Here is a 113020-nt window from a genome sequence, read left to right on the forward strand (position 1 = left end):
GACGCTGCAGGCGCAGAGCGCGGACATCGACGCGGTGTCCGGCGCGACGATCACCAGCGAGGGCTACAAGAAGTCCCTGCAGGCCGCCATCGACGCACGCGCGGCGTCCTCCTCCTCGGACTCCGCCGCCTCCGCTTCCGCCGCGCCGGACACGTCGAACGAGGTCGTCGTCGGCTCGACCGTCCACACGGAGAAGGGTGACGTGCAGGTGGAGGTGACGTTCGACGGTGGCGAGATCACCGCCGTCCGGATGCTGAAGCAGCCGAACCACCCGCAGACCACGGCCGCCGTGCCGACGCTGATCGAGGAGACGCTGCAGGCGCAGAGCGCGGACATCGACGCGGTGTCCGGCGCGACGATCACCAGCGAGGGCTACAAGAAGTCCCTGCAGGCCGCCATCGACGCGAAGGGCGCCTGACATGCACCGGGTCGAGCACGTGATGGGTTTCCCCGTCTCCCTGCGGATCGACGACGAGCACGTCCCCGCCGGGCTCGCCGACGCCGTCTTCGCGTGGCTGCGCGAGGTCGACGAGCGGTTCAGCCCCTTCAAGGACGACAGCGAGGTGTCCCGCCTCGACCGGGGCGAGATCGCCCTCGGCGAGGTCAGCGCCGACCTCGCCGAGGTGCTCGACCTGTGCGAGCAGTACCGGGTCGCCACCGGCGGCGCCTTCGACGCCCGCCTGCCCGGCCGCGGCCTCGATCCCTGCGCCGTGGTCAAGGGCTGGTCGGTGCAGCGGGCGGCGGAGCTGCTCACGGCCGCGGGCGTACGGCGGTTCTGCCTGAACGCCGGGGGCGACGTGGTCGTCGCCGGCGGGCCATGGCGGGTGGGCGTACGGCACCCCGACCACGCCGACCGGGTGTGCGCGGTCCTGGAACTCGACCACGGGGCGGTCGCGACGTCCGCGCTGTACGAGCGGGGCGAGCACATCGTCGACGGCCGCACCGGACGTCCGGCGACCGGCCTGCTCAGCGTCACCGTCGTGGCCCCGACCCTGACGGAGGCGGACACCGCGGCCACCGCGGCGTTCGCGATGGGTGCGGAGGGCGTCGCCTGGGCGGCCGGACGGGAGCGCTGCGAGGTGTACGCCGTGGACGCCGGGCGGCGGGTGCGGCGTACGGCCGGGCTGCCCATGGCGGCATGACCGTCGGCGGGGACTGCAACCGGTCAGCACGCGACGTAACCCGTCGAAGTCCTGCAACACAACCGGTCTAGACTCTCCCCGCAACGGCCCGCCGCCATGGCGAGAGCGGGCAGCGACGGCCAAACCCGAAGGGCGTTCGGCGTTTTGATACGGATAGATTCAGTCACCAAGCGGTACCCGGACGGCACGGTGGCGGTCGACCGCCTGTCACTGGAGATACCGGACCGTTCGATCACGGTCCTCGTCGGGCCGTCGGGGTGCGGCAAGACCACCACCCTGCGGATGATCAACCGGATGGTCGAGCCGAGCGAGGGCCGTATCCTCCTCGACGACGTCGACATCATGCAGCAGCCGGTCAACACACTGCGCCGGTCCATGGGTTACGTCATCCAGAACGCCGGCCTCTTCCAGCACCGCACGATCGTCGACAACATCGCCACCGTGCCCCGCATGCTCGGCTGGGGCAAGGACAAGGCCCGCGCCCGGGCCCGGGAGTTGATGGAACGGGTCGGTCTGGACGCCTCCCTCGCCAAGCGGTACCCCTACCAGCTGTCCGGCGGGCAGCAGCAACGCGTCGGTGTGGCCCGGGCGTTGGCCGCCGACCCGCCCGTGCTGCTCATGGACGAGCCGTTCTCCGCCGTCGACCCCGTGGTCCGCAAGGGCCTGCAGGACGAACTCCTGCGAATCCAGGATGAGTTGGGCAAGACCATCGTCTTCGTCACCCATGACATCGACGAGGCCGTCAAGCTCGGCACCATGGTCGCCGTGATGCGCACCGGCGGCCGGCTCGCCCAGTTCGCGCCGCCCGCCGAGCTGCTGTCCCACCCCGCGGACGCCTTCGTCGAGGACTTCCTCGGCGCCGACCGCGGCATCCGGCGCCTGTCCTTCTTCCCGTCCGCCGGGCTGGAGTTGCTCACCACGCCGATCGTCGCCGTCGACGCCACGGCCGAGCAGATCGCCGCGCGCGACACGACGGACGTCCCCTATCTCCTCGTGACGGACCTGGACGGCAAGCCCCTCGGCTGGAGCGAGCCGCGGGAGCTGGCCGCCGGGAACATCGCGGTGGATCAACTCCTGTCGTACGGGCGGCCGTTCGTGGCAGGCACGGAATCGCTGCGGGCCGCGCTCGACTGCGCCGTCCTCTCGCCCACCGGCTGGGCCGTCGCCGTGGACGGCGAGGGCCGGGCGGCCGGGGTCGTCTCCCAGCAGGCCATCGGCGAGGCGATCCGTGGCGCCCACGCCGAGCGACGGACCGACGGGACGGCCGAGAAGGCCCAGAAGGTCGCGCGATGAACGAACTCTTCGACATGCCCAGCGACATCCAGCAGGGCTACTTCGGCGTGGTCGCACTGCACCTGCGCGAAGCACTGCTTCCGGTGCTGACCGGGCTGCTCGTGGCGCTGCCCGTCGCCCAGCTGTGCGTGCGGCTGCGCTGGCTGTACCCGCCCGTGCTGTGGGTGACGACCGTGCTGTACGCGATCCCGTCGCTCGCCTTCTTCGTCGTCCTCATCGACTACACCGGCCTGAGCGAGCTCACGGTGATGATCCCGCTGGCCGTCTACAGCCTGGTGGTGCTGGTCCCGGCGATCGTGGACGGTGTGCGGTCGGTGCCGCAGGAGACGCTGGCCGCCGCCACCGCCATGGGCTTCGGGCCCGTACGACGCTATGTCCAGGTGCAGTTGCCGATCGCGGCGCCCGCGATCATCGCCGGGTTGCGGGTGGCGTCGGTGTCGAGCATCTCCCTGGTCAGCGTCGGCATGCTGATCGGCAACGAGGGAGCCCTCGGCAACCTGCTCAACAGCGGCATGATCTACCACCAGGACCGGCTGATCTGGCTCTCCGTGGCGGGCACGGCCGTCCTCGCCATCCTCGTGGACGCCGCGTTGATCGTCCTGCGGCTGCTGTTGACGCCCTGGATGCCGCGCGGCGCCCGGAAGGACACGCGCACCGCCGCCGTCAAGGAGGCCGCCCGGTGAACGTCCTGAACCACATCGACGCCTTCTTCAGCGACAGCGCCCACTGGCAGGGCTACGACGGCATCCCGACGCGCGTCGTCGAGCACATCGAGTACACGCTGCTGGCGCTCGGCATCGCCGCCGCCATCGGACTGCCGATCGGCCTGCTCACCGGGCACACCGGGCGCGGCGGCAACACGCTCGCCCTGGTCGCCACCGCCGCCCGTGCGCTGCCCAGCTTCGGTCTGATGGTGCTGATGTTCGTGCTGCTCGGCCTGGGCATGGCCCCGGTGATGATCCCCCTGGTCGTGCTCGCCGTCCCGCCCATCCTGGTCACCACCTACGAGGCGATGCGCTCCGTGGACCCCGCCCCGGTGGACGCCGCTCGCGGCATGGGCATGGCCGAGGCCGGGGTCCTGTTCCGCGTCGAACTGCCGGTGGCCCTGCCGCTGATCCTGAGCGGACTGCGCTCGGCGGCCATCCAGATCGTCTCGACGGCCACCATCGCCGCGTACGTCAGCTTCGGCGGCATCGGCCGCTACATCATCGACGGCCTCTACCAGCAGAACTACGAGAAGGTCGTGGGCGGCGCCACCCTGGTCGCCGGGATGGCGCTCGCCACGCTCGCGGTGTTCTGGGCGATCGCCCGCCTCACGGTGTCGCCCGGCGTGCGCCGCAGCAGCTGAGTCATCCCTCGGTGCGGGCCAGCGCCAGCTCCAGTACGACGAGCAGCGCGTCCCGCACCGAGCCGCGCTCGCGGGCGTCGAACACGACCACCGGGACGTGCTCGGCGACGTCCAGCGCCCAGCGGACCTCCTCCAGGGCGTGCTCGACCTGCCCGTCGAAGGCGTTGATCGCCACGGCGAACGGGATCTGCCGGTGCTCGAAATAGTCGACGGCGGCATAGCAGTCGTCGAGCCGGCGGGTGTCGACGATGACGAGCGCGCCGACCGCCCCCTCCACGATGTCGTCCCACATGAAGCCGAACCGGTCCTGACCGGGCGTGCCGAACAGATACAGCTTCAGCGTGGGATCGATGGTGATGCAGCCGAAGTCCATCGCGACCGTGGTCGTGGTCTTGCGCGGGGTGTGGGAGAGGTCGTCCACCCCCGCCGCGACCTCGGTGATGGCGGCCTCGGTGGTCAGCGGCTCGATCTCGGAGATGGCGCCGACGGCGGTGGTCTTGCCCACGCCGAAGCCGCCCGCGATCACCATCTTCACCGGCAGCGGCGGCCGTACGGCCCGCTGCGCGGCCGCGCCGACGGTGAGCGGTTCAGTCGGTGTCACGGAGTACCCCCCGGGAGTCGGGGATGGCGCGGAGGCCATCGATAACCCTTCGCAGGACGGACGCGTCGTGGGTGACGGCGGCGTTCGGCACGTACACCGCCAGATGCCCGGCGGTGCGCAGGTCCTCGGCGAGGACCCGGACGACGTTGAGATGCAGCCGCAGCCGGGCCGCGATCTCGGCGATGGACTGCGGCTGCTTGCAGGCGGCAACGATGTCGTGCTGCTCGAAGGACAGCCGGTCGAGCGCGTCGAGCCCCTCGGCGGTGGCGATCACCTGGGTCTCGACCGGGATCGTCCGGCCGGACGCGGCCTCGCCCGCGCCCGCCACCCGGCCGGCGGTGACGAGGAACGGCCGTACGGCGGGGACGTGTCCGGCCGGGTCGGGGCCCGGGGGCGTCAAGCCGTCCGCCATGGGGTGTCTTCCTCCTCGACCGGGCGGTGACCGGTCAGCCCGTCGACGGGACGCCGACGCTGTTCTTCAGTTCGAGCACGAGCTGGGGGCTGAGCGCGGCACCGGCGCGGTTGGCGAACAGCGTCATCTCGTAGGCGATGTTGCCCAGTTTGGCCTCCTTGTCGGCGACCACGCCGAGCACGGCGCCGCTGCCGATCGCGGAGACCAGGACATGGCCGCCCTCCAGGTCGATGATGACCTTGTTGAGAGCGCCCAGGCCGTAGTTGCCGGAGGCGCCGGCGGCGAGGCTGGTGAGGCCGGAGACGATCGCCGCCAGCCGCTCGGAGTGGGCCCGCTCCCGCAGCTGTGCCACGGCGATGAGCAGGCCGTCGGAGGACACCGCGATGGCGTCGACGACGCCCGCGGTCTCGGTCGCGAAACGGTTGAGCAGCCATGTGAAGTCGGCTGCGGCGGCCCGCAGTTCGTCCGGCGTGGAGTCTCCCGTGGGAGTGCCACCTGTCGACGTGCTCACTGCTCCGCTCCTTCCGGGAGGTGGTTCTGGTCGTGCGAGTCGCTGGGTTCGTGGGTTTGGTCGGGAGCGCGGCTGTTGCCGGCGCCCTCGCTCGGGGTGTCGCTGTCGCGGTGGGCGCGTTCCACGGCCGCCTCGAACTCCTCCAGGGCGCTGCGGACCGCTTCCGCGTCGGCGGGGGCGGCGGCCGGACGGGCGGCCGTCTGCCGGTCGGCTTCGGCGGTCGTACGGAGCGTGGCGCCCCGGACGCGGCGGCGCAGCGGGCGGGAGCCGTCCGGCGCCGTCTCGGTGCGGGCCTTCGGGATCAGCGGCTTGTCGTCGCCTGCCGCGGGTTCGCGCCGGGGGACACGGCGGGGGAGGGGGGTGAGTTCGTCCGCGGGGGCGTCGCGCTGCGCAGGCGCGGTGTCCGGTGCGGCGTCCACCGGGTCCCCCGATACGGCCGGCACGGCGGCTGAGGGCCGCGGCCCGGCTGCTGGAGCCGGGACGGTCGCCGTCCGCGCACCCGCGCGGTCCTCCGCCATACCGCCGGAGACCACCGCGCTCATCGTGAGCAGCAGCGACGACGGGATCGACACCTCGGCCGTCACACCGCCCCCGGGCGTACGGGACAGGGTCACGCCGATCTCCCAGCGGCGGGCCAAGTTACCCACCACGAACAGGCCGAGCACCTTCGTCGGCACCAGGTCGAGACGCTCGCGCCGGATCAGCCGGGCGTTCTCCTCGGCCAGCCGCTCGGCGCTCATGCCCAGGCCGTGGTCGGCGACGGTGATCGTCGCACCGGAGTCGCCGCCGCGCACGGTCACCTCGACGGGGCTGCCGGCCGGGGAGAACGACACGGCGTTCTCCAGGAGTTCGGCCACCATCAGCGTCAGGTCGCCGACGATGTCCGGCTCCACCATGATCTCGGTACCGGCATGCAGTTCGACCCGCTGGTAGCCCTCGATCTGGCCGAGCGCGGCCCGTACGACGTTGGTGAGCGCGGTCGGCCCGGAGTCCAGGACGGTCTCGCGGATGCCGGCGAGCAGCATCAGGCTGTCCGCGTTGCGGCGCAGGCGGACCGCGATGTGGTCGATGTGGTAGAGGCGTTCGAGGAGAGCGGGGTCGGTCTCGCCCCGCTCGACGGCGTCGATGAGGGCGAGCTGCCGGGTCGTGAGGTTGCTGACCCGCCGGCCGACGTTGCCGAACATCTCGGCGACGTTGCGCCGGCTGAGCACCTGGCGTTCCAGCAGGGCGGCCGCGGTGGTCTGCACATGGTTGAAGGCCTCGGCGAGTTCGCCGATCTCGTCCTTCGCCGTGACCGGGATCTCGCGCAGCCGGGGCGGCGCATCGTCCTCGGCGTCGTCGTCGGCCACCCGGTCGAGCTCGCGGCCGGCGACGTCGGCGACCTGCCGGGCGGCCCCCGTGAGGGCCTGCACCGGCCGGACCACCGAGCGGCGCACCGCTACCGAGAAGGCGCCCCAGAGGAGGAAGCCGAGCAGGGCGAGGCTGAGCAGCCAGGCGGCGTTCCACAGGGCGTCGGTGGAGGCCTCGTCGGCGCGGTCGGCGATCTGGTCGATGAGCGAGGCGGTGATTTCCAGCCGGCTCTCGGACTGCTCGCGGTAGGCGGGGTAGGCAGAGAGGGCGAGGGTGAGCTTCGCCCGGGTCACGGCCGTCGACTCGGACTGCAGCGCGCTGGGGTCGATCTGCAGCTCGGCGTAATGCCGCAGGATGGTCGCCTGCGCGGAGCTGTGCTCGATGCCGCGCAGCTCCTCCGTCTGCTCGTCGGTGGCGAACCGGCCGAAGCGCTCGGCCTGGTGGTTGTACAGCTCGTACGCCCCGACCGCGCTGATGAACTCGATGAGCGCGTTGGAGTCGCCGGTCGTCGCCGAGAACACCGAGGTCTCGAAGGAGCTGTGCGCGGCGTCGGCACGCAGCAGGGAGTCCAGCAGGTTTCCCGTGAAGGTGGCCGCGAGGGCCGCGTTGCGGTCCAGGCCGAGGCCGTCGATCAGGCCCCTGGCGGCGTTGGTGTACGCCGGGTCGATGTTGTCGGCGGGCAGATAGCCCTGTTCGATCGTCCGCCGCAGGCTGCCCAGGCCGCTGACTTCTCGCAGCGCCTGCGCCTCGGTGTCCGGCAGCCGGTCGCCGAAGGTGGTGCGCACCTTCTCGACCTGGGCGTCGACCGCCTCCTGCGCCTCGCGGTAGTCGGACAGCTGGGCCTTGACGCCGCTGCCCCCCGCCTCGTACCGCACGGAGAGCAGAATGGCCCGCTGGTGCTCGGTCTCCACCCGCTCGACCAGCTTCGCGACCTGTGTGCTGCTGCGCACGAGCCGGGCGGCGTCCGCCGCCGTCCGCGCCTGGCTCACCTGGTCGGAGATGAGATAGGTGAGCAGCACGGCCAGCCCGGCGAGCGGCACGCCGACCAGCACGTTGAGCTTGCGGCGGAACGGCCAGCGGTCGGCGAAGCCCCGTATGCCACCCCCCGCTGCGGCTTCGCTCCGCTCGTTCGTGGACACCAGGCCTCCTTCGTGGGGTGTCGCACGGCGCGCGAAGAACGCGCGTGTCCGTTCGCGTGTCGTTTTGATCGGCTCCGGCCGGTGTGCGACGACACCGGTGCGGTCTGTGTCGCCGCTGTGACCGGAGAGCAACTCCGGTGAGACTATCGCCTCTTGGGTGGTGTGATCGTGCCACTCCAAGTCAAGAATCCGTTACAACCCGCTCCGCTTGAGGAGGCGTTCGTTCGCGGTTCCTTCACAACAGGTCACTCATCGAAGCCAATTGGTGACCTGGCTGCTCTTGACTGACCGAGAACTCGCTGGATTGGATCAGCGGGTGCGGTGTGTCCGCACCCGTACGCCGCACGCACCCGCACGTCCCGCCAACGCCAAGCTTCCCCACCACATCCTCAGCCCGGAACGGGAATTGTGACTTCTACCGTGAAGAGCAGCTGGTCCAGAACACGTCACCGCGGCGCGGCCGCCGTCGCCCTCGCCGCCGCGGCGGTGCTGGTCGCGGGCTGCGGCTCGTCGTCCGACGACGAGTCCGACAACCCGCTCTCGGAGGGCAAGGCGGACGGCGACACCGTCGTCGTCGGCTCCAACAACTTCGCCGAGAGCATCCTCCTCGCCGACATCTACGGCGAAGCCCTGAAGGCCAAGGGCATCAAGGTCGAGTACAAGCCGAACATCGGCAGCCGCGAGACCACCTACGGCCTGCTCAAGAACGGCTCCATCGCCGTTCTGCCCGAGTACAACGGCTCGCTCCTGGCCTACCTCGACCCCGAAGCGGAACAGAAGTCGGCCGAGTCCGTGAACGCCGCGGTCAAGTCCAAGCTGGACTCCAAGCTGACCCTGCTGGAATCGGCGCCGGCCGAGGACAAGGACTCCGTGTCCATCAACGCGGAGACCGCGAAGAAGTACGACCTCACCGCGCAGTCCACCCTCGCGGACCTGAAGGACATCGCCCCGGAACTGGTCATCGGCGGCTCGCCCGAGTTCCAGACCCGGCACCAGGGCCTTGTCGGGCTGGAGAAGGAATACGGCCTGAAGTTCAAGTCCTTCAAGGCCCTCGACGCCGGCGGCCCGCTCACCCAGGCAGCGCTGACCAAGAACACCGTGCAGGCCGCGGACATCTTCACCACCGACCCGACCATCACCAAGGAGAAGTTCGTCGTCCTGCAGGATCCGAAGAACCTCTTCGGGTTCGCCAACGTGACCCCGCTGGTCTACAAGAGCGGGCTCTCGCAGGAGGGCATCGACGCGCTCAACGCGGTCTCCGCCAAGCTCGACACCAAGACGCTGCTCGACCTGGACTCCCAGGTGCAGCTGGAGAACAAGGACCCGCTGGACGTGGCCAAGGCCTGGCTGAAGTCGGTGGGCCTGGACTAGTGCCGCGACAGGCACACCGGACGCCGCTCCTTGACGGGCAAACGTTGCCTGCCGCGGCACTAGGGCCTGTCGTGCGGTGACAGCCCCGCCAACCGGCCGTCACCGCACGGCGGTTCACCGCCGCCGTAGCCGCAGGGCCAGAGCCGCGCCGCCGGCGAGGGTCAGCACCGTGGCGGCTCCGATCGCCGGCAGGAGTGCGGAGGGACCGGAGCCGGTGCCTTCGGCGGATGCCACCGGGGTACCGGCGGGGGCCGTCCCGGGAGGTCGGTCACTGCTCCGGGCGTCGGTCGTCTTCGACGGAGCACTGCTCGCGCGGTCCTGCGGCCGGCCCGCCGTGAACATCACGTCGGAGCACGAGTAGTACGTGTCCGCTGTACTGCTGTTCTGCCATACCGTGTAGAGAACGTGACGCCCCGTCCGGTCCGAAGGCAGTGTCGTCCGGATCCGGTACGCGCCGTCCGCCAAGGCGGGGTTCTCGACTTCCGCGAACGGCCGCTCCGGCAGGTCGGACCAGGTCAGCGGCTTCGCCGGATCGTAACCGGGCTCGGTCAGATAGAGCCGGAACGTGCCGGTGTGCGGGATGGTCGAGGCATACGTCATGGTCAGCGACCCGCCCGGTGACAGGCGGGTGGCCGGCCAGTCGGGGCGGGGCAGGTCGAGGCCCCGGTAGGTGGACAGGCCCCCGCTGCACAACTGCCCGTCGGGGATCGTCTGCCGGTCCCTGCCGTTCACGTTCGCGACCCGGAGGTTGTCCCAGGCCGTGAAGGACGCGCCGTTGGCGGCGACGGCAGCCCGGCACGCCGCGGACCGGGCGCGCTCGCCGCCCTCGGGGGAGCAGGCCACCACCCGGCTGACCGGATCCGTCGGCGCGCCGTGCGCCTGCGCCGGACCCCCCGCCCAGAGGCCCAGCAGCAACGGGCCTACGGCGGCGGCCGCCAGGGCGGTGCGACATACGGTGGTCCGGGGCATGCGTCCCCTCTTCCTCGGCCGGTGCGCGAACGGTCTGCCGAGTGCAGTACGGGAAACCGGCCCGGCGCGTTCACGCGTCGACATGTGGCACCAAAGGGAACATCCGCGGTCAACCAGCTTATGGAAAGGGTGGGTTTCCGGTCGGATCAAGGGTTTCCCCTGTATCCGAGACACCGTCACGTTGCCTATCGTTCGAGCACAGACGACCCACAGGTAACCCCTGTTACGGGTCGCCCCTCGCGCCTGGCCGGCCATCGCGCTCCGCTTTTCGGTTCACCCCCCTCCGCTTCGACGACGAAGCGCATCGACCGCCGCTCCGCGCTGCCCGGAGACCGGCCACGAAAGGCAAGCCTTTGCGAACCTCCCCTGCCATCAGACGCAAGCTGATATCCGTCGCCGCCGTTTCCGCGACGCTGCTCACGGTCACCACCGCATCGGTCGCCGTGGCCCAGGAACCCGCACCTCAGGAAGCCACCGTCCCGGCCGCGCAGACCGAGGCCGCGCCCGGCACCCCCGCCGAACGCCTCATCGTCGGCTACAAGTCCGGCGCCGCGGAGGCGAAGTCGAACAAGGCCGCCGACGCCGACGCCGCGACCAAGGGCAAGGAGGCCGGCGAGAAGCTCGACTTCCAGCGCCGCCTCGGCACCGGGGCCGCCCTGGTCGACCTGGGCGAGAACCTCACGAAGCGCGATGTCGCCGATGTCGTCGCCGAGTACCAGGCCGACCCGCAGGTCGCCTATGTCGTACCGGACCGCCTCAACACCCCGCAGGCCGACCCGAACGACACCGACTACGCCAAGCAGTGGGACCTGTTCGAGGCCACCGCCGGCATGAACGTGCCGGCCGCCTGGCCGACCTCCACCGGCAGCGGTGTGACGGTCGCCGTCATCGACACCGGCTACGTCGCCCACTCCGACCTCGCCGCGAACATCGTCGGCGGCTACGACTTCATCGCCGACACCGCCGTCTCCGTGGACGGCGACGGCCGCGACGGCAACCCGGCCGACCCGGGCGACTGGTACAACGCCAACGAGTGCGGCTCCGGCATCCCGGCCAGCAACTCCTCCTGGCACGGCACGCACGTGGCCGGCACCATCGCCGCCGTCACCAACAACAGCAAGGGCATGGCGGGCATCGCGTACGGCGCGAAGATCTCCCCGGTGCGCGTGCTCGGCAAGTGCGGCGGCTACGACTCCGACATCATCGACGCCATCACCTGGGCGTCCGGCGGCACCGTTTCGGGTGTGCCCGCCAACTCCAACGTCGCCAAGGTCATCAACATGAGCCTCGGCGGCGACGGTGCCTGCACCTCGGCGACCCAGAGCGCCATCAACGCGGCCGTGAACCGGGGCACGACGATCGTCGTGGCCGCGGGCAACGACAACGACAACGTCGCGAACCACTCGCCGGGCAACTGCAACAACGTCATCTCGGTCGCCGCGACCAACCGCACCGGCGCGAAGGCCTCGTACTCCAACTACGGCTCCCTGGTGGACATCTCGGCCCCCGGCGGCCAGACCAGCACCGGCACCGCCAACGGCATCTACTCCACGCTGAACTCCGGCACCAGGACGCCGTCCACCGAGTCGTACGCCTACTACCAGGGCACCAGCATGGCCACCCCGCACATCGCGGGCCTCGCCGCGCTGATGAAGTCGGCCAAGTCCTCGCTGACCCCGGCCCAGATCGAGTCGGCGATCAAGTCCAACGCCCGTGCGCTGCCCGGCTCCTGCTCCGGCGGCTGCGGTGCGGGTCTGGCGGACGCCGCCAAGACGGTCCAGGCCGTGGCCGGTGGTACGTCCACCGGTACGACGTTCTCCAGCAGCTCCGCCGTCTCGATCCCGGACGCCGGTTCGGCCGTCGAGTCGCCGATCACCGTCAGCGGCCGCAGCGGCAACGCGCCCTCGGCCCTCCAGGTCGCGGTCGACATCACCCACACCTACCGCGGTGACCTGGTCATCGACCTGGTCGCACCGGACGGTTCGACGTACCGCCTGAAGTCCTCCAGCTCCTCGGACTCCGCGGACAACGTGAACACCACCTACTCGGTGAACGCATCCAGCGAGACCGCCAACGGCACCTGGAAGCTGCGCGTCCAGGACACGGCGGCACAGGACACGGGCCGGCTGAACAGCTGGAGCCTGACGTTCTGAACGGGCTCACGGTGAGCTGAGGCCGCGCGCCTCGTGAGCGGGCGGGCCGACCGGCGCGGAGGGGCGCCGGCCGGCCCGCCCGGTCGTCATGTGCGGAACGCCGGGAGGTGGTCTTGCGCCCAGTCCTGGTAGGTGCGGGCGGGACGGCCGAGGAGCGCTGCGACCGTTGGGTCCACGTGCCCCTTCGTCCCGTCCCGACCCCGCCTCGCGCTCTCCAGCAGGGCGTGGGCCACCGGTGCGGGGTAGCGGGCCAGGAGTCCGCTCAGTGCCTGGTCCTCCGTCAACTCTGTGAAGGTCAACGGCCGTTCCAGCAACTCGGCGAGAATCGCCGTCTGTTCCACGGGGCTGACCGGCTCGGGACCGGTGAGCGCGTACGCCCGCCCCGCGTGGTTCTCCGGGGCCGTCAGTGCCCGTACCGCCACCTCCGCGATGTCCCTGGGGTCGACCGCGACGACCGCCGTCGTGCCGTTCAGGGCGCGCACCACGCCCTCCTCCCGCACCGAACGCGCCCAGCCCAGCGTGTTGGACATGAAGGCACGCGGCCGCAACAGGGTCCACGACAGGCCCGAGTCGAGCAGCAGCCGCTCGTTCTCCCGCTGCCACCGCGTGACCAGATCCGTGGCGTCGGACTCTGTCACCGACAGGGTCGTCAGCTTCACCACATGGCGAACTCCCGCCGCGCGCGCGGCCGTCAGGAAGTTCTCGTCGTGGGCGTGTGTCAGCGGATCCGCCGTGACGAGCAGCGCGGCCCGCACGCCGGTCAGTGCCCGTAGCAGGCCGTCCCGGTCGGCGAGGTCGCCGGCCACCACCTCGACCCGCGGACCGGTCAGGCCGGCCGCGCGGCTCGGATCACGGGTCAGCAGACGCAGCGGCACGGAGCCGGCCAGACGCCGGGCCACCAGAGAGCCGACGGTGCCGGTGGCCCCGGTCAGCAGGATCACGAGACCGCCTTGTCGAGGGCATCGAGCGAGTCCAGCACCCGGGCGCCCCGGTCGGCCCCGCTGTCGAGGCCGAGCAGCAGTCCAGGCACCGCGATGCTCGGCAGCATGTGGGACCACAGCACGGACAGCCGCCGGCCCAGATCGGACCGGTCCGTCAGTGCGCGCGCCATCAGCTGGATGCCGGTGAAGGAGCCCACCAGCAGCTCCACCGTGTCCCGCGGCTCCACTGTCGGCAGCAACTCCCCTTGCTTGTACGCCTGTTCCATCAGCGGTGTCAGATGGTCGACCCACTGCCGGAACGGTCCGGTGTGATCGACCCCGGGTGGCGCGCACTGGTCCACCGCCAGCCGCACACTGCCCCGGAGCAGGGCGCTGCTCAGCAGCCGCTGGCCGACGACAAAGGTGATGTCGATGACCTCCTGCAACTTGCAGGGCTGCGAGGGGATCGCGCCGAACGGCACCTGCTCGTCAAGGACCGCCTGGGCGAGGGACTCCTTGGACGGGAAGTGGAAGTACAGCGCGCCCTTGGTGACTTCGGCCCGCTCCAGCACCATGGCGATGGTGGTGGAGGTGTAGCCGTGTTCGTCGAAGACCGCGCCGGCGGCTTCCAGGATCGCCCTGCGTGTTCTGATGGCGCGTTCCTGTTTCGCCATGAGAGACCCTCCCCGGCGCCCTGTTGGCCGGTTCTTGCCGTGAGCGCCACGATCGTGCCGGAACTGCCCCGATCATAGAGTGCTACGGAGTGATCTCATTGAAAACAAACCGGTCGCCTCGTATTCTTACGCTCACTCGCAGCGGATGGTTCACCGTCCGCCTGGCCTTCGGGGGACCGTAGGAGTGACATGCCTCAACCGCTTGCCGAGACCCCGTCCCTGATGACGACAGTTCCCCGGCAGTTCGTCCACCGTGCGGCCGTCACCGAGACCTTCCTCACCGACTGGAGCCGGAAGGGAGCCGACCGTTTCTCGGCGTCCGCCCAGTGGCCCCGCGCCCATGGGTTACACGTGTCGTCCGACCGTTCCGCGTACGAACCGCTGCTCGTCGTGGAGACGATCCGCCAGGCCGGAACCCTGATCGCGCACACCGAGTACGACGTGCCCCTGGGGTACCACTTCGTGCTCCAGCAGTTCGAAGTCGACACGTTTCCCGAGCACTTGACGGTCGGCCCGATACCGGCCGAGCCGCTCGTCGAGCTCGACTTCTTCGACGTGCGCTACCGCGGCGGCCGCCCGGCCGGCGCCCGCTACACCGCCGAGGTGCTGGTCGACGGCGCCCGCGTGGCCTCCGCACGCGTTGCCTTCACCTGCGTCGGCGACTCGGTCTACCGCAGGCTGCGCGGCGGCCGCACCCCGGACACCGTCTCCGCACCGCCCGTGCCGCCCGGACTCCCGGCGGACGCCGTGGGGCGCGCCCTGTCCACGGACGTCGTACTGGCGCCGACCGAACGCGACGATCGCTGGCAGCTGCGAATCGATACCGCACATCCCGTTTTCTTCGACCACCCCCTCGACCACGCACCAGGCATGCTCCTGCTGGAGGCGGCCCGCCAGGCGGCCTGGGCGCGAGCGACGAAGGCCGGCTCGCCCGCCTCCTTCCACGCCGTCTTCCATCGCTACGCCGAACTGGACGAACCCGTCTGGATCGAGGCTGCGAAAGAGGAGGAGCCGGGTATCCGAGTCGTGGCCACGCAGGGGGAGTCGAAGGTCTTCGAGTGCCTCGTGGGGTTCATCACCGAGTGAGCTATGGTGTGCGGAGGTAAGAAAAAAACGGCGTAACCCGTTTCATTTCAGGGGGAGTCCAGCCGATGGCGAGGCAGTTGCGAGCCGAACAGACCCGCGCGACGATCATCACGGCCGCCGCCGATCTGTTCGACCGTCACGGCTACGAGTCGACCAGCCTGAGCGACATCGTCGAGCACGCCCAAGTCACCAAGGGCGCCCTGTACTTCCACTTCGCGGCGAAGGAAGACCTGGCCCACGCCATCATGGAAATCCAGTCGCAGGCCTCGCGGCAGCTCGTCCGCGAGGTGGACGGCCGGGACTGCTCGTCGCTCGAAGCCCTGATGCGCATCACCTTCGGCCTCACCCGGCTCACCGTCGAGGGTCCGGTCGCCCGAGCCGGCCTCCGGCTCGCCACCGGTGGAGTGGGGGTGCGGCCACCGATGCCGCATCCCTTCACCGAGTGGCTGGAGATCGTCTCGCGCAGACTGCTCGGCGCCGTCAAGGAGTCCGACATCCACCCCGACGTGGACGTCGACGTCGTCGCCCACTCGGTCGTCAGCTTCTTCGTCGGCATACGTGTCACCGGCCGCACCCTGGAATCCCTGCTCCGGCTGCCCCGCCGGGTGACCGAGATGTGGTACGTCCTCATCCGTGGCCTCGTGCCCGTGACCAGGCGCCCGCGCTATCTCGGCCTCGCCGTACAGCTGGAGCGGGAGATCAGAACGGCCTGAGCGGCGCGGTACGGTGAGCCGCATGCCTGCCTCCGCGCCCCTGATCCTCGGCAACGAACCCGGCTCCTTCCCGCACAGCGTGCTGGCCGAACGCCATCCAGCGATCATCCGGCAGGTGCGGGAGGCCTTCCCGTACGGCCCCGACCGCCGGCGCGCGCTGGACGCGCTGCTCGCGAGCTGCGCCAAGGGCGTGATCGAACCGCTCCCCGCCGACGCGCACGACCGGGACCGCTGGGCCGCCTGGGGGCTCGACACCTACGCCGGGCGTTCCTGGTTCGACGTGCCCTGGCTGTGGTCCGAGAGCTACTTCTACCGCCAACTCCTCGAATCCGTCGGATACTTCGACCCCGGCCCCTGGCAGGGCATCGACCCCTTCCGCCCCGACAAGCTCGCCGAGCTCGACGCACCGCAGACGGACGAGGAACTCGCAGCGCTCGACGCCCTGGAGGACCGCCCGGCCGGCGAACGGGACCGGGCCCTGTTGCACGGCTCGCTCTGGGGCAACCGCGCAGACCTGGGCTTCCGGCTGTCCGCGGGCGGAGCCGACACCTCGGCTGCCGTCCCCGGCCTGGTCGCCGACGACAGCGAGACCCTGTGGTCGCTGCTCCCGCCCTCCGGCGCGGGCACCCTGTGCCTGATCGCCGACAACTCCGGCCGCGAGCTCATCCCCGACCTGCTCCTCATCGCGCATCTGCTCGCCGGGGGCCGCGTCGAGCGGGCGGTCCTGCACGTCAAGCCGCACCCGTACTACGTCTCCGACGCGACCCCGGCCGATGTGCTCGACGCGCTGCGCCGGCTGACGGCGGCGCCGGGCGCGGCCCGAGGCTACGGGCGGCGGCTGTGGGCGGCGCTGACCGACGGCCGCCTCACGGTGCGGGCCCACCCCTTCTCCTGCGGCCCGCTGCCGTACGCCGAGATGCCCGACGACCTGCGCGCCGAGTTCGCCGCCGCCACGGTGACGATCGTGAAGGGCGACCTCAACTACCGCCGCCTCGTGGGCGACCGGCTGTGGCCCCCGACGACGCCGTTCCCCGACGTCACCGGCTACTTCCCCGGTCCGGTCGCCGCTCTGCGCACCCTGAAGTCCGACGTGATCTGCGGCCTCGACGCCGGCACCGAGGCCGCGCTGGACGCCGCGGAAGGCCGACGCTGGCGGGTCGGCGGCACGCATGCCCTGATCCAGGTCAGGGCATGAGACCGCGTCAGGTCGTGTGCCCGGGCCATGGCCGGTGGGCGGTGGCCCGGGAAGGGCGCGCGGACCGACGGTGTCGCGCCCGGCACACCGGAGCGGCGGTAGCCCCTCGCGCGACCGCACTGCTCCGGCGCCGGCAGCGGTAACCGGCTCAGCCCAGGCGTACGTCCTGCCACACCAACCGGTGGTCCGACGTCGGGACCGGCCAGCCGCTGCCGACGAGGCGGTACAGCGGGTCGTCGGACGTCGGCCAGAACACACCGTTCGAGACCGGCGTCAGCCCCTTGGAGGGGATGACGTAGTCCACTCGGAGGTTGCCGGGCGCGGTGTCGGAGAAGTCGGCCGTGTCGTAGGCCGGGTTGCCGGTGTGCGCGGTGTTGGCACCGCCCTGGAGCCGCGCGGCCTCCACACCGCCCGCGCTCGAGGGTGGCGTGGCCGGCAGATTCACCGCGGGGTGGTCGAGCAACTGCCGGATGGCGTCGCCGTAGCTGTCCCCGTCGTACGGGTCGGCGTTCTGGTCACCGGCGATGACGAAGCGCGCACCGGGCCGCAGCCCGCCGCGTACGCCCTTGTCGTCGTACAGGTAGGAGCAGCGCCTGCGCCCGCCGATGTAGTCCGCCCACAGCCGGATCTCGTCGTGGTTGCGCCGGCCGTTGCGGTCCTCGACGCCGTCGAAGGTGGGCGGCGTCGGGTGCGAGACGAGGAAGTGCACGGTCTCGTGGCCGATGCGGACCGGCACGTCCCAGTGGCTCTTGGAGGACAACCGGAAGACCGCCTCGGCCTCGTCGCTGTAGTAGTCCTTCGGGAGGAGGTTGTCCGGCATGTCCTTCCACAGGAAGCGCTGGAAGGTGCGCACCGCGCGCGTGGCGATGGGGTACTTGGAGAGCACGAGCATGCCGTACTGGCCGGGGAACCAGCCGTACCCGAAGGCGTCCTGGCCGTACGCGTCCGAACCGGGCGTCGTGACCGCGCCGCCCCGCCCGTCGAAGTCGACCCCGGAGGCGACGCCCGTGTTGACCGGGCCCGTGTAGTGGTACCGGTAGTGGACCGGGCGGGCGCCGTTCTGGCTCATGGCCAGGTAGTTGCGCCGGAACAGGCGCGCCGCTGTGCCGTCGGCGTCGTAGTCGAACTCGTTGATCAGCAGGACGTCCGGGTCGACCCGCTGGATGGTCTCGGCGGCATTGCGCGCCTGCACGTTGTCCGCAGCGGACAGGTCGGTGACGAGTGCGCCCTGAGTGCCGCGGTTCAGCGAGGCGTTGAACGTGGCGAACCGCACCGTCCGCCGGGGGCCGGTGGCCGACGCCGGGAACGCCGCTGTACCGGCCAGCGCCGCCCCGGCGAGCGAGGCGAGCGCGGCGCGGCGGGAGAGGTCTCTAGGGTGGTCCATCGGGACTCCGGGAGGTCGGGGACATGTGAATTTCCGTAGTCTGCGCGCGTAGAGATGAACGCCACAAGTCCCGTCGAGAACTCCCGGATTCACCCCCGATTCATCTCGAACGAAGTCGATTCACCTTGAGCCTTGCGAGGATGTCCCGGCGTTCACGCCGGGGAGGAACAAGAACTCCGCCCGTGTGATGCTCGTCCGGGCTGGTCTCAACCCGGCTGGTGCCGAGGGCGTAAGACCTCCCGGGCTGCTGGCCCAGGCGGCGGCCTGAGCCAGGAATCCCCTCTCCTTCAGGGAGGGGAGGATTCAAGCGATGGTGTGATCATGCCCGGGCCTACGGATGCCCCCGGTAGGCCACGGGTAGAGCCCGGCCATGACGCAACAGCCCTTCGAACTCCCGCACTTCTACATGCCGTATCCCGCGCGGCTGAACCCACATGTCGACAAGGCCCGGGCCCACTCGACCGTGTGGGCGCGCGAGATGGGCATGCTCGAGGGTTCCGGGATCTGGGAACAGTCCGACCTCGACGCGCATGACTACGGCCTGCTCTGCGCCTACACCCACCCCGACTGCGACGGACCCGCCCTCTCCCTCATCACCGACTGGTACGTGTGGGTCTTCTTCTTCGACGACCACTTCCTGGAGATCTTCAAGCGCACCCAGGACCGCGCCGGCGGCAAGGCCTACCTGGACCGGCTGCCCCTGTTCATGCCGATGGACCTGTCGACCGAGGTGCCCGAGCCGCAGAACCCGGTCGAGGCGGGCCTCGCCGACCTGTGGGCGCGCACGGTGCCCGCCATGTCCGTCGACTGGCGGCGGCGGTTCGCCGTGGCCACCGAGCACCTGCTGAACGAGTCCTTGTGGGAGCTGTCCAACATCAACGAGGGCCGGATCGCCAACCCCGTCGAATACGTCGAGATGCGCCGCAAGGTCGGCGGCGCGCCCTGGTCGTCGGGGCTGGTGGAGTACGCGACGGCCGAAGTGCCCGCGTCCGTCGCCGGGTCGAGGCCGCTCAGGGTGCTGATGGAGACGTTCTCCGACGCGGTGCACCTGCGCAACGACCTGTTCTCCTACCAGCGCGAGGTGGAGGACGAGGGGGAACTCAGCAACGGCGTGCTCGTCCTGGAGACCTTCTTCGGCTGCACCACCCAGGAGGCCGCCGACACCGTCAACGACATCCTCACCTCCCGGCTGCACCAGTTCGAGCACACCGCCCTCACCGAAGTGCCCGCACTGGCCCTGGAGAAGGGCCTCACCCCCGAGGAGGTCGCCGCGGTCGCCGCGTACACCAAGGGGTTGCAGGACTGGCAGTCCGGTGGCCACGAATGGCATATGCGCTCCAGCCGGTACATGAACGAACGCGCCCGCGTCACCTCGCCCTGGCAGGGTCTGACCGGCCCCGGCACGTCCGCCGCCGACGTCGGCGCGCTGCTCGCCACGGCCGGCGCCGAGCGTCTTCGCGCCTATACGCACGTGCCGTTCCAGAAGGTCGGCCCGTCCCTGCTGCCCGACTTCCACATGCCCTTCCAGGTGGAGCTCAGCCCGCACCTGGACGACGCCCGCCGCCGCCTCACCGGCTGGGTGCAGCGCATGGGCATCCTCCAGGAGGGCGTCTGGGACCTGGACAAGCTCCGCGCCTACGACCTCGCTCTGTGCTCGGCGGGCCTCGACCCGGACGCGACCCCCGAGGCCCTCGACCTCAGCGCGCAGTGGCTCGCCTGGGGCACGTACGGCGACGACTACTACCCGCTGGTCTACGGCCACCGCCGCGACCTGGCCGCCGCCCGTCTCACCACGGCACGCCTGTCCGCCTGCATGCCCGTCGACGGCGAGGAGGCCCCGGTCCCGGCCAACGCCATGGAGCGCGGACTGATCGACCTGTGGGCCCGGACGACGGCGGGGATGACCTCCGAGCAACGGTGCACCCTGAAGTCCGCGGTGGACGTCATGACCCAGAGCTGGGTGTGGGAGCTGTCCAACCAGCTCCAGAACCGCATCCCCGACCCGGTCGACTACCTGGAGATGCGGCGCGAGACCTTCGGCGCCGACCTCACCATGAGCCTGTGCCGGATGGGCCACGGCCCCGCCGTACCGCTGGAGGTCTACCGCAGCGGCTCCGTCCGCTCCCTGGAGAACGCCGCCGTCGACTACGCCTGCCTGCTCAACGACGTCTTCTCCTACCAGAAGGAGATCGAGTACGAAGGTGAGATCCACAACGCGATCCTTGTCGTCCAGAACTTCTTCGGCTGCGACTACCCGGCCGCGCTGGGCGTCGTCCACGACCTGATGACCCAGCGCATGCAGCAGTTCCAGCACGTGGCCGCGCAAGAACTGCCCGTCGTGTACGACGACTTCGACCTCTCGGACGAGGCGCGCGCGATCATGCAGGGCTATGTGGTCGATCTGCAGAACTGGATGGCGGGCATCCTGAACTGGCACCGGGAGGTCGACCGCTACAAGGCCGACTGGCTGGCCCGGCGCGCCCACGGCTTCCTCCCGGACCGGCCGCCCGCCCTGCCGGTCAGCTGACCTCCCGTACCCGCTCCGCGGTCTGTTCGGCGAGCTTCCGGACGCCGTTCGCGGCGTTCTCCGAGAGCTCGCCGAGTATCGCGTCGGCGGCGGTGAGGACCGTACGAGCGTCCGCGGGGAGGCCTGCGTCAGCCAGGGCGCGGGTGAGGGCGTAGTGCTCCTCGGCGATGAAGCGGCCGAGGTTCACGCCGCGCCAGTGCCGGAGGGAGTCGTCCCCCGGGTCCGCCAGGATGTCCCTCAGGGATCTCAACGTGCTGTCGGCGTAAGGAAGTTGCCCGGAATCGCGTTCCAGGCGGGCCTGGGTCAGGCGGGCCGAGACACGGTCCCATGCCGTGTCCTGCAGGGTGGCGTAGAGGCGCTGGGCGCGCAGCGCCTGGAGGAGGTCGCCCGCCCTCTCCAATTCGCGGGCGAGCGAGCTGAGCCGCGATGTCTCCAGCCGTTTCGGATCCCCGGCCCGCCGGAGTGTGCCCTGGTCCATGACGATCTCGTCGAGCCTGCGGATCAGTGCGACCCGGGCGATTTCCGTCATGCCCTGGTCCAGGGCCAGTTCGGTCCAGGTGCACAGCGGCTCGTCGGCGGGGTCCGTACCGAACAGCGAGTCGTCCAGTTCCTGGGCCCAGCGCAGCAACTCGGCGGCCCCCCTCCTGGTTGGGGAATCTCGCTCAGACCGCAGTGCGTGTCATAGTCCGTCTCGCGGACCTCATGCAGCAACGGCAGATCCGAGACATCGCCCCGTAGCCCCACCAGCACGGCCGCGAGCCGTAGTTCGTCGGTCATCGACGAGGACGCCTCGTGCCGCATCAGATGCCGCAGCAGGCCATGGTCGCCCTCGGCGCGGTCGAACTGCGCGGCCCGCAGAGCGAGTCGGCGGCGTACGGGATCCTCGGGTACCGCGTCCCACACCGCCCGGTCGCCCGCCCGCAGCAGGGCCAGGTCGGCGCGTCCCTGCGCGAGCACCGGCTCCCACAGCGGGGGCCGCGGATGGCGGTCGAGCAGGTCGTACGCGCACAATTCCTCCCCGTTGAGCAGCAGGAAGTCGGGCTCGGTGCGCAGCAGGGCGGCATGCAGCAGGCCCACCAGCTCGACGGGGGAGCGCTCGGGCAGGCCCAGTGCGGCGCGGAGTTCGGCCCGCTCCGCATCGATGGAGTAGTCCTCGCGGATCTCGTCCTCGATCTCCGTGATCCGCGCGAGGATCGTCTTCTCGCCGGCCTCGGGCGACAGATCCATGTAGTCGTGCCAGCCGGGCAGACCGATCAGTATCTCCAGCGCTTCGTCCACGCTGGAGCCGATGATCCCGGCCGAGCCCTCGGAGTCCGCGTACAGCACGGAGCCGTCGGCGCACACGAAATACGTGCCGCCCGTGTCGTCCCCGGCCACCGCCTCCAGCGGTCTGCCCGAGGCCAGGCGGACCGGCTCGACGTGGTCGTGGTCGGCGCGGGCCAGGTCGAAGTTGAAGGGGAACGTGGCCAGTTCGGCCAGCCGGGCGTCCTGCCTGAGGAGCCGCAAGGCATGATCGGTCATGTCACAGAACGTAACAGCGACCACTGACAACGGGACGTGCCGCCCGGCTCACACGGGCTGACGCATGTGCTCCACCGCGGCCCGGGCCAGCGCGCGGACCATCGGATGCGGGCGCGAGCCGTCGCCGGACAGTTCCGGCTGGAAGAGCGAGGCCAGGAAGAAGGGGTGGCCCGGGAGTTCGGCGATCCGGACGTGGCCGTCCTCGTCGTGGCCGGAGAAGCGCAGCCCGTGGGCACGCAGGGTGTCGAGGTGGCGGGTGGGACCGTACGCGCAGAAGTAGCGCTCGACCGTCCGCTCGGAGCCGATCACGGACTGGGCGAGCGAGCCCGGCTCGATCGTCACGACGGCTTCGTGGCCGACGAGCGAACAGGCCAGCGGTTCGATGAGCGGGTCCGCGGCGGCGGGGTCGTTCTCCGCGTGCGCCACGCGCGTCAGACCGCAGACGTCACGGGCGTACTCGAGGAGGGCGTGCTGGAACCCGCCGCACGTGCCCAGGAACGGAATGTCCTCCACCCGCGCGGTGCGGATCGCCGTGAGCACACCGGCCTCGCTGCGGTACGGGCTGCCCGGCAGCACCCACACCGCGTCGAAGCCGCGTACGGCGTCGGGGTCCTCGGCGTCCTCGGAGGGGATCCAGTAGGCGTCGAGGACGAGCCGGTCGCGTTCCGCGAGGGCGTCGAGGAGAAGAGGGATACGAGTGTGCGAGGCGACGTTGGGGGAGCGGTCGCCGACCAGGGCCAGGCGGGCTGCTGTGTTCGTCATGGCTGTCATCCTGCGGTCGACCCGAGGTTCACGTCCAACGATGATTTCTGCACGGTCGATAAGCGTTGCTGATGCAGTGGGATCCTGAGGGGCATGGACCCGCACCTCCTGCGTACGTATGTCACCGTCGCCCGCATCGCCTCGTTCTCCGAGGCCGCGCGGGAACTCGGCTACACCCAGTCGGCGGTCTCCCAGCACATCGCGGCGCTCGAACAGGACCTGGGGGCTCCGCTGCTCACCCGCCGTCCCGTCGCCCCCACGGCGGCCGGCGAGCGACTCCTCGAACACGCGGGTCCGTTGCTGTTGCGCCTGAACGCGGCGCGCGCGGACGTCGTACGGATGGCGGCCGCTCCCGCGCACGGCCTGACACTCGCCGCCGCGCCGACCGCGCTCGGGCCGCGGATCCTGGCCGCGCTCCCGGCCGCGGGGGTGACCCTGCGGGTGCTGTCGCGGGACGGAATTCCGGCGGCCGTCGCCACCGGCGCCGCGGACCTCGGCCTGGTCGACGGCCTCGCCGCCCCCAGTGATCCGCTGCGGCTGCCCGACGTGGCGCCGCTGACCACGTACGGCGTGGGGGAGGAGCCCGTGTGCGTCCTCCTTCCCACCACGCACCCGCTGGCCCGGCGCTCCGGCCTGCGCCTGGGCGACCTCGCCGACGCCCGCTGGCTCGACGCCCCCGACGCAGGGCTGCCGCTGGCCCACCTCCGGGCCGCGAACGGTGGCCATGGCTTCCGCCCGTCCTTGCGCTACGACGGCACGGACGTCCGCACCCTCACCGCCCTGGCCGCCGCGGGCCACGGCCTGACCCTGCTGCCCCGCTCGGCGGGAGAGGCGGTGGCGGGCACGGTCGCCGTCCCGGTCACCGAGCCGCGGGTCGTCCACCGCACGGAGCTGGTGCACGCGGGCTCGCCGCGGGGAGCGGCGGCAGCGGTCGTGGAGGCGTTGACCGCACGGGGGTGAGCCACTATGGCTTCCCGTTCTTGACCATGGGTCAGTCTCACTCGTTCGTGGCTCGTTGTGCGCCGGTGCGCCGGGTAGTGCACCACCGGAGGCGAACCATGGAACAGACTGCATTGCGTCCCAAGCCGATGCCCGGTCGGGAGCCGGGCGGCGGCACCGGATCGAAGCCCACCCGAAGGCCGCACGCCGCGCGCCGTCGCGGCCGACGGCTCACGACCCTGCTCTTCGGCCTGTTCATCGGAACGGTGCTGGTGCTGTCCGGCGTCGGCCTGGGCACGGTGAGTGCCACGGTGATCGGCATGAGCAAGCTCGCCGAACTCCAGCGACAGGCCGGGCAGGCCGGGCCGGCGGCACCGGGAGCGCGTGTCGGCCCGTCCGTCTCGTCCCGCCCGAGCCCGTCCGTGCCGACCACCGCGCCGAGCCCCTCACCACCGGCGCCCGCGGGGGCGACCCTGGCCGTGGAGGTCGTGAACGCCGAGAAGTCCGGCGCCATGGTCGTGGGGGTCCACGTCCCGGGGCCCGGCTTCGCGGCGGGCCTGGTGCGCGGGGACGTACTCCTCACGTTCGACGGCACTCCCCTCGAGTCCGCGTCGGACCTGGTCCGTGCGGTGGGTGCGGCGCGGCCGGGGGAGGCGGTCACGGTGACGGTGCGGCATGAAAGCGGGGGCTACCAACAGCTGACGGTGGTGCCCGGTGTCGTCACGTGACCACCCGGAAGTGACTGGTGAGGCGCCCCGAGTCGTCCAGGACGTGGAAGGCCAGCCCGGCCGGCGCGGCCCGGTCGGCGACCTGCTCACCCTCCCAGGGCAGCCGCAGCGTCCATGTCACCCCGGGTCCGACGACCAGTGGCCGTCCGGCGAACGTGGTGGCCGCGGGGGTGTGCGCGTGCCCCGTGACGAGCCCGGCGATCTCGGGGCGGCGCTCCATGAGGGCGGCCAGCCGGTGTGGTTCGCGGAGCTGGTAGGAGTCGGGCAGGGGGTGATGCAGCGCGACGGGCGGGTGGTGGAAGGCGAGCAGCACCGGAACGGTTCCGTCGAGCTCGTCGAGCGTCGCCTCGATCCAGTCGTACGTCTCGTCGTCCAGGGCCCCTTCGTCGCTGCCGGGGATGCTGGAATCGCACATCAGCACGGCGGCGTCGTCGAAGACGTGCACGCCGTTGACCGGTCCCTGGGCCGCGGGCCGCCCCAGCAGCGCCTTGCGGAACGGCTCGCGGCGGTCGTGGTTGCCCGGGCAGGTCAGGACCGGGAACGGCGCGTCGCCGGTGTCCAGGCCGAGGACGCGGGCGGCCTCCTCGTACTCCGCCTCCGTGCCGTGGTCCGCGATGTCCCCCGTCACCAGCAGCGCGTCCACCTGACCTGGCAGTCCCCACAACCGGTCGCGCACCCGCTCGGCGCGCTCCGTCGCCCGTGGGCTTCCGTCCAGATGCAGATCGCTGATGTGGGCGAGTACGAGCACGGGTGGGGCCTCCCCGGAGTGTTGGCTAACGGAATGGCCACATCTAAGCATTAGCAATAATGGTTGGGCAACGTGGAAGCATTAGCGGGTGGCTGGGCGTGGCCGGCTTCCGGCCCGAAACCCCGGCTCACCGGCTCGCGCGGCCCCCTCCGGCCGGGCAGGATGCTGCCCGTGGTACCCGCACGGCTCAAGGAGGCCCGGATGACCGGCAGTACGGTTGCGCCCTTCACCGCCGACGACTACCGGGCCCGCATGGAGCGCGCCGCGCGGGCGGCCGCGGACGCCGGGCTCGCCGGGCTGCTGGTGGCGCCGGGACCGGACCTGGTGTGGCTCACCGGCTACGCACCCACCGCGATCACGGAACGGCTCACCCTCCTGGTCCTCGCCGCCGGGCAGGATCCCGTCCTCGTCGTCCCCACCCTCGAGGCCCCGGACGCCGCGAAGGCCCCGGGTGCGCCCGCCCTGACCCTGCGCGACTGGACCGACGGCAAGGACCCCTACGCCGCCACCGCCGCCCTCCTCGACGCCACAGGACACTTCGGCGTCAGTGACAACGCCTGGGCCATGCATCTGCTGGGCCTGCAGAAGGCGCTGCCCGGCAGTTCCTACGCCTCCCTCACCGAAGCCCTGCCGATGCTGCGCGCCGTCAAGGACGCGGCAGAGCTGGAACTGCTGGCGGCCGCGGGAGCGGCCGCAGACGCAACGTACGAGGAGATCCGGAAGGTTCCCTTCGCCGGCCGCCGGGAGTCGGACGTCGCCCGCGACCTCGACGGTCTGCTGCGCCGGTTCGGGCACGCCCAGGTCGACTTCACCATCGTCGCCTCGGGTCCGAACGGCGCCAACCCGCACCACGAGGTGGGTGACCGCATCATCGAACGCGGTGACATGGTCGTCCTCGACTTCGGCGGCCTCAAGAACGGCTACGGCTCCGACACCTCCCGCACCGTCCACGTCGGCGAACCGACCGAGGAGGAACGCCGGGTCCACGACATCGTGCGCGAGGCCCAGGAGGCCGGCTTCCGCGCGGTGCGGCCGGGAGCCGCCTGCCAGGAGGTCGACAGGGCCGCCCGCGCGGTCATCGCCGACGCCGGGTACGGCGAGTACTTCATCCACCGCACCGGACACGGCATCGGCGTGACGACCCACGAGCCCCCGTACATGATCGAGGGCGAGGAGCAGCCCCTCGTCCCCGGGATGTGCTTCTCCGTGGAGCCGGGCATCTACCTGCCGGGCCGCTTCGGCGTGCGCATCGAGGACATCGTGACGGTGACCGAGGACGGCGGCCGACGCCTCAACGACACCACGCGCGAGCTGGTCATAGTGGACTGACCCCAGCCCAGGAGCCCCCCGTACGAACCCGAGTGACGACGGTCCGACCATGACCCAGGCACCGACACCCACCGCGGACACCGTCCGCCGACTGGTCCTTTCCCTGCTCAAGGAGGGCGCGGGCGCCGCCGGCCCCGAGGTCCGGCCGGTCATCGAGGCCGGCGGGCACGCCACCTGGTGGGTCGGTACCCGCCATGTGCTGCGCCTCGCCCCCGACCGCGAGGCCGCCGCGCAGCAGCGCCGTGAACTGCGGCTGCGCGACCTCGTCCGCCCGCACGTCCCGGTCGCCGTGCCGGTCGGTGTGGCGCACGGCGAGTGGGCGCCGGGGCTCACCTACACGCTGGACACCAAGGTGCCCGGCGGCTCGGCTGCCGAGCACGACGTGTCCGCCGTCGGCGAGGCCGATCTGGCCGGACTGCTCACGGGGCTGCGCGAGGTGCCCGTACGGCAGGCGGAGGCGCTCGGTGTGCCGCGCGTCTCCCCGCGCTCCCTGGAGGCCCTGCGCCGGGCCGCCGGACGCGCCGCCGAACGCCTCGCCGCGGCCGACGAGTTCGACGCCGGGCTCCTGCGTCAGCTCACCGCTCCCGCGGCGGTCCAGCTCGCCGCACAGCCCGGCACCGCGGTCCTCGTCCATCACGGCCTCACCGGCGAGCACCTCGTGGTCAGCGCCGACGGCCGGGTGCGCGGCGTCCTCGGCTGGGCCGACGCGATCGTCGGCGACCCCGCCGAGGACATCGCCGGACTCGCCCGCGCCGTGGGCTCCCCGGCCGCCGTGCGCGCCGCCACCCTCGCCGGATACGGCGCCCGCCCCTGTCTGCGCGGTCTGTGGCTCGCCCGCTGCGACAGCGTCGTACGGCTCGCCGAGCGCCTCGCCGGCCGCGGCGACGACCCGCCGGCCCTCCTGAGGACCCAACTGCGCCACGCCTGGGAGGCGATCCTCCTGGAACGCGTGACGGACCTGCGCGAGGACGCCACGGACGACGCGCTGTAGCGCCACCCGAGGGCCGCGCGCGCCGCCCGTACGACGCCCTCGGCCGCCTGGCACGCCCGCGTGGCCCGGCGCCGCGCTCACGGCTGCGCCACCACCACGCACGACTCCCCGGGCACACGCAGCACACCTTCCCCGTCCGGGGTCCCGACCGGTTCCCACGCGGCGAGGATCTGGGCCGGGCGGGTGCCCAGGGGGATCGTGGCCGTCTCCTTGCCCAGGTTCACGGCCACGCAGACGTCCCCGCGCCGGAAGGCGAGCCAGCGCGCCTCCTCGTCGTAGGCCACCTTGATGTCGGAGAGGTCGGGATCGGTGAGGTCCGGCTGTTCGTGCCGGAGCGCGATGAGCCGCCGGTACCAGGCCAGTACGCGCGCGTGGGGCTCGTTGCCGGGTTCGGACCAGTCGAGGCAGGAGCGGTCCCGGGTCGCCGGGTCCTGTGGGTCGGGCACGTCCTCCTCGGCCCAGCCGTGCGCCGCGAACTCCCGCCGCCTGCCGCGCCGTACCGACTCCGCGAGCGCCGGATCGGTGTGGTCGGTGAAGAACTGCCAGGGTGTGCCGGCCGCCCACTCCTCACCCATGAACAGCATCGGTGTGAAGGGGCCGGTCAGCGTCACCGCGGCCGCGCAGGCCAGCAGCCCGGGGGACAGGGTGGCGGAAAGGCGGTCTCCCTGGGCGCGGTTGCCCACCTGGTCGTGGGTCTGGCTGTAGCCGAGCAGCCGGTGCGCGGCCACGCGCGTACGGTCCAGCGGACGCCCGTGACACCGGCCCCGGAAGCTGGAGTACGTGCCGTCGTGGAAGTAGCCGCCCGTCAGCGTCTTGGCGAGCGCCTTGAGGGGAGCGCGCGCGAAGTCCGCGTAATAGCCCTGGGACTCGCCCGTCAGCGCGGTGTGCAGGGCGTGATGGAAGTCGTCGTTCCACTGCGCGTGCACCCCCAGCCCGCCCTCCTCGCGGGCCGTGATGAGCCGCGGATCGTTCAGATCGGACTCGGCGACGAGGAACAGCGGGCGTCCCGTCTCGGCGGCGAGAGCGTCCACCGCGGTCGACAGCTCCTCCAGGAAGTGGCACGCGCGCGTGTCCGCCAGCGCGTGCACCGCGTCCAGCCGCAGCCCGTCGAGCCGGTAGTCGCGCAGCCACGCCAGCGCGCTGCCGACCAGAAACGCCCGCACCTCGTCCGACCCGGGAGCGTCCAGATTGACGGCGACGCCCCACGGAGTGTGGTGCCTGTCCGTGAAGTAGGGCCCGAACTCGGGCAGATAGTTCCCGGACGGGCCGAGGTGGTTGTGCACGACGTCCAGGACCACGCCCAGACCGAGTTCGTGCGCCCGGTCGACGAACCGTTTCAGCGCCTCGGGCCCGCCGTACGGCTCGTGCACCGCCCACAGCGACACCCCCTCGTATCCCCAGCCGTGCCGCCCGGGAAAAGGGCACAGCGGCATCAACTGGACGTGTTTGACGCCCAGTTCGGCGATGTGCCCGAGCCGCTCGGCAGCCGCGTCCAGGGTCCCCTCGCGCGTGTACGTGCCCACATGCAGCTCGTACAGGACCGCACCCGGCAGCGGGCGGCCCGACCACTCGGTGCGCCATCCATAACGCCCGTGGTCGACCACCGCGCTCAGGCCGTCCGGGCCGTCCGGCTGCCGGCGTGAACGCGGATCGGGCCGTACGGGCCCGTCGTCCAGCGCGAAGCCGTACCGCGTACCGTCGCGGGCCTCTGCCTCCCCGGTCCACCACCCCGCTCGCTCCGGATCTCGCTCCATCGCGCGCGTGGCGCCGTCGCAATGGAGCGTCACACGGCCGGCCTGTGGTGCCCACACCTCGAACTGCACGGACGGTTCCCCTTCGTCTGCTCACCGTGATGTAGCCCGACCATCGTGCTTCAAACACGATCAATCCGCTTGTGAATACCCCCTTTTGCAGCGGGTGTCGTCAGGTACGCGCGGGTGCTGGCCGTTTCCCCGATTTCTGGACACCCGGGGTTCACTGACCGACAATCACGAGCGTGACGTCGTCCTTCGAGTTCCCGACCTATCCCGCGCGGCTCTCCGACGCCGAGCGCGACAAGGCACTGAAGCGCTTGCATGACGGCGTCGCCATGGGCCGTCTCTCGCACGACACGTTCATCCGGCGCATGGAACTGGCACTCGTCGCCCGCCGCTCCGACGAGCTCGCCGTCCTCACCGCCGACCTGCCCACCGAGGGACGCCTGTCCCGTGTGGTGTTCGGCACCGTCGAGGCGGTGTCCGGCTTCACCGAGCGGCTGCGCCGGTCCTGGCAGGCCGAGCGGCTGCCCAAGCTGCTGCTGCCGCACCCGGCGGCCGGGCGCCCGCTGCGCATCGGCCGCGACCCCGGCAGCGGCCTCAGACTGAACCACGAGACGGTCTCCCGCGTCCACGCCGAACTCAGCCGCCAGGGCGGCATGTGGGTGCTGCGCGACCTCGGCTCGACCAACGGCACGACGGTGAACGGACGGCGGGTCATCGGCGCGGCCGTCGTCCGCGAGGGCGACCAGGTCGGCTTCGGGCAGATGGCCTTCCGGCTCGCGGCAAGCTGAGCAGGGCCCGACGCCGCCCTGGGGCACCCCCATGTCGGCCCGGTCGCCGCGGTGTTGACGTACCCCTGATCTCGTGACTGACTGTGCGTACACCACACACATCAGGTGAACCGACGGCACCACGGAGGTGCGCCCTGCCGCCACTCCTCCGCTATCCGACCGTCGACGAGCTGGGTGCACGAGCGGCCGCCCTCGTCGCCCGCCACCCCCGTACCGCCCGGCTGCGCCGCATCGGCGTCTCCCGCGCGGGCACCCCGCTGCACCTGCTGTCCCTCGGCCACGGCCGCCGTCAGGCCCTGGTCGTGGCCGGACCGCACGCCAACGAGCCCGTCGGCGGCGCCACCGTCCTGCGGCTGGCCGGGCAGGTGCTCGCCGACCGCAGCCTGACCGAGGGCGCCGACGTCACCTGGAACCTGCTGCTGTGCCTCGACCCCGACGGACTGCGCCGCAACGAAAACTGGCTGGCGGGCCCGTACAGCCTCGAGAAGTACTTCCGGCACTTCTTCCGCCCCGGCTTCCTGGAACAGCCCGAATGGCTGCCCGAGGGCGCGGACGGAGCCGTCCTGCCGGAGACGCGTGCCCTGCTCGCCCTCCAGGACGAACTGAAACCTTTCTTCCAGGGCTCCCTGCACGGTGTCGACATCGGCGGCGGCTTCGTCGAGCTGACCCGCGACCTGCCCGGCCTCGCCCAGCGCGTGGCCCGCGCCGCGGCCCGCTTCGGCATCCCGCGCGAACTCGGTGCCTACGACACCCTGTACTGGCCGAGCCTGGGACCCGCCGTCTACCGGATCCCGTCGCCGCGCCGGGGCGATCTGGCCGCGGCCATCACCGAGGCCGCCGTCGAGTCCACGTGGTACCACCCGCACCGGCACGGCACGGTCACGGCCGTCGTGGAGGCGCCCATGTGGGGCGTGGCGGCCGTGGAGGACGGCTCCGTGCCTGCCGACCCGGACGGGGCGCTGCGCACCGTCAGCCGCACGCTGCGCCACGACACCCTGCTGCTGCGGCGGCTCCTCGCGCGCGTGCGCCCGCATGTCGCCGCGCTCCCGGACGCCGCACGCCTGCTGGCGCCGGTCGACGACTACCTGCTCGTCTGCCCCGGACTCGCCGACGCCTGGGACCCCGACCTGGGCGACCGGGCGCGCCCGCTGCCGCCGCTCAGCAGCGCCCACCTGGCCGCCCTGCGCATCGCCGGGCGGCGCCTTGCCCTGCGGACGGCCGGACTGCTGCACCAGCTCGCCACCGCCACCGGTGACGATCCGGCCGGTGTGCTTTCGGAGCTGGACCCGCTCGTCGACGCGTGGTGCGACGACTACCGTGACGACTGCGGAGCCCGCTGGATCCCCCTGCAGCGCCAGGTCGAGTACCAGTCACAGGTGGTGCTCGACGCGTTCGAACTGGCCCTGCGGCACGCGTCCGCGACCTTCCGTTCGGGTGATTCGGGCTGGGGACCCGAGCCGGTCGTGCCGATGCATCGGGAATGACGCACACCCTCACAGCGAACGTAGTACGGGGCGTTCTGCCGGCGGCCGCACTGCTCGTCGTCGGCGCGACGCCCGCACAGGGGACGGTCCAGGAGGCCCGCACCGCCGACTGGCTCTACCTCACGGTCACCCGGGGCGACGCCCGGTCCGGCGAACCACGAAGCACCCTGCTGCGGTGCGACCCGCCCCAGGGACACCGACGGGCCGCCGAGGCCTGCAACCAGCTCGATGCGGTGGACGGCGACATCGGCCGCATCCCGCTGAAGGACGGCTACTGCCCGATGGTCTACGCGCCTGTGACCGCCCACGCGCGCGGACAGTGGAAAGGACGGCCGATCGAGTACCGGGAGACGTTCACGAACACCTGCGCACTGGCGGCCCGTACCGGTGCGGTGTTCGTGCTGGACCGCTGAGACCGGTGCGGAGAGCTCGGCACGCGCGCGTGGAGCGGCGTCGCGGCGCCTCGGCGGCAGGGCTTCAGCCCGATCGTTCGCGCGCGTGGAGGGCCGCCGCGACGACCGTGCGGGACTGGTGCTCGACTTGGTGCTCCAAGGGCACCCAGCGGGCGCGGAAACGCTCGGCGAAGGCGTCGCTCCACATCGCGACGAGCCGCTCGAGGCGTGGTGCCGCGCGGTCGTCGTTCTCCTGAAGGACCCGCAACAGCATCGCCGCGGCACGCAGCGGCAGCCGGCGGGCGAATGCGTCGACGCTGCCCACATACGCGCGCGTGTGGTCGGCGGGCGGTGTGTGCATCCAGTCCGCGGCCAGCCCCGGCACCAGCTCCAGCGCCCACCTCGCGGCCCGTAACAGGGGCCCGTCGACACCCTCCAGACGCGGCTGCGCCTCGTTAAGCACCCGCTCCACCTCCAGGGTGTCCCGCAGCAGCCGGCTCGCGAGGCGGCGCATCGCCGCGGCCGGCGCCGGATGCGGAGCCGGGTCGTCCACCAGGTCGCTCGCCCACATCGGCACCTCCACGACCGCGGTCAGACCGCCGTAGCGGTGCACGTGGTACCAGGTGCTGCGCCGTGCGTCGTCCGGCATGCTCGGGTACGCCGCACCCGAACCGGGATCCGGCATCACATGCACCCCCGGGCCCGCCGCGGGCCAGCCGGCGGCGTCCGAGGCGCCTGTCTCCACCGGAATGTGCAGCTCCGCCGCCGACTTGGCGAACGGCTCGGCCAGGCCCGGGATGTCCTTCGTCAACTGCACCCAGCTGCCGCCCAGATCGGTCCCGTGCAGGGTCACCTGGAGGTACGGGCGCAGCTCGTCGATGACCCCGGTCAGGGCGCGCGTCTCGGGCGGCAACCGGTCCGGCGGCAGCACGGACGGCGACCACTCCGGCTGCTCCGGGCCCGCGGGCCGGAAGAAGCCGAGGTGGTAGTCGAGCAGGCTGCGCGGCGCCGGCGTCACGTGCAGGCTCGCCCCGTCCGGGTCCGCGCACAGCAGGAAGTGCCAGGACACACCGGAGCGCAACGGGCGTTCGTGCACGACCCGTTCGGCGAGCGCAAGAAGTGTGGAGCCCCCGGTCGGCTCGTTCGCGTGGGCGCCCGCGACGACCAGGACGGCGCGCCGGGCGCGGCCGACGGACAGCAGACGGAGGGGGCGGCCGCCGCGGGAGACGCCGACCTGCCGGAGGACACACAAGCGGGGGTGCTGAGCGGCCAACGCCCGGGCGGACGACACGATTTCGGTCACGGTGGGGTAGCGCAGCTCCGGCAGGAGACTCACCCCCGTCATGTTTCCGCCCGGCTTCGCACCCGCAGTACCGCACGGTCTCCGTGCGGTGTCAAGGACGTCGCGGGGGAGGCGCCAGGGGGCTCCCGGAGGCACGCCGGCCGTGCGAACGGCTCCGGCGCCGAACCCACGGCTCCGCGCGCCCTTCAGCCCACCCTCTCCAGCAGGGCGACCGGCAGTGGCGCGAAAAGGTCGTCCACGCGCGCGTGCCCGGTGAACTCCCGCTCCGGAGCCAGTACGTCGGCCCAGCGGCCCGGCGGCAGCGTCAGCCGCGTGTCACGCCAGCCGCCCGCCTCCGCCAGCCGCAGCGACAGCCGTGTGACGGCGGTGACGACCTCCCCGGAACGCACGTACGCCACACAGTGGGACGCCGCAGGCCCCTCGGCGGTCAGCGGCGCGTACGTGGCCGCGTCCCCGAACACCTCCGGCCGCCGTCTGCGCAGCCGCAGCGCCGCCCCGGTCACCGCGCCCTTGTCGCCAAGATCCCCGGGCGGGAACCCGACGGGCCGGCGATTGTCCGGATCGACCAGCGCGCGGTACTCGCCCTCCGTGCCCTGGTACAGATCCGGCACCCCCGGCATCGTCAGGTGGACCAGCGCGGTGCCGAGCATGTTCGCCCGGATGTACGGCTCCAGCGTGCCGCGGAGGGCGTGCACCCGCTCGCCCGGGGCCCCGCACGGCCCTGCCGCGACGAACGCCGCCACCGCCTCCTCGTACGGGGGCTCCTGTTCCGTCCAGCTCGTGTACAGCCCGGCCTCCCGGATGTGCTTGAGCAGCGCCCACTGCACCCGGTCCGGATCCGCCGGGCCGAGTCCGAACACCGTCTGCCAGGCCGCCCACGCGAGCTGGGCGTCCGGTACGCCCTCGCCCGTGCGGGTCACCTCGGCCAGCGTGTCCGCCCAGCGCTGCGGACACTCGGTGAGCACGGCCAGCGCCGCCCGCATGTCCGCGCTGCGCTTGGTGTCGTGTGTGGACACCACGGTCCCGGTGCCGGGCCAGTCGCGCTGCACGCGCGCGCAGTAGGCGTGGAAGTCCTCCGGGGGCATGGCGGGGCTCCCCGGGTTCCCGCCCACCTCGGTCGCCGACAGCAGCGGCACATAGCGGTAGAACGCCGTGTCCTCCACGGACTTCGCGCGCAGCGCCGATGCCGTCTGCGCGAACCGGGCCCGGAACTCCCGATGCTCCGGACCGTCACCGTGGCGCCCGAGCACCAGGCCGCGCACCACGTCGACCGCGCCGGCCTCCTCGGGCACGACGAAGGCCGCCCGGGCCTGCGCGGCGGCCTCCTCGGTGACGACGGAAGCGGCATCGCCGGACTCGTACGGCCGGTAGACCTGTATCCGCACGAGCAGTTCCCGCAGGGCGGTGTGCAGCGCCCAGGGCGCGCGGTCGCGCAGCGCGGGGTCCGGCGATGTGTCGCAGAGCCGGCTCGCCACCCGGGTCAGCCGGTCCACCTCGGCGGCCAGCTCGTGCTCGAGCACCCGGTACGCGGCGCGGCGCACCGTCGCCTCCCAATTCCCGCCCCGGTCCGTCTGGGGGGCGGCGAACCGCCGGTACTGGCCGAGGAGTTCCCCGGCGCCCGCGGGATCCGTGAACAGGCCGTCGACGTGCCGCAGGGCGTCGTAGCCCGTGGTGCCCGCGACGGGCCACGAGGCCGGCAGGTGCTCCCCGTCCGAGAGGATCTTCTCCACGACCGTCCAGCGGCCGCCGGTCGCCTCGTGCAGGCGCTGCAGGTAGGCGTCGGGATCGGCGAGCCCGTCGGGGTGGTCGATACGCAGCCCGTCCACCACACCGTCGTGCAGGAGCTGCAGGATCTTGGCGTGCGTGGCCTCGAAGACCTCCGGCACCTCCACCCGCAGCCCGATGAGCTCCGAAATGCTGAAGAACCGCCGGTAGTTGAGCTCGGTACGGGCCAGCCGCCACCACACCGGGCGGTACCACTGTGCGTCCAGGAGCTGCGGCAGCGGCAGCTCCTCGGTGCCCTCGCGCAGTGGGAAGGCATGGTCGTGGTAACGCAGGACGTCGCCGTCGACCTCCAGACGGTCGATCTCGGCGCCGAGCGGCTGTCCGAGCACCGGCAGCAGCACCTGACCGCCCTGCGCCTCCCAGTCGATGTCGAACCACCGCGCGTACGGCGACTTGGGTCCCTCCCGCAACACCTCCCACAGGGCGCGGTTGTGCCGCGGGGCCATGGCCATATGGTTCGGCACGATGTCCAGCACCAGCCCCAGCCCGTGCTCCTTCGCGGTACGGGCGAGCGCGCGCAGTCCCTCCTCGCCGCCCAGCTCGGCGCGCACGCGCGCGTGGTCCACGACGTCGTATCCGTGCAGTGAGCCCGGTACGGCCTCCAGGACGGGGGAGAGGTGCAGATGCGAGACGCCGAGCGAGGCCAGGTACGGCACGGCCGCCGCCGCGGCCCCGAACGGGAACTCGGGCTGCAGCTGCAGCCGGTAGGTGGCCGTGGGCACCACCGGGTCAGGACGCTCAGGTGTCATGGAGAGCTACGTACCCGCCCCGCCGGGTTTCCTGTCATCGTCCCCTGCGCGTGAGTGACGAGCACGGCAGCAGCGCTCTCCCGAGCCCACGCCTAGGCCGGCCGCTGCAGCACCGTAAGGCTCCGGTCCGGCAGGGTCAGACGGTCCCCGGCAGCCACCTTCGCGTCCGTGCCGGGCGGCACCGCGTCGGGCCGGGCGGTGTCGACGACGACGTGCCACTGGCGTCCGTGATTGACCGGCACGACGAAGTCCAGCGCCTTGGGCGAGGCGTTGAACATCAGCAGGAAGGAGTCGTCGGTGATGCGCTCCCCGCGCGCACCGGGCTCGGAGATCGCGTTGCCGTTGAGGAACACCGTCAGCGCGGACGCCTGGGCGGACTCCCAGTCCCGCTGGGTCATCTCCCGGCCCTCCGGCGTGAACCACGCGATGTCGGACAGGTCGTCGTGGGTGCCCTCCACGGGCCGTCCGTGGAAGAAGCGCCGCCGGCGGAAGACGGGATGGTCCTTGCGCAGCCACACCATCGCGCGCGTGAAGTCGAACAGGTCGCTGCCGCCCTCGGGCCACGCCACCCAGGACAGCTCGCTGTCCTGGCAGTAGGCGTTGTTGTTGCCGCGCTGGGTGCGGGCGAACTCGTCGCCGTGGCTGATCATCGGCACACCCTGGGACAGCATCAGCGTGGCGATGAAGTTCCGCATCTGCCGGGCCCGCAGCTCCAGCACCGCGGGGTCGTCGGTCTCGCCCTCCGCGCCGCAGTTCCAGGACCGGTTGTGGCTCTCGCCGTCGCGGTTGTCCTCGCCGTTGGCCTCGTTGTGCTTGTGGTTGTACGAGACCAGGTCGTGCAGGGTGAAGCCGTCGTGGCAGGTCACGAAGTTGATGGAGGCAAGCGGGCGGCGGCCGTCGTCCTGGTAGAGGTCCGAGGAGCCCGTGAGACGGGACGCGAACTCCGCGAGCGTGCGCTGCTCGCCCCGCCACAGGTCCCGGACGGTGTCGCGGTACTTGCCGTTCCACTCCGTCCACAGGGGCGGAAAGTTGCCCACCTGGTAGCCGCCCTCGCCCACGTCCCACGGCTCGGCGATCAGCTTCACCTGCGACACGACCGGGTCCTGCTGCACCAGGTCGAAGAACGACGACAGCCGGTCCACCTCGTGGAACTGGCGGGCCAGTGTGGCGGCGAGGTCGAAGCGGAAGCCGTCGACGTGCATCTCGGTGACCCAGTACCGCAGCGAGTCCATGATCAGCTGCAGGACGTGCGGGGACCGCATGAGCAGGGAGTTCCCGGTCCCGGTGGTGTCCATGTAGTAGCGGGGGTCGTCCGCTAGACGGTAGTACGACGGGTTGTCCAGGCCCCGGAAGGACAGCGTGGGACCGAGGTGGTTGCCCTCGGCGGTGTGGTTGTAGACGACGTCCAGGATGACCTCGATCCCGGCCTCGTGCAGCGCGCGCACCGCCGACTTGAACTCCAGGACCTGCTGCCCGCGGTCGCCCCAGGAGGCGTACGCGTTGTGCGGAGCGAAGAAGCCGATGGTGTTGTAGCCCCAGTAGTTGTTCAGACCCATGTCCACCAGACGGTGGTCATTGACGAACTGGTGTACGGGCATGAGCTCCAGGGCGGTCACGCCCAGCCCGGTCAGGTGCTCGATGACCGCCGGATGGGCGAGTGCCGCATAGGTGCCGCGCAGTTCCTCCGGCAGCCCCGGGTGCCGCATCGTCAGGCCCTTCACATGGGCCTCGTAGATCACCGTGTGGTGGTACTCGGTGCGCGGCCGCCGGTCGTCGCCCCAGTCGAAGTACGGGTTCACCACGACCGACGACATGGTGTGCGGGGCGGAGTCCAGGTCGTTGCGCCGGTCGGGTGCGCCGAAGGGATAGCCGTAGACCTCCTCGCCCCACTCGATCGAGCCGCTGACCGCGCGCGCGTACGGGTCGAGCAGGAGCTTCGCGGAGTTGCAGCGCAGACCCCGCTCCGGGGCGTACGGGCCGTGCACGCGAAAGCCGTACCGCTGCCCCGGCATGACGCCCGGCAGGTACGCGTGCCGCACGAACGCGTCGCTCTCCCGCAGCTCCACCGCCGTCTCGGAGCCGTCGTCGTGCAGCAGACACAGCTCTACTCGGTCCGCGGCCTCCGTGAAGACCGCGAAATTGGTGCCGGCGCCGTCGTAGGTGGCGCCGAGCGGATATGCCTCTCCAGGCCAGACCTGCATGGATACGACTCTTCCAGGTGTGCCGCCCCGGTGGGGCCGCCTTGACTCCGAGTCTCCCCGAAAGTGATGGAACCCCCTCCGACTTACTGCCCTCTTACCGATCGACCAGTGCATACCCAGGTATGCCGAACCAGTGGGGCAAACACGTACTCCCAAGGAGACAGGGGGAGTAGGGGGAAAATGTGCGCAAGATAGTGCACCGCCATCTGGGCAAGGTGGTGGCCGGTGCGGCCATTGCGGTGGCGGGTACCGCCGTGATGGTCGGCGTCACGCTGCCCGGTACGGCGGGGGCGGACGACACGGCCGGGGGAACGGCCGGCGGCCAGAGCGCCCAGCAGGCGGCCCAGGGGCCCGGCGAGCAGGGCCAGGCAGCGGTTCCGCCCGGTGTGGTCGAGGAGGCCCCGGCCGAGGGCGAGAAGGGCACGGGCCGGGACCCGCTCACCGACGACGAGATCGAGCAGGCCGAGCGGATCGCCCTCAGCCGGCAGCTGCGGACCTCCGGTGAGGACGTCGACGGGGGCCACGGGCCGCAGCGCCTGGGTGTCGACCTCGCGGACCCGGAGGCCGGCGAACTGGACGACCCGGACGCGCCCCGGCGCGCCGAGGCCACGTTCTACGACTACCGCAACGACACCCTCGTCACCAGGACCGTCAATCTCGAGACGGGGAAGGTCGAGCGGACCGGCACCCAGCAGGGCGTCCAGCCGCCGCTGACCCGCGCCGAGGCCACCGAGGCCGCCAAGCTGCTGATCGCCGATCCACTGGGCGCGGGCCTGAAGGCGGACTACAAGGACGCCACCGGCAGGGAACTCACCTCGCCCGACCAGCTGCTGCTCAACAGCATGGTCTACCGGGCGTCACCCGGCGCCCAGCCTGCCGCACTCGACCAGTGCGGCGAGCACCGCTGTGTGCGGCTGTTCCCCAAGGTGAAGAACGGGTCGTGGATCGACGCCCGTTCCCTGGTGATCGATCTGAGCGCCCGCAAGGTGGCCGAGCTCGACCGCTGAGCCGCCGCGCTCGCGCCGACAGCAAGTCCACTTTTCCAACTTGCTCCGTGCAGCAAGCCTTCCGTAGGGGAGTCACTTCGTCATGCCCGTGATCAGAAACAGCCGTGCCCGCAGGCGGACGGCCCTGGCCCTCGCCGTGGCCGGGCTGGCCGCCGGCACCACGACCGGAGCGGGTCCGGCCGCGGCCCAGCCCAAGGCCGCCCCGGCCCCGGCGGCCGAGTGCAGCGCCGCGTACCGCATCGAGCAGAAGCTCTCGACCGGCACCACCTGGCGCATGTGCTGGCGCTACCACAAGGAGGCCGGCCTCGTCCTGGAGCACATCTCGTACCAGCCGCCGGGCGAGTCCCGGCCCATCAAGGTCCTGGCCACCGCCAAGCTGGGCCAGATCCACGTGCCGTACGACGACGGCAAGAACGAGTACAGCGACCTCACCCAGGCCGGTTTCGCTCAGGGCCTGATGGACCTGGCGCCCGGCGAGTGCCCCGGCGGCACGATCAAGACCGTCCGGGTCCCCGAGGCCTGGGACCCCTCCCGTGAGAACGTCAAGGGCCTGTGCACCACGACCCGTTCGCGTGGCCACGCCTACCGCATGCAGGGCGACGCGGCGAACAAGGTGTTCCAGAAGCAGGGCAAGGACCTGCTCGTCTACACCGTCAACCAGGTCGGCTGGTACGAGTACATCACCGAGTGGCGCTTCCAGGACGACGGCACGATCAACATGAACGTCGGCGCCACCGGCACCCTCGCCCCCGAGGACTACGACGCCGGCGACGGCCGCGGCTGGCCGATCGGCAAGGGCGCCAAGGACTACGCCACCAGCCACAGCCACAACGTCTTCTGGCGGCTCAACTTCAACCTCGACGGCTCCTCCAAGGGGAAGATCGAGCAGTACGACTCCAAGGTCAGCGCGCCCGCGGCAGGCCGCCCGGCACCCACCAACAAGACGACCCGCACCCCGGTCACCAAGGAACTCGCGGGCGACGCCAGGAACATGCGCTGGTGGCGGGTCGTCAGCGCGACCGGCAAGAACAAGGACGGCCACGCCCGTTCGTACGAGATCGTCCCCGGCCCCAGCGCCAAGTACCCCGGGCGCGGCTACACCAAGCACGACGTGTACTTCACCGAGTACAACAAGTGCGAGCAGTTCGCCAGCGACAACCTGCCCAACTGCGGCGCCGGCCACGGAAAGTCCGTCGACAGGTGGGTCGACGGACAGGCCCTCAAGCACCCCGTGGTCTGGGTGAACATCGGCTTCCACCACATCGCGCGCGACGAGGACCAGCAGCCCATGCCGGTCCACTGGCAGGGCCTGTCCATCGCCCCGCGTGACGTGACCGCTATGAATCCGCTCACGCCGGCAGAGCTGGCCGATCAGAACGGGCACGTGGAATAAGGAAGTTGGGAAACGAGCCTGTCCATCCGGCTGCACCGCCGACCGCTCCCGGAGTACCCTTCCTTGATCGTTGAGACGGGGAGTGCTCGGGGGAGCGGAAGGCGGTGCGCGGGTGGGCTCGGGAGGGCTGGAGCTGCCCCCTGGTGACGAGGGTCACGAGGGGAACTCCACAGACGTCCCGCCCGGCACGGTGTCCCTGGCCCGGCCGATGGAGACCCACTCCATCGGCCCCGAACTGGACTGGGACGCCGACGCCTGGCGCGAGGTGCGTACGCGCGCCCAGCGGGCCGGCCGCGCCTACATCTGGCTGAACCTCGTCGAACAGCGGCTGCGCGCGGTCGTGGCCGCGGTGCTGCGCCCCATCTACGAACCCGTCCACGGCGACGAGTGGGTGGTCGCCGCGGCCGGGCCGGCCGGGCAGGAGTGGGTGCAGCGCGCGGTCGCCGTGCGAGAAGTCAGCCGCCGCAAGGGCTACTTGCTCGACCCGGCCGACGACAACGTCCTCAGCTTCCTCACGCTGCCGCAGCTGCGCGAGCTGATGGTGCAGCACTGGCCGTGCTTCGAGCCGTACATCGACGAGCGCCGGGACGTCGAGCTGGCGCTGGACGAGCTCGAGGTCACCCGGAACGTCGTCTCGCGCAACCGCGCTCTGTCCGAGGCGGTGCTGAACCAGGCCGAGCGGGCCTCGGCGCGCCTCCTCGAGATCCTCGGCACGGGCGGCGACGTGCCGTCGGCGCGCAGGCTGCCGGTCGACGCGGTCGAGGACCTGGTCGGTGACCGGTACGCGGACGTGGTCGCCGTGCACTCCGACCGGGTGCGGCTGCTGCGCCAGTTCCCGGCCGAGGACATCTTCGGCGGGGCACGCCGGCTCGACGCCATCGGGATCGGCCTCAACCTGCTCGTGCAGAACTTCTCCGGCCGGCGGCTCGTGCGCCTCGCGGAGGCTGGATGCCGGGTGCGGCTGCTGTTCCTGAACCCGGCCTCCAGCGCGGTGAAGCGGCGCGAGCGTGAGCTCGGCATCAAGCGGGGTGAGCTGAGCCGCGCGATCGAGATGAACATCCTGCACATGCGCCGGGTGCGGTCCAGGCTGCGTGACCCGGGCGCCTTCGAGATCCAGGTCTTCGACGAGACGCCCCGCTTCACGGCGTATCTCGTGGACGGCGACGGTTCCGACGGCATCGCGGTCGTGCAGTCCTATCTGCGGCGGACGCGAGGGCTGGAGGCGCCGGTCCTGGTGCTGCGCAACGGCAGCAGGGTGGTCAAGTCGGACGAGATCGACGAAGGCGGGCTTTTCCCGACGTATCGCGAGGAGTTCGAGCTCATGTGGGCGGATTCGCGGCCGGTGTCCTGACCTGTCCCGCCACAGAAGCGGAATGCGGTCCTCTGATTGTCAGTGGCGCATGGGAAGGTGGAGACCACTGGGGGAACGCACCACCAAGAAGGGGGGCCGCCCATGGGCTGGCACCGGGAGCTGCTGATCGGCTTCGACCTGGAGACGACCGGGACGGATCCGCGCGAGGCGCGCATCGTCACGGGGGCCGTGATCGAGGTCAGGGACGGGCAGCCCATAGGGCACAAGGAATGGCTGGCGGATCCGGGCGTGGAGATCCCGGCGGACGCGGTGGCGGTCCATGGGATCAGCAACGAGCGCGCGGCCGCCGATGGCCGCCCCGCCGACCAGGTGGCGGACGCCATCGCGGACGTCCTCGTGGCGTACTGGAAGACGGGCGTGCCGGTCGTCGCCTACAACGCGGCCTTCGATCTGAGCCTGCTCTCCGCCGAGCTGCGGCGGTACGCACTGCCGTCCCTGCGTGACCGCCTGGGAGGCCTGGACCCGGCCCCCGTCATCGACCCGTACACCATCGACCGCTGGGCCGACCGCTACCGCCGCGGCAAGCGCAACCTCGAAGCGGTCTGCCGGGAGTACGGCATCACACTCGACTCCGCACACGACGCCTCCGCCGACGCCCTCGCCGCGGCCCGGCTGGCCTGCGCGATAGCCACCCGCCACCCCAAGATCGCGGCCCTCGGCCCGGCGGAACTGCACCGCCGCCAGATCGAGTGGTACGCCGAGTGGGCGGCGGACTTCCAGAGCTTCCTGCGCCGCAAGGGCGACGCGACCGCGGTGGTCGACGGGACATGGCCACTTAGGGAGCCGGCTGGGGAGCCGGTGGCGGGCGAGGCGATCTGAGGTCCGGTCAGGTAACGCCCTGAAGGGGCGCGGGGAACTGCGCGACCAGCCACACACGACCCGCAGTCGCCGTGCTACGCGCAGCCCCCAAGCCGTAGGCGCTCAGAACGAATACCACCGCACCGTCTCGTCCCCCTCCCGCAACGAAGCCACCCGCCGCCGAAACTCGATCAACGCCTTCGGATTGCTGGGCGCATGCTGAGCCACCCACGCACAACTGGCCGTCTCCCGCGCGCCGCGCAGCACCGAACACCCCTCCCACTCCCGCACATCCCAGCCATATGTCTCGACAAACGAGTCGTAAGCCGCCGCAGGCACCCCGTACCGGTCCCGGGAAAGCACCATGACCACCAGATCGTGCTCACGCAGATCGGCGGAGAAGGTCTCCAGGTCGACCAGGGCAGGACCGTCGGGCCCGACATGGACGTTCCGAGGGAGCGCGTCCCCGTGAATGGGCCCCGGCGGCAGATGAGGCGGCAGCCCACCCGCTGCCGCCGCGAACCCGTCCCGCCGCTCACGCAGATACGCCGCGTCCGCCGGATCGATCGCGTCGCCCGCCAGCCGCAGCCAGCGCTCCACGCCGCCCAGCAGCTCACGGGGCGGCAGCTCGAAGAAGGGCGTGGGAAGGGCGTGCACGACCCGTAGCAGTTCGGCCAGATCCCGTGGCTCGGCGGGCCGTACCGGATCGGGCAGCCGGTGCCACACGGTCACCGGGTGCCCCTCCACCAGCAGCGCCTCGCGTTCGGCCGCCCGCACCGCCGGTATGCCCGCCTCGGCCAGCCACACCGCGATGTCCAGTTCGCGCCGCGCCCGGTCGAAAAGCTCCGCGTCACGGCCCACCTTGACGACCAGGTCACCGGCGGCGAACACCGCGTTCTCGCCCAGGGCGAGCAGCCGGGCGTCCGGCGCCGGACCGGGCAGTACCCCCGCCGCGGCCAGTACGTCCCGCGCCCGTGCCTCGTCCATCGTCCGCCTCCGTGTCCCCCGGCTGTCCTGATCCCCCCACCGCCCGCCAGTGTCGCATTCCCACAGGTCGGACGGGCGTGGGGCCGTCACGTGGAAAATCCGTTGCCCGCCCCACCCCGGCCCGCCTAGCGTGCCGTACGTGGGACCCAACGCGATCTTCATCTCCGGTCACGGCCGGGGCTGCACGTACTCCGTCCGGATGCGCCGCGGCCCCGGTGCCCTGACCGGCCCGGGGAGCAACACACGCTGACGCCCGCACGTCAGCGACTCCTCCATTTCTTCGTCTCCCGGTCGGGGCCTTCGTCTGCCCGTTTCCCGTCACGGAAGACAAGGACCGCAGGCCATGGGCCGCTCCACCCGCGTTTCCCGCGCGCTCTCACAGAACTTCCTCACCGACCGCGCTGCCGCCGCACGCCTCGCCCAACTCGCCGTCCCGCGCCGCAAAGAGAGCCCTCTGCTGCTCGAAGTAGGCGCGGGCAACGGCGCGTTGACCGAGTTGCTCGCGCCGCGCTGCCGCGAACTGCACGCGTACGAGATCGACCCACGACTCGTCCCCGCCCTACGAGCCCGCTTCACGGGCGCACCCCAGGTCCGCATCATCGGCGACGACTTCCTCACCGCTCGTCCCCCGCGCACTCCCTTCTCCGTCGCAGGCAACGTTCCCTTCTCCCGCACCGCCGCCATCGTGGACTGGTGCCTGCGGGCACCCGCCCTCACCGACGCCACGCTCCTCACCCAGCTCGAGTACGCCCGCAAACGCACCGGCGACTACGGAAGCTGGACCCGGCTGACGATCCTGACCTGGCCGCGGCACGAGTGGCGGCTGGTCGGCCGGGTCGGGCGGCACAGTTTCCGGCCCGTGCCACGCGTGGACGCCGGGATCGTACGGATCGAGCGGCGCCGCACCCCACTGCTCGCCACCGGCACCTACGACAGCTGGCGGCGCCTGGTCGAGCTGGGCTTCTCCGGAGTCGGCGGCTCGCTGCACGCGTCGCTGCGCCGGGCCCACCCGAGGCGGCGGGTCGACGCGGCGTTCCGCGTGGCGCGCCTCGACCCAGGGGTCCTCGTCGGCGAGGTGCCGCCGGGGGCGTGGCTGAGGCTGCACGAGGTGCTGGCCCCGTGAAACCAAGTTGCACGAGACGTATCGTCTCGCCTATGGTCTTGGTCATGACCCATATCGCCATGTTCTCCATCGCCGCCCACGGCCACGTGAACCCGAGCCTCGAGGTGATCCGCGAGCTCGTCGCGCGCGGGCACCGGGTGACGTATGCGATCCCCCCGGTGTTCGCGGAGAAGGTCGCCGAGACCGGTGCCGAGGTGAAGCTCTGGAACTCGACGCTGCCCTCGCCCGACGACGACCCGGAGGCGTGGGGTACCACGCTGCTGGACAACGTCGAGCCCTTCCTCGACGACGCCATCCAGGCGCTGCCGCAGCTGATCGAGGCGTACGAGGGCGACGAGCCGGACCTCGTCCTGCACGACATCGCCTCCTACCCGGCCCGGGTCCTCGCCCACCGCTGGGGCGTGCCCGCGATCTCCCTCTCACCGAACCTGGTCGCCTGGGACGGCTACGAGGAGGAGGTCGCCGAGCCGATGTGGGAGGAGCCGAAGAAGACCGAGCGCGGCCGGGCCTACTACGCCCGCTTCCAGGGCTGGCTGGAGGAGAACGGGATCACCCAGCATCCCGATCCGTTCGCCGGCCGGCCGGCCCGTTCCCTCGTTCTGATCCCCAAGGCGCTGCAGCCCAACGCCGACCGGGTCGACGAGTCCGTGCACACCTTCGTCGGCGCCTGCCAGGGCGACCGCAGCGCGGAGGGCGACTGGCAGCGGCCCGCCGACGCCGAGAAGGTCGTGCTCGTCTCGCTCGGGTCGGCCTTCACCAAGCAGCCCGACTTCTACCGGGAGTGCGTCAAGGCGTTCGGTGAGCTGCCGGGCTGGCACCTGGTGCTCCAGATCGGCAAGCACGTGGACCCGGCCGAGCTGGGGGACGACGTACCCGAGAATGTCGACGTGCGCTCCTGGGTCCCGCAGCTGGCGATCCTCAAGCAGGCCGACCTGTTCGTCACGCACGCCGGTGCGGGCGGCAGCCAGGAGGGCATGGCCACGGCCACTCCGATGATCGCCGTACCGCAGGCCGTCGACCAGTTCGGCAACGCGGACATGCTGCAGGCGCTCGGTGTCGCCCGCCACGTCCCGGCGGAGCAGGCCACCGCGGAAACCCTGCGCGAGACGGCCCTTGCGCTCGTCGACGACCCGGAGGTGGCCCGTCGGCTGACGGACCTCCAGGCGGAGACGGCGAAGGAGGGCGGTACACAGCGGGCCGCCGACCTCATCGAGGCCGAACTCCGGAAGTAGCAGGCATGACTGAGGGTCCGTTGGTTCCCCTGGAGAACCAACGGACCCTTATTGCAAGGGGGCAGGGTCAGACCCCCACCCGCTCCCCTTCCACCGCCGGCGGCCGCGGCTGCGCCACCGCCTCGGCGGACTCGTCGTGCGTGAGGTCCGGCAGCCGGTGCAGCCACTTCGGCAGGTACCAGTTGCGCTCACCGAGCAGCGCCATCACCGCCGGCAGCAGCACACCCCGGATGATCGTCGCGTCGATCAGCACCGCGGCCGCCAGGCCCACGCCCATCTGCTTCATGGACTGCATGGACAGCGTCCCGAAGATCGCGAACACGGCGACCATGATGACCGCGGCGCTGGTGACGACACCGGCCGTGGTGACCACTCCGTGCTGGATCGCGTCCTTCGTCGTACGGCCGCGCAGCCGCGCCTCGCGGATCCGCGAGACCACGAACACGTGGTAGTCCATCGACAGTCCGAACAGGATCACGAACAGGAACAGCGGCAGCCAGCTGACGATGGCACCGACGCCCTCCGCGCCCACCAGCGAGGCACCCCAGCCGTGCTGGAAGACGGCGACCAGGATGCCGTACGCCGCACCCACCGACAGCAGGTTCAGCACGATCGAGGTGATCGCGACGGTGAGCGAGCGGAACGACAGCAGCATCAGCACGAAGGCGAAGACCACGACGAACGCGAAGACCGGGATGACGGCTCCGCCCAGTTGGTCGTTGAAGTCCTGCGAGCCGGCGACCTGTCCGGTGATCGGCGCCTCGACGCCGTCGACCTTGCCGAGCGTGGCCGGGCGTACCTCGTCGCGCAGCATGTCCAGGCTTGCGCCCGCCTTGTCGAGGTCGGAGCCGCCGACCAGCGGGACGTACACGAAGGCGATGTTCTTGTCGTCGTGCAGCTTGATCTCCACCGGGCCGCGCGAGGCGCCCGAACTGACCGCCCGTTCACGGAAGTCGGCGAGCGCGGACGTCACCTCGGGAGCGTTGATGTCGTCGGCCTTGACGACCACCTCGGCCGGCTCGGCACCGCCCGGGAAGGCCTCGTTGACGCGGTTGTACGTCGCCACGATGGGCAGCGAGTCGCCGAACTCCTGGTCCAGCGTCAGGTTCTGCGTCTTCATGCCGACCGCGGGAGCCGCGACGGCGAGCAGAGCGCCGGTTGCGACGACGACCGAGAGGACGGGCCGGGCGAGCACACCCTTGAGCACGGCCGTCCAGAACCGGCTCTCACGGTTGCCGCGCCCACGCTTGCGACGGAGCCGGCTCTCCGGGTGCAGGAAGGGGACCTTGCCCTTCTCGACCCGCTCGCCCAGCAGCGAAAGGAGCGCGGGCAGGACGGTGACGGACCCGACCATGGCGACCGCCACGACCATCAGCGAGGCCAGGCCCATCGCCTCGAACTCGGCGAGCCCGGTGAACAGCATGCCCGCCATCGCCACGCACACCGTGACACCGGAGACGATGATCGCGCGGCCGCTGGTGGCGGCGGCGACCCTGAGGGCGGTCTGCGCGTCCCGGCCGGCCTCGCGCTCCTCACGCTCCCGGCGCAGGTAGAACAGGCAGTAGTCGACACCGACGGCCAGGCCGACCAGCAGCATCACGGAGTTCGCGGTCTCGCTCATGGGCATCACATGGCTGACGACGCCCATCAGGCCCATCGTCGCCATGATCGCGGTGACCGCCAGCAGCACCGGCAGCAGGGCCGCCACCAGCGCGCCGAAGGCGATGAGCAGAATGCCGAGGGCCACCGGCACCGCGGAGTACTCGGCCTTCTGGAAGTCGTCCCCGAACGCGTCGTCGAACGTCTTCATCATGCTCGCGCCGCCGATCTCCTCGATCCGCAGCGACTCGTGGTCCTTCTGGACGTCCTCGACGGCCTTCAGCACGGGCTCCACGCGCTCGCCCGCGGTGTCGGCCTCGCCGCGCATGTCGAACTGCACCAGCGCGCTGCGGCCGTCCTTCGAGATCGTGTTCGTGTCGTACGGCGACGTCACGTCCGTGACCTTGCCGGTGCCCTCGACCGCCTGGACGACCGCGGTGACGGCGGCCCGGAACTCGCTGTCCGTGGCCTTGAGCGAGCCGTCCTTCGCCTGGATCAGGACCGTCTCACTGGCCGGCTCGTTGATCCCGGCGTCCTCGACGATCTTGGCGGCGGTGTGTGTCTCGCCCTTCAGCTGGTCGCTGTCCTTGACGTCGACCCGGCCCGCCGCCGAACCGAGCCCCATCGCCAGGACGACGAACAGCACCCAGATTCCAACGGCCGCCCATCGGTGCCGGGCGCTCCAGCCGCCTGCCCGGGCGGCGAGTCCCCGCACCCGTGTTTCTCCGTTCCCCATGACGGGCTGCCCCCTCGTGAGCGGTGGCGGCCCCCTGCCGCCACCTTTCGCTTCGAAGGTATGGGCTGGATAAAGCCATCTCGTCGTGCTGCCCGGTGAAGCGCTGGGAGCCCGGATCATCCCAACGGCCCCCCTCCTCTCACCACTGGGTAGGACAGCGGCCCCTTACAACTAACGGGAGATGTCCGGGCCTGTGGCAGGGATCCCCTTCGCGCCCTTTGTGATTACGAAACCTTGTTGAACAAGTCACAGGTGCGTGTAGGTGTTGATCCGGGCCCGCCCATCGGCCAGAGTTTCGCGCAGCCCGCACCACAGGGACGCGGCCGTCGTGCCCGCCCCCACGGGGCACGACGGCCGCTTATGGTGTGCGGGTGACGACGACGTATGCGGCGCTGCTGCGCGGAATCAACGTGGGCGGCGCCAAGAAGATGCCGATGGCCGAACTGCGCACCCTCATGGAGGGCCTCGGCTACGACGGCGTACGCACGTATCTGCAGAGCGGCCAGGCCGTGTTCGCGAGCGAGCACGGCGACGAGGAGTCCCTGGCCGCCGAACTCACCCGGTCCATCGAGCGGAAGTTCGGCTTCGCGGTCGAGGTGATCGTGCGTGACCACGCCTACCTGAAGGCGATAGCCGAGGACTGCCCCTTCCCGGCCGCCGACCTGGAGGCCAAGCAGCTCCACGTCACCTACTTCTCCGCGCCCGTCGACGCCGAGCGCTTCGCGGAGATCGACCAGGCCGCCTTCCTCCCCGAGGAGTTCCGGCTCGGCGACCGCGCCCTGTACCTGTACGCACCGAACGGCCTCGGCCGGTCCAAGCTCGGCGAGTACCTGGCCAGACCGCGGCTGAACAAGGGCGTGATCGCCACGACCCGGAACTGGAACACGGTCCTCAAGCTGGTGGAGCTCACCGAGCCGACAGCAGGGTGACCGTCCGCAGCAGCGCCCTGAAGGGGCGCGGGGCTGTGCCGATATGCGGCTCCGCCGCGATGGGGGTCCCCCCGCTCGAGCGAAGCCGAGAGTGGGGGAGCGACCAGCCACGATGGCGCCGCAGACGACAGACGACACGTCGCGGCACCCCAGCGGAGCGCCTACGCGCCGACCGCCGCCCGGAGCGGCGTCCGCGCCCCGTCGTACCGTTCCAGCAGCACCCGTGCCACCTCCGGCGCCGGACCGAGGACATCGGCGAGTACGTCCGCCTCGGCCGCGCCCCGCGCGATGCGGTCCGGCAGGAAACCGGGGGCCAGGACGTACGGGGCGACGGCGATCCGCCGGCAGCCGAGCGCGCGCAGTTCACGGACCGCGTCCTCGGTGCGGGGCAGGGATGCGGAGGCGAACGCAGGTCGCACGGCGCACCAACCGGTGTGCCGCCACTCCCGCGCGATTTCTGCGATCACTGCGATCGCCTCCGGGTCGGTGGAGCCCGCCGAGGCCAGCACGACCCCGGTCGAGGGCTTGTCGGCCGGCGTCAGACCCGCCTCGTACAGCCGGCGTTCGAGCGCCGACAGCAGCAGCGGGGAGGGACCCAGCACCTCCGCCTGGCGGATCCGGAGCAGCCGCGGCGCGTCCCGCAGGACCGCCGGGATGTCGGCCTTCGCATGGAACGCCCGGGTCAGCAGGAGAGGAAGGGCTACGACGTCGCGCACTCCCTCCGCCGCCAGGGACTCCAGCACGCGCTGCACGGACGGGACGTTGAAGTCCAGGAAACCGGTCTCCACGCGCAGCCCCGGCCGCAGCGACCGTACCCGCCGCACGAGGGCGTGCACGGTCGCGGCGTGCCGCGGGTCGCGGCTGCCGTGGGCGATGACGAGGAGTACCGGGTTGCGCATGGGGATCAGCTCTTCACCAACAGGCCGCGGCTGCGCAGCACCCGCCGCTCCAGCGGGCTGAAGATCAGCAGGTCGATCGCGATGCCGACGACCAGGATCAGCAGGATGGCGAGGAACACCATGGACATGGAGCTGGTGTTGCGGCCGTTCTCCAGCAACTGGCCGAGCCCCACGCCGAGTTCCGGCGAGGACGCGATGATCTCGGCGGCCATCAGCGACCGCCACGAGAACGCCCAGCCCTGCTTCAGGCCGGCCAGATAGCCGGGCAGCGCGGCCGGCATCACGATGTGCCAGGTGCCCCTCAGGCCGGTCGCGCCCATCGTGCGGCCCGCCCGCAGGAACAGCGGCGGCACCTGGTCGACGCCGGAGACGAGACCGTTGGCGATGGACGGGACGGCGCCGAGCAGGATCACCGCGTACATCATCGAGTTGTTCAGGCCGAGCCAGATCACGGCCGGCGGCACCCACGCCACGGACGGCAGCGACTGCAGACCCGACAGGATCGGCCCGATCGCGGCCCGTACGAACCTCACCCGGGCCACCAGCAGGCCCAGCGGCGTGCCGATCGCCAGCGCCATCAGGAAGCCCAGCAGACCGCGCGAGACGCTGGTCCAGATGTAGTCCAGAAGCGTGCCCTGCAGCCAGGCGTCCTCGACCTCGCCCCACACGTCCCCGGGGGAGGGCAGCTTGCTCGGGTCGTCGACGATGTTGAACGAGACCAGCGCCTGCCACACCAGCAGCACCAGCACGATGGCGGTGACCGGCGGCACGATCTTCTGCGTGAAGGTCGTACGGAACGGCGTACGGCCCGTCTGGACCGTCTCCAGGGCGTCCAGGCCCGCCTCGAGCCCGGCCAGGTCGTTGCCGTCCTTGACGGCGGGCGTTTCAGTGCTGGCCATGGCGGCGGATCTCCCCACGCAGTTCTTCGGTGATCTCCAGGGACAACTCCGCCACGGCGGCGTCCTCGATACGGCGCGGCTGCGGAATGTCGACCCGCCACTCCCGGGCCACGCGACCGGGACGGGAGGAGAGCAGGACGACGCGCTCGGCGAGCCGGACCGCCTCGCGCACGTTGTGCGTCACGAACAGCACCGACAGCCCCGTCTCCCGCCAGATCCGGGTCAGCTCGTCGTGCAGCACGTCACGGGTGATCGCGTCCAGCGCCGCGAACGGCTCGTCCATCAGCAGCAGCCTGCTGTCCTGGGCGAGCGCACGGGCCAGTGCCACGCGCTGGCGCATACCGCCGGACAGTTCGTGCACCCGCTTGCCGTACGCCCCCTGCAGCCGGACCAGCGCCAGCAGTTCCTCGGCGCGGCCGCGGCGCTCGGCCTTGGGCATGCCGCGCAGCTTCAGGGCGAGCTCGATGTTCCTGCCCGCGGTCAGCCACGGGAACAGGGCGTGCTCCTGGAACATCAGGGCGGGCCGGCCGTCGGTCGTGATGTCACCGGCGGTCGGCCGGTCCAGGCCCGCCACCAGGTTGAGCAGCGTCGACTTGCCGCAGCCCGAGGCGCCCAGGAGGGTGACGAACTCACCCGGCGCGACATCGAGCGTGATGTCGTCGAGAACGAGCTGCTGCCCGGCGGGGCCGGCGAAGGACTTCGAGACGTGCTCGATGCGTGCGGAGTACTCGACCGACGTACCGGCGTCGGCGGCCTTGGCGAGGGCGGTTGCCATGGTCGTCACCTCCTGGGAACTCAACGGGGCTTGGGGTTACTGGGCGCCGAGACCGGCGTCGTCGACGGTCGGCTTGCCCTCGGCGGCGAGGACCTTGTTGAGCAGGGCGAGGTCGTAGATGCCGTTCAGGTCGGGCTGGTCCAGCAGTCCGGCCTTGACGGCGTGGTCGGCCTCGGTGTTGAGGGTGGCGGCCAGCGGGTCGTTGGTGATCTGGATGGACTCCCACGCCGGGTCGAGCACCTCGGCCGGCAGCTCCTTGCCCGAGTCCACCTTGAGCTGGGCGTTCGCGGAGGCCTTGGCCTGGTCCGGGTTGGCGTTGATCCACGCGTTGGTCTTCACGGACGCGCGCAGCACCGCCTCGACGGCCTTCGGGTGATCCTTCAGGAACGACTGCGACACGATGATGTTCGTGATCACGAACTTCTTGTCGGGCCACAGGTCCGCTTCGTCGAGCAGCACCTTCGCGCCCTCGGCGACCAGCTTGGACGCGGTCGGCTCCGGCACCCACGCGCCGTCGACGGAGCCCGACTTGTAGGCGTCCGGGGTGATCTTGTTGTCGGTGCGGACGACGGAGACGTCGCCCTTGCCGCTCTCCGCGTCGACCTTCCAGCCCTGCTCGGCGATCCAGTTGAGGAACGCCACGTCCTGGGTGTTGCCGAGCTGCGGGGTCGCGATCTTCTTGCCCTTGACGTCGTCCAGGGTCCTGATCTTCTCCGGGTTGACCACCAGCTTCACGCCGCCCGACGCCGAACCGCCGATGATCCGCAGGTTCTTGCCGCCCGACTTGACGTACCCGTTGATCGCCGGGGACGGGCCGATCCAGCCGATGTCGATGGACCCCGAGTTGAGCGCCTCGATCTCGGAAGGCCCGGCGTTGAAGGTCGCGTACTCCGCCTTCGTCCCGCCCAGCTCCTTCTGGAACAGCCCCTCGTTGCGGCCCACCAGCGCGGTCGCGTGGGTGAGGTTGCCGAAGTAGCCGATCCTCACGCTGTCGAGACCGTCGATCTTCTTCGCGCCGGCGACGACCTGCTGGTTGGTGTCGTCCTGCGCCTGGGAGCCGTAGCCGCAGCCGGCGAGCGCGAGGAGGGGGAGTGCGGTTATCGCTGCGAGAGTGCGGCGGAGGGCGATGGTGGCAGGCACGGGAGGTGGTCCTCTCGTTGGCCCGGCGGGTCACGGTCTGTCAGGTCGTGGCCGGGAGGTCGGCAGGTTTTCGGCGGCGCGCCCGGGGCGCGTATGTCATCGCGCACATCGCGCCACCCCGCCCTGCCCGCTGCCGAGGGCGCCGCTGCCGACGCGGCCGCCCTCCTTCGCGAACGTGGAGAAGTAGTCCGTGGAGTTCATGATCAGAAGTCCCACCCGTCGTCCTCGGCCTCGTCCCGGACCGGCTCCGGGGAGGCGAAGGACTCGCCGACCATGCCCGCGGTGAGCGTGGTGCCGTCCGCCGGGTCGATCAGGATGAACGAGCCCGTGCGCCGCGAGTCGGCGTAGGAGTCGACCGGCAGCGGCTCGGCGGTACGGATCTTCACCCGGCCGATGTCGTTGGCGACGAGCTGTCCCGGGTGCGGGTGCAGGGACAGGTCGTCGAGCGTGAGCCGGGACGGGATGTCCTTGACGATCGCCTTGACCGTGCGGGTGCCGTGCTTGAGCAGCACCCGGTGGCCGACGGTCAGCGGGGCGTCGGCGACATGGCAGACGGTCGCCTCGATGTCCTGCGTGGTCGGCGGCGCGTCCTTGCTGGGCACGATCAGGTCGCCGCGCGAGATGTCGATGTCGTCCTCCAGCAGGAGGGTCACCGACTGCGTGGTCCAGGCGACGTCGACCGGCTTGCCCAGCAGGTCGATGCCGGAGATCTTCGTCGAGCGGCCGGAGGGCAGGACCGTGATCTGCTCGCCGACGTGGAACGCACCGGCCGCGATCTGGCCCGCGTAGCCCCGGTAGTCCGGGTGCTCGGCGGTCTGCGGCCGGATCACGTACTGCACGGGCAGACGGGCGTGGCAGTGCGCCAGGTCGTGCGCGACCGGGACGGTCTCCAGGTGCTCCAGGACGGTCGGGCCGCCGTACCAGTCCATGCTCGCGGACGGCTCCACGACGTTGTCGCCGTTCAGCGCCGAGATCGGGATCGCGGTCACCTCGGGGACGCCCAGTTCCGTGGCGTACGCCGTGAACTCCTCGGCGATCGCCGCGAACACCTTCTCCTCGTAGCCGACGAGGTCCATCTTGTTGACGGCGAGGACGACGTGCGGGACGCGCAGCAGGGCGGCGATGGCGGCGTGCCGGCGGGTCTGCTCGACGACGCCGTTGCGGGCGTCGACGAGGATCACGGTGAGTTCGGCGGTCGAGGCGCCGGTGACCATGTTGCGGGTGTACTGCACATGGCCGGGGGTGTCGGCGAGGATGAACCGGCGCCTGGGGGTGGCGAAGTAGCGGTAGGCGACGTCGATGGTGATGCCCTGCTCGCGCTCGGCGCGCAGACCGTCCGTGAGCAGCGCGAGGTCCGGGCCCTCCTGGCCGCGGCTCGCCGAGGCGCGCTCCACGGCCTCCAGCTGGTCGGCGAGGACCGACTTGGAGTCGTGCAGCAGCCGGCCGACGAGGGTGGACTTGCCGTCGTCGACGGAGCCCGCGGTGGCGAACCGCAGCAGGGTGGTGGCCGAGAGCTCCTCGGTCGTGATCGTGCTCATGCTTAGAAGTACCCCTCGCGCTTGCGGTCTTCCATCGCGGCCTCGGACAGCTTGTCGTCGGCCCGGGTGGCGCCCCGCTCGGTCAGACGGGAGGCGGCGATCTCGGCGATCACCTTCTCGATGGTGTCGGCGTCGGAGTCGACGGCGCCGGTGCAGGACATGTCGCCGACCGTGCGGTAGCGGACCTGCCGCTTCTCGACGGTCTCGCCCTCCTTGGGGCCGCCCCACTCACCGGCGGTCAGCCACATGCCGCTCCGCTGGAAGACCTCACGCTCGTGGGCGAAGTAGATCTCCGGCAGCTCGATCTCCTCGCGGGCGATGTACTGCCACACGTCCAGCTCGGTCCAGTTGGACAGCGGGAAGACGCGGACGTGCTCGCCGGGGGCGTGCCGGCCGTTGTACAGGTTCCACAGCTCGGGGCGCTGGCGGCGCGGGTCCCACTGGGAGAACTCGTCCCGCAGCGAGAACACCCGCTCCTTGGCCCGGGCCTTCTCCTCGTCGCGGCGCCCGCCGCCGAACACCGCGTCGAACTTCTCGCTCTGGATCTTCTCCGTCAGCGGAAGGGTCTGCAGCGGGTTACGGGTGCCGTCCGGGCGCTCCTTGAGCACCCCGCGGTCGATGTAGTCCTGTACGGAGGCCACATGGAGGCGCAGCCCATGTGCGGCCACCACACGGTCGCGGTAGTCGAGGACCTCGGGGAAGTTGTGCCCGGTGTCGACGTGCAGCAGCGAGAACGGCACCGGCGCGGGCGCGAACGCCTTCAGCGCCAGATGCAGCATGACGATGGAGTCCTTGCCGCCGGAGAACAGGATCACCGGCCGCTCGAACTCGCCCGCCACCTCCCGGAAGATGTGCACCGCCTCGGACTCCAGGGCGTCCAGATGCGAGAGGGCGTACGGGGTGTCCGTGCCCTCCTCGGTCGTGGCGACGGTCGTCATACCAGTCCCCTTTCGCTGAGCAGGGCGTACACCGACGCCGCGGACTCCTGCACGGTCTGGTTCTGCGACTCGATCCGCAGGTCGGGCGACTCGGGCTCCTCGTACGGGTCGTCGACGCCGGTGAGCCCCTTGAGCTCGCCCGCGGCCTGCTTGGCGTACAGGCCCTTCACGTCGCGCTCGCTGCACACCTCGACCGGAGTTGCCACGTGCACCTCGACATACGCCGTGCCGTTCGTCTGGTGCCGCTTGCGCACCGCGTCACGGCTGTCGGTGTACGGCGCGATCACCGGGACGAGCGCCTTGACGCCGTTACGGGCGAGCAGCTCGGCGACGAAGCCGATGCGCTGCACATTGGTGTGCCGGTCCTCGCGGGAGAAGCCGAGGCCCGCCGAGATGAACTCGCGGATCTCGTCTCCGTCGAGCACCTCGACGAGGTGGCCCTCTTCGCGGAGCCGGCCGGCCAGCTCGTACGCGATCGTGGTCTTGCCGGCACTCGGCAGACCCGTGAGCCAGACGGTGGCTCCGGTCGTCACGTGGTTCTCCTGGGGGTCGGTGGTCGTCATCCGTGCAGCCCGCACTCGGTCTTGGCCCGCCCGGCCCAGCGGCCGGCGCGCGCGTCCTCGCCCTCGAGGACCCGGCGGGTGCAGGGGGCGCAGCCGATGGAGGCGTATCCGTCCATCAGCAGCGGGTTGGTGAGGACGCCGTGTTCGGCGACGTAGGCGTCCACGTCGTCCTGGGTCCAGCGGGCGATGGGGGAGATCTTCACCTTCTGGCGCTTCTCGTCCCACGCGACGACCGGGGTGTTCGCCCGGGTCGGGGACTCGTCGCGGCGCAGTCCGGTCGCCCAGGCGTCGTAGCCGCGCAGGCCCTGCTCCAGCGGCTGGACCTTGCGCAGGAAGCAGCACAGGTCGGGGTCCCGGTCGTGCAGCTTCGGGCCGTACTCGGCGTCCTGCTCGGCGACCGTCTGGCGCGGGGTGAGGGTGATGACGTTGACGTCCATCACGGCCTCGACCGCGTCCCGGGTGCCGATGGTCTCCTCGAAGTGGTAGCCGGTGTCGAGGAAGACGACGTCGACTCCGGGCATCGCGCGGGAGGCGAGGTGGGCGACCACCGCGTCCTCCATCGAGGAGGTCACGCAGAACCGCTTGCCGAAGGTGTCCGCGGCCCACTGGAGGATCTCCAGCGCGGAGGCGTCCTCCAGGTCGCGGCCCGCCTGCTCGGCGAGATCCTTCAACTCCTGGGTTGCTCGGTCTTCCTGAGCCGTCGTCATGTCGGGTCCCCTCCCGTCGTGTCGTGCCGGAGCCCGCGGGCCAGCAGCCCGAGGAACTTCAGCTGGAATGCGCGGTTGCACGCCGCGCATTCCCAGGCGCCGTGGCCCTGCTCGCTGGGACGCAGGTCCTCGTCGCCGCAGTAGGGGCAGTAGAAGGGAGCGGCACGCTCACTCATGACAGAGCCTCCTCGGAGGCGCGGGCCGCCCAGGTCGCGAACCGCTCGCCCTCCTCGCGCTCCGCCTGGAAGCGCTTCAGCACGCGCTCGACGTAGTCGGGCAGCTCCTGCGCGGTGACCTTCAGACCGCGCACCTTGCGGCCGAAACCGGCCTCCAGACCGAGGGCACCGCCCAGATGCACCTGGTAGCCCTCGACCTGCTCGCCCTGGTCGTTCATGACCAGCTGCCCCTTGAGACCGATGTCCGCCACCTGGATACGGGCGCAGGCGTTCGGGCAGCCGTTGATGTTGATGGTGATCGGCTCGTCGAAGTCCGGGATCCGGCGCTCCAGTTCGTCGATCAGGGAGGCGCCGCGCGCCTTGGTCTCGACGATGGCGAGCTTGCAGTACTCGATGCCGGTGCAGGCCATGGTGCCGCGCCGGAACGGCGAGGGCTGCACCGTGAGGTCCAGCGCCTCCAGGCCCTCGGTCAGGGAGTCGACCTGCGACTCGTCGACGTCGAGCACGATCATCTTCTGCTCGACCGTGGTGCGGACCCGGCCCGAGCCGTGTGCCTCCGCCAGGTCGGCGATCTTCGTCAGGGTGGTGCCGTCGACCCGGCCGACGCGCGGGGCGAAACCGACGTAGTAACGGCCGTCCTTCTGCCGGTGCACGCCGACGTGGTCGCGCCAGCGCTCCACGGGCTGCGCGGGGGCCGGGCCGTCGACCAGCTTGCGCTTGAGGTACTCGTCCTCCAGCACCTGCCGGAACTTCTCCGCGCCCCAGTCGGCGACGAGGAACTTCAGGCGGGCGCGCGTACGCAGGCGCCGGTAGCCGTAGTCGCGGAAGATCGAGATGACGCCGTCGTAGACGTCCGGCACCTCGTCCAGCGGCACCCAGGCGCCGAGCCGGACGCCGATCTTCGGGTTGGTGGACAGACCGCCGCCGACCCACAGGTCGAAGCCGGGGCCGTGCTCGGGGTGGTCGACGCCGACGAACGCGATGTCGTTGATCTCGTGCGCCACGTCGAGCAGCGGCGAGCCGGAGATCGCGGACTTGAACTTGCGGGGCAGGTTCGAGAACGCCTTGTTGCCGATGATCCGGCGCTGGATCTCGTCGATGGCCGGGGAGCCGTCGATGATCTCGTCGGCGGCGATACCGGCGACCGGTGAGCCGAGGACGACGCGGGGCGTGTCACCGCAGGCCTCGGTGGTGGACAGGCCGACCGCCTCCAGGCGGTTCCAGATCTCGGGCACGTCCTCGATCCGGATCCAGTGGTACTGGACGTTCTGCCGGTCGGTGATGTCGGCCGTGCCGCGCGCGAACTCCTGCGAGATCTCCCCGATCACCCGCAGCTGCTGGGTGGTGAGCCGCCCGCCGTCGATGCGCACCCGCAGCATGAAGTACTCGTCGTCCAGCTCCTCCGGCTCCAGGATCGCGGTCTTGCCGCCGTCGATCCCGGGCTTGCGCTGGGTGTACAGACCCCACCAGCGCATCCGGCCGCGCAGGTCGTTGGGGTCGATGGAGTCGAAGCCGCGCTTGGAGTAGATCGTCTCAATGCGTGTCCGCACATTGAGACCGTCGTCGTCCTTCTTGAACTGCTCGTTGCCGTTGAGCGGGGTGAAGTGCCCCGCGGCCCACTGCCCCTCGCCGCGGTGACGGCTCACCTTGCGGCGGGAAGTCGCGGCGGCAGGTTCTTGCGGGGTGGCGGCCATGATCAATCGTCCTTCGGGACAGGCTGGGAAGCGGCTCTGACCTGCGCGTACGGGCGCATGGGGGCATACGGGCGCATCGTTGCGCAGGGGCAGACAAAAGGGGGGAGAACGGCGTTGCTGGAGAGGTCTCAGCTCGCCGGACAGATGGCGCTGGACATGCGGCCGAGGTCGACGTGCCGCCGACTCACCAAGGCAATTCCAGTTCCAGACATGACGGAAGCGTGTCATGGCGATCTGGACAGAGTCCAGCTTCGTCCATCATGCGGACACCCTTGTCTCGGATTCCGGAACAAGGGTGTCGTCGCTCACATGGCGCGAACGCCGTCTTGTCGGGCCAGGTCAGACAGGGTATGCGCCGGGCCAGGGGCCGGGCGGGGCCACGTCCGGCTCCTCCTCGACCTTGGTGTCGAAGAGCCGGAAGCCGCGGCGCAGGTAGTTGTCCATCGCGTGCTCGCCGTCCTTGCTGCAGGTGTGCAGCCAGACCCGCTTCGTCGGCGTCAGGCCCGGCCAGCGGTCCGCCAGGTCCCAGGCGCGCGCGGTGCCGTAGGACAGCAGGTGTCCGCCGATGCGTCGCCCGCGGAAGGCGGGAACCAGTCCGAAGTAGACGATCTCCACCACGCCGTCGTCCTGCGGCTCCAGTTCGACGTACCCGGCGGGCGTGCCCCGGTCGTAGGCCACCCAGGTCTCCACCCCGGGCCGGTCCAGGTACTCCCGCCACTGCGCGTAGGTCCAGCCGAGCCGGTCGGTCCAGCGGATGTCGCCGCCGACGGACGCGTACAGGAAACGGCTGAACTCGGGCGAGGGCACCTCGGCGCGGACGATGCGGATGTCGCCCTCTGGAGCGGCGGCCGGGAGCAGGTCGGTGGGTGCGCTCTGCTCCAGGGACCAGGTGGTCACGGGGATGTTCGTCATGCCGGACAGGGAATCATCCGGTCCGGCGCCCTGTCGATCGGCCCTAGGGCCTGTCCGGCGGATCATGCCGCAGACGCGGGGTCTGGCACGCACATCTGCCGCGTTGTCGTCGGTTGCCGACTCCCCCACGCTCGGCTTCGCTCGCGCGGGGGGACCCCCATCGCGTCGACGCCCTCCTCCGCCTTGCAGCTGCACGCACCAGACCCCGCTCACCTGCGTTCAACAGGGCGCCGCCGATTTCCTGCGACCTGACCCGCCGGACAGGCCCTAGTCCAGCGCCCGGTCGATCGTGTGCAGCGGCAGCGAGAACAGCACCCGCCCCGACTGCGACCAGACCTCGCCGGTCTCCTCCCAGTGGGACAGCGACTGCGCGGGGCCGCTCCAGCACTGATACGTCTCGTCGGTACCGCACCGCGCCGCCTGCGCGCCGCTCGGGTCCTGCCGCCACAGCGTCCCGTGCCCGTCGTGCTCACCGGCCGCGCGGGCCAGGTACCAGCGGTCGCGGTAGGAGAGCACGCCCCGGACGTCGGTGGCCTTCGTCTCGTAGGCCTCGTAGGGGCCGGTGGTCAGGAGTCCGGCGCCCGACGGGTCGTCACTGAGGGAGTAGCGCCACAGCCGGGTCGGCCGGTCGTCGTCCGCCGGTACCGACTCGCTCGCGACCAGGCTGTCCGGCGTGGTGCTGCGGTCGAGGGAGAGGCCGCCCATACGGGTACCGCCCGGCAGGCGGTACGAGCCGACGGCGGGCAGCACGTATCCGATGCCGTGTGCCGCCGGGCCGCCGGGTGTCCTGTCGGTCGCGGCGCCGGTGCCGGTGGTGGTGCGCTGGATGCGGTCCAGGTCGTACACGTACAGGGCGCGTCCCTCGTCGCCGGTGACCAGCAGCTTGTCCTGGTACCAGACCATGCCGGACAGCGGCGACAGGAGCGGGCGGTTGTCGCGCCCGTCGGCGGCGGGGACGGTGAGCAGCACCCAGGTGTAGGAGAGCCGGGCGGGGTCGTTCGCATCCACGACGGCGACCCGCGCGGCGCCCCTGTGGTCGCTCCAGCCGGAGAGGATCGCCCGGTTCGCGCCCCAGTGGCCGTCGTCGTCGGCGTCCCCGGAGGTGGTGACCGCTCCCGGCCGCCACCCCTCGGTGTCGTCCTCGGCCCAGCAGTGGGCGCGGGTGGCGGCGGGCGAGACGGGCAGCGCTCGGCGCTCGGCGCCGGTGCAGTCGGCGGCGGGACGCAGGGTGTGGTCGGCATCCGCGAGGACGGCGCCGACGCCGACGGTGCCGCCCGCCGCCGAGGCCGGCGACGGGAGCGGCTCCTCGTGGAGGCGCAGTGCCTCGAGCGAGACGTCGGAGGAGAGCGGTTTCAGGGCGCCCGGATCGGCGCTGACCGTGGCCTGGGAGGTGCTGATCAGGGTGGCGGCGCCGGTGAGCGCGAGGGCGGTCCCGGCCAGGAACGCCCGCAGCGCCCGGCCCTGCTTGCGTCGGCGGTGTCTGCCGCGATGCTTCATCCGTCCTCCCGAGGCGGGCCAACTGCGTCTGGTGATCCATGCGTTGGTCCAGGAGCAGGTGGGGTGACCCGTAGGGGATGCTACGGCAGGTCACCGGCGTCGCGGACGAAGACCCCGTAATTTCGCGGAAGATGCCACCTCGTGACCATACCGACGCACCCTCGGGTCAGGGCACGGTCGCCGCAGGTCAGGGCACGGTTGCCGACGCCCGGGCCCGGACCACCGCCGGTGCGGTCGAGTGTGGCAGCAGCTCGCGCGGGTCGGACGGCAGGATCACCTCGATCTCCACGCCCTCACGGAAACGGTACGGCCGGTGCTCCAGAAAGCTCCCGAGGTACCGCCGGACCCGCGACAGCTCGGCACGCACCGTCACCGTGCGGGCCGGATCGCCGAACATGTCCTGCGCGAGCTGCGCGGCGCTGCGGCCGGCCGGGTGCTGGGCCAGCAGGAACAGCAACTCGCTGTGCCGCGGGCTCAGTTCGTGCGTCCAGGAACCCGCGCTGCCGGAGACCGTCACCGACCAGCGGCGCGGCTGTCCCAGGTCCAGCACGATCCGGGTGGCCCCGGGCGGCACCGGCTCGTCGGCCGACTGCACCAGCCAGCCCTCGGCCAGCGGCTCCACCGTGCACAGCCCGAGCGCCGGCAACCACCGGCGGCCTGCCGACAGCGACTTGGGCAACCCGATCCGGCTGGTGTACGGCATCCCGGTCACCGTCGCGGTCCAGCCGTCCCGGTCCACCACCAGCGCACGGCCGGTCAGCCGGGCGAGCACCGGTGCGCCCACCGCGCGCAGCCGTTCCAGCGCACTCAGGTGCAGTTCACGCAGCCGCGCCTCGGCGAGCTTGGCCACCGAATCGACCCAGGCGAGGGTGGCGGGATGCATTGTCTCCAGCGGGCCGCTGACGTCCACCACGCCGATCAGCCGGCCGTCCCGCGGATCCGTGATGGGGGCGCCGGCGCAGGTCCACGAGGCGTGCGAGCGCACGAAGTGCTCCGCCGCGAACACCTGCACGGGCCGCCGTACCACCACCGGGGTGCCCACCCCGTTGGTGCCGACGACGTTCTCCCGCCAGTCGGCGCCGAGCAGGAACCCCAGTCCGTCCGCCTTGCGCAGCACCGCCGAACTGCCCTCCCGCCACAGCACCCGGCCCTCCGCGTCGGCGACCACCATGATGTGGTGAGCGGTGTCCGCGACCGACACCAGCCCCTCCCTGAGCACCGGCAGCACATGGCGCAGCGGGGACTCCTCGCGGCGCCGCCGGATCTCCTCCGGCGACAGCAGCCCGGATCTGAAGTCGTGCTCCGGGTCCACCCCGCTGCGCTGCATACGCCCCCAGGACTCCCCGATGACCGGCCGGGGAGCGAGGTGTGTGCGCTCTCCGGAGAGGGCGGCCTCGCGCATCTCGCTGAGCACCCGTGCCGCCCGCGCCGCGTCGACGGTGGCGAGCTGCGTCACGTTGATCGGCGACCGCGTCACTGAGTCCTCCCTGGATCGACCCCTGGTGTGCGACCGGTGTCGACCCCTGCGGGCCGCGGTTTCCGGTCGCGCCCTGATGGTCCGTCCCATACTGCCGCCCATTGGTGACGGAGGGGCACACTCCGGTCACCGAGATCGGAAAGTTGCAACCCCTTGCAACCCTGGTGAACAGCAGTACGGTGATTGAAACTTGAGCGACGTCGCCCGTGCGGCGCCCATGGCCTCAAGCAGGCCAGGTGGGCAGGGGTGGTGCCGTGTCGGCGCAGCACCACCCCTGCTGACGTGCTCGCACGTCCGAGTTCACGAAAGCGGTTGCGCCCGGGCCACCACCGACCTCAGGTCCAGGGTGTGCGGCAGCGTCCCGAACGCGCTGCCCCAGTCGCCGCCCAGCCGCGAGGCGCAGAACGCGTCGGCGACCTCCGGGGGCGCGTACCGCACGAGCAGCGAGCCCTGCAGCACCACCGCGAGCCGCTCGACGAGCCGTCGCGCCCGTGCCTCGATGCCCTCCAGGTCGGCGAGTTCCGTCAGCAGGTTCTTGATCGCGCCGTCCAGCCGGTGGTCCGCGCCGCGCGCCTTGCCGACCTCGGTCAGGCAGGCGTTCAGCGCGGCGGGCTCGCGCTGCAACGCCCGCAGCACATCCAGCGCCTGGACGTTGCCCGCGCCCTCCCAGATCGAGTTCAGCGGCGACTCGCGCACCAGCCGGGGCAGCCCCGACTCCTCCACGTACCCGTTGCCGCCCAGGCACTCGGCCGCCTCCACCGCCACCGGCGCACAGCGCTTGGTCACCCAGTACTTGGCGGCCGGCACCGCCAGCCGCAGAAACGCGCGCTCCTGCTCGCCTCCGTCGTCGTACGCGGCCGCGAGCCGCAGCGCGAGCGTCGTCGCCGCCTCCGACTCGAGCGCAAGATCGGCCAGAACGTTGCGCATCAGCGGTGCGTCGATCAGCTTTCCGCCGAAGGCCTCGCGGTACGTGCAGTGGTGGATCGCCTGCGCGACCGCCTGCCGCATCAGGCCGGCCGAGCCGAGCACACAGTCGAGCCGGGTCGCCGCCACCATCCCGATGATGGTCCGCACCCCGCGCCCCTCCTCGCCGACCCGGCGCGCCCAGGTCCCGTCGAACTCGACCTCGCTCGACGCGTTGGACCGGTTGCCCAGCTTGTCCTTCAGCCGCTGCAGGAGGAACGCGTTGCGGGTGCCGTCGGCGAGCACCCGCGGCACCAGGAAGCAGGTCAACCCGCCCGGCGCCTGGGCCAGTACCAGGAACCCGTCCGACATCGGCGCCGAGCAGAACCACTTGTGCCCCGTCAGCTCGTACGTCCCGTCCTGAGCAAGGGGCCGGGCGACGGTCGTGTTGGCGCGGACGTCGCTGCCGCCCTGCTTCTCCGTCATGCCCATCCCGAACAGCACCCCGGCCTTCTGGCCGGCGGGCCGCAGCTCACGGTCGTAGACCATGGACGTCAGGCGTGGCTCCCACTCGGCGGCCAGCTCGGGATCCGCGCGCAGGGCGGGCACCGCTGCGTGGGTCATCGACAGCGGGCAGCCGTTGCCCGCGTCGACCTGCGACCAGACCAGGAACCCGGCCGCCCGTCGCACATGCCCGCCGGGCCGCACCCAGGCCGCGGTCAGGCCCGCCGCGACGCCCTTGCCGAGCAGCCGGTGCCAGGCCGGATGGAAGTCGACCTCGTCGATCCGGTGGCCGTAGCGGTCATGGGTGCGCAGCCTCGGCGCGTGCTCGTTGGCCAACACCCCCCACTCCTGCACCTGCGCCGACCCGGCGGTCCGCCCGAGCGCCGCCAGCTCGCCGAGGCCCTCGTCGAGCAGGGCGGGGTCGAGGTGCCGTTCGACGGCGGCCACCAGGGCACGGTCGGCGGTGAAGACGTCGTAGCCGACGAGCGGCGGGGGCTGGTTGGTCACGGTGTGGGTGCTGCGTGCCATGTGTGCGAACCTACCGCGCGGTACGGGCGGGGTCACCCCGCGGACACGGCAGCCCTCGGCCCGCCGTCCCACCAGGGTGAACCGGGCCCCGCACGGCGGATACCTTTGGTTTGTGCAGCCAGCAAGTGAATCCCCCGCGCCGTCCGGCCGCCTCCACCGGGCGCGTGCCCTCTACCGGAACGTCTCCAAGCGCAGGACCGCCTGGCTGCTGCTCAAGGACACCGTCAACTCCTGCATCGAGTACCGCATTCTCGGTCTGGCCGCCGAGGCCGCGTTCTTCACCCTGCTGTCCGTGCCGCCGCTGCTGCTCAGCCTGATCGGCCTGCTCGGCTACGTCGACGACTGGACCGGCACCGACACGATCTCCAGCCTGGAGACCAACCTCCTGGAGGCCTCGCGCACCGTCCTGTCCGACAAGGGCGTGACCCAGATCGCGCAGCCGATCCTCGACGATGTGATGAAGGGCGGCCGTCCCGACGTCATCTCCATAGGCTTCCTGTTCGCCCTGTGGTCCGGATCCCGCGCGGTGAACGTCTTCATCGACACCATCACCGTCATGTACGGCCTCGACGGTGTCCGCGGGATCGTCAGGACCCGCCTGGTGGCGTTCCTGCTGTTCCTCGCGGCCCTGCTGATCGGCTCGGTCGCGCTGCCGCTGATGGTGGCCGGCCCGGACGCGGTGGTGCGGATCCTGCCGTGGTCGACGACGGTCGTGCAGGTCCTGTACTGGCCCGTGGTGATCGTGCTGTCCATCGCCTTCCTGACCACGCTCTACCACGTGTCGGTGCCGGTGCGCTCGCCCTGGGTGGAGGACGTCCCCGGCGCTCTGGTCGCCCTCGCCATGTGGGTGCTGGGCAGCTTCCTTCTGCGGATCTACCTGACGAACACCATCGAGGGCGCGACGATCTACGGCTCCCTCGCCGCCGCCGTCGCCGTGCTGCTGTGGATCGGCGTGTCCGCCTTCGCCGTCCTCGTCGGGGCCGCCGTCAACGCGGCCATCGACCGGGTCTGGCCCGCCGCCGCCACGGCCGCCGCCCGCGCCGCCAACGAGCGGATGCGGGAGGCCCAGGTCGCCGAGTACGTCGCCCGCGCGGCCGCGGCCCGCGAGAACGACCCGGACCCGGACGACCCCGACATGCCGTCCGAGTTCCCGGAGCGCTGGTCCCGCTTCCTCCCGCCGGAGGACGTGACCTCCCGCCTGCGCACGCAGGTCAAGAGCACGCACAAGGGGGGCGGGGAGACGCCGCCGCAGGAGTAGGGCTTCGGTGGGGGCTCAGGCCTTCCACGTCCCCGCCGCCGCGGCTTCGGCGGCGAACTCCGCGAAGTCGCGCGGCTCGCGCCCCAGCACCCGCTGGACGCCGTCCGAGAGATGCGCGTTCCGCCCGTCGAGCAGCGTCTCGAACACCTCCACGAGCAGCTCGACCTCCTCGTCCGGCACACCGAGTCCGGCCAGGTACTCGCCGTACGCGCGCGGCGGGACGGGCCTGTACGTCAGCTCGCGCCCGGTCGCCTTCGCGATCTCCGCGACCGCCTCCCCGAACGTCAGCAGCCGCGGCCCGGACACGTCGACCGCCTTCCCCACGTACCGGTCGCCCGCCAGCAGCACCGCCACCACCACGTCGGCGATGTCCCGCACATCGATGAACGGCTCACGCACCTCACCACCGGGGAACACCAGCTCCCCGCCCAGCCGCAACCCCTCCACCAGCGGCCCTTCGCTGAAGTTCTGCATGAACCACGCGGCCTGCACGACCGTCCAGTCCGCGGCCGACTCCCGCAGTGCCTCCTCGGTCGGCCGCGCCTGCTCCTCGCCGCGCGCCGACAGCAGCACCAGCCGCCGTACGCCGAGCGAGACCGCCTCGTGCGCGAGCAGCCCCACCGCCCGTGTGGCCGCCGCCGAACCGACGTCCCCGGGGTGCACGAGATACGCAGCGTCTGCGCCCCGCAGCGTCTGCGCCCACGTCGACCGGTCCGCCCAGTCGAAGCCCTGGGCGCGCGTGGCGGGCCGCACCGTCAGCCCGGCGGCCTGCGCGGCCCGGGCGACCCGGCTTCCCGTACGACCGGACGCACCGGTCACCACCACCGTCATGTCCGTTTTCCGTGTCATGAGTCCAGTGAACTGCCGCAGTGCGGTACGGGCCCATCGCTGAACGGCTCGTTCCCATACGTGCACGTCTACGCTGGCCGCATGGATGCACTCGCAGGTCTCCTGGAGGGTCCACGCGCACGTGGCGCCTTCATGATCCGGGCGTGCTTCGATCCGCCGTGGGCCGTCCGGGTGGAGGACCAGGCGCCGCTGACGGTGATGCTGATGGTGCGCGGCGACGCCTGGGTGGTCCCGGACACGGGGGAGCGGGTGCGGCTGCGGGCCGGTGACCTCGCCATCGCCCGCGGCCCCGACCCCTATACCTGCGCCGACGACCCCGGCACGCCGCCGCAGGCGCTGATCCTGCCGGGCGCCGAGTGCCGCTACCCCGACGGCACCTCCCTGCGCGGCTCCATGGACCTGGGCGTACGCACCTGGGGCGACCGGCTCGACGGCTCGGCGGTCATGCTGATCGGCACCTACCTCTGGCAGGGCGAGATCAGCGGTCGGCTGCTGGACGCGCTGCCGCCGTTGCTGTCCCTGCCGACGGACGTGTGGCGCTGCCCGCTCACGCCGCTGCTCATGGAGGAGATCGTGCGCGACGAACTGGGCCAGGAGGTCGTCCTGGACCGGCTGCTGGACCTGCTGGTCATCGCCGCGCTGCGGGCCTGGTTCTCCCGGCCCGAGGCCGAGGCCCCCGCCTGGTACCGGGCGTTGGCGGACCCGGTCGTGGGCCGGGTGCTGCGCCTCGTCCAGGACGACCCCGCCCACCCGTGGACCGTGGCGTCGCTCGCCGTCAAGGCCGGGGTGTCGCGGGCCGCGCTGGCCCGCCGCTTCACCGACCTGGTCGGTGAACCCCCCATGGCCTACCTCACCGGCTGGCGCCTCGCCCTCGCCGCCGACCGGCTGCGCGACTCCGACGACACCCTGGAGGCGATCGCCCGCCAGGTCGGCTACGGCAGCGCCTTCGCCCTGTCCAACGCCTTCAAACGGGTGTACGGGGTCAGCCCGCAGGAACACCGGACGCGGGGAGCGCAGATCGTCGGGGTCGCCGGACAGGCCCTGGGGGCGTCGTAGTCTGGCGTACGTGTACGCGGAACGGGCGTCCAGGGTGAGCGGCGCGGTGGTGTGGACGAACACGCCGACCGGGTCCGGTGCGGGGCGGGTCCTGCCCGACGGCTGCATGGACCTGCTCTGGAACGACGGCAGACTGCTCGTCGCCGGCCCGGACACACACGCGCACGTCACCGAGGGCACGGCCGGCCCCTGGGCGGGCGTCCGCTTCTACCCGGGCACCGCGCCCGCCCTCCTGGGGATGCCCGCGTACGAGGTCCGCGACCGGCGCGTCGAACTCGCCGACCTGTGGCCGGCCGCGCGGGTACGGCAGCTCACCGCGCGCGTGAACGCGGCCGCCGATCCGGCCGGCGGGCTGGAGGACGTGGCCCTGCGTCTCGCGGCCGACGCCGAGCCGCCCGACCCCCTGCTGTGGCAGGTCGTCACGGCCCTGGACGCGGGCCGCCCGGTCGCCGCCACGGCCGACGAACTCGGCGTCGGCGCACGCCGGTTGCACCGCCGCTCGCTGGCCGCGTTCGGCTACGGCCCGAAGACACTGGCCCGCGTACTGCGGCTGCAACGGGCGCTGACCCTGGCGAGGCAGGGCGTGCCCTTCGCGGACACGGCGACCCGGGCCGGATTCGCGGACCAGGCCCACCTGGCCCGGGACGTCAGGGAGTTGGCGGGAACGACGCTGGGCGAGCTACTCGCCGGCTGACGGCAGCGGCGCGAACAGGTCGACGCCGCCTCCGTCCGGGTCGTTCAGGACGGCGTAGCGCTGACCCCAGAAGGCGTCCCACGGCTTGAGCTCGCCCCGGTAGCCGGCACCCACCATCTCCTCGTACACCGCGTCGACCTCACCGGGCCCGTCACACAGCAGCGCGAGCGAGGCCCGGCCGCCCCCGACGGGCGGCTGCCACCCGGGATGGAAGGACCGCACACTCTCCTCACTGTCCAGCAACAGCCGCAGCCCACCGGGCAGTTCGGCCTCGGCATGCGGCTGCTCCTCGACCCCCTCGGGAAACGCGAACCCGAGACGACGGTAGAAGGCAACAGAGGCGGCCATGTCGGAGACGACCAGGCCGATGGCATCGAATCGTGGACTCATGGGGCCACCGTAGGCGGCACCGGGAGACCGGGTCTTGAACGAATCGGACAGGGCGGGACGGGGCTGAGTGCCTGACTGCGATGACGCGGACGGGGCGGCGTACGCCGACGCGGTGTCGGAGTACGCCGCCCCGGGGTGGGACGAGTTGCGGGAGGCGGCCCGCGCTGTCATGGCGGTTACTTCGGGCCGCGGTTGAACAACGCCATCGACCAGCGGTAGCCGAGTGCGGACAGGCCGACGCACCAGACGATCGCGATCCACCAGTTGTTGCCGATCTCGGTGCCGAGCAGCAGGCCGCGCAGGGTCTCGATGGCCGGCGTGAACGGCTGGTACTCGGCGATCGGCTGGAACCAGCCCGGCATCGTGTCGGCCGGGATGAAGGCGCTCGAGATGAGCGGGAGGAGGATCAGCGGCATCGCCATGTTGCTGGCCGCCTCGGCGTTCGGGCTGGCCATGCCCATCCCGACGGCGATCCAGGTGAGTGCCAGGGCGAAGAGCGCGAGCAGCCCGAACGCCGCCAGCCACTCCAGGGCCGTGGCGCCGGTGGACCGGAAGCCGATGGCCACGGCGACGGCACCGACGAGGACCAGGCTGGCGAGCACCTGCAGCACGCTGCCGACGACGTGCCCGATGATCACAGAGCCGCGGTGGATCGCCATCGTGCGGAAGCGGGCGATGAGGCCCTCGGCCATATCGGTGGAGACGGACACCGCGGCCCCGATCACGGTGCTGCCGATGGTCATCATCAGGATGCCCGGGACGATATAGGCGATGTACTCGGAGCGATCGGCGCCGCCGCCACCGATGCCCGCGCTCATCACGTCGCCGAAGATGTAGACGAAGAGCAGCAGCAGCATGACCGGCGTCAGCAGCAGGTTCAGGGTCAGGGACGGGTAGCGCCGCGCGTGCAGGAGGTTGCGGCGCAGCATCGTGGACCAGTCGCGTGCGGCGAGGGAGAGGGAGCTCATCGGACAGTCTCCTTGGGCTCGTTGGGCTGGCTCGGCACGGTGGAGCCGGTGAGGGCGAAGAACACGTCGTCGAGATCGGGGGTGTGCACGGTCAGCTCGTCCGCCTCGATGCCGGCCGAGTCCAGCCGGTCGAGGATGGAGCGCAGCTCGCGCTGGGTGCCGTCGCTGGGGATCTGCAGCGCCAGCGCCTCGTCGTCCCTGGTGACCTCGCGCAGCGCGGAGGCGGCGGACTGGTAGGCGGCCGTGTCGGAGAAGCGGAGCCGGACGTGCCCGCCCGGGATGAGCCGCTTGAGCTCCTCGGCGGTGCCCTCGGCGACGATCCTGCCGTCGTTGAGCACGGCGATGCGGTCGGCGAGTTCGTCGGCCTCCTCCAGGTACTGGGTGGTGAGGAAGACGGTGACGCCGTCGGAGACGAGTTCGCGGATGATCTGCCACATGTTGTGGCGGCTGCGGGGGTCGAGGCCGGTGGTGGGCTCGTCGAGGAAGATGATCCGCGGGTTGCCGACCAGGGTCATGGCGATGTCGAGGCGGCGCTTCATGCCGCCGGAGTAGGTGGAGGCGGGCTTCTTCGCGGCGTCGACGAGGTCGAAGCGCTCCAGCAGTTCGGCGGCGGTGCGCTGCCCCTCGTGCTTGGACAGGTGGTGCAGGTCCGCCATGAGGAGCATGTTCTCCTCGCCGGTGATCAGGCCGTCGACGGCGGAGAACTGCCCGGTGACGCCGATCGCGGCACGCACCGCCTGCGGGTCGGCGGCCAGGTCGTGGCCGCCGACGTGCAGCTCGCCGGCGTCGGCGGTGATGAGGGTGGAGAGGATCTTGACGGCGGTGGTCTTTCCGGCGCCGTTCGGGCCGAGCAGAGAGAAGATCGTTCCTTCGGGGACGGCCAGGTCGACACCGTCCAGCACGATCTTGTCACCGTAGGACTTGCGCAGCCCGTGCGCCGCGATGGCCAGGTTGGTCATGAGGGGAGCTCCTTGAGGCTCAGAGGCTGCGGGCGGTGATGTCGCCGTAGGCGGTGGTCGCGTGGATGTCGAGTTCGGCGGTGCCGTCGTTCTTGAGGGCGTTGCTGACGCGGCCGTAGTCGGTGCCGGCGTCCAGGGCGGCCGAGACGCCGGCGGCGGCGCCGACCGAAATGTCGCCGGACTGGGTGCGGAGCACGACCGTGCCGCGCACGGCCTCGGCGATGCGGATGTCGCCCCTTGTGGTGCTGATCTCCGCGGGGCCGCCCAGCCGGCCGACCTCGACGTCGCCGTCGAGCGCGGTGAGGCGGACGCTCGCGGCCTCGTCGATCTTGATCTGGCGGTATGCGCCGTCGAAGACGACGTCGCCGAGGCGTCCGACGCCGCGGAGTTCGGCGCCGGCGGTCTTGGCCTCGATGCGGGAGCCGGCGGGCAGCTGGATGGTGACCTCGACGGCTCCGGAGGGGCCGAAGGCCTGGTTCTTGGCCGGTGCGGCCTCGAGCCGCAGGACGCCGTCGGCGTAGGCGACGGTGGTCTGCTCAGCGGTCTTGGTGTCGCGGCTCTTGGAGGGGTTGGCGGGCAGGACCTCGACGGTGGTGTCGGCGCGGTCTGCGGCGATGAACCGGATGCGTCCGGCGGGGATGTCCAGGACGGCGGAGATCGGGGCGGGGGTGTCGAACTTCTGCATCGTGGGCTCCTGCGACTCGTTGTTTCGGACGATGGAAAAGCTACGTTGCGTTCAATGTTCTGGCAACAAGCTTGTTGCGTGAAATTGCCGTCAGTGCAGGTAAATAGCGAGAAGGTGTTGCAATGGCCTTGAGGGTAATGCAACGGTCCTCGACCTTGGTCGTTGCAATAAATTGAGGCTGAACGCTATGGTGGAGGCACGCAAGGAGTACGAAGGAGACCGCGGTGCCCGGAGGCAGACTCACCCAGCAGGAACGCCAGCAGATCGCGCTGGGACTGGCCGACGGCCTCGCCTACGCCGAGATCGCCCGACGCCTGGACCGCCCGACCTCGACCGTCACCCGCGAGGTGATGCGCAACGGCGGCCCCACCGCCTACCGCGCCGACCTGGCCCACCGCGCCACCGAACGCCGCGCCCAGCGGCGCAGGCAGGCCGCACCCCGGGGGGCGGCGGCGCCCGAGCAGGCCTACGGACGCGACGCCGAGGCCGTACGCGAGTACGAGGAGACGTTCACCACCGTCATGATGGCTTCGGGCATGCCGAAGATGATGTCCCGGGTCATGACCTGCCTCACCCTCACCGACACCGGCAGCCTCACCGCGTCCGAACTCGTTCAGCGCCTCCAGGTCAGCCCGGCGTCCATCTCCAAAGCGATCACATTCCTGGAGAGCCAGGGCATGGTCCGCCGGGAACGCGACGAACGCCGCCGCGAGCGCTATGTCGTCGACGACGACGTCTGGTACCAGGCGATGATCGCCAGCGCCCGGTCCCTCACCCAGGTCATCGAGACCGCACGGCAGGGCGTCGGCATCCTCGGCCGCGACACCCCGGCCGCCGCCCGCCTCGAGAACACCGCCCGCTTCCTCGACTTCGTCAGCGAGAGCACCATCCGGGCCGCGGAGCAGGCCCGTGAGATCCTCCACACGAAAACCGAAACGACTTCAGGCGGCACTGCCGAGCCACGTTCAGATCGCGGCTAGAGCGTCAACCACCGCGCCGGTCCCCGACCCTTCTGAGTGCCGGTAATCCACTTGCTCGCCCCCGTCTGTCTCCCTACCGTCGCCGCATGGTTGACGCGATCTTCGGGCACCCGCGACTGGCCGCGATCTACGACGTGCTCGACTCCGACCGCAGCGACCTCGACGCCTACCTCGGCATCACCGGGGAGTTCGCCGCACGCCGGGTGCTGGACATCGGCTGCGGAACGGGCGTTTTCGCGCTGCTGCTGGCCGACCACGGCATCGAGGTCGTCGGCGTCGATCCCGCGCAAGCGTCCCTGGACGTCGCCCGCGCGAAACCGGGCGGCGACCGCGTCCGCTGGATCCACGGCGATGCGACCGCGCTTCCACCGCTCCAGGCGGACCTCGCGACGATGACCGGCAACGTCGCCCAGGCCATCGCCGACCCGCAGGCGTGGCGGGCAACCCTGCGGGCGGCCCACGCCGCCCTGCAACCGGGCGGACACCTGGTCTTCGAGACCCGCGACCCGGCCCGCCGCGCCTGGGAGGAGTGGAACCTGGACGCCACCCACCGCGTCACGGACGTCCCCGGCGTCGGTGCGGTCGAGAACTGGGTCGAAGTGACCGACGTCGACGGGCCGTTGGTGACCTTCCGCTGGACCTTCGTGTTCGCGACGGACGGCGCACGCCTGACCTCGGACTCCACCCTGCGGTTCCGCTCACGCGAGGAGGCGGAGGCGGATCTTCTCGACGCGGGGTTCACGGTGGACGACATCCGGGATGCTCCCGACAGACCCGGGCGGGAGTTCGTGTTCGTGGCGCGCAAGCCAGTACGTGGCCCGCTGCATCATCCGCTGGTGAATGCTGACGCCTACGGTGTGAGGGGCACCGTCCTGCATCCGACCAGCAAGGAGCACCAGGCTGTGAAGGTCGAAATCCAGCCGGACGTACGCGACACCGCCGCCCGGTTGGGGGCCGGCGTTCCCTACGCGCTGAAGGCCCTGGCCGGCCAGCTGGCCGACGACCCCGACATGGGCCGGCCCTCGGGGCTGCCCGGCATCCTGACCGTGACGGTCGACGGCGACATGTTCGAGGACTGCCCCGACCTGTCCGTCGGCTACATCCGCGAGCCGGACCGGATCGAGCTCCGGTTTCTGAGAGCGGCCCCCTCCACGGACGCCCAGGAGCAGGAGCAGGGCCGAGACCGGGACCAGCCTGCCGACCCTGCCGCCGCCGCGGTCACCGTACGGCAGATCGCCGACGCCTGGCACCGCATCACCCGCTGGCTCCAGCACAACGCCCCCGACTCCCACGCCGCGCTCCGCGCCGGCGCCGGCCCCGCTGCCATCGCCGCCCTGGAAGGCGACCTCGGCGTTCAGATACCCGTCGAGCTGCGCGTCCTGTGGATGCTGACGGCGGGCGACGACGGGGTGAACGGCTGGGGCTCGGGATGCCTTCCAGGCAATGAGGCTCTGATGCCCCTGGACGCCGTGGCCGCCGTCTACCGGCGGAAGATGGACGCCCAGGCCCGCGAGGACGCACTCAACGCCGACCGCTCCGAGAACGAGCGGATCACCGTGTGGAAGGGAACCTGGATTCCGGTTGTTGCCTTGGGCCCGGCTGACAGCACCTCGGGCCTGTACCTGGACGCCGCGACCGGCTACCTGGGCCGCTGGTCCCGCTACAACGAAGCCCCCGGCGAAGTACTCGACACGCTGGTCACCTACCTGGAAGAAGCTGCCGACATGCTCGACGCCCCGGCCCTGGCCACGCGGGACAAGCCCGGCCTGATCGGCGGGGCCCTGGTGTGGCGCGAAAGGATCAGCCCCGCGCAGGAAGACCAGTGGCGGCCTCTGACCGGATGACCAGCTTGGCCCGGAACGGCGTCGGCCTGACCCTCTACCAAGTTGTCTGCGAGATGCAGTTACTCCTCGCCGTCTGGACCGGCGTCTGCCCCACCTGTCACCGCGACATTCCCACGGCGATACCAACCTGGCCGGTCCGCTTCTCGGCACATTGACAGGGGTCTGTCGACATGTTGCTATGAGGCGCTGCTCAGCCGGACCTGCGTCGCGTCGCAGGCCGCTCGGGCACTGGATCGACGGCTACTTGACCGGGGCGGCGCCCCTGAACCCAGAGCGAGGACCCATGCCGCAGCGCGCCGCGACCATCGTCGGCGGCGGGATCGGCGGGCTCGCGGCGGCCATCGCCCTGCACCGCCGGGGCTGGCGCGTCGAAGTGCTGGAACGGGCCCCGGAGTTCACTGAGATCGGCGCCGGCATCTCCCTGTGGCCGAACGCGCTGCACGCGCTCGAGGTGCTCGGCCTGGCCGACGCCGTCCGGGCACTCGGCGCCGTCGAGGCCGGAGGCGGCGCACGCGACCGTCGGGGCCGCTGGCTGTCCCGTACGGACAACACGGAGCTGACGCGCCGCTTCGGCCATCCCCTGGTGCTCCTGCACCGCGCCGACCTGTTGCGGGCGCTCACCGAGGCGCTGCCCGCCGACAGCCTGCGGCCCGGCAGCGAGGTGTCCGCGGTCCGCGACGACGGCCACTGTCTGGTCGTCGAGCACTGTAGGGGCGAGTCCCGGCCCGACCTCGTGGTCGGCGCCGACGGGCTGCGCAGTGCGGTCCGCCGGACCCTGTGGCCAGACGCGGCCGGCCCCCGGTACGCCGGTTACACCGCCTGGCGCATGGTCACCGAGCCTCTCGCCGAGCCGCCCTACGAGGGCGCAGCGATCTGGGGCCGCGGGGCGAGATTCGGCTACACGGCGCTGCCGGGCGGGCGGATGTACTGCTTCGCGACCGCATCGTTGCCGGCGGGAACGGCCTCCGGCTCGTCCGAATACGCCGAACTGCTGCGCCGGTTCGGGTCCTGGCCGGTTCCCGTCCCCGCCCTGCTGGCCGCCGTCCCCGCGGACGCGGTGCTCCGACACGACCTGTACGACCTGCCGCCGCTGCCCTCCTTCGTCCGCGGCCGGGTCGCGCTGCTGGGCGACGCGGCCCATGCCATGACCCCCAATCTGGGCCAGGGAGCGTGCCAGGCTCTGGAGGACGCGGTCACTCTCGCCCACTGCCTCGACGGCACCCCGGACGTGGCCGCCGCGCTCCGCTCGTACGACCTGCTGCGCCGACCGAGGACCCAGGCCATCACGCGCCGCTCCCGCCGGCTCGGCGCCGTCGGCCAGTTGTCGTGGCCGCCCGCAGTGCTGCTGCGCGACACGGCCGCCCGGCTGATGCCGGCGCGGGCGACGCTGCGTTCCATGACGCCGGTGCTCGACTGGACCGCCCCCGGTGACCCGGCGACCGCGACGGAGAGCAAGAGCCACTGATGCCGGACTGGACGTATCACCCGCTGCGCGGTGCGGCCGCTGCCGTCCTCGGCCGACGCCGTTCGCAGCGAACCGCACTGCGGCTGCTGGCCTCGATCGGCTCCCGTCCCGTCGGCGCGCGGCTGATCGCCCGGGCGTTCGGCCACCGCCATCCGCCGGAGCGGCTCGCCGGCGAGATCGCCGGCGTGCCCGTGACCGTCCGCCTCGGCATATCCGTCCCGCCCTCGCTCGCCCGCGAAGCGGTACGCGCCATGCCCCCGCTCGGGGCCGGTGTCGTCGAGGTGGCGCCCGTCTCGGCCGCCGACACGGAGACCGTACGCGAGGCCGCCGCCGGCCGCTCGATCCCGTTGGTCGTCCGCGCCTGCGACCCGGAGGCCGAGGCCGCCCTCAAGCCCCATGTCGACGGGTTCACCAGCAGCGGCGACCCGCACGTGGTCCATGTGTCCGACCCGTCGGTCACCGCCGCGGCCGCCGCGCTCGAGGAGCCGGGCGCCGTCGTGCTCGCGCGGCCCGGGGTGCTCGTCTCGGCCGGACCCGGCTGGTTCGCACGGGTCACCGAGGCAGCCACGCCCACCGCGCCCGCTCCGGTGCTACGGGACGTCGGCCGCGATCCCCGCCGCTGGCCCGCCTGGTGGTGGGCGCTGCTCGTCGGGCTCGGTATGACGGGCGCCGGACTCGGCGCCGCGGCGATCACGCTCGGGCCGGTGCTGCTCTGGTACGACCGTGACTACCTCGGTATGACGCTGCACGAACTGCATGCCGCCAACCACCACCTGGTGCACTTCCTCCAGCACGACCGGATCACCATGGCCGGCACGATGGTGGCGATCGGCGCCCTCTACACCGGCCTCGCCGTGGGCGGGATCAGACGCGGCTGGCCCTGGGCCCGCGAGGTGTATCTGCTCTCGGGGGCGATCGGCTTCCCCACCTTGTTCTACTTCCTGGCCACCGGCTTCGTGGAACCCCTGCACACGGCCACCGCCATCGTGCTGTTCCCGATGTTCGTGGCCGGGGTCCGTCGGACCCCGCACGCCCCGCGCTGGCGCCTGGCGCCCGAGGGGCCGGAGCCGGAGCGCCGACGGGCGCTGGTCGGCCAGTTGCTTCTGATCATCACGGGAGCGGGGCTGTTCGTCGGCGGAGCGGTGATCTCAGCGGTCGGTCTGACCGGAGTCTTCGTGCCGACCGACCTGGCGTTCCTGGGTACCAGCACGCAGACGCTGGAATCCGTGAATCCCCGGCTTGTGCCGTTCGTCGCCCACGACCGGGCGGGGTTCGGCGGCGCCCTGATGGCCGCCGCGGTGGCGATCACTCTGCTCAGCGCGTGGGGCTGGCGGCGGGGTGAGGCCTGGGTGTTCCGGACCCTGGCCGCGGCGGCGGCCGCAGGCTTCCTGCCGGCTGTCGTGGTGCACGGCGCGATCCACTACACCGACTTCATCCACCTCGCGCCGGTCTACTTCGGCATCGCCATGACCGGCACCGGCCTGCTGCTCGCGCGTCCGTACCTCTGCGCCAAGGCGCCGGCGAGGCCGAAGGACTGACAGGCCGCCCCGGCGAGCGCTCCACCGGGACAGGCATATGGCGGCTGCCGTCGTACAAGCCGCCGCTGCTGGGGCGACGGCAGCCGTCATGCGCCTGCCGATGTGGTCGTGCTTTTCCGGGTGTACCGCAAGTTCGACGCCGGCATCTTCGATACAGCTTGCAGGGTCGCCTCCGCCTGGCCCCGTCCCCTCAGTCGAACCGCACCGGCCCCCGCGGTGTGTCCACCGTGAAGGACAGACCCACCGGGCCCTTGGTGAGGGCGAGTTCCGTGTCCAGGGCAGTCAGGAGGGGGCGGAGCTCGGCCGGGTCGGGGGTGGTGGCCGAGAGGGTCAGCAGGGGAGTGGTGGGAAGGTCCGACGCCGTGGGATGGGGTGAGGCGCCCCAGTCGATGAGGAAGGGGACCAGACCGGAGGGGTGGGCGGACGCGCCGTCCGTCAGGCGCCATTGCAGGAGCGTGCCGTCGGGGGTGCGGCGGCTCATCGGGAGCGGCGGGCCGGGGTCGTAGCCCCGGGCACGGGCGGCCGCGATCGCCGCGTCGAGGTCGGGAGGGCTGATCGCCCAGGTGAGTGTGCGCGGTCCCGGCAACTCGTCGACGCCGAAGGGGCGCGGCCCGTCGGGCGTGGACTGTTCCGGGTCGGGCCCGATGATCTCCAGGTAAGCGGTTCCGCCCAGACCGACCAGATAGTTGCGGGTCCCGAGGCCGACGTGCGTGCCGCCGACCGCCGGTGCCACACCGGTGCGCCGGGTGAAGTCGGCAACCGCCGCCGCCAGATCGGGCGTTGCGAGGACGAGATGGTCCAGGTGTGCCGGAATCGTGTTCATCGTCACCGAGGCTACGCAATCCCCGCTCAACTGTGGAACACCTGTGCGGCAGGATGGACGCATGATGCGTTCCGTACGTGCGCTGCCCCTGGCGGCCCTGCTGATCCCCGTGCTCCTCACCGGCTGCGGCACCGAGAAGGAGCCCGCCGACCCGGCGGAAATCGCCGCCCGCGCCTCGGCGTTGGGCATCGCACCGGAACACGTCTACGTCACCGAGGCGGACGGCTTCACCCTCGCCCAGCAGTCCGTCGGCGTGCACGGCGGCGACGGCTTCTCCGCCGTGTACGTGTCACAGCAGGCCGGCGCCCAGATCCAGCTCACCGTCGACCGGGGCACCGTCAACTCCGCCAACTGCCCCGACTGCGCGCGCGACGGCGACGCCTGGTTCCGCAGCGCCGGGGAACAGCGTGAGTACGCCGTACCGAAGGACGGCCACGTGCTGCGGGTCAGCGGCGGTCTCGGCGTCTCCCGTGACGTGTTGCGGGAGGCCGCCCTCGGCGCCCACCACCCGTCCGCCGCCGAACTCGACACCCTCCTGCCGGCCGCCCCCGACGCTGCCGAGCCGGTGGAACGCGGCGATCTGCCCCCGGCGGGCGACGGCGCGCCCAACAACGACGTGGGAGCGAGCGGCTGACCGAACCGACTCAACAACTGGCGTTGTCGGCAAGCTTCAGGAAGGCGGTCCAGGCGGAGGGGGCGACGGTGAGGTGGGGGGTGGCGGGGGTCCCCGCCGCCCGCGCGTTCACGCGCGAGGCGCTCGTCGACTGGGGTGTGCGGGAACGGGCGTACGACATCGTGCTGTGCGTCAGCGAACTCGCCACCAACGCCCTCATGCACGGCGTACCGCCCGGCCGCGGCTTCCTGCTCCGGCTGTCGTACGTCGACGGGGTGCGTGTCGAGGTCCACGACAGCGGGGACGGCGTGCCTCACGCGGACGCGCGGGAGCCCGGCGAGGGCGGGCGCGGGCTGCTGCTGGTGTCGGAGCTGGCGGACAAGTGGGGCGTGGGGGAGCGGGATCCGGGGAAGCTCGTGTGGTGCGAGTTCGCCGATCGGTAAGCCCGGGGCATTGCGACCGGCGTCATGCGCGGACCCTCCAGGTGCGGATCACACAGTTGCCCGAGCCGATGGCCGACATCCAGACGTCGGACCTGGTGCCGCTGCCGGCCGAGCGCGGCATTCACCTGTCCCCTGCCTGTCCAGGTGGCAGCAACGCATCGCCGGAGTGATGCTGGGAGGCCGAAGCGAGTGAGGGAGGAGCGGTGGGCAACCTGGTCGTCGTCGGAGTGGACGGCTCGTCGTCGAGTCTTGCCGCGGCGGAAGCGGCGGCCCGGGAGGCCCGGCGGCGTCGGGCGGAGCTGCGTGTGGTGTACGCCTTCAGCTGGCCGGTCAGGCCCATGTATGCACCGCTGGACCCGTCGCCGTTCAATCGCCTGGTGCACGATGCCGCGCAGCGTGCCCGGAGCGTGGCGCCCGAGGTGGAGGTCACCGAGGCCGTGGTGACCGGTGACGCGGTGGCGGTGTTGGAGGCTGAATCGCGTGCCGCGGACCTGGTGGTGGTCGGCTCCCGGGGTATGGGGGGCTTCATCGGCATGCTGCTGGGTTCAACGGCGGTGTCCCTCGCCGCCCACAGCCAGTGTCCGGTGCTGGTGATCCGCGAGGAACCGGCCGACGCCGGGCCGATCGTGCTGGGTGTCGACGGCTCCCCTGGTGGTGAGAAGGCGGTCGACTTCGCCTTCGCGGAGGCGGCGCTGCGGGGAGCTGAGATCGTCGCCGTGCACGCTTGGCTGCCGGACTATGCGCCGGTCGGTACGGGCGTCGAGAGCGCGGAGCGTCTGCTCGCCCAGGCGCTCGCCGGCCGTACGGAGAGGTATCCGGACGTCACCGTCAGACATGAAGCGGCGAGCGGCGAAACCCGCGAGGTGTTGATCGAGGCGAGCAGGACCGCGCAGCTCGTGGTCGTCGGAGCCAGGGGGCGCGGCGGTTTTGCCGGGTTGCTCTTGGGGTCGGTGAGCCAGGCGGTGCTGCACCACGCGCACTGCCCCGTCGCCGTCGTCCGCGGCAGGACATGACCAGAGCTGCGTGGTGAGGGTCGCCCGTCGCTGAGGTCCCGCCGTCAGACGAAGACGATGTTGGATGCCGCCGGGACCGACAGGGAACCAGCGCGGTGGGGGATGCGTGTCGTGGAGTCGACGTCCAGCCATGTGACGTCGCCTGAGCGCTCGTTCGCCGCATACAGGCGCGTGCCCGACGGGTGCAGGACCAGATCGCGCGGCCACCGACCCCCGCACGGCACCGACGCGACGAGGTCCGCCTGCTCGCCGCCCGCGTCGAGGGTCAGGACGGCGATGGTGTCGGTGCCCCGTACCGCCGCCCACATGTGGCGGCCGTCGTGTGAGACGACCGGTGCCGAGGGAGAGACGGCATGGGGGGTCCCGTCCGGGAACAGCGATGTCGCCCCCACCGGCTCGAGCACCCCGGCGGCGGCGTCCCATCGGCACACGGTGAGGGTGGGCTCGAGCTCGCCGAGGACGTACGCGTGATCTCCGGCCGGGTGGAAGGCGAGGTGACGCGGACCGGTGCCGGGCCGCAGTGCGGTCTCCCTGTGCAGCGCCAGCTTGCCCGCTGGTACGTCCAGGGAGCAGATCCGCACCGAGTCGGTGCCGAGGTCGACGCTGAGCACCCAGCGTCCCGAGGGATCGGGAAGCACCTGGTGCGCGTGCGGGCCCGCCTGGCGGGCGGGGTCCGGGCCTGTGCCCTCGTGGCGCAGCACGTCGCTGGCGGGCTGTGGGGTGCCGTCGGCGGCGAGCGGCAGCACGGTGACGCTGCCGGATTCGTAATTGGCGGTCAGCAGGTGCCCGCGAGCGACCGCAAGATGGGTGGGTGACTCCCCGTGCACGGCCACGGGTGCGCACATCGGGCGGGGCACCGGACCGGCGATGTCGTAGGCGGCGACCGCTCCCTGTGCCGTCTCGGAGACGGCGTAGAGGACCGGGCCCACCCCCGTGTGCTCGACGGCGAGATACGACGGGTCGGCCACGGCATCGACGACGCCGGTCTCGGTCAGCGCTCCGGTCGCCGGATCCACGGTGGCCGCCATGATTCCGCGCCCGCCCGCCGAGGTGAACGACCCGATGAAGGCTCGCCCTGTGCCCTTGTCACCCACAGCGTCCTCCGCCCTTGCTCGCACGCGAAACCGACGCTAGCCGGTGTCGCCGGTGCGGCATCACGCGATGCGGCGTGTGGGCGGCAGGTTCAGCAACATGGCCGTGGGGGATGCGGAGGTGGTTTGCGCCTTGGTCGGGTCGCGAGTCGGCTCGGGCCTTGGGACAGTTGTAAGAGTGAGCGGCTGATACGGGCCGCCGGATGCCGGGGGCCGATTCGGGCGTGCATGGCGTTGTTGCGGCAGCGGTGCGCCAGGAAGAGGGGCAGACAGGTGAAGGCATTCGTGATGAAGGAGATCGGGCGTGTGGGCTTCATGGAGAAGCCCGTTCCGCAGCCGGATCCGGGCGATGCCGTCGTACAGACGACCAGGGCCCTGATCTGCACGTCCGATTCCCACACCGTCCAAGGTGGCATCGGTCCGCGGGAGAACCTGACGCTGGGCCACGAAGCGGTGGGCATCGTGCATGCCGTGGGAGGCGAGGTGAAGGACTTCCGGCCCGGCGACCGTGTGCTGGTCGGTGCCATCACCCCCGACTGGGGTGACCTGGCCTCGCAGAACGGGTATCCGTCGCAGTCCGGAGCGCCGCTCGGGGGGTTCAAGTTCGCAAATTCCAAGGACGGGGTCTTTGCCGATTACTTCCACGTGAACGAGGCCGACGCCAATCTCGCGAAAATCCCCGACGCCATCAGTGATGAAATGGCGGTCTACTGCGCCGACATGCTGTCGACCGGCTTCATGGGGGCGGAGAAGGGGAACATCCCGATCGGCGGAACCGTGGCTGTTCTTGCCCAGGGGCCGGTGGGTCTGATGGCGACCGCAGGGGCCAGGCTCCGCGGTGCCGGCCTTGTCATCGGGGTCGAATCGGTTCCCGACCGGCAGAAACTCGCGCGCACGTACGGTGCCGGCGAGATCGTCGACTTCACCAGCGAGGACGTTGTCGAGCGGATCCTTGACCTGACGCGGGGCGAGGGAGTCGACACCGCCATCGAGGCGCTGGGCGCGGATGTGACGTTCCAGACCGCAGTCAAGATCACCAAGCCCGGGGGCACGGTCTCCGTCATCGGATATTTCGGCGAGGGAGAGTTCGTGCGCATTCCCCGCGTCGAATGGGGTGTCGGCATGGCCGACAAGACGATCGCGACGGGACTGTGCCCTGGCGGCAGGCTGCGCATGGAGCGACTGCTGCGGGTGCTGGAAGCACAGCTTGTCGACCCCTCGCACATGACGACCCATGAGTTTCGCTTCGACGACATGGAGCGGGCTTTCGAAGTTTCCGACAAGAAGCTCGACAACGTCGTGAAAGTAATGATCACCTTCTAGCCGGGTGTTCCGGTAGCCGACTGACGGCGCTGCGGGAAGAGAGACGGCATGCACGATCCCGACCCCCCCTTCCGGCCGGTTCACAGGCGGGAGGGATACCTGCCGCTGGAGGATCTCGGCCTCATCGGGGACGGTGCGACGGCTGCGCTGGTCGGCCTGGACGGATCCATTCCGTGGATGTGCCTTCCTCGATTCGACGACGAACCACTGTTCTGCGGATTGCTGGATCACGCACGCGGCGGGCATTTCACCCTGGCCCCGGAGGACCTGGTCGAGGCGCGGCAGCGTTACGAACCCGACACCGGCATCCTGACGACCGAGTTGCGCAGCACCACCGGCCTGGTCCGCGTCACCGATGCGCTGGCCCTGCGCTCCGGGGCCGACCTCACCGACGACGCCCCTGCCGACCGGGCCGAGCTCGTCCGTACGGCTGTGGTCCTGGACGGGAGGGTACGCCTGCGGATGGACCTCGAGCCCCGGGGCGGCGGGCAGGCGCAGGCCTTGTTCAGCGGGCTGGAGGTACGACCGTCCCGGCGGCCGGACCTGCGTCTGCACCTGCGCTCCAACCGTCCCCTGACCGCTCTGCACGGCACCCATGACCTCCGGCAGGGCGAACGCCTCGATCTCGTGCTGTCCTGGGGGCGCTTCCATCGCCACCACCGGTTCGACGTGGACGCGATGCTGCGGGGCACCGCCGACGCGTGGCGCCGCTGGATGCAGCACTTCGAGTACGACGGTCCCGAGGAACCGCTGGTCCGACGCGCGGCCATCACACTGAAACTGTGCGACGACTGGGACAACGGGTCGCTCGTCGCGGCCCCCACCTCCTCCCTGCCTGCACCGATCGGCGGGATCCGCAACTGGGATTACCGCTATGCCTGGATCCGGGACGCCGCGTTCGCCGTGTTCGCGCTGCGCCGCATCGGCTTCGGTGGTGAGGCCGACGCCTTCCTGGGATGGGTTCTCGACGCCTTCGAGTACAGCCGGCGCCCACGGATCATGTACGCCCTCGGCGGCAGCCCGGTGCCGGACGAGGTGGAGGACACCGAACTGGAGGGCTACCAGCGCTCCGCCCCGGTGCGCTGGGGCAACGGAGCGGCCGACCAGCGTCAGCACGACGTCTACGGCGAGATCCTGGACTGCGCCGACCAGTGGCTTCGCTCCGGCGGGGACATCCAGCCGGCGCTGTGGGCCAACCTGGCCAAGCTGGCCGATGCAGCTCAACAGGCGTGGCGACAGCCGGATCAGGGGATCTGGGAGGTGCGCAGCGAAGGCCGAGTGTTCACGTACTCGGCCGGGATGTGCCAGGTGGCCCTGGACCGGGCTGCGACGATCGGCGAGAGGCACGGCCTGCCCGGAGACGTCGCCAAGTGGCGAGGCTCGGCCGACGAGCTGCGCCGGCTCATCCTCGACAGGGCCTGGGATGAGGAGGCACAGACCCTGAGCGTGCATCTCGACGGCGGCGGCGCTGTCGACGCCAGCCTGCTCGCGCTTCCGCTGCGCCAGGTCGTCCCGGCCGATCACCCGCGGATGGTGGCCACCGCCAGGGCCGTAGCCGAACGCCTGTCGGCCGGAGACGGCCTGCTCTACCGCTATCTGCACAAGGAGTCACCCGATGGCCTGGCCGGCGACGAGGGCGCCTTCGTGCTGTGCAGCTTCTGGCTCGTCGACAATCTCATCGGCCAGGGCAGGATCGACGAGGCGGAGGAGCTGTACGCCTCGCTGTGCGCCCGCGCGAGCCCCCTGGGACTGCTGTCGGAGCAGATCGACCCGTCCACCGGAGAGTTCATGGGCAACTTCCCTCAGGCATTCAGCCACATCGGGATCACCGCCAGCGGTGTGAACCTCGCCCGAGCGAAAGCAGGCGTCAACGCATGATCAACCGGCTCGTGATCTTCGGCGCGACAGGTGACCTCAGCGCACGCTATCTGTTGCCGGCACTGGTCGCGTTGCGTGCGGAAGGGCACCTCGGCGACCGGTTCCAGTTGACCGGCGCGAGCCGGGAGGACTGGGACAGCGAGCGATACCGGGCATGGGTGACCGAGCAGATCGATCGCCATGGTGGGCACTATCCGGCCGACGCCAAGGCGGCGATCGCGGGCACGGCCCGCTATCAACGGGCCGACGTCACCGACCCGGCCGACCTCGCCTCGGTCATCGCCGGTGAGGGGCCCGTCGCCGTCTACCTCGCCCTGCCCCCGGCTCTCTTCCCCGGCGTGGTCACCGCGCTGCACCAGGCGGGCCTGCCGGCGGGCAGCCGGATCGTGCTGGAGAAGCCCTTCGGCGAAGACCTGGCCGGCGCGCAGCAGCTGAACCAGCTGCTGGCCGACCTCCTTCCCGAGCAGGCCGTGTTCCGAGTCGACCACTTCCTGGCCATGACGACCGTCCAGAACGTGCTCGGCAGCCGACTCGCCAACCGCGTCCTGGAGCCCATCTGGAACAGCACCCACATCGCCGAGGTGGACATCGTCTGGGACGAGACCCTCGCACTGGAAGGCAGGGCCGGCTACTACGACACCGTCGGGGCGCTGAAGGACATGGTGCAGAACCACCTGTTGCAGTTGCTCTGCCTGGTGGCCATGGAACCGCCCCTCACCCTCGGCGAGCGCGACCTCCGCGACCGGAAGGTCGACGTGCTGCGGTCCGTGCGGCTCCTCACCGAGGACGACGTCGTGCGCCGCACACGCCGTGCACGCTACCTGGCCGGCCGGATCGCAGACCACGACGTCCCCGCCTACGTCGACGAGGAAGGCGTCAACCCACAGCGCCGTATCGAGACTTACGCCGAGGTGGAACTGGAACTGGACAGCTGGCGCTGGTCGGGAACAACCTTCCGGCTCCGCAGCGGCAAAGCACTCCGTGCGGACCGCAAGGAGGTCGCGGTGCGCTTCCGGTCCGTGCCCCACCTGCCCTTCGGCCACAGCGGAGAACCCCGCCCCAACGTGCTCCGCTTCGGCCTCGAACCGGAAAGCCTGACCTTCGACCTGACAGGCATCGGCGCCCACACCAACACCCTCGCCCCGCTGTCGCTGACGGCGCAGATGGAACCGCCCCACCTCCCCGCCTACGGCCGGCTGCTGCTGGACGTCCTGACCGGGGACCCCGCCATGTCCATCCGAGGCGACGAGGCCGAAGAGGCCTGGCGCGTCCTGACACCCGTGCTGAGCGCATGGGAGAGGGATCTGGTTCCGCTCGAGGAGTACCCGGCCGGCTCCGACGGGCCACCTCCCCGGCCATACGGAAGCGGGCAGCAGCGACGGGGTGACCTGTTGCACGCCGAAGCGGCACCCCCGGGTGGTGCGCCCTGAACTCTGTGGTGTCCCGCAGCGCCGAGCGTCGAATCCCGTGCATCGTGGTCACAGGTGTCGCCGGGATCGGCAAGAGCACGGTGGCTCGCCTGCTCGCGGAGAGGCTGGGCGTCCCCTTCGCGGAAGGCGACGACTTCCACTCCCCGGCCGACATCGCCAAGATGTCCGCCGGCACTCCGCTCGATGACGCCGACCGTCAACCATGGCTGGAATCCATCGGTCGCTGGCTGCACGAGCGCGACGCAGCGGGCACCGGTGCCGTGGTCGCATGCTCCGCACTGAAGCGACGCTACAGAAACACGCTGCGAGCGGCCTGCCCGGGCGCCTTCTTTCTGCACCTGACAGCCGACCGCGAGCTACTGGCAGACCGGCTCAGCCGGCGCACCGGCCACTTCATGCCGACATCGCTCCTCGACTCGCAGCTCGCCACGCTCGAACCCCTCGAACCGGACGAGCGAGGAGCGGAGCTCGACGCAACGTCGGCTGCCGACACCGTCGTCGACATGGCCGCAGACCTGCTGCTGCGTCAGTAGCAGGTCTGCGGCCCCGTCACCCGGACAGCCTGGTGCAGTCGCGCCGCGAAGGCAGCAAAGCGAGGCTGAGGCTGAGGCTCTCAAGGAAACGTCGTTCGGAAAGGTCGTGACCATGGCGGAGACACCCGGGAGGGCCCGGCAGCGCACGACAGAGCCCCGCAACAGCGATTGGGTGACAGGCCCGTCCCTTTTCGCCGGCTGGGCGCTGGAGATGAGCGGGTCGCTGAGCATTCTTCTCGGCGTCGCCGGCATCACACGCGACACCATCTTCAGCGCATCCCGCTACACCTACCGGTTCGACCTGACAACCTGGGGCTGGCTCCATCTGGTGATCGGGATCGCGCTCGTGGCCGTCGGCCTGGGAGTCCTGCTCGGCAAGAGCTGGAGCACAGGGGCCGGTGTGGCGCTGGGCGCGGTGAGCCTGATCACTCAGTTCATGTTCATTCCGTACTATCCGCTGTGGTCGATCAGCGTGATGACGCTCGACCTCCTCGCCATCTGGGCATTGAGCAGGTTCAGCGCGCCTTACGACGCGTGAACACCGTAAGCAAGGCCTCTCCACCAGCGGCGAGGTCAGAACGCCCGGAACTCTTCGAAGGGCGGCTCGAACGAGGGGTCAGGCAAGCGAAGCGCCTTGCAGCGGGTCACTGGTCTGGCCTGGGGACCGGCGACAACCGTCGTCCCCGTTCCACTGGGGAAGGTGTCGGGAATCACCGTCCAGCCCAGGTTCCGCTCGTAGTAGTGCACGGCGGTTCGCACGGATGGTGCCCAGTCGTCGTCGATGACGATGAGCCCGCCGGGCCGGACGATCTTGCGCAGGAAGTAGAGATCGACGAAGACCTCGTGAAACCGGTGACTGCCGTCCACGAATGCCGCGTCGGCGACGAGGCCTTCGGCGAGGAGTTGCGGGAGGGCGATCGACGACGGAGTGAGCATGAGCGCGGCGATCGAGTCCAGCCCCGCAGAGCGCAGCAGATCCCAGCAGGCATTGGACCATGCGCTTTCTTGAAACGGGTCGATAATGACGTGCTGGGGATGCGGCGGATTGACAGTGATCAGCGCCTCACCGATCGCGAGCGCGGAACTGGCGTACGCGAGACCGACTTCGACAACCGTCTGGGCGCCCTCGGAGATCAGCAGGTCGCGTAGCTGGTCGCAATCGCGTTCGGGCACCGTGACTGTCTCGAAGTCTGCCTCCCGGTCCCGCGTCCACGGCGGCCCCTCCTGCGCGAGCCGACGGCGTACCTCGCGGACCTTCGCCCGGCGTTCCTCCGTCTTGCTCGTGTCGGCCACCCCTCCACGCTAAGACAGCACTTCGCCCCAAAGAGAGGGATCGACAACAGCTTCTCCGGCGTGGACCAGTTCCAGTGCCTTCTGCAGGTTGTATTCGGCGATGCCCGCGGTGGACGCCTGGTCGGGGAAGTCTCCGTCGAGCAGCCGCAGTGGGCCCGCCGTCAGCGAGAGCCGCTGGGCCAGCATGTAGAGCGCGAGCCGGTCCTCGTCCAGTCCGTCCACCCCCAGCGGCCGATAGGCGTCGTGCAGGCGGATCCGCAGAAAGACGTGCTCCCACTCGACGTCGAAGTGCATCGAGCCCTCGATGTCGATCAGTACGGGGTTGCCGTCCGCGTCCACCAGCACGTGGTCGGGCCCCAGTTCGCCGTGCACGACCGAGTACTCCGTGCGCGGTCGCACCGCCGCCGCCAGGCCCAGCAGGTGCTCCTCCATCCGATCGCGGGCTCCCGCGATCCGTGGATCACGGGATGCCGCATCGGCGAGGTCCCGCAGCGCACGGTCCAGGACGACCCCCTCGCACGATGTCCCGCGCGACGTTCCTCCTCCGTCGACCACGGCCACCTTGCCGTAGGTGGGCGTCCGGTGACGCCGCATCGCCTCCAGCGCCTCCCGGAGCCGGGCCATGACCGGGGCAGCCGCGCGCGGGTCGCGCGCGAGCAGTTGTTCCAGGTTCTCGCCCGGGAGGTCCTCGATGATCGCGAGGTCGGCCGGGCAGTGGGCGCCGTCGCGGTCGACGAGACGGATCGCCGGGACGCGGACGCCGAGTGCGTCCAGTCGCGCGTGCGCGGCCTGGAACAGGTGGAGTCCGAGACCGGGCGAGAAGGGGTCGGTGAGGTCGTCGTCGCCCTCGGCCGCCGGCCAGTAGTTCTCGGCGTCGTCCCGCAGGTAGGCGATGGGTTTCCGCGTGCCGTGGTGTCCAAGGTGTGGGAACGGTTGCGTCTTCCCTCCGAGGAGGTTGAATCGGCCATCGAGGCCGAAGAGAGAGTGCTGCGTGATGAAACTGGTTGTGCAGGAGTTCCTGACGCTCGACGGTGTCTCCCAGGGGCCGGGGTCCCCGGACGAGGACACCAGTGACGGGTTCACGCGGGGCGGCTGGTTCGTGCCGCACTTGGACGAGGAGTTCGACCGGCTGGCCGGTACCTGGCTCGGCGAGGCGGACGCGTTCCTGTTCGGCCGCCGTACCTACCAGAACTTCGCGCGGGACTGGCCGAAGATGACCGACCACCCCAACGCCCGTATCCTCAACGGCCTGCCGAAGTACGTGGCCTCCCACAGCCTGACCAAGGCCGAGTGGAACCCGACCACGATCCTGTCCGGCGACATCCCCGCCCAGGTCGCCGAACTGAAGCGGCAGCCCGGCCGGGAACTGCAGATCCACGGCAGCGCCCAGTTGGCCCAGTCCCTGCTCGCCGCCGGGCTGATCGACACGTTGCGGCTCGCGATCGCCCCGGTCGTGGTGGGCCAGGGCCGACGCCTGTTCCCGGACGGCGGCGCACCGGCCGGCCTGCGGCTCGTCAGCCATCAGACGACACCGGGCGGCCTCTCGGTGCACATCTTCGAATCGACGGGGCTTCCGGAGTACGGGACCTACGGGGCCGACTCGTAGGCCCGTGGTGGCCGGGTGTGAGTAGTTGGCGTACAGGAAATCCCGGTGAGATTGATCTTGGTCGGCTAGTACATACTCCGGGGACGCCGCTGGGCTTCGCGGAAAGGCGGCCGGGCGGGTGCCGGTGCTGGCTACGGTCCGGTCGTGCCGGTGGAGTTTCTGACTGATGAGCAGGCCGAGGCGTACGGGACGTTCACCGAGGTGCCCACGCGCCCGGAGCTGGAGCGGTTCTTCTCCCTCGACGATGACGACCGCGACCTGATCGCGCTGCGCCGTACGGACGCGCACCGCCTGGGCATGGCCTTGCAGATCTGGTGTGTTAACTGCACCAGCGTCTCTGATCATGGAGCGAGATGATCTCCGCCTGCAAGGAAGAGTGTGTTGCAAGACCTACATCGCCAGCTGATCGAGGGCCGGGCCGATGTGCCGCGCGTCGGCTCGGTCGTCGAGCTGGAGTCCATACCTCGGTACGCCGTCCTCGACGCTGACGGGGCCGTCGTCGCCCCCATCGTTCCGTACCTTCGCGGCCTGATCCTGGACGACAACCGGCCGCTGACGGCCAAGAGTTACGCGTACGACCTGCTGCGCTGGTACCGGCTGCTGTGGTTCCTCGGCATCCCGTGGGACCGGGCGACCGAGGCAGAAGCGTCCGCATTGGTCGGATGGCTCCGGGTTGCCCCGAATCCGCAGCGCCGCCGGAGGAGCCCGAACGCACCGCAGCCCGGCTCGGTGAACCCCCGCACGGGCAAGCCCTACCTCAAGGCCGGCTACGCCGCCAGCACGATCAACCACTGCCTGACCGTGGTCAGCAGCTTCTACGCCTACCACCGGCACTACAGTAGGGGCCCGCTGATCAACCCGGTTCCGGAGTCACGAGCACAGCGCCGGGCCCTCGCTCACTGGGCCCCGGACAGCGAGGTTCCCCAGTTCCGGCGGGCCCGGTTGCGGCAGCGGGTCCGCCGGACCGATCCGCGCTCGATTCCCGACTCGATGTGGGACGAGTTCTTCGGGACGATGGCCTGCGACCGGGACCGGGCCGCGGTCCTGCTCTATGTCTCGAGTGGCTCCCGGGCCAGCGAACTCCTCGGGGTCACCCCGGGAGACATCGACTGGGCCAAGCAATTGATCTGGGTGATCACGAAGGGAACCGACGACCGCGAGGCGGTCCCGGCCAGCCCGCTGGCCCTGACGGTCCTGGCCGCCTACCTCGACCACATCGGGCTGCCGCCGGCCGACGAGCCGGTTCTCCGGACGCGGCGGGGCCCGGACCGGCCGCTGACCTACTGGGCGATGCGGCGCGTGATCCAGCGCGCGAACGAGAAGCTCGGCACGAACTGGACCCTGCACGACTTGCGGCACACCGCAGCCACTCGGATGGCGAACGACCCCAACCTCACCCTGGCCCAGGTCCGCGCGATCATGCGGCACACGGACCTGGCCACCACCGGCCGCTACCTCAATGCGCGAGTCGAGGACCTCTTCGACGCCTTGCAGGCCCACTACGAACGCCCGCACGTCCAGCGGACCTTCGCCGCCGGTTACGACCCCGACGACATCAAGGCGGTGTTCGGTGCCTAACCGCACGACCGTCGAGACCTACACGGCCCGCCACCGGCGCCAGAACCACAACGCGGCGCCCAAGCAGACCGAGCCGAGAAGGTTCACCAGCGCATCGCTGAAGGCGGTCCCGGCACCCCGGCCCGCAAAGCCTCCGGCTCCGTTCGGGGACTTGTCGCAGGCCAGCATCGACGATCTGTGCGAGCTGGCTCGTCACGCGTGGCCGAACCAGGGGCGCTCCCTGGTGGAGAAGCGCACGGCCGGCATCCGGATGCTCTTCGGACACCTGGAGACGCTGCCAGGGCAGACCTGGCAAGAGCGCTGGGAGGCCAGTGGATTCAACGAGGAGAACGCACTCTCGGTCAATGTTCTGGGACGGCCGGGGGTCGGCTACGACGGCAGCAACATGGTCTCGGCGCTGAAGATGGCGTTCGCCGCCCGGATCATCCAGCCCTCGCTCTCCGGGTTCAGGGCGAACAAGTTCTCCGACTACGCCGAGCCGTTCCGGAAGATCCAGCAGGACCCCCGGTTGGACGAGTTCTTCAAGACGGTCGACGCTCAAGAGCGGCTCACCACGGTGCACCGGCAGCGGGCGAAGTTCGACCTGACCTGCGCGCTCACGACGCAGGGCATCCACCTGGAGGATCTGACCCCGTCGGCCCTGCTGTACTACTCGCTGGAGAACAAGCGTCTGGGTCTGACGCCCGGCGCGACCAAGAGAACCACGCGTTTCGCGGCCCTGGGCGCCTGGGAGATCCTGCACAGGATGGGGCACTTCCCTCCGGGAACGGCCCCGACCCTGAGGACGTTCATCTATGACGGTCAGCGAAGCGTCGAGGAGCTCGTCGACCGCTACGACATCAAGAACGCCGCGGTCCGACAGCTCCTGATCGACTACCTGGCCCGGCGCAAGGCCGACACCGACTACATCACCCTCGAAGGTCTCGCCCGCCAGTTGGCCAGCCTGTTCTGGGCCGTCATCGAGGAACTCAACCCGAGCAGAAGGACCTGCACCTCAGCCAGGAGCTCTACGACCAGTGGCGGGCCGAGATCCAGTACTGGCGGAAGAACGGCAAGGCCGACCGCACACGGCTGCGAAAAGACGCTGCCTCTGTGCTGCTGGCCGTCCGCTGCCTCTACGTCGACCTTCACAGTTGGGCCGTCGCCGAACCGGAGCGGTGGGCCCAGTGGGTGGCTCCCTGCCCGATCCTGCCGCGAGATCTCAAGGGGTTCGGCAAGCGGCGTCGCGAGATCAACCGGCGGATGGCCGACCGCACCCGCGCTCGCCAGCCTCTGTTGCCGCTCCTCGTCCGGCATGTTGAGGACCGTTACGAGCACCTTGCGGATCTCCTGGAGGCTGCCCGCCCCGTCCCCCTGGGTGAGCCCTTCGAGCATCAGGGGCGTCGTTACAGTCGCACGGATTCCCGCGAGGACCGCCGCCGGGCCAAGACCCTGGCCAAGCCTTTCGTCCGGGTCATCGACCACGTCACCGGTGAGATGGTCAACGTGACCATGGCGGAGGAGTCGGCGTTCTGGGAGTGGGTGGCCGTCGAGATCCTGCGGCACAGCGGTATCCGAGTGGAAGAACTCGTTGAGCTGACCCACCTCAGCATTCGACAATACGAGCGGCCCAACGGTGAGGTCATCGCCCTCCTGGTCGTCGCCCCGTCGAAGAGCGAACGCGAGCGAGCCATCCCGATGTCCGCAGAACTGTTCCATGCCGTCGCGCAGATCATCCGCCGCCAGACCCGCAACGCCCAGGGGATCCCGCTCGTGACCCGCTACGACTCACACGAAAAGCTCTGGTCAGAACCCATGCCGTTTCTGTTCCAGCGGCAGTTGGGGACCGTCCGCAACGTCATCGCCCCGCACACGATCCTCAACATGCTCGCACGCAGCTGCGAAGAGATCGCCGAGATCAATCCGGCGTTCGCAGGCACCAAGTTCACGCCACACGACTTCCGTCGGCTCTTCGCGACCGAGATCGTCAACGGCGGCCTTCCGATCCACATCGGTGCTGCCCTCCTCGGACACCTGAATCTCCAGACGACACAGGGCTACGTCGCGGTCTTCGCCGAGGACATCGTCAAGCACTACCAGGAGTTCCTGAACCACCGCCGAGCCCTGCGTCCCGAGCACGAGTACGGCGATGTCGCCCCCGAAGAATGGGCCGAGTTCGAGGAGCACTTCGACAAACGCAAGGTCGAACTCGGCAACTGTGCACGCCCCTACGGATCACCCTGTCAGCACGAACACGCATGCATCCGATGCCCGATGCTCCAGGTCAACCCGAAAATGCTCGCAAGGCTGGCCGAATTGGAGCAGGATCTTCTTCAACGACTACGGCGAGCCGAGACCGAGGGATGGCTCGGCGAGATTGACGGCATCAACACGACCCTGACCTTCCTCCGGACCAAGCAGGCAGACGCCGCTCGAACGGTCCGGCGACCGGTGGATCTGGGACTCCCTCGGCCCCGCACCCCATGAGTCACTGACCCTAGGTAGTCGCCCGACACCGGATCTCGCTTCCCGATCCGTGATCGGATACTCCCTGGTCACCGGCTGCCTACATCACTAGCGTCGGCTTGTCATCCACACCTGTCCGGGGGGACTCATGCAAGCGCGCACGACACGGCTGACGACAAGAGCCGTAGCAACTGTCATCGGAGTGTTCCTCGCGTCCGGGTGTGCCCCGGCGCAGGAGCCGAAGGACGCCACTGGAGCGTCGTCCACCATCCCTTCGGCCAAAGCCCCGGTGGCACCCCTGACGATGGCTCAACTCAAGGACCTCGCCTTCAAGGGCGGAGAGGTCCCGCAGGTCCACGAGCCCATCGGGGTACAGGAACCCCGGCCGGCGGGAAGCGAACGCTCCTTCCCGCCCCTATCCGTACCTGCCTGCCAGCCACTCGTCGACATCCGCAACGGCGAGGGGTCGTTCGCTCACGTCTTCCAGATCTTCAACTGGAAGAAGAACATCATGGGCGGCAGCTCGACACTCGCCTCCTACGAAGAGGACAAGGCCGAACAGCGCTTCGCGGAACTCAAGCAGGCCCTTGCCACCTGCCGGTCCTACGAAGGCGAGGGCTACGTCGGACCGTTCAAGGCGACGGTGAGGACAGAAACACCACCGCAGGTCGGCGAAGAGGCGTTGGCCTTCCGGGAGATCATCCCTGTGGAGCCGGAGCCCGGAGACCGCAACGAGCAGTTCATTGTGGTACGCACAGGGAACACCATCGCCACGTTCTCCGAGCTCAGCGTAGGCGCAAACCTGTCGTTCCCCACCGCGCTGATCATTCGGCAGGTGGAACGGCTACGGACCGCTCAGCAACCCTGATCACAGGCTCAACGGCTGGCCGACACCCCCGTACACATCGGCCAGCCGTATCTGCTAGACGCGGTCCTGGAAGATGGTGTACCAGGGGTACGTGCCCACCACGGCGCCGTCGGCCGTCACGGCCTCCAGCGTGTAGAAGTACGTGTTCCCCTTCGTCGCCGTGGTGTCCGCCCACGTCCGGGCGTCCGCCGGGAGTAGTCCGTCGTGCTGGGGCTCGTACGCCTTGGCCACCGGGTTCCACCGGCTCACGCGGTAGCCGGTGACCGTGGCGCAGCGGGCCGTGTCGGTGCACTGCCAGTCGACGGACGGACGAGTGGCCGTCCGGTTGTGGCCCAGACTGCCGAGGCTCCAGTCCCGGGTGACGGTCACGGACGGCCGGACGTCGAGCTGCGGCACGCGATGACCGCCGGGCTGCCCGCCGAGGTCCACCACCCCGCCTCCATCGCCAGGATCCGGCTGGCGAAGCTCCCACCCGAACGCGCACCTCAGCCCCAGCCCCAGCCGACCGCCCCGCGCCCCGCCCCCACCCTCCGCATCCTGGAGTGCACCGAGTGCAGGGCGCCCGCTCGCCCCGAGGCGCTGTCCGGCGGCCTGTGCCGGATCTGCCGCGACGAGCCACCGCTCCCGCCCCGCCCCGGCCTCTCCGAGGCCGAGGTCCGCGCCCACGTGGCCAGGGTCCGGACGGCGGCCATGAAACACCGCCCAATGCCCACGGCGTGACGGTCTGCCACTTCCCGAAGTGAGATGGCAGACCGTCACGGCAGACAGGCTAGACGCGGTCCTGGAAAAGGCAGAGCCACACGTACGTGCCCGCGACGCTGCCGTCGGCGCGCACCGCTTCCAGCGTGTAGAAGTACGTGTTCGCCTTCGTCGCCGTGCTGTCTGCCCACGACCGGGTGTCCGCCGGCAGCAGCCCGGTGTGCTGGGGCTCGTACTTCTCGGTCGCCGGGTTCCACCGGCTCACGCGGTAGCCGGTGACCGTGTCGCAGAGCGCGGTGTTGGGGCACTGCCAGTTGACGGCCAGCGCGGGCGGGGAATGGACCTGCGAGTTGTGGCCGACGCTGCCGAGCTCCCAGTCCCGGGTGACCGTCTCGGACGGCCGGACGTCGAGCTCGGTGGCGTCGATGACGGTGACCTTCGGGTCGCTCGGGTGCAGCGTGTTGCCCCAGCGGTCCCGGGCGGTCACCGCGTACACGCCCGCCTCGCCGTCCGGCAGGTCGCCGCAGAGGGTCGCGAGCGGGTCGCTCGGGCCGTCCCAGCAGGTGAACGGGCCGAGCCACTTGACCGTGCCGTCGGCCTGCCGCTCGCCGGTCCACACCCAGTAGTTCTCCAGGTCGTCCTCGGTCGAGGCGGCCCAGCTCACCACCATGCCGTCGCCGCGCGGCGTCACCTTCACGCCAGTGACCGGCCCGGGCGCCACGTTGTCGCCGGTGCGGACGACGAGCGGCGCGGAGTACGCCGACTCGTTGCCGTCCGGGTCCACCGCCGTGACGGCGTACGTCACGTACGTGCCGTCCGGCGCGGTCAGGTCGCGGCAGATGCCGCCGGTGCTGGTCTCGTCGCTGTTCTCGTCGGAGCAGGTCACCTTGGTGGCCGTGGCCGGGTCGAAGGTCTTGCCCAGCGAGCGGTACACGCGGTAGTGCCCGCCGTTGTCGAAGTCCTCGCTCCAGCGGGCGCCGCCCTGCTTCCAGTACACGTCGGTGTAGCCGCGGACGACGGCGCCGAGGTCGGTGGGGGACTCCGGCGGCGTACGGTCGACGCCGTCGCCGGTGACCGTGGCGTACGCCCCCGGGTTGCCGGACGCGTCGATGCCGCGGACGCGGTAGTACCGGTTCGCGTTCGGGGACGCGTCGGTCCGGTACGACGCCGTGGTCGTCGTGCCCAGCAGCGTGAACGGGCCGGTGGCCTCGTACGAGGCGTACACCTCGTACTTCGCCGCGTCGGCGACGGCCTGCCACTTCAGGGCGGCCCACCACGCGTCGCTGACGACCGTGAGACCGGTCGGGGCCACCGGGCCCGTGCGGTCCACGGTCGTCGCCGTCACGTCCGGGCTGCCGGTGGACTCGCGGCCGGCCTTGTCGACGGCGCGGATCTCGTACAGGAAGGTCTGTCCGGTCGCGGGCGGCGCGTCGACGAAGGACGGGGTGGTGAGCAGCGACGTGCCGCTGACCTTCGCCCAGCTCGTGGCGCTCAGCCGGCGGTACACGCGGTACCCGGCGAGGTCCATCTCCTTGTTGGCGGCCCAGCGCAGGGTGGTCTTCGCGGTGTCGCGGTTGTACGCGGCGGTGAGGCCGGTCGGGGCGAGCGGCTTGACCGTGTCGACGGCGGCCTCGGTGCGCGGGGTGTACGTGAAGGCGGCGTTGGCGACGCCGGTCCAGGCAACGTAGTCCACGCGGATCGTGTGCTTGCCGGCCGGGATGGTCAGGTCGACGGTCTTGCGGGCGGTGGTGGAGACGTTCTTCCACAGGTCGATCTTCCGCACGCCGTCGACGTAGACGCGCATGCCGTCCTGCGTGGCGGCGGAGAGCCGGAAGGGGCCGCCGGAGCCGAAGTCACGGGTGAGGGACCAGCGGACGGAGAAGTTGTCCTTGGGCAGCGTGACGCCGGCGGGGTCGCCGTACCCGTAGTTCTCGCTGATGGCGGAGTCGCAGGCGGTCAGCTTCGGCGTGCCGCTGAAGGTGGTGTTGCCGAAGTACTGCGCCCTCCAGACGGGAGAGGTGCAGGTGACGGCCGCGGAGGCGGGGGCGGCGGTGATCAGGCCGCCGGTGGTGGCGAGGGCGGCCGTCGCGGCCAGCGCGGACAGCCGGGTACGAGTCATCAGGAGAGTGGGCCCCTTCTGGACCAAGGGAAAGCATTGTGAAACTGGTGACGCCTGTGTGACTCATGAGGCGGGGGCAGGGTTGCCCGCCCGCTCACCTTTTTTCACGGACGTTCGCCACGCGTCGGCCGTACCGGTGGACGTCAGCCGTAGCGGCGCCGCGCGCATGTTCCCGTCCGGCAACCGCTCGGCCATCAGCTGGATCGACTTGCGCCAGCCACATCCCTCCGCCATGCCCCCGACCAGCCAAGATCAGCAGACCTCACGAAGCACTACTAGCTAGCCCCAGCCAACAGGAGAACACATGCCTGGAGCTGACTGGACCTTGGAAGCGGACGACATTGTCGCCCTGCCGGTCGACGATCTTGCCCTGCGGGTCCTCAAGGATGCTCGGGACAACAACGAGTGGAACTGGCACAACTGGCTCAAGCGCGCTCGCGTCGCTTACCAGCAACGACCTGAAGCAGTCCTTGCCCTGACAGAAGCCTGGACCTGGCTGCTCAACCGAGGGCTCGTGGTCTGGAACGTCAGCCAGGACTCAGCGGGCTCGTTCCTCGTCAGCCGACAAGGACACGCCGCACTCGACCGAGGACTCCGCTGGATCAGGGCCGTTCAACGGCTCGACATCGAACTCGTCCCCGTGCTCGAAGCGAAGGCCCGGCCGCAGTTCCTGCGAGGAGACTTTGAGGCCGCGGCGCTGCTGGCGATGAAGGAGGTCGAACTCCGTGTCCGGACAATGGCCAGTCTTCCCGACTCCCTCACGGGCACAGCCCTCATGCAGCAAGCGTTTCGGCCGGGCAAGGGAGACCAGGCGGCCGGCCCGCTGTCCGACGCCACAGTCGACGGCGGCGAGGCAGTTGGCATGATGGAGCTGTTCAAAGGCGCCATCGGACTGTTCAAGAATCCGCCGAGTCACCGTCGGGTCGACTACACCGACCCGACGGAAGCCGCCGAAGTCCTCCTCCTGGCAGACCTGCTCATGCGCCTGCTCAACAAGATCGAGGCATCTTGAGGCTCCGCTTGACTTAGTGCAGAGAAGCACAGTCCGCTACATCGACCGGTTCCTGGGCGAGGACCCGCTCGCCGTGCCGTGGGAGGCCGTGGAGTATCTGGCTGGGCAGCTCGGCATCGCTGATGCCTCGTGCGTGAAGCGGTACCCGGAGCGGCGCTCGACGGTGTACGAGCACGCGGCGGAGATCCAGAAGCAGTTCCAGTACCGGGACTTCACCGACCGGCGATGGGGCCGGGAGTTCCGTGGCTTCCAGTACGGGCGGGCGTGGACGCACGCCGAGAGACCAGTGGCCCTGTTCAACCACGCGGTGACGTGGCTGCGCAAGAACCGGGTGTTGCTGCCCGGCGTCTCGGTGCCGGCCCGGCAGGTGTCGGAGGCCCGCACGGCGGCAGAGCGGCGCCTGTACGAGGCAGTGGCCCGCGCCGCGCACCGGGCCGATCCCGCGCTCGCGCCGGCGCTAGATGAACTGCCGGTGGTGCCGGAGGGCAAGCGGGTCTCGGAGCTGGAGCGGCTGCGCACTCCGCCGACGAAGTCGACGGGCACCGCGATGGTGCGGGCCATGGAGGGGGTGGAGGAGATCTCAGCGTTCGAGCTGGGGCGGGTGAACCTGTCGCGGGTGCCGGTGAACCGGCTGTCCGCGCTGGCCCGGTACGGGCAGCTGAGCAAGGCGCAGACCATCGAGAGGGCCCCGGAGCCGCGGCGGACCGCCCTGCTGACGGCGGTGGTGCGCCAGTTGGAGGCGCAGGCGGTCGACGATGCGCTGGACCTGTTCGCGGTGCTGATGGCGAACCGGCTGATCAGCCCGGCTCGGCGGGCGTCGGACCGGGAGCGGCTGGCGATGCTGCTGCAGCTGGAGAAGGCGGCCCGCATCCTGGCGAAGGCGTCGAAGATCCTCACCGAGGAGCTGGACCTTGGGCGCCGCTCCGGCCGGGCGTCGCATCCTGAAGGTGGTGCGCCGCCTGCCCGCGCTCTCGCGCCGGCGGGTCAAGGGCGCAGTCGCACCGAGGAAGCGGCGGGGTGACAATGGGAAGGCGAGCCTCGCTCGATTCGGCCCCGGTCCCCGGTGAGGAGATGGCCTCGTGCTCGCGGCGCGCGGCCAGGGATGTCGGTGTCGGCGGCTGACCCGGTCTGCCCGGGGCTCCGGGCGTGCAGCCCGCGACTTCACGATTCCTCCCGGTAAGGAAGACTCATGAACCGGCACACACGCCTCCTCGCCCTCAGCGCCCTCGTGGCCGCCCCACTCGTCGCTGCCCCGACCGCCCTCGCGGCGGTCCCCCAGTCCCCGCTGGCCGCCGTCCCGGCCGCGACCTGTTCAGTCTCCGGCGTCCTCGAGAACGGGAAGGTGCACCTGTCCGGCGGCGGCTTCACCCCGGGCCCGGCCTATGTGTTCGGGTCGGCCGGCTTCGGCGGGACGGTCGAGATCGCCCAGAACGGCGGCTTCCAGATCATGAACGTGCCGCCCGCTCAGTACAGCGTCCGGCAGGGCGGCGAATTGACTCAGTGCAGCGGCTTCAGCGGTTAGTGCTGCAACACGCTTTAGGTCGAAAGTCCCAGAATGATGCGTCGGCCTGCATGACCAGTACCGTCACTGGCCACAGCGGACCACGGTGGAGACCGTCACGCATCTGACGGAGCGTCATCCTCGTTTGTCGTGCGGCACGGTGTGCGCGGTCTCACGTGAAACCGACCCTCGCAATCGAACACCGCGGTGCCCCTCCGCGACCGCTCCCCAAGATCTGTGCCAGAACCCAGGACTCACCGATAAAGCCAGTTCCAGGGCCTACGGGGCCGACTGGGTGTACAACAGCCGCAACGACGACCGCGCGATGCTCCGCTTCACGTATGGCGGCAGCACGTACTACAAGTGCCTCCCGCCCAACGGAACCATCCAGTTCTCGTCGGCTTCCACCGTCACAGGAATCCGGATCGACACGGCGTCCGCCTGCTGATCCCGCCCGTGCGAACACACCAGTTCCACGGCTGACCCGACCGAGACGGACTCGCGGGTGCGTGCGGGGTTCCGGCACGCACCCTCGAGTGTCCGACGTTCGCGCAGCCACCTCGCCCGGGTACGACGAGTGGAGGGCCAAGGTCACGGGTTCAATGCGGTGCTACTCGCACAAACGAACCTTTCCCGGAGCAAGATCGGAAACGATCGCGCGGGCGGTCCGGACCGCTGATCCGCTGTCACAACTCGTTCTCACTCCAACTGGGGACGCAGACTTCCTGCGGCGCTACCTGAAGCGAAGGCGTTTCGTCGCAGGAGTGCCACGAAACGCTGTACCGGAGGTCAGCCGGACCACGCTCTTGATGGGGGGACTATGGGACTACATGCCCGGTATACCTTCAAGGTTCGGGCCGTTGTCGATCAGACGGCCTCGGCCCTTCTCCCTCGCGCGTTCCTCCGGCGTGACGCACTTGGTGTCGCCCTCCCACTGCTCACGCCAGACGTAGCCGGGCTTACAGGTGTGCGGCCCGTAGGCGCCGCCGCCGGGCTGGCGGTTGGGGTTCCGGTCGTGGGCCTTCTGGCGTTGCTCCGGTGTGACGCACTTGGTGTCGCCGTCGAAGCTGTCACGCCAGACGTAGCCGGGCTTACAGGTGTGCGGCCCGTAGGCGCCGCCGCCGGGCTGGCGGTTGGGGTCGTGGTCGGAGAGGACGCTGCCGTAGGAGACGGGTGGGGCGTTGATCGCCGCGGATGCCGGCAGCGCGATCGCTCCGGAGATGAAAGCGGCCGAGGCGAGCGGCAACACGAAGCGCGAGATCTGCCGCTTGGACCGGGCGCCGACCGGGGTGTGGACGTCGTAGGACATGAGGGCTCCTTGAAGGTGTGCGGTTGTCTGGTCTCGCTGTCGTTCCGGTGTGACCACACCTCCAGTAGGCGCGATGGCGACAGACCCGTCATGTCACCAAAAAACGTGACTTGACGGGAGCGACAAGGCCTGGATATACGGCCCACAGAAGCCGAAAAAGCCCCTACCGGCGGAGCAAACCGCAGGTAGGGGGCGTAGATAGCCCTTCAGGGCACGCCCATGATCCCGAAGCAGGCATCCGGGTGCGTTTCCAGAACTCGGCGACAACGCCTGGAACCCCCACCCCACTGACCAGCCAATCCTCAACCTATGACCAACCAATCCTCACCACCTGTCCACCCCGGACCGGACCCCATCCCCCACCTCGACAGCCCACAGGCCCCGGCACAAGCGAGAACTCCCATCAGGGACAGCGATGCGCGCTGGTGACATCGGATTCCGAGCACCTGGCTACAGATATGGGCGGCGCCGGCACAGGACATGCCCAGTGCCGCGGTGAGCTGCGAGAAATCCGGGCGGGCGCAGTGCCCCGTCAGCTCGAAGCTCCCACGAGGCAGGCGAATCCCAGCAAGATCGTTCTCACCGGGATTTCCTGTACTCCACCTACTCACACCCACCCGGTGCCGGACCGGCATCGACGGAAGTGATCGCGCCGAGGCGTACCGCTGCAGACCGGTCCGTACGTCGTCCGCGGTCATCACCGGGAACGTTTCGACCGTGGCGCCGAGCCGCGAAGAGAACGGCTCGGAGACGCTCGGAAGCTGAAGCCGGGATGTCCGTCGTCGGATCCCGGACTGCGGACACAACATCGTGCTGGACAATCCGGAAGCCTTCGCTCGCGCCACCGCGGCGGCGCTCGCGGACCGAGACCAGGATTGACCAGGCCGCACGCGTAGTCGGAGCGTGACGTGGAGACGGCCGCGCGATGGGGGGCGCGTGCGCCGGGATCCGAAACTTTCGGATCTTCCCGGAGTAGGGGGACAGCCGCCCAGGCCGTCTACGCTCGGCGGCATGGTCTCCCGACTCCTCGTCTACACCCGCACCACCGCCTACCGCCACGACTCCATCCCGGCCGCCGTCGCCGCCCTCCGCGCGCTCGGGGACTTCGACGTCCACCACACCGAGGAGCCCGCGGAGCTGGAGATGCCGCTGGACGGATACGCCGCCGTCGTCTTCCTCTCCACCAGCGGCGAGGTCCTGACGGAGGCCGGGCGTGAACGGCTCGCCGCGTACGTGGAGTCGGGCGGCGGATTCGTCGGCGTGCACGCCGCGGCCTGTACCGAGTACGAGTGGCCGTACTACGGGGAGTTGCTGGGCGCCTGGTTCGACCGGCATCCCGAGTATCAGCCCGGTAAGGCAGTCGTCGAGGACCGTGATCACCCGGCCACCCGCCACCTGCCCGCCGTCTGGGACTTCAGCGACGAGTGGTACGACTTCCGCTCCAACCCGCGAGGGGCGGTGCGCGTGCTCGTGTCCGCCGACGAGTCGTCGTACAAGGGTGGGCGGATGGGGGACGACCATCCACTGGTGTGGTGTCGGGAGTGGGGCGCGGGCCGTGTCTTCTATACGGCTCTCGGGCATGCCTCCGAGGCGTACGTGGATGCGGACTTCCGTGCCCATCTGAGGGGCGGGATCACCTGGGCGGCCCGGCTCGGCGAGTAGGCCGACCAGGTTCACACGGTGCCGTGGTTGCGTCGTACGTTCAGATGAGTGGAGTTGATCCTTTTCCGCCTGTTCCGGCACGTCAGGCCTCTATCCTTCCGGCATGGGGTGGAACTGGCCGATGACCGGCCGGGTTGAGGAGTTGCGCTTCATCGCGGCGGCGACGCGAGCGGGGGACGGGCCTCGGGGCGTTGTGCTCGCGGGAGCGGCAGGGGTGGGAAAGACAAGGCTGGCGCGCGAGGCACTCGCGGCGGCGCGGCGGCGTGGGGCGGTGACTTCCTGGGTGACGGCGACCGCTTCGGCGCGGGGCCTGCCGCTGGGTGCGTTCGCCGGGCTGCTGGGGGCGACCGCCCAGGACCCGACTCGGATACTTCCGCAGGCCGTTGATGCGCTGGTGACCGGATCGGGGCGGGCGGGCGCGGTGATCGGGGTCGATGACGCCCATCTGCTGGACGAGCTGTCGGCGTTGCTCGTCCACCAGTTGGTGCTGCGCTCCCCGGCCACCGTGGTGGTGACCGTCCGCAGCGGCGTACCGGCGCCTGACGCGGTGACCGCTCTGTGGAAGGACGGTCACCTCGACCGGCGTGAGGTCCGGGCGCTGACCGAGGCGGAGACCGGAGCGCTGCTGGAGGCCGTGCTCGACGGCCCCGTGGACAGCGCGGGGGTCGCCCGTCTGTGGGCGCTGACCGGAGGAAACGCGCTGTTCCTGCGGCTGCTGGTCGACAGTGAGCTGGAGGCGGGCCGCATGCACCGGTCCGGCGGCGTGTGGCGCTGGTCGGGCCGGCCACAGGTACCGCCCGGACTGGCGGAGCTGGTGGACGCGCTGATGGGCCGCCTGTCGGATCCGGTACGGCAAGTGGTGAACCTGCTCGCCCTGAGCGAGCCCCTGGGCGTCACCCTGCTCGGCCGGCTCGTCGACCCCGCTGCGGTGGAGCTGGCCGAGACGTCCGGAGTGGTGAAGGTGGAGCGGGACGGCCGGCGGCTCGAGGCGAGGCTCGCCCACCCGCTCTACGGCGAGCTGCAGCGCGCCCGCCTCGGGCAGCTCACGGCGCGCAGACTGCGGGGTTCCATCGCGACGGCGCTGGCCGCCACCGGATGCCGGCGCGTCGATGACACCTTGCGGCGGGCCGTACTCGCCGCGGACTCCGATCTGGAACCGGACGCCGCACTGCTCACCGACGCCGCGCACCGCGCCATCCAGATGCTCGATCTCCCGCTCGCCGAGCGGCTGGCCCGGGCGGCGGCGGAAACCGGTGGATTCGAGGCGAGGTCGGCACTGGCTCACGCCCTGTCATGGCTGAACCGGGCCGACGAGGCCGACGCAGAGTTGACGGCGCTGGCCGGCCTCGCGTCCACCGAGCAGCAGCGCCTCGCGGTGGCCGTCCCGCGAGCGGCCAACCTGTTCTGGACCGCCGGTCGGCCGGCGGAGGCGGAAGCGGTGCTGGAGGAGACCACCAATCGCCTCAGCGATCCCTTCTGCCTCGATGTGCTGACGGCTGTGCGGGGCTCCTTCCACGTCTTCCAGGGACGGCCGCGAGAAGGAGCGGAGGACGGGGCGGCGGCGCTCGCCCGGGCGGACCTGCCCGACCTGGCCGTCGTCCTGGCGTCCTTCGGCGTCGTCGGCGGCCTGGGCGCCATGGGCCGTACGGACGGACTCGGCTCCGCCGCGGCGCGCGCATACGCCGCAGCCGCGCGGTCCTTCGACGCAGCCGCTCCCGCCCTCGGCCTGTGCGACCTCCACATGACCGGGCTGCGCCTGGCCGGCCGGCTGCACGAGGTCGAGGAACTCGGTCGCGCCCGCCTGCGGGCAAGCCGAGCCGTGCACGGGCCCATGCAGCTGATGGCTGTGGCGCTGGCGGGGCACGCGGCGCTGTACCGGGGGCAGTTGCGCACCGCGGTACGCCGGTTCCGGGAGGCTCGTGCCGGCCTGGTTCCCACGGAGACCCAGGGCTTCGCGTTCCGCTGCCTGGTGAACCTGGTCCAGGCGTTTGCCATGACGGGCGACGCGGCCGCGGCCCGTCACACACTGGAGCGGACGGAGACCGAACGCCATCCTGCCGCCGTTTTCTTCGAGCCGGACCTGGTGCTCGCCCAGGCGTGGACGTCCGCCGCCGAGGGCGCGGTCACCGAGGCGGTCGGGCTCGCGCACGACGCCGCGACGCTCGCCGCCGAGCGGGGCCAGGTCGCGTATGCGATGTACGCGCTGCACACCGCTGTGCGCTTCGGCGACCGCACCTCCGCCGCCCGGCTCGCCGCGCTGGCCACGCAGGTTGACGGGCCCCGCGCACCGGTTGCCGCCGCGCACGCCGCCGGGTTGGCCGCGGGCGACGCCGATGCCCTGCTCGCAGCCTCCGCCGCCCTGGAGGAGATGGGGGATCTGCCGGCGGCCGCGGACGCCGCCGCCCAAGCGGCCACCGTCCACAGTCGCGCCGACCGGCGCACGGCGACGCGTGCCGCCGCCGCACGGGCGCACCGGCTGGCCGAGGAGTGCGAGGGCGCCCGGACTCCCGCGCTGCTCACTGCCGCCCGGCCGTTGCCGCTCACCGACCGGGAGCGTGAGATCGCCATGATGGCGGTGCACGGTCTGAGCAACCGGGACATCGCCGCGCGACTCGTCGTCTCGGTGCGCACCGTCGAGGGCCATCTCTACCGCATCTACGGCAAGTTGGGCGTGGCGGGCCGCGGTGATCTCGCCGCCTTCCTGTCGTCGGCGGGCACGGACACCTGAGAGGTGCGTACGCCTTGAAGCGAGTAGCCGACTACTCGTGCGCCGGCCCGGTCCGCCCCCGATCCTCGATTCGGCGGGAGGACTCTCCCGCACAGGCACGAACTACTCGTCGTCGCCTGACAGGTGGGACCGGAAGGACATGATGGGCGCGACATTCCGATCGCGGGAGGAACGCCTGGGCCGCACGGCGTTCCGTGGGCTCGCCGCTGTGGTGGCGATGCTGTTGGGCGTCACCTTGCTCACGGGGTGCCCCGGTCCCAAGTCGAAGGTGATGGCTGTGGGCCGGGGCGTGGTCGGCGCCTCGCCGTTCTCCAGGGCGCTGCTCGGGGCCGACCTGGCCATGAGCGCCGTGGAGGCGCTGTCGGGCGGGGACAAGAGCGGGAACACGCCGGGGCTTTACGGCGGATCCCGCAAGAAGGTCACCTGCCTGAAGGACCAACTCGTCGACTTCCTCAAGGACCCCGGCAACAGCGACAAGGCGAAGGCCTGGGCGAAGGTGCAGCGCATCGAGGTGGATCAGATCGAGAAGTTCATCGATGATCTGACCCCGGTCGTGCTGCGCAATCCCACGCTGGTCAAGAACCACAACTACCGCAAGGGCAAAGCTGTTTCCTACGAGGCACTGCTGGAGGCGGGGATCGCCGTACTGATCGACCTGTTCGGACGGCCGGTCGTGAAGTGCAACTGCGGCAACCCGCTGGCGGCGCCGGACCACGGCATCGACGAGGTGGAGGTGGACTTCGGCAAGGGGCGGACGAGGACCTGGAAGGGCGACTACGACAAGGACAAGGTCGTGACGGTCAAACAGCCCGAGGACTCCTCCGGCCTGGAGAAGGTAGCCCTGGTCGATGTGGACGCCCCGGACCGGGGGATCGAGCGGCCGGTCGGTACCGACGGCGGCCAGGACACCGCACTGCCTGCGGACCCCGATGCCGAGACGGCGGGGGACGTCACGGTTCCGGATGTGCTGGGCAGCTCGCTCGATGAGGCGACCGGGCGGCTCGAGGACGAGGGCTTCGTGGTCGAGACGGCCGAGGTACCGGCCGACGGTGCCGCGTCCGGCACGGTGGTCGGTCAGGAGCCGGCCGGCGGGGGGACGGCGGCCGAGGGGGCGATCGTGACCCTGCACGTGGCCGCCGAGGTCTCCACGCAGTCCCCGGAGGACGGTGTCCTGGTCCCGGACCTGGCCGGCCGACCGGTACCGGAGGCGTTCGCGGAGCTCGAGGCGTTGGGACTCATGCCCGTGTACGGCCCGGACTCCGCGCAGTCCGCCACCGCCCTCGTCCAGCAGACCGATCCGGCGGCCGGGAGCAGTGTGGCCCCGGGAGCCACGGTCACCGTGACGGCCGCGGAGGAGGCGCCGGAGGACCCGTCCGACGACCCGGGAGCCGGGGACGTGAACCAGGAACCGGACGGCACGGCGGACGCGGGGTAGCCCTCGCTCCGACCGCCCGCTCGCCGCCCGACGGCCACGTGCGAGTCGCACGAGAGACCGGCCCCGGCGCCGCCCTACGGGGGAGCGGTGCCGGGGCCCTCGCACGAGGATGATCCGCCGGACAGTCCCTACCCGCGCAGCCGAGCCGTGCTCGACCGTTCCACCAGGCGGGTCGACAGTTCCGTGCGGGTGCTCTCCGGGCGGTCGCCGGCCATCATGCGGACGAGCAGGCGCAGGGCCGTGGCCGCCATTTCCGAGATGGGCTGACGGACCGTGGTCAGGGGAGGGGAGGCCCAGCGGGCCTCGGGCAGGTCGTCGAAACCGACCACACTGATGTCGTCCGGGATCCTCAACCCCCGCTCGGCCACGGCGTCGTACACCCCCAGGGCCATACGGTCGGAGCAGACGACGACCGCTGTCGGCGGCTCGGGCAGGTCGAGGAGTTCGCGCATGCGTCCGCGGGCAACGGCCTCGTCGAACCCGGCGTGCCGCACATACTCCGGGCGGTGCCGCACCCCGGCCGAGGCGAGCGCCGAGCGGTAGCCCGCGATCCTGGCGCTGCTGCACATCGTGCGGCGGTGGCCGGCGATGACGGCGATGCGTTCGTGGCCGAGGGACAACAGGTGCTCGGTCGCCGTCACCCCGCCCTGCCAGTTCGCCGCGCCCACCGACACCACGCCGGGCGGTGGTTCGTGCGCCGGGTCGATCATCACGAAGGGGATGCGGTGCTGTGCGAGCCACGCGTACTGGGGCTCCGTCAGTTCGGCCAGGTTGAACAGCACGCCCGCCGAGCCGCGCGCGGTGAGCTTGTCCAGCCAGCCGCGCTCCGGGCGGCCGGAGCGGCTGCGGGCGAGGCCTGCCGAGACGACCACGTCCAGGCCGGCGTCGTGCGCCGCCTGCTCCACGCCGTGCAGCACCGCACCGGACCAGGAGCTGTCCAGCGAGTGCACGACGAGGTCGACCAGGCGGGGCGCCTTCGCCGCGTCGAAGCGCGGTCTGCGCACATAACCGAGCCGGTCCAGGGCCTCCGTGACCCGGCGGCGCGTCTCGGGCGCCACGTCCTCGCGGCCGTTGACCACCTTGGACGCGGTCGGCACCGACACCCCCGCCTCACGGGCCACCACCGCCAGCGTCGGCCCGGCCGGAGCGCTCGCACTTGCCGTACGGCCCATCGGAAACCGCCCCTCCGGCCCGCCCGAGGGCCATCGAAAGTCGCGACCAGCACTGCTTTCGTGGTCGGCACACCGACCTCGGGATAGAAAGCGCTTCCTACACTAAGCGTGCGGCACGGAGACGTGAAGACACCGGAATCGCAGGACTGCGAAGACCTGCGCCTGCTACGGCGTGCACGTCAGCCGGAAGCCCTGGAAGTCCGCAGTGAAGGACGCGTCGACGAGGTCGCGGGCGTGGATCCCGGCCACGGCGCCGGTGAAACGCAGCCGGGAACCGTGGTCGTCGGACAGCCGGCTGAAGTCGAGAGGTGGGCCGATCGGCGTGCGGACGCCGTCCCGTACGTACCAGAACCGCGCGTCGGCGCCGTCGATCGTCACACCCAGCGTGACCGGCACGACCGCGCCGACATCGACCACCGTCACCTGCCGGGCACCCTCCTCGTCGCGCTCCACGAGGCTGAGCACCCTCCGGCCACCGCCGCCGCCCCGCCACTGCTGGCCGCGCTGCGGCTCGCCCTCCGGTTCCGCCCAGGTCAGGTCGAGGCTGAGGTACGCCTCACTGTCGTACCGCAGGACCAGCCCGGCGGCCTGCGTGAAGCTGCGCGGCCGGGCCTCGACCGTGACCTCCGCCTCGGCCCGGTGCTCCGTGATCCGCTGGGCGAGCAGACTCTGCGCCCACCGCGACTCGGGACCGTGGCGGCCGCGCAGCCGGATCCAGCCGGGGCGGCTGGTGATGTCGGCCCAGGAGGGATCCGGGTACTTGCGCAGGGAGCTCCACGGCCAGTCCAACTCCCCTGAACCAGCCACGACTTGGGGATCCGAGGAATGTGTCGGTACGTCCACCTCGACCGCCGGATGCCACCCGCCGTGGGCCAGCCTCGGCCACCCCTCGGCGTCCCACACCACCCGCTGGATCGCCGTCTCCCGGCCGAGCGTGCAGCGCGGCCCGTGCGGCGTCCGCAGCGGGCGTGCCGTCAGATGGCTCAACAGCCAGGCACCGTCCGGGGTCTGCACCAGTTCGCCGTGCCCCGCCTTCTGCAGCGGCAGAGCCGGGTCGTCCCGGGAGGTCAGCAGGGGTCTGCTGTCGAGTTCGTACGGGCCGGTCAGGGCGCGGCTGCGCGCCACCAGCACGCCGTGCTCGAAACCGGTGCCGCCCTCCGCCAGCACGAGGTAGTACCAGCCGTCGCGCCGCAGCACCTTCGGGCCCTCGATCAGCCGGTCCTGCTGAAGCAGGAGGTGAGTGTCGCCGACCGGGGCCAGTGTCTCCCGGTCCAGCTCCGTCAGCACGATCCCGGCGAAACGCCGGCCGCCGGGGCGGTGGTCGTTCTGGAGGTTGAGCAGCCACAGTCGGCCGTCCTCGTGGAAGAGGGCGGGATCGAAGCCATGGCTGGCGACCCGCCGCGGGGCCGACCACTTCCCAGCCACGTCGGTGGCCGTCGTGACGTACGTGTCCAGGTCGAAGTACGGCGTGCCCACCGAGCGTACGACGGAGTAGACCGCCCAGAAGCGGTCGCCGTTCCAGCTCAGTGACGGCGCCCAGATGCCGCCCGAGTCGGGCACCCCGGCCAGTGAGTCGCCGGGGACGGCGCCCCGCACATGGCCCGCGTACTCCCAGTGCACGAGGTCTTGGGACCGGTGGATCGGGATCGTCGGGAACCACTCGAAGGAACTGGTCGCCACGTAGTACCAGTCGTCCACCCGGACGATGGACGGGTCCGGGGCGAAGCCGCGGATGACGGGGTTGTGCAGCAGGGTCACTTCAGCGCCCCCAGTGTGACGCCCGTCCGCCAGTAGCGGCGCATCGCGATCATCATGATCGCCATCGGGATGATGGACAGCAGCGCGCCGGTCAGGACCAGACTGGTCAGGTCGACGCCCGACTCCAGGCGCTTGCCGGACCAGTTGTACAGGCCGAGGTTGAGGGTCCAGTTCTCCTCGCCGCGCAGGACGGTGAGGGGCAGGAAGAAGGCGTTCCAGGTGTTGACGAAGGCCAGCAGGAAGACCGTTGCGCCGCCCGTCGTCATCATCCGCAGCACGATGCTGAAGAAGATGCGCAGCTCGCCCGCGCCGTCGATGCGGGCCGCCTCCAACAGCTCGAACGGGACCGTCGACTCGGTGTACACCTTGGCCAGGTACACGCTGAACGGGTTGATCAGGCACGGGATCAGCATCGCCCAGGGGGTGTCGACCAGGCCGATCTCCGAGAACATCAGATACAGCGGCAGGGTCAGCAGGGCGATCGGGATCAGGAACGAGCCCACCACGCACGCGAACACCAACCGGCGGCCGGGGAAGTCGAATCGCGCCAGGCCGTAACCCGTGGCGAGGGCGACGAGGGTGCCGCCCAGGGAGCCGACACCCGCGTACAGCAGCGAGTTGGCGGTCCAGCGCAGGAAGATACCGTCCTCGTAGGTGAAGAGCTGCTCCAGGTTGTCCCACAGGTGCCAGCCCGAGAACCACAGGCCGTTGCTCTGGTAGAGGCCGGTGCGGTCCTTGGTCGCGGCGACGATCAGCCACCACACCGGGAACAGGCTGTAGACGCTGGCCAGGATCAGGCCGATGAGGAGGAAGCGCTGCCCGCCCCGTGAACGGGCAGCGCGGTCAGGGTGGCCCAGGCGGCGAACCGTGCGCGTGGGCAGTTTCTTCGTACGGTCCTCGGTGAGCACCATCAGTCGGCCTCCTTCGAGGTCAGCCGGTAGAACAGGAAGGAGGCGACGCCGAGGATGAGGGCGAGGAGAACCGACAGGGCCGCGGCGTAGTGGTAGTTGCCGGCGTTGAACGCCTGGTTGTAGATGATCATGATCGGGGTGAAGCTGTCGTTCACCGTCTGCGGTGTGACGTTCCGGAAGAGCGCCGGCTCGTTGAAGATCTGCAGCATCTGGATGATCGAGAGCATTCCGGTCAGGACGAGCGCGCCGCGCACATGCGGGATCTTGATGCTGAGGGCGATCCGGCGCTCGGAGGCGCCGTCGAGGCGTGCGGCCTCGAAGAGTTCGCGGGGCACCGCCTGCAGGGCGGCGTAGATGATCACCATGTTGTAGCCGATGCCGTGCCAGGTGAGCAGGTTGCCGATGGACGGCCAGACCATGGACGGGGCGAAGAAGTTCCAGTCGAAGCCGAAGACCTCGCCCAGGGGAGTCAGTGGGCCGACCTCGGGGCTGTAGAGGTTGATCCAGACGAGCGCGGCGACCACCCCCGGGATCATGTACGGGACCAGCAGCACGATCCGGAAGCGGCCGGCCGCGCGTGCGGTGAGCGCGTCCAGGAACAGCGCCAGGACCAGGCTGATCAGCAGCATCACCGGGATCTGCACACAGGCGAACAGCACCACGCGCAGGACGGAGCCCATGAACGCGGAGTCGGTCAGGCCCTGTCGGTAGTTGTCGAGGCCGGAGAACGTCTCCGTGGAGCCGCCGAGGCCGAGGCCCGAGCTCTGTTCGGTGAACAGGGACTGGTGGACCGCATACCCGATCGGGAGCAGGTACAGGAAGACGAAGCCGAGCTGGAAGGGCACCGTGAAGGCGGCGCCCTTCCAGCGCAGGGAGCGAATCATTGGTGAGTGCCTAGCCCTTGACGCTGATACCGCGGGACTTCAGGTCCTTGACCGTCCACTCCTGCATGTGTGCCAGGAGGTCGGTGACCTTCTGCTCCTTGTTGACGACCTTGGCCCAGCCGGCCTGCATCTCCGTGAACATGGCGGTCCAGTTGGGGCCGAAGGTCCAGTCCGTGGTGACGGTGTCGAGGCTGTCGGTCACGATCTTCTGCGCGGGCTCGTAGTTCTTGCCGAGCAGCTTCTCGGAGATCGACTCGCCGACGTACGTCTCGCTGTCGGCGAGGGCCGGCATCACGCCGTTGCCGGTCTCCGGGCTCGCCATCGTCTTGACCGCGCCCGCGTCGGTCGACATCCACAGCGCCGCCTCGGCGGCCTGCTCCTGGTGCTCGCACTGCTCGGTCACCAGGGTCACGCTGCCGGTGAGGTTGGTGCCGGCCGGGGTCTTGGGCGCCTCGCCCTTGAAGGTCGGCCAGGGGGAGAGCGCCCAGTCGCCGAAGGACTCGGTGAAGTTCTGCACCATGCCGGCCATCTGCCAGGTGGAGATCTGCCGGGTCGCGGTGCCGCCCTTGTCGTAGTTGCGCTGCACGGCGGCGTAGTCGGCGAAGGACAGCTTGGAGTTGAGGTCGTTGTCGATGATCTCCTGGATCACCTCGGCGGCCTTGAGGGTGCCCTCGTCCTGGAAGTTCACCTTCCAGGAGTTGCCGTCGACGGCGTACCAGTGCGCGCCGGCCTGCATGGCGAGCACCTCCAGGGTGCTGGGGTCCTCACCGGCGTAGTTGGTGATCTTGATGTTGTGCTTCTTGAGCTCCTTGCCCGCGGCGATGAAGTCGTCCCAGGTGGCAGGGGGCTCGATGCCGTACTTCTCGAAGATGTCGGCCCGGTAGATGGTGAAGTTCGGCGAGGAGCTGGTCGGGACGCCGTAGAGCTTGCCCTGCACCTGGGCGCTGGCCCAGGAACCGGCGTTGAACTTGTCCTTCTCGCCCTCGACGTACTGGGTGATGTCGGCGAGCGCACCCTCCGCGACCCAGCTGGTCACGTACTCGGCGGTGTTCTGCACCAGGCAGGGCGCGTTGCCCGCCTTGACCGCGTTGGTCAGCTGCTTCTGCATGGTCAGCTGGTCGGTGACCTTCGTGTACTTGAGCTTGACGTCCTTGTGACTGGCGTTGAAGGCCTTGACGACCGCCTCCTGGCCGTTCGCCCAGCCCCAGAAGGGGAGGGTCACCGGGCCGGAACCCGAGGAGTCTCCGGAGTCGGAGTCGGAGCCGCCGCAGGCGGCGAGCAGACCGGTGAGCGCGACACCCGCGACTGCGGCGCGGGCGAACCTTCTCCGGGGGCTGGTGAAGTTCATCTGACCGTGTTCCTTCGGGAAGTAGGCGTCTCGCAACGGGAGGACGCGGCGGCTCGGTACTGGCCGGCGAGGGCGGTCTGAAAACCGTCGGCTCGGCGGGCGGGGGGCGGCCAGGCAGAAGTGATAGAAACCGGTTGCTGGGAAGGTAGGCCGTAGCTCGGGGCTCTAGCAAGAGGTCTGCGGCAATTTGTTTGGATGGAATGATGGAAAACGTTTACGGAAACAGGTCGGGCTGCCGGGTGGCTAACCGCGCCGCCGGGGCGGC

Annotated in this window: 102 protein-coding genes and 5 pseudogenes (1 of these 107 only partly in view); 56 read left to right on the forward strand and 51 right to left on the reverse strand. The window is 70.7% G+C overall.

Annotated features, from left to right (window positions below; translation table 11 throughout):
• The 5 genes from ACFVJQ_RS16650 to ACFVJQ_RS16670 all read left to right on the forward strand — a co-directional run.
• Positions 1-418 (forward strand): FMN-binding protein (locus tag ACFVJQ_RS16650; RefSeq protein WP_385784465.1); only part of this gene is annotated, 418 nt, incomplete at its 5' end.
• A gap of 1 nt (position 419) precedes the next feature.
• Positions 420-1142: an FAD:protein FMN transferase gene (locus ACFVJQ_RS16655; protein WP_385509582.1), complete on the forward strand. Its 723-nt coding sequence runs from the start codon at positions 420-422 to the stop codon at positions 1140-1142.
• 144 nt (positions 1143-1286) lie between these two features.
• Complete coding sequence (locus tag ACFVJQ_RS16660) at positions 1287-2435, forward strand: ABC transporter ATP-binding protein (RefSeq protein ID WP_385784467.1); 1149 nt, start codon at positions 1287-1289, stop codon at positions 2433-2435.
• Positions 2432-3118, forward strand: a complete 687-nt coding sequence (locus ACFVJQ_RS16665; protein ID WP_385784470.1) for an ABC transporter permease — start codon at positions 2432-2434, stop codon at positions 3116-3118. Before ACFVJQ_RS16660 ends, ACFVJQ_RS16665 begins: the two co-directional genes overlap by 4 nt.
• A complete protein-coding gene (locus ACFVJQ_RS16670; protein ID WP_385509586.1) occupies positions 3115-3783 on the forward strand; it encodes an ABC transporter permease in 669 nt (222 codons plus the stop codon). The genes ACFVJQ_RS16665 and ACFVJQ_RS16670 overlap by 4 nt, the downstream gene beginning before the upstream one ends.
• A 1-nt stretch (position 3784) precedes the next feature.
• Here the strand turns inward: ACFVJQ_RS16670 and ACFVJQ_RS16675 are convergent, their stop codons facing one another.
• From ACFVJQ_RS16675 to ACFVJQ_RS16690, 4 genes are read right to left on the reverse strand one after another with little or no spacing between them, the layout of a single operon-like run.
• Positions 3785-4384 carry an ATP/GTP-binding protein gene (locus ACFVJQ_RS16675; RefSeq protein WP_385509587.1) on the reverse strand — a complete coding sequence of 200 codons (600 nt, stop codon included), beginning with the start codon at positions 4382-4384 and terminating at the stop codon, positions 3785-3787.
• The gene (locus tag ACFVJQ_RS16680; protein WP_224738374.1) at positions 4371-4796 is read right to left on the reverse strand and encodes a DUF742 domain-containing protein; all 426 of its coding nucleotides are present in this window, start codon (positions 4794-4796) and stop codon (positions 4371-4373) included. The genes ACFVJQ_RS16675 and ACFVJQ_RS16680 overlap by 14 nt, the downstream gene beginning before the upstream one ends.
• 34 nt (positions 4797-4830) lie before the next feature.
• Complete coding sequence (locus ACFVJQ_RS16685) at positions 4831-5307, reverse strand: roadblock/LC7 domain-containing protein (RefSeq protein WP_224738375.1); 477 nt, start codon at positions 5305-5307, stop codon at positions 4831-4833.
• Positions 5304-7796: an ATP-binding protein gene (locus ACFVJQ_RS16690; RefSeq protein ID WP_385784474.1), complete on the reverse strand. Its 2493-nt coding sequence runs from the start codon at positions 7794-7796 to the stop codon at positions 5304-5306. The genes ACFVJQ_RS16685 and ACFVJQ_RS16690 overlap by 4 nt, the downstream gene beginning before the upstream one ends.
• A 408-nt stretch (positions 7797-8204) precedes the next feature.
• Between ACFVJQ_RS16690 and ACFVJQ_RS16695 the strand changes: the two genes are divergently transcribed.
• Positions 8205-9167: an ABC transporter substrate-binding protein gene (locus ACFVJQ_RS16695; protein ID WP_385509589.1), complete on the forward strand. Its 963-nt coding sequence runs from the start codon at positions 8205-8207 to the stop codon at positions 9165-9167.
• A 114-nt stretch (positions 9168-9281) separates the two neighbouring features.
• Here ACFVJQ_RS16695 and ACFVJQ_RS16700 read toward each other — a convergent pair whose 3' ends face one another.
• The gene (locus ACFVJQ_RS16700) at positions 9282-10136 is read right to left on the reverse strand and encodes a lytic polysaccharide monooxygenase (protein WP_385509590.1); all 855 of its coding nucleotides are present in this window, start codon (positions 10134-10136) and stop codon (positions 9282-9284) included.
• 353 nt (positions 10137-10489) lie between these two features.
• Here ACFVJQ_RS16700 and ACFVJQ_RS16705 point away from each other — a divergent pair, with 353 nt between their 5' ends.
• Entirely contained in the window at positions 10490-12289 is a 1800-nt protein-coding gene (locus tag ACFVJQ_RS16705) for a S8 family serine peptidase (RefSeq protein ID WP_385784478.1), read from the forward strand.
• 86 nt (positions 12290-12375) lie between these two features.
• Here the strand turns inward: ACFVJQ_RS16705 and ACFVJQ_RS16710 are convergent, their stop codons facing one another.
• Together ACFVJQ_RS16710 and ACFVJQ_RS16715 are read right to left on the reverse strand one after the other, a co-directional pair.
• The gene (locus ACFVJQ_RS16710) at positions 12376-13230 is read right to left on the reverse strand and encodes an NAD(P)H-binding protein (RefSeq protein ID WP_385784481.1); all 855 of its coding nucleotides are present in this window, start codon (positions 13228-13230) and stop codon (positions 12376-12378) included.
• Entirely contained in the window at positions 13227-13883 is a 657-nt protein-coding gene (locus ACFVJQ_RS16715) for a ScbR family autoregulator-binding transcription factor (RefSeq protein WP_385509593.1), read from the reverse strand. The genes ACFVJQ_RS16710 and ACFVJQ_RS16715 overlap by 4 nt, the downstream gene beginning before the upstream one ends.
• Positions 13884-14072: 189 nt before the next feature.
• Here ACFVJQ_RS16715 and ACFVJQ_RS16720 point away from each other — a divergent pair, with 189 nt between their 5' ends.
• The 3 genes from ACFVJQ_RS16720 (at position 14073) to ACFVJQ_RS16730 (ending at position 16877) form a co-directional block, all read left to right on the forward strand.
• Positions 14073-14969: a ScbA/BarX family gamma-butyrolactone biosynthesis protein gene (locus tag ACFVJQ_RS16720; protein WP_385509594.1), complete on the forward strand. Its 897-nt coding sequence runs from the start codon at positions 14073-14075 to the stop codon at positions 14967-14969.
• 65 nt (positions 14970-15034) lie between these two features.
• On the forward strand, positions 15035-15682 hold the full coding sequence (locus ACFVJQ_RS16725) for a ScbR family autoregulator-binding transcription factor (protein ID WP_385509595.1): 648 nt from the start codon (positions 15035-15037) through the stop codon (positions 15680-15682).
• Between the two features lie 22 nt (positions 15683-15704).
• Entirely contained in the window at positions 15705-16877 is a 1173-nt protein-coding gene (locus ACFVJQ_RS16730) for a damage-control phosphatase ARMT1 family protein (RefSeq protein ID WP_385509596.1), read from the forward strand.
• 148 nt (positions 16878-17025) lie between these two features.
• On the opposite strand, the gene ACFVJQ_RS16735 is transcribed toward ACFVJQ_RS16730, so the two are convergent.
• Positions 17026-18261: an endonuclease/exonuclease/phosphatase family protein gene (locus tag ACFVJQ_RS16735; RefSeq protein ID WP_385784487.1), complete on the reverse strand. Its 1236-nt coding sequence runs from the start codon at positions 18259-18261 to the stop codon at positions 17026-17028.
• Between the two features lie 370 nt (positions 18262-18631).
• On the opposite strand from ACFVJQ_RS16735, the gene cyc2 reads away from it, so the two are divergent.
• On the forward strand, positions 18632-20788 hold the full coding sequence (gene cyc2, locus ACFVJQ_RS16740; protein ID WP_385784490.1) for a germacradienol/geosmin synthase Cyc2: 2157 nt from the start codon (positions 18632-18634) through the stop codon (positions 20786-20788).
• Here cyc2 and ACFVJQ_RS16745 read toward each other — a convergent pair.
• Genes ACFVJQ_RS16745 through ACFVJQ_RS16755 form a run of 3 tightly spaced genes read right to left on the reverse strand, consistent with a single transcriptional unit; the run spans position 20781 to position 23071 of the window.
• On the reverse strand, positions 20781-21317 hold the full coding sequence (locus ACFVJQ_RS16745) for a hypothetical protein (protein ID WP_385784493.1): 537 nt from the start codon (positions 21315-21317) through the stop codon (positions 20781-20783). The genes cyc2 and ACFVJQ_RS16745 overlap by 8 nt on opposite strands.
• Positions 21314-22309 (reverse strand): hypothetical protein, encoded by a 996-nt coding sequence (locus tag ACFVJQ_RS16750; RefSeq protein ID WP_385784496.1) that lies wholly within the window; start codon positions 22307-22309, stop codon positions 21314-21316. The genes ACFVJQ_RS16745 and ACFVJQ_RS16750 overlap by 4 nt, the downstream gene beginning before the upstream one ends.
• 48 nt (positions 22310-22357) lie before the next feature.
• A complete protein-coding gene (locus ACFVJQ_RS16755) occupies positions 22358-23071 on the reverse strand; it encodes a hypothetical protein (RefSeq protein ID WP_385784499.1) in 714 nt (237 codons plus the stop codon).
• Positions 23072-23164: 93 nt separating this feature from the next.
• Here ACFVJQ_RS16755 and ACFVJQ_RS16760 point away from each other — a divergent pair, with 93 nt between their 5' ends.
• Both ACFVJQ_RS16760 and ACFVJQ_RS16765 read left to right on the forward strand, forming a co-directional pair.
• Positions 23165-24031, forward strand: coding sequence for a LysR family transcriptional regulator (locus tag ACFVJQ_RS16760; protein ID WP_385784502.1), 867 nt, complete (start codon positions 23165-23167; stop codon positions 24029-24031).
• Between the two features lie 98 nt (positions 24032-24129).
• A complete protein-coding gene (locus ACFVJQ_RS16765) occupies positions 24130-24738 on the forward strand; it encodes a PDZ domain-containing protein (RefSeq protein WP_385784505.1) in 609 nt (202 codons plus the stop codon).
• On the opposite strand, the gene ACFVJQ_RS16770 is transcribed toward ACFVJQ_RS16765, so the two are convergent.
• Positions 24731-25486 (reverse strand): phosphodiesterase, encoded by a 756-nt coding sequence (locus ACFVJQ_RS16770; protein WP_385509603.1) that lies wholly within the window; start codon positions 25484-25486, stop codon positions 24731-24733. The genes ACFVJQ_RS16765 and ACFVJQ_RS16770 overlap by 8 nt on opposite strands.
• Before the next feature lie 201 nt (positions 25487-25687).
• Here ACFVJQ_RS16770 and ACFVJQ_RS16775 point away from each other — a divergent pair, with 201 nt between their 5' ends.
• Both ACFVJQ_RS16775 and ACFVJQ_RS16780 read left to right on the forward strand, forming a co-directional pair.
• Positions 25688-26815 (forward strand): M24 family metallopeptidase, encoded by a 1128-nt coding sequence (locus tag ACFVJQ_RS16775; protein WP_385784508.1) that lies wholly within the window; start codon positions 25688-25690, stop codon positions 26813-26815.
• 49 nt (positions 26816-26864) lie between these two features.
• Entirely contained in the window at positions 26865-27806 is a 942-nt protein-coding gene (locus ACFVJQ_RS16780) for an aminoglycoside phosphotransferase family protein (protein WP_385509605.1), read from the forward strand.
• Between the two features lie 77 nt (positions 27807-27883).
• Here ACFVJQ_RS16780 and treZ read toward each other — a convergent pair whose 3' ends face one another.
• Complete coding sequence (treZ, locus tag ACFVJQ_RS16785; protein ID WP_385509606.1) at positions 27884-29629, reverse strand: malto-oligosyltrehalose trehalohydrolase; 1746 nt, start codon at positions 29627-29629, stop codon at positions 27884-27886.
• Positions 29630-29802: 173 nt separating this feature from the next.
• Between treZ and ACFVJQ_RS16790 the strand changes: the two genes are divergently transcribed.
• The 3 genes from ACFVJQ_RS16790 to ACFVJQ_RS16800 all read left to right on the forward strand — a co-directional run bounded on the left by ACFVJQ_RS16790 (position 29803) and on the right by ACFVJQ_RS16800 (position 32251).
• A complete protein-coding gene (locus ACFVJQ_RS16790; protein ID WP_385784511.1) occupies positions 29803-30354 on the forward strand; it encodes an FHA domain-containing protein in 552 nt (183 codons plus the stop codon).
• 83 nt (positions 30355-30437) lie between these two features.
• On the forward strand, positions 30438-31838 hold the full coding sequence (locus ACFVJQ_RS16795) for a M14 family zinc carboxypeptidase (protein WP_385509608.1): 1401 nt from the start codon (positions 30438-30440) through the stop codon (positions 31836-31838).
• Entirely contained in the window at positions 31835-32251 is a 417-nt protein-coding gene (locus ACFVJQ_RS16800) for an SSI family serine proteinase inhibitor (RefSeq protein WP_385784514.1), read from the forward strand. The genes ACFVJQ_RS16795 and ACFVJQ_RS16800 overlap by 4 nt, the downstream gene beginning before the upstream one ends.
• A gap of 64 nt (positions 32252-32315) precedes the next feature.
• Here the strand turns inward: ACFVJQ_RS16800 and ACFVJQ_RS16805 are convergent, their stop codons facing one another.
• The 3 genes from ACFVJQ_RS16805 to glgX all read right to left on the reverse strand — a co-directional run bounded on the left by ACFVJQ_RS16805 (position 32316) and on the right by glgX (position 38268).
• The gene (locus ACFVJQ_RS16805; protein WP_385509610.1) at positions 32316-33566 is read right to left on the reverse strand and encodes a M14 family zinc carboxypeptidase; all 1251 of its coding nucleotides are present in this window, start codon (positions 33564-33566) and stop codon (positions 32316-32318) included.
• A 152-nt stretch (positions 33567-33718) separates the two neighbouring features.
• A complete protein-coding gene (treY, locus tag ACFVJQ_RS16810; RefSeq protein ID WP_385509611.1) occupies positions 33719-36067 on the reverse strand; it encodes a malto-oligosyltrehalose synthase in 2349 nt (782 codons plus the stop codon).
• A gap of 92 nt (positions 36068-36159) precedes the next feature.
• Positions 36160-38268: a glycogen debranching protein GlgX gene (glgX, locus tag ACFVJQ_RS16815; RefSeq protein WP_385784518.1), complete on the reverse strand. Its 2109-nt coding sequence runs from the start codon at positions 38266-38268 to the stop codon at positions 36160-36162.
• Between the two features lie 182 nt (positions 38269-38450).
• Between glgX and ACFVJQ_RS16820 the strand changes: the two genes are divergently transcribed.
• The 4 genes from ACFVJQ_RS16820 to ACFVJQ_RS16835 all read left to right on the forward strand — a co-directional run bounded on the left by ACFVJQ_RS16820 (position 38451) and on the right by ACFVJQ_RS16835 (position 42859).
• A complete protein-coding gene (locus ACFVJQ_RS16820) occupies positions 38451-39275 on the forward strand; it encodes a Tat pathway signal sequence domain protein (protein ID WP_385784521.1) in 825 nt (274 codons plus the stop codon).
• Positions 39276-39357: 82 nt separating this feature from the next.
• A complete protein-coding gene (locus ACFVJQ_RS16825; protein ID WP_385509615.1) occupies positions 39358-40668 on the forward strand; it encodes a copper amine oxidase in 1311 nt (436 codons plus the stop codon).
• A 112-nt stretch (positions 40669-40780) separates the two neighbouring features.
• Positions 40781-42019, forward strand: a complete 1239-nt coding sequence (locus ACFVJQ_RS16830; RefSeq protein WP_385509617.1) for an SAV2148 family HEPN domain-containing protein — start codon at positions 40781-40783, stop codon at positions 42017-42019.
• 102 nt (positions 42020-42121) lie between these two features.
• Positions 42122-42859 (forward strand): 3'-5' exonuclease, encoded by a 738-nt coding sequence (locus ACFVJQ_RS16835; protein WP_385509618.1) that lies wholly within the window; start codon positions 42122-42124, stop codon positions 42857-42859.
• 102 nt (positions 42860-42961) lie between these two features.
• Here the strand turns inward: ACFVJQ_RS16835 and ACFVJQ_RS16840 are convergent, their stop codons facing one another.
• Positions 42962-43825, reverse strand: coding sequence for a phosphotransferase enzyme family protein (locus ACFVJQ_RS16840; RefSeq protein WP_385784525.1), 864 nt, complete (start codon positions 43823-43825; stop codon positions 42962-42964).
• A 343-nt stretch (positions 43826-44168) separates the two neighbouring features.
• On the opposite strand from ACFVJQ_RS16840, the gene erm reads away from it, so the two are divergent.
• Both erm and mgt read left to right on the forward strand, forming a co-directional pair.
• A complete protein-coding gene (gene erm, locus ACFVJQ_RS16845) occupies positions 44169-44948 on the forward strand; it encodes an ErmE/ErmH/ErmO/ErmR family 23S rRNA (adenine(2058)-N(6))-methyltransferase (RefSeq protein ID WP_385509620.1) in 780 nt (259 codons plus the stop codon).
• 7 nt (positions 44949-44955) lie between these two features.
• A pseudogene (gene mgt / locus ACFVJQ_RS16850) lies at positions 44956-46180 on the forward strand (macrolide-inactivating glycosyltransferase).
• 67 nt (positions 46181-46247) lie between these two features.
• On the opposite strand, the gene ACFVJQ_RS16855 reads toward mgt, so the two are convergent.
• Entirely contained in the window at positions 46248-48515 is a 2268-nt protein-coding gene (locus tag ACFVJQ_RS16855; protein WP_385784527.1) for an MMPL family transporter, read from the reverse strand.
• A 371-nt stretch (positions 48516-48886) separates the two neighbouring features.
• On the opposite strand from ACFVJQ_RS16855, the gene ACFVJQ_RS16860 reads away from it, so the two are divergent.
• Positions 48887-49444, forward strand: coding sequence for a DUF1697 domain-containing protein (locus ACFVJQ_RS16860; protein WP_385784530.1), 558 nt, complete (start codon positions 48887-48889; stop codon positions 49442-49444).
• A gap of 161 nt (positions 49445-49605) precedes the next feature.
• Here the strand turns inward: ACFVJQ_RS16860 and ACFVJQ_RS16865 are convergent, their stop codons facing one another.
• The 15 genes from ACFVJQ_RS16865 to ACFVJQ_RS16935 form a co-directional block, all read right to left on the reverse strand.
• Positions 49606-50343, reverse strand: coding sequence for a sirohydrochlorin chelatase (locus ACFVJQ_RS16865; protein WP_385784533.1), 738 nt, complete (start codon positions 50341-50343; stop codon positions 49606-49608).
• Between the two features lie 5 nt (positions 50344-50348).
• Entirely contained in the window at positions 50349-51242 is an 894-nt protein-coding gene (locus ACFVJQ_RS16870) for an ABC transporter permease (protein WP_224737158.1), read from the reverse strand.
• A complete protein-coding gene (locus tag ACFVJQ_RS16875; protein WP_385509623.1) occupies positions 51229-52017 on the reverse strand; it encodes an ABC transporter ATP-binding protein in 789 nt (262 codons plus the stop codon). The genes ACFVJQ_RS16870 and ACFVJQ_RS16875 overlap by 14 nt, the downstream gene beginning before the upstream one ends.
• Positions 52018-52053: 36 nt before the next feature.
• Positions 52054-53157, reverse strand: coding sequence for an aliphatic sulfonate ABC transporter substrate-binding protein (locus ACFVJQ_RS16880; RefSeq protein ID WP_385784537.1), 1104 nt, complete (start codon positions 53155-53157; stop codon positions 52054-52056).
• Positions 53158-53360: 203 nt separating this feature from the next.
• On the reverse strand, positions 53361-54695 hold the full coding sequence (locus ACFVJQ_RS16885; RefSeq protein ID WP_385509625.1) for a sulfate adenylyltransferase subunit 1: 1335 nt from the start codon (positions 54693-54695) through the stop codon (positions 53361-53363).
• A gap of 2 nt (positions 54696-54697) precedes the next feature.
• The gene (gene cysD, locus ACFVJQ_RS16890; protein ID WP_385509626.1) at positions 54698-55633 is read right to left on the reverse strand and encodes a sulfate adenylyltransferase subunit CysD; all 936 of its coding nucleotides are present in this window, start codon (positions 55631-55633) and stop codon (positions 54698-54700) included.
• On the reverse strand, positions 55630-56196 hold the full coding sequence (gene cysC, locus ACFVJQ_RS16895) for an adenylyl-sulfate kinase (protein ID WP_385784540.1): 567 nt from the start codon (positions 56194-56196) through the stop codon (positions 55630-55632). The genes cysD and cysC overlap by 4 nt, the downstream gene beginning before the upstream one ends.
• Entirely contained in the window at positions 56193-56903 is a 711-nt protein-coding gene (locus ACFVJQ_RS16900) for a phosphoadenylyl-sulfate reductase (RefSeq protein ID WP_385509628.1), read from the reverse strand. Before ACFVJQ_RS16900 ends, cysC begins: the two co-directional genes overlap by 4 nt.
• On the reverse strand, positions 56900-57079 hold the full coding sequence (locus ACFVJQ_RS16905) for a hypothetical protein (protein WP_385509629.1): 180 nt from the start codon (positions 57077-57079) through the stop codon (positions 56900-56902). The genes ACFVJQ_RS16900 and ACFVJQ_RS16905 overlap by 4 nt, the downstream gene beginning before the upstream one ends.
• Entirely contained in the window at positions 57076-58773 is a 1698-nt protein-coding gene (locus tag ACFVJQ_RS16910; protein ID WP_385784544.1) for a nitrite/sulfite reductase, read from the reverse strand. The genes ACFVJQ_RS16905 and ACFVJQ_RS16910 overlap by 4 nt, the downstream gene beginning before the upstream one ends.
• A 128-nt stretch (positions 58774-58901) precedes the next feature.
• The gene (locus ACFVJQ_RS16915; RefSeq protein WP_309486338.1) at positions 58902-58985 is read right to left on the reverse strand and encodes a putative leader peptide; all 84 of its coding nucleotides are present in this window, start codon (positions 58983-58985) and stop codon (positions 58902-58904) included.
• A gap of 127 nt (positions 58986-59112) precedes the next feature.
• Positions 59113-59685: a GNAT family N-acetyltransferase gene (locus tag ACFVJQ_RS16920; RefSeq protein ID WP_385509631.1), complete on the reverse strand. Its 573-nt coding sequence runs from the start codon at positions 59683-59685 to the stop codon at positions 59113-59115.
• A 267-nt stretch (positions 59686-59952) separates the two neighbouring features.
• On the reverse strand, positions 59953-61182 hold the full coding sequence (locus ACFVJQ_RS16925) for a hypothetical protein (protein WP_385509632.1): 1230 nt from the start codon (positions 61180-61182) through the stop codon (positions 59953-59955).
• 187 nt (positions 61183-61369) lie between these two features.
• Positions 61370-62659 (reverse strand): GAF domain-containing protein, encoded by a 1290-nt coding sequence (locus ACFVJQ_RS16930; RefSeq protein WP_385509633.1) that lies wholly within the window; start codon positions 62657-62659, stop codon positions 61370-61372.
• Between the two features lie 300 nt (positions 62660-62959).
• On the reverse strand, positions 62960-64594 hold the full coding sequence (locus ACFVJQ_RS16935; RefSeq protein ID WP_385784549.1) for an acyl-CoA dehydrogenase family protein: 1635 nt from the start codon (positions 64592-64594) through the stop codon (positions 62960-62962).
• Positions 64595-64706: 112 nt separating this feature from the next.
• Here ACFVJQ_RS16935 and ACFVJQ_RS16940 point away from each other — a divergent pair, with 112 nt between their 5' ends.
• Positions 64707-65852 (forward strand): YihY/virulence factor BrkB family protein, encoded by a 1146-nt coding sequence (locus tag ACFVJQ_RS16940; protein WP_385509636.1) that lies wholly within the window; start codon positions 64707-64709, stop codon positions 65850-65852.
• A 15-nt stretch (positions 65853-65867) separates the two neighbouring features.
• Here the strand turns inward: ACFVJQ_RS16940 and ACFVJQ_RS16945 are convergent, their stop codons facing one another.
• Positions 65868-66701 carry an NmrA family transcriptional regulator gene (locus ACFVJQ_RS16945; RefSeq protein WP_385509637.1) on the reverse strand — a complete coding sequence of 278 codons (834 nt, stop codon included), beginning with the start codon at positions 66699-66701 and terminating at the stop codon, positions 65868-65870.
• A gap of 81 nt (positions 66702-66782) precedes the next feature.
• Here ACFVJQ_RS16945 and ACFVJQ_RS16950 point away from each other — a divergent pair, with 81 nt between their 5' ends.
• Positions 66783-67757 (forward strand): AraC family transcriptional regulator, encoded by a 975-nt coding sequence (locus tag ACFVJQ_RS16950; RefSeq protein ID WP_385784553.1) that lies wholly within the window; start codon positions 66783-66785, stop codon positions 67755-67757.
• 10 nt (positions 67758-67767) lie between these two features.
• Positions 67768-68451 carry a helix-turn-helix domain-containing protein gene (locus ACFVJQ_RS16955; RefSeq protein ID WP_385784556.1) on the forward strand — a complete coding sequence of 228 codons (684 nt, stop codon included), beginning with the start codon at positions 67768-67770 and terminating at the stop codon, positions 68449-68451.
• Here the strand turns inward: ACFVJQ_RS16955 and ACFVJQ_RS16960 are convergent.
• Positions 68437-68841, reverse strand: a complete 405-nt coding sequence (locus ACFVJQ_RS16960) for a VOC family protein (RefSeq protein WP_385509640.1) — start codon at positions 68839-68841, stop codon at positions 68437-68439. The two genes, ACFVJQ_RS16955 and ACFVJQ_RS16960, sit on opposite strands and share 15 nt — an antisense overlap.
• A gap of 67 nt (positions 68842-68908) precedes the next feature.
• Here ACFVJQ_RS16960 and ACFVJQ_RS16965 point away from each other — a divergent pair, with 67 nt between their 5' ends.
• The gene (locus ACFVJQ_RS16965; RefSeq protein WP_385509641.1) at positions 68909-69037 is read left to right on the forward strand and encodes a hypothetical protein; all 129 of its coding nucleotides are present in this window, start codon (positions 68909-68911) and stop codon (positions 69035-69037) included.
• On the opposite strand, the gene ACFVJQ_RS16970 is transcribed toward ACFVJQ_RS16965, so the two are convergent.
• The 3 genes from ACFVJQ_RS16970 to ACFVJQ_RS16980 are packed head-to-tail and all read right to left on the reverse strand — an operon-like array spanning position 69018 to position 71453.
• Positions 69018-69809: an ABC transporter permease gene (locus ACFVJQ_RS16970; RefSeq protein ID WP_385260286.1), complete on the reverse strand. Its 792-nt coding sequence runs from the start codon at positions 69807-69809 to the stop codon at positions 69018-69020. The genes ACFVJQ_RS16965 and ACFVJQ_RS16970 overlap by 20 nt on opposite strands.
• Positions 69806-70768, reverse strand: a complete 963-nt coding sequence (locus ACFVJQ_RS16975; RefSeq protein WP_385784561.1) for an ATP-binding cassette domain-containing protein — start codon at positions 70766-70768, stop codon at positions 69806-69808. Before ACFVJQ_RS16975 ends, ACFVJQ_RS16970 begins: the two co-directional genes overlap by 4 nt.
• 19 nt (positions 70769-70787) lie before the next feature.
• A complete protein-coding gene (locus ACFVJQ_RS16980; protein WP_385509645.1) occupies positions 70788-71453 on the reverse strand; it encodes a DUF4097 family beta strand repeat-containing protein in 666 nt (221 codons plus the stop codon).
• A gap of 224 nt (positions 71454-71677) precedes the next feature.
• Here ACFVJQ_RS16980 and ACFVJQ_RS16985 point away from each other — a divergent pair, with 224 nt between their 5' ends.
• From ACFVJQ_RS16985 to ACFVJQ_RS17000, 4 genes and pseudogenes are all read left to right on the forward strand, one after another.
• Positions 71678-72433 carry a helix-turn-helix domain-containing protein gene (locus ACFVJQ_RS16985; RefSeq protein ID WP_385784564.1) on the forward strand — a complete coding sequence of 252 codons (756 nt, stop codon included), beginning with the start codon at positions 71678-71680 and terminating at the stop codon, positions 72431-72433.
• An 86-nt stretch (positions 72434-72519) separates the two neighbouring features.
• A pseudogene (locus tag ACFVJQ_RS16990) lies at positions 72520-73242 on the forward strand (class I SAM-dependent methyltransferase); the annotation flags it as partial.
• Positions 73243-74560: 1318 nt separating this feature from the next.
• Positions 74561-75742, forward strand: coding sequence for an FAD-dependent monooxygenase (locus tag ACFVJQ_RS16995; RefSeq protein ID WP_385509648.1), 1182 nt, complete (start codon positions 74561-74563; stop codon positions 75740-75742).
• Positions 75742-77280: a hypothetical protein gene (locus tag ACFVJQ_RS17000; protein ID WP_385509649.1), complete on the forward strand. Its 1539-nt coding sequence runs from the start codon at positions 75742-75744 to the stop codon at positions 77278-77280. Before ACFVJQ_RS16995 ends, ACFVJQ_RS17000 begins: the two co-directional genes overlap by 1 nt.
• Positions 77281-77470: 190 nt before the next feature.
• On the opposite strand, the gene ACFVJQ_RS17005 is transcribed toward ACFVJQ_RS17000, so the two are convergent.
• Positions 77471-78103: a VOC family protein gene (locus tag ACFVJQ_RS17005; RefSeq protein ID WP_385509650.1), complete on the reverse strand. Its 633-nt coding sequence runs from the start codon at positions 78101-78103 to the stop codon at positions 77471-77473.
• A 61-nt stretch (positions 78104-78164) separates the two neighbouring features.
• Here ACFVJQ_RS17005 and ACFVJQ_RS17010 point away from each other — a divergent pair, with 61 nt between their 5' ends.
• The 3 genes from ACFVJQ_RS17010 (at position 78165) to ACFVJQ_RS17020 (ending at position 80172) form a co-directional block, all read left to right on the forward strand.
• Entirely contained in the window at positions 78165-78737 is a 573-nt protein-coding gene (locus tag ACFVJQ_RS17010; protein ID WP_385784567.1) for a hypothetical protein, read from the forward strand.
• An 80-nt stretch (positions 78738-78817) separates the two neighbouring features.
• On the forward strand, positions 78818-79159 hold the full coding sequence (locus ACFVJQ_RS17015) for an ATP-binding protein (RefSeq protein WP_385784570.1): 342 nt from the start codon (positions 78818-78820) through the stop codon (positions 79157-79159).
• A 203-nt stretch (positions 79160-79362) separates the two neighbouring features.
• Positions 79363-80172, forward strand: coding sequence for a universal stress protein (locus tag ACFVJQ_RS17020; RefSeq protein WP_385509653.1), 810 nt, complete (start codon positions 79363-79365; stop codon positions 80170-80172).
• 44 nt (positions 80173-80216) lie between these two features.
• Here ACFVJQ_RS17020 and ACFVJQ_RS17025 read toward each other — a convergent pair whose 3' ends face one another.
• On the reverse strand, positions 80217-81266 hold the full coding sequence (locus ACFVJQ_RS17025; protein ID WP_385784573.1) for a lactonase family protein: 1050 nt from the start codon (positions 81264-81266) through the stop codon (positions 80217-80219).
• A 270-nt stretch (positions 81267-81536) separates the two neighbouring features.
• Here ACFVJQ_RS17025 and ACFVJQ_RS17030 point away from each other — a divergent pair, with 270 nt between their 5' ends.
• From ACFVJQ_RS17030 to ACFVJQ_RS17050, 5 genes are all read left to right on the forward strand, one after another.
• A complete protein-coding gene (locus tag ACFVJQ_RS17030; RefSeq protein ID WP_385784576.1) occupies positions 81537-82586 on the forward strand; it encodes an NAD(P)-dependent alcohol dehydrogenase in 1050 nt (349 codons plus the stop codon).
• A 48-nt stretch (positions 82587-82634) separates the two neighbouring features.
• On the forward strand, positions 82635-84464 hold the full coding sequence (locus tag ACFVJQ_RS17035; protein WP_385784579.1) for a glycoside hydrolase family 15 protein: 1830 nt from the start codon (positions 82635-82637) through the stop codon (positions 84462-84464).
• The gene (locus tag ACFVJQ_RS17040) at positions 84461-85894 is read left to right on the forward strand and encodes a glucose-6-phosphate dehydrogenase (RefSeq protein WP_385784581.1); all 1434 of its coding nucleotides are present in this window, start codon (positions 84461-84463) and stop codon (positions 85892-85894) included. Before ACFVJQ_RS17035 ends, ACFVJQ_RS17040 begins: the two co-directional genes overlap by 4 nt.
• A gap of 41 nt (positions 85895-85935) precedes the next feature.
• Positions 85936-86427, forward strand: coding sequence for a gluconokinase (locus ACFVJQ_RS17045; protein ID WP_385784763.1), 492 nt, complete (start codon positions 85936-85938; stop codon positions 86425-86427).
• A gap of 112 nt (positions 86428-86539) precedes the next feature.
• Entirely contained in the window at positions 86540-86965 is a 426-nt protein-coding gene (locus ACFVJQ_RS17050) for a hypothetical protein (protein ID WP_385784584.1), read from the forward strand.
• Positions 86966-87000: 35 nt separating this feature from the next.
• Here the strand turns inward: ACFVJQ_RS17050 and ACFVJQ_RS17055 are convergent, their stop codons facing one another.
• Positions 87001-87720, reverse strand: coding sequence for a class I SAM-dependent methyltransferase (locus tag ACFVJQ_RS17055; RefSeq protein WP_385784587.1), 720 nt, complete (start codon positions 87718-87720; stop codon positions 87001-87003).
• 9 nt (positions 87721-87729) lie between these two features.
• Positions 87730-88614 (reverse strand): phosphotransferase family protein, encoded by an 885-nt coding sequence (locus ACFVJQ_RS17060; protein ID WP_385784766.1) that lies wholly within the window; start codon positions 88612-88614, stop codon positions 87730-87732.
• Between the two features lie 100 nt (positions 88615-88714).
• On the opposite strand from ACFVJQ_RS17060, the gene ACFVJQ_RS17065 reads away from it, so the two are divergent.
• The 6 genes and pseudogenes from ACFVJQ_RS17065 (at position 88715) to ACFVJQ_RS17090 (ending at position 94217) form a co-directional block, all read left to right on the forward strand.
• On the forward strand, positions 88715-89326 hold the full coding sequence (locus tag ACFVJQ_RS17065; RefSeq protein ID WP_385509661.1) for a dihydrofolate reductase family protein: 612 nt from the start codon (positions 88715-88717) through the stop codon (positions 89324-89326).
• Between the two features lie 144 nt (positions 89327-89470).
• A pseudogene (locus tag ACFVJQ_RS17070) lies at positions 89471-89647 on the forward strand (DUF4158 domain-containing protein); the annotation flags it as partial.
• A gap of 60 nt (positions 89648-89707) precedes the next feature.
• Positions 89708-90904 carry a tyrosine-type recombinase/integrase gene (locus ACFVJQ_RS17075; RefSeq protein WP_385509662.1) on the forward strand — a complete coding sequence of 399 codons (1197 nt, stop codon included), beginning with the start codon at positions 89708-89710 and terminating at the stop codon, positions 90902-90904.
• On the forward strand, positions 90786-92393 hold the full coding sequence (locus tag ACFVJQ_RS17080) for a hypothetical protein (protein WP_385784591.1): 1608 nt from the start codon (positions 90786-90788) through the stop codon (positions 92391-92393). Before ACFVJQ_RS17075 ends, ACFVJQ_RS17080 begins: the two co-directional genes overlap by 119 nt.
• Before the next feature lie 32 nt (positions 92394-92425).
• Entirely contained in the window at positions 92426-93370 is a 945-nt protein-coding gene (locus ACFVJQ_RS17085) for a tyrosine-type recombinase/integrase (RefSeq protein WP_385784594.1), read from the forward strand.
• Between the two features lie 283 nt (positions 93371-93653).
• Positions 93654-94217 (forward strand): hypothetical protein, encoded by a 564-nt coding sequence (locus ACFVJQ_RS17090; RefSeq protein WP_385509664.1) that lies wholly within the window; start codon positions 93654-93656, stop codon positions 94215-94217.
• A gap of 54 nt (positions 94218-94271) precedes the next feature.
• Here the strand turns inward: ACFVJQ_RS17090 and ACFVJQ_RS17095 are convergent, their stop codons facing one another.
• Positions 94272-94613: a hypothetical protein gene (locus tag ACFVJQ_RS17095; protein ID WP_385509665.1), complete on the reverse strand. Its 342-nt coding sequence runs from the start codon at positions 94611-94613 to the stop codon at positions 94272-94274.
• A 3-nt stretch (positions 94614-94616) separates the two neighbouring features.
• Between ACFVJQ_RS17095 and ACFVJQ_RS17100 the strand changes: the two genes are divergently transcribed.
• Positions 94617-94937: a hypothetical protein gene (locus ACFVJQ_RS17100; protein WP_385509666.1), complete on the forward strand. Its 321-nt coding sequence runs from the start codon at positions 94617-94619 to the stop codon at positions 94935-94937.
• Positions 94938-94986: 49 nt separating this feature from the next.
• Here the strand turns inward: ACFVJQ_RS17100 and ACFVJQ_RS17105 are convergent, their stop codons facing one another.
• Positions 94987-97035 (reverse strand): PA14 domain-containing protein, encoded by a 2049-nt coding sequence (locus ACFVJQ_RS17105; RefSeq protein WP_385784598.1) that lies wholly within the window; start codon positions 97033-97035, stop codon positions 94987-94989.
• A gap of 304 nt (positions 97036-97339) precedes the next feature.
• Between ACFVJQ_RS17105 and ACFVJQ_RS17110 the strand changes: the two genes are divergently transcribed.
• The 4 genes and pseudogenes from ACFVJQ_RS17110 to ACFVJQ_RS17125 all read left to right on the forward strand — a co-directional run bounded on the left by ACFVJQ_RS17110 (position 97340) and on the right by ACFVJQ_RS17125 (position 99996).
• Positions 97340-98047, forward strand: a complete 708-nt coding sequence (locus tag ACFVJQ_RS17110) for a TIGR02391 family protein (RefSeq protein WP_385509668.1) — start codon at positions 97340-97342, stop codon at positions 98045-98047.
• Positions 98048-98066: 19 nt separating this feature from the next.
• Positions 98067-98960: pseudogene (locus ACFVJQ_RS17115) on the forward strand (DUF4158 domain-containing protein); the annotation flags it as partial.
• A gap of 276 nt (positions 98961-99236) precedes the next feature.
• The gene (locus tag ACFVJQ_RS17120) at positions 99237-99569 is read left to right on the forward strand and encodes a hypothetical protein (RefSeq protein ID WP_385784602.1); all 333 of its coding nucleotides are present in this window, start codon (positions 99237-99239) and stop codon (positions 99567-99569) included.
• A gap of 274 nt (positions 99570-99843) precedes the next feature.
• Positions 99844-99996 (forward strand): hypothetical protein, encoded by a 153-nt coding sequence (locus ACFVJQ_RS17125; protein WP_385509670.1) that lies wholly within the window; start codon positions 99844-99846, stop codon positions 99994-99996.
• Positions 99997-100374: 378 nt separating this feature from the next.
• Here the strand turns inward: ACFVJQ_RS17125 and ACFVJQ_RS17130 are convergent, their stop codons facing one another.
• Positions 100375-100857: a hypothetical protein gene (locus ACFVJQ_RS17130; protein WP_385784606.1), complete on the reverse strand. Its 483-nt coding sequence runs from the start codon at positions 100855-100857 to the stop codon at positions 100375-100377.
• A 786-nt stretch (positions 100858-101643) separates the two neighbouring features.
• On the opposite strand from ACFVJQ_RS17130, the pseudogene ACFVJQ_RS17135 reads away from it, so the two are divergent.
• The 4 genes and pseudogenes from ACFVJQ_RS17135 to ACFVJQ_RS17150 all read left to right on the forward strand — a co-directional run.
• Positions 101644-101736, forward strand: a pseudogene (locus ACFVJQ_RS17135) (alpha/beta hydrolase); the annotation flags it as partial.
• A 132-nt stretch (positions 101737-101868) separates the two neighbouring features.
• A complete protein-coding gene (locus ACFVJQ_RS17140; RefSeq protein ID WP_385509672.1) occupies positions 101869-102519 on the forward strand; it encodes a ThuA domain-containing protein in 651 nt (216 codons plus the stop codon).
• Between the two features lie 103 nt (positions 102520-102622).
• Entirely contained in the window at positions 102623-105247 is a 2625-nt protein-coding gene (locus ACFVJQ_RS17145) for a LuxR C-terminal-related transcriptional regulator (RefSeq protein WP_385509673.1), read from the forward strand.
• 139 nt (positions 105248-105386) lie between these two features.
• Positions 105387-106682: a DUF6777 domain-containing protein gene (locus ACFVJQ_RS17150; protein WP_385784610.1), complete on the forward strand. Its 1296-nt coding sequence runs from the start codon at positions 105387-105389 to the stop codon at positions 106680-106682.
• A 128-nt stretch (positions 106683-106810) separates the two neighbouring features.
• On the opposite strand, the gene ACFVJQ_RS17155 is transcribed toward ACFVJQ_RS17150, so the two are convergent.
• The 6 genes from ACFVJQ_RS17155 to ACFVJQ_RS17180 form a co-directional block, all read right to left on the reverse strand.
• Positions 106811-107854, reverse strand: a complete 1044-nt coding sequence (locus ACFVJQ_RS17155) for a LacI family DNA-binding transcriptional regulator (protein WP_385509675.1) — start codon at positions 107852-107854, stop codon at positions 106811-106813.
• Between the two features lie 165 nt (positions 107855-108019).
• Entirely contained in the window at positions 108020-109612 is a 1593-nt protein-coding gene (locus tag ACFVJQ_RS17160; RefSeq protein ID WP_385784614.1) for a glycoside hydrolase family 43 protein, read from the reverse strand.
• Entirely contained in the window at positions 109609-110523 is a 915-nt protein-coding gene (locus tag ACFVJQ_RS17165; protein ID WP_385784617.1) for a carbohydrate ABC transporter permease, read from the reverse strand. The genes ACFVJQ_RS17160 and ACFVJQ_RS17165 overlap by 4 nt, the downstream gene beginning before the upstream one ends.
• Positions 110523-111407, reverse strand: coding sequence for a carbohydrate ABC transporter permease (locus ACFVJQ_RS17170; protein ID WP_385509678.1), 885 nt, complete (start codon positions 111405-111407; stop codon positions 110523-110525). The genes ACFVJQ_RS17165 and ACFVJQ_RS17170 overlap by 1 nt, the downstream gene beginning before the upstream one ends.
• A gap of 10 nt (positions 111408-111417) precedes the next feature.
• A complete protein-coding gene (locus ACFVJQ_RS17175; RefSeq protein WP_385509679.1) occupies positions 111418-112755 on the reverse strand; it encodes an ABC transporter substrate-binding protein in 1338 nt (445 codons plus the stop codon).
• 243 nt (positions 112756-112998) lie between these two features.
• On the reverse strand, positions 112999-113020 hold the end of the coding sequence (locus ACFVJQ_RS17180; protein WP_385784622.1) for a LacI family DNA-binding transcriptional regulator. The gene runs 1067 nt beyond the window's last position; 22 of the gene's 1089 nt are visible here — the last part of the coding sequence; its start codon lies beyond the right edge, outside the window — the gene reads right to left on this strand; its stop codon occupies positions 112999-113001.

It is taken from the genome of Streptomyces sp. NPDC127197 (genome assembly GCF_042672405.1).
Classification (GTDB): Bacteria; Actinomycetota; Actinomycetes; order Streptomycetales; family Streptomycetaceae; genus Streptomyces; species Streptomyces flavusporus.

What these genes read in the sequence shown, in the direction of transcription:
- ACFVJQ_RS16980 (WP_385509645.1), bottom strand. Translation starts at nt 71,453, where the DNA reads ATGCAGAAGTTCGACACCCCCGCCCCGATCTCCGCCGTCCTGGACATC.
- ACFVJQ_RS16750 (WP_385784496.1), bottom strand. Translation starts at nt 22,309, where the DNA reads ATGACCGATCATGCCTTGCGGCTCCTCAGGCAGGACGCCCGGCTGGCC.
- ACFVJQ_RS16775 (WP_385784508.1), top strand. Translation starts at nt 25,688, where the DNA reads ATGACCGGCAGTACGGTTGCGCCCTTCACCGCCGACGACTACCGGGCC.
- ACFVJQ_RS17000 (WP_385509649.1), top strand. Translation starts at nt 75,742, where the DNA reads ATGCCGGACTGGACGTATCACCCGCTGCGCGGTGCGGCCGCTGCCGTC.
- ACFVJQ_RS16900 (WP_385509628.1), bottom strand. Translation starts at nt 56,903, where the DNA reads ATGACGACGGCTCAGGAAGACCGAGCAACCCAGGAGTTGAAGGATCTC.
- ACFVJQ_RS16875 (WP_385509623.1), bottom strand. Translation starts at nt 52,017, where the DNA reads ATGGCAACCGCCCTCGCCAAGGCCGCCGACGCCGGTACGTCGGTCGAG.
- ACFVJQ_RS16745 (WP_385784493.1), bottom strand. Translation starts at nt 21,317, where the DNA reads ATGACGGAAATCGCCCGGGTCGCACTGATCCGCAGGCTCGACGAGATC.
- ACFVJQ_RS17120 (WP_385784602.1), top strand. Translation starts at nt 99,237, where the DNA reads ATGAACCGGCACACACGCCTCCTCGCCCTCAGCGCCCTCGTGGCCGCC.
- ACFVJQ_RS17130 (WP_385784606.1), bottom strand. Translation starts at nt 100,857, where the DNA reads ATGTCCTACGACGTCCACACCCCGGTCGGCGCCCGGTCCAAGCGGCAG.
- ACFVJQ_RS17050 (WP_385784584.1), top strand. Translation starts at nt 86,540, where the DNA reads ATGGCGGAGACACCCGGGAGGGCCCGGCAGCGCACGACAGAGCCCCGC.
- ACFVJQ_RS16755 (WP_385784499.1), bottom strand. Translation starts at nt 23,071, where the DNA reads ATGACGAACACAGCAGCCCGCCTGGCCCTGGTCGGCGACCGCTCCCCC.
- ACFVJQ_RS16960 (WP_385509640.1), bottom strand. Translation starts at nt 68,841, where the DNA reads ATGAGTCCACGATTCGATGCCATCGGCCTGGTCGTCTCCGACATGGCC.
- ACFVJQ_RS16870 (WP_224737158.1), bottom strand. Translation starts at nt 51,242, where the DNA reads ATGGCCAGCACTGAAACGCCCGCCGTCAAGGACGGCAACGACCTGGCC.
- ACFVJQ_RS16915 (WP_309486338.1), bottom strand. Translation starts at nt 58,985, where the DNA reads ATGTCTGGAACTGGAATTGCCTTGGTGAGTCGGCGGCACGTCGACCTC.
- ACFVJQ_RS17110 (WP_385509668.1), top strand. Translation starts at nt 97,340, where the DNA reads ATGCCTGGAGCTGACTGGACCTTGGAAGCGGACGACATTGTCGCCCTG.
- ACFVJQ_RS17105 (WP_385784598.1), bottom strand. Translation starts at nt 97,035, where the DNA reads ATGACTCGTACCCGGCTGTCCGCGCTGGCCGCGACGGCCGCCCTCGCC.
- cysD (WP_385509626.1), bottom strand. Translation starts at nt 55,633, where the DNA reads ATGACGACCGTCGCCACGACCGAGGAGGGCACGGACACCCCGTACGCC.
- cyc2 (WP_385784490.1), top strand. Translation starts at nt 18,632, where the DNA reads ATGACGCAACAGCCCTTCGAACTCCCGCACTTCTACATGCCGTATCCC.
- ACFVJQ_RS17100 (WP_385509666.1), top strand. Translation starts at nt 94,617, where the DNA reads ATGACCGCCGGGCTGCCCGCCGAGGTCCACCACCCCGCCTCCATCGCC.
- ACFVJQ_RS16760 (WP_385784502.1), top strand. Translation starts at nt 23,165, where the DNA reads ATGGACCCGCACCTCCTGCGTACGTATGTCACCGTCGCCCGCATCGCC.
- ACFVJQ_RS17005 (WP_385509650.1), bottom strand. Translation starts at nt 78,103, where the DNA reads ATGAACACGATTCCGGCACACCTGGACCATCTCGTCCTCGCAACGCCC.
- ACFVJQ_RS16935 (WP_385784549.1), bottom strand. Translation starts at nt 64,594, where the DNA reads ATGGCACGCAGCACCCACACCGTGACCAACCAGCCCCCGCCGCTCGTC.
- ACFVJQ_RS16855 (WP_385784527.1), bottom strand. Translation starts at nt 48,515, where the DNA reads ATGGGGAACGGAGAAACACGGGTGCGGGGACTCGCCGCCCGGGCAGGC.
- ACFVJQ_RS16730 (WP_385509596.1), top strand. Translation starts at nt 15,705, where the DNA reads ATGCCTGCCTCCGCGCCCCTGATCCTCGGCAACGAACCCGGCTCCTTC.
- treY (WP_385509611.1), bottom strand. Translation starts at nt 36,067, where the DNA reads ATGACACCTGAGCGTCCTGACCCGGTGGTGCCCACGGCCACCTACCGG.
- ACFVJQ_RS17150 (WP_385784610.1), top strand. Translation starts at nt 105,387, where the DNA reads ATGATGGGCGCGACATTCCGATCGCGGGAGGAACGCCTGGGCCGCACG.
- ACFVJQ_RS16840 (WP_385784525.1), bottom strand. Translation starts at nt 43,825, where the DNA reads ATGGACGAGGCACGGGCGCGGGACGTACTGGCCGCGGCGGGGGTACTG.
- ACFVJQ_RS16950 (WP_385784553.1), top strand. Translation starts at nt 66,783, where the DNA reads ATGGATGCACTCGCAGGTCTCCTGGAGGGTCCACGCGCACGTGGCGCC.
- ACFVJQ_RS16885 (WP_385509625.1), bottom strand. Translation starts at nt 54,695, where the DNA reads ATGAGCACGATCACGACCGAGGAGCTCTCGGCCACCACCCTGCTGCGG.
- ACFVJQ_RS16995 (WP_385509648.1), top strand. Translation starts at nt 74,561, where the DNA reads ATGCCGCAGCGCGCCGCGACCATCGTCGGCGGCGGGATCGGCGGGCTC.
- ACFVJQ_RS16925 (WP_385509632.1), bottom strand. Translation starts at nt 61,182, where the DNA reads ATGAAGCATCGCGGCAGACACCGCCGACGCAAGCAGGGCCGGGCGCTG.
- ACFVJQ_RS16680 (WP_224738374.1), bottom strand. Translation starts at nt 4,796, where the DNA reads ATGGCGGACGGCTTGACGCCCCCGGGCCCCGACCCGGCCGGACACGTC.
- ACFVJQ_RS16800 (WP_385784514.1), top strand. Translation starts at nt 31,835, where the DNA reads ATGACGCACACCCTCACAGCGAACGTAGTACGGGGCGTTCTGCCGGCG.
- ACFVJQ_RS17170 (WP_385509678.1), bottom strand. Translation starts at nt 111,407, where the DNA reads ATGATTCGCTCCCTGCGCTGGAAGGGCGCCGCCTTCACGGTGCCCTTC.
- ACFVJQ_RS17010 (WP_385784567.1), top strand. Translation starts at nt 78,165, where the DNA reads ATGATGCGTTCCGTACGTGCGCTGCCCCTGGCGGCCCTGCTGATCCCC.
- ACFVJQ_RS16945 (WP_385509637.1), bottom strand. Translation starts at nt 66,701, where the DNA reads ATGACACGGAAAACGGACATGACGGTGGTGGTGACCGGTGCGTCCGGT.
- ACFVJQ_RS16735 (WP_385784487.1), bottom strand. Translation starts at nt 18,261, where the DNA reads ATGGACCACCCTAGAGACCTCTCCCGCCGCGCCGCGCTCGCCTCGCTC.
- ACFVJQ_RS17165 (WP_385784617.1), bottom strand. Translation starts at nt 110,523, where the DNA reads ATGGTGCTCACCGAGGACCGTACGAAGAAACTGCCCACGCGCACGGTT.
- ACFVJQ_RS17065 (WP_385509661.1), top strand. Translation starts at nt 88,715, where the DNA reads ATGAAACTGGTTGTGCAGGAGTTCCTGACGCTCGACGGTGTCTCCCAG.
- ACFVJQ_RS16910 (WP_385784544.1), bottom strand. Translation starts at nt 58,773, where the DNA reads ATGGCCGCCACCCCGCAAGAACCTGCCGCCGCGACTTCCCGCCGCAAG.
- ACFVJQ_RS17145 (WP_385509673.1), top strand. Translation starts at nt 102,623, where the DNA reads ATGGGGTGGAACTGGCCGATGACCGGCCGGGTTGAGGAGTTGCGCTTC.
- ACFVJQ_RS17155 (WP_385509675.1), bottom strand. Translation starts at nt 107,854, where the DNA reads ATGGGCCGTACGGCAAGTGCGAGCGCTCCGGCCGGGCCGACGCTGGCG.
- ACFVJQ_RS16835 (WP_385509618.1), top strand. Translation starts at nt 42,122, where the DNA reads ATGGGCTGGCACCGGGAGCTGCTGATCGGCTTCGACCTGGAGACGACC.
- ACFVJQ_RS16970 (WP_385260286.1), bottom strand. Translation starts at nt 69,809, where the DNA reads ATGAGCTCCCTCTCCCTCGCCGCACGCGACTGGTCCACGATGCTGCGC.
- ACFVJQ_RS16975 (WP_385784561.1), bottom strand. Translation starts at nt 70,768, where the DNA reads ATGACCAACCTGGCCATCGCGGCGCACGGGCTGCGCAAGTCCTACGGT.
- ACFVJQ_RS17090 (WP_385509664.1), top strand. Translation starts at nt 93,654, where the DNA reads ATGGCTCAACTCAAGGACCTCGCCTTCAAGGGCGGAGAGGTCCCGCAG.
- ACFVJQ_RS16655 (WP_385509582.1), top strand. Translation starts at nt 420, where the DNA reads ATGCACCGGGTCGAGCACGTGATGGGTTTCCCCGTCTCCCTGCGGATC.
- glgX (WP_385784518.1), bottom strand. Translation starts at nt 38,268, where the DNA reads ATGCAGGTCTGGCCTGGAGAGGCATATCCGCTCGGCGCCACCTACGAC.
- ACFVJQ_RS16825 (WP_385509615.1), top strand. Translation starts at nt 39,358, where the DNA reads ATGCCCGTGATCAGAAACAGCCGTGCCCGCAGGCGGACGGCCCTGGCC.
- ACFVJQ_RS17080 (WP_385784591.1), top strand. Translation starts at nt 90,786, where the DNA reads ATGCGCGAGTCGAGGACCTCTTCGACGCCTTGCAGGCCCACTACGAAC.
- ACFVJQ_RS17175 (WP_385509679.1), bottom strand. Translation starts at nt 112,755, where the DNA reads ATGAACTTCACCAGCCCCCGGAGAAGGTTCGCCCGCGCCGCAGTCGCG.
- ACFVJQ_RS16725 (WP_385509595.1), top strand. Translation starts at nt 15,035, where the DNA reads ATGGCGAGGCAGTTGCGAGCCGAACAGACCCGCGCGACGATCATCACG.
- ACFVJQ_RS16920 (WP_385509631.1), bottom strand. Translation starts at nt 59,685, where the DNA reads ATGACGAACATCCCCGTGACCACCTGGTCCCTGGAGCAGAGCGCACCC.
- ACFVJQ_RS16700 (WP_385509590.1), bottom strand. Translation starts at nt 10,136, where the DNA reads ATGCCCCGGACCACCGTATGTCGCACCGCCCTGGCGGCCGCCGCCGTA.
- ACFVJQ_RS16715 (WP_385509593.1), bottom strand. Translation starts at nt 13,883, where the DNA reads ATGGCGAAACAGGAACGCGCCATCAGAACACGCAGGGCGATCCTGGAA.
- ACFVJQ_RS17035 (WP_385784579.1), top strand. Translation starts at nt 82,635, where the DNA reads ATGCACGATCCCGACCCCCCCTTCCGGCCGGTTCACAGGCGGGAGGGA.
- ACFVJQ_RS16765 (WP_385784505.1), top strand. Translation starts at nt 24,130, where the DNA reads ATGGAACAGACTGCATTGCGTCCCAAGCCGATGCCCGGTCGGGAGCCG.
- ACFVJQ_RS16780 (WP_385509605.1), top strand. Translation starts at nt 26,865, where the DNA reads ATGACCCAGGCACCGACACCCACCGCGGACACCGTCCGCCGACTGGTC.
- ACFVJQ_RS16720 (WP_385509594.1), top strand. Translation starts at nt 14,073, where the DNA reads ATGCCTCAACCGCTTGCCGAGACCCCGTCCCTGATGACGACAGTTCCC.
- ACFVJQ_RS16665 (WP_385784470.1), top strand. Translation starts at nt 2,432, where the DNA reads ATGAACGAACTCTTCGACATGCCCAGCGACATCCAGCAGGGCTACTTC.
- cysC (WP_385784540.1), bottom strand. Translation starts at nt 56,196, where the DNA reads ATGACGACCACCGACCCCCAGGAGAACCACGTGACGACCGGAGCCACC.
- ACFVJQ_RS16865 (WP_385784533.1), bottom strand. Translation starts at nt 50,343, where the DNA reads ATGCGCAACCCGGTACTCCTCGTCATCGCCCACGGCAGCCGCGACCCG.
- ACFVJQ_RS17040 (WP_385784581.1), top strand. Translation starts at nt 84,461, where the DNA reads ATGATCAACCGGCTCGTGATCTTCGGCGCGACAGGTGACCTCAGCGCA.
- ACFVJQ_RS17140 (WP_385509672.1), top strand. Translation starts at nt 101,869, where the DNA reads ATGGTCTCCCGACTCCTCGTCTACACCCGCACCACCGCCTACCGCCAC.
- ACFVJQ_RS16905 (WP_385509629.1), bottom strand. Translation starts at nt 57,079, where the DNA reads ATGAGTGAGCGTGCCGCTCCCTTCTACTGCCCCTACTGCGGCGACGAG.
- erm (WP_385509620.1), top strand. Translation starts at nt 44,169, where the DNA reads ATGGGCCGCTCCACCCGCGTTTCCCGCGCGCTCTCACAGAACTTCCTC.